We start from the raw sequence: 112,571 nt of genomic DNA, 5'->3' as shown, positions 1-112,571 counted from the left end.
GAACCGACACCTGTTCCGCCAGCTCAATCAACCGGCGTTCTGCCCGGCGGGCCAGCGTGCGGGCAAAATGCAGGCGGCTGCCCGCTTCGCTATTCCCCGGCAGGATAAAACCCTGTGCTGGCGGTAAGGCTGACATGCAGCGATCTACCGCCTGTTCCAACTGATGGATATGATCGGCGGTGATGGTTTTGCGATCGCTCGCTGTCGCGGTGTCGCCTTCACTTGCCAGTTCGGCGCTGAAATAGAACAGTTGGTGCTGCACCGCTGCGATCAGTTGCCGGTTCTCATCATTCTGAACCGCCTGAGCACAAAGGCTGAGGGCGGCGTTCAGCTCATCCAGGGTGCCGTAGGTTTCCACCCGTGGGTGGCTCTTTTTCACCCGTTGGCCGGTAAACAGCGCGGTGGTGCCTTTATCGCCGGTTTTGGTGTAAATGCTCATCAATAGCCTCTTTCCTCACCCACTCCCAAAGGGAGAGGGGATTGTTCGTGCCACAAATTGACGTGTGTGTCTGACCGCAGCGCCGTACTGCTCTCTCACCCTGCGGGAGAGGAGGGCGCAGGCGCCTAATAAATGCTCACGCTATCGACGATGGCGACAACCGCCAGATCGATGGCGTCGTTGGGTTCGGCAAACACCCGCCGGGCACTGGAGCCGCCAGAAAGCAGCACCAGCTCACCCTCACCGGCACCGACGGAGTCCACCGCAACTTCATCAGGCTTATCGCTGGCTGGGGGCAATGACCCGTCGCCGGTAACGCGCCGCACCAGCAGCAGTTTTCTGCCGATCAGCGTCGGTGATTTCTGCGTTGACACCACGGAACCTACTACTCTGGCTAGCTGCATGATCTACTCCTGCCTTAACAGTTGAATATGGCGTGGTGCTAAACAATCCCGTGCCAGCGGCGTCATCAGCGTTTCGCGGCCAATAAGCAACCAGCAGGGATCGAGCGTGGCGACATCGCGATAGCTCAACAGCTTGCTGGCACTCAATCTGACTGGGTGCCCAAGATGATCGCTGAGGCTCAGTGGTAGCATCGGTAACCCGTGGCGCGGCAAGGCAGCCAGCAATTGCTGATGCAGGCTGATATGCACCCGCAGTCCCCATGACCAGGCCTGATGGAGCGTGCAAACCGCCGGTTCGCTGTTATCGCCGTCGGCCAGCCGTTGCATAAAGCCCAGATCCGGTAATTGCAGATGCAAAGTGGCGTGGCGCAGGAATACCACCGGCTCAATGCCTTGGCGCAACTGCTGTAAACGCAGGGAATAAACCCGTTGCTCACGCTCTGCCAGCCGGGTGATAACCAGGCTGACCAGCCGTTCGACCTGCTCTGCCGCCACAGTCATAAGCGGGTTACCAAGGTGGCGAAGGCGTGGGGATCGTCGGCACCGGCAGCATTGGCCTCGTCGGTGTCGATATGCATCTCCAGGCGCATTTGCGCAGAAACGCGAATGGCCACGTCGTCAAATACCAGCCTGCGGCCACCGCCCTGAATGGCGACCTGGACTTGCTCACCGTGCCGTACCCGGTAAATCAGCGCGTCCAGCGGCGACATATGGATATGGCGCTGGGCAACAATCACGCCGCTGGCCAGCGCCAATTCTGCAAATGGGCTCACCAGGCGGATCCCCGGCGTGCCGTCCAGTTCGCCAGACATGCGCAGCGGAGCGGCAATGCCCAGCGTGCGTGCATCGCTACGGGAAATCTCCACCTGGCTACGCCGCCGCAGCGGCCCGAGGATGCGCACATGCTCCAAACGGCCTTTCGGCCCGACCAGCGTGACGGTCTGGTCGGCGGCATATTGGCCCGGTTGCTGCAGCGCTTTTTCTCAACCAGCGGCTGCTGCGGGAACAATTGCTGATAATCCTGCTGCGAAAGATGCAGATGTCGATTGGAAACGCCAAGCGGGATCGGACGAAGGCGCATTTCGTCGAGGATCTTGCTGACAACGGGTTCCAACAACGCTTTTTCCATCAGGCTTTACCTCCTTTGGCGCTGTGCAGGCAGCGCTCCCTTGGTTCCCCTTTATGGCGCGGGCAGTGGGGATCCTGGCAAAGATTGCAGCTTGCCCGCGTCAGCGTGAATACCGGCGTTTCCGTCTGGATCAGTTCCGAGGCCGTGAGGGGGGCGGCGACGCTTCCAGGGTGACGGCGGGCTGTGGCGGTGAAGCCGGGGGCAATGGCGAATGCCAATGTGCCATCAAACCTTCCGCCGGGCGGGCCAGCGTCGCCTGGGCAACCAGGCCGTTGCGTTGCTCGGCAAAGGCCGCTCCGGTCGCAATAGCGGCCTGCACCGAAGCGACATCCCCGGTAAGGCGGATCAGCATCCAGCCGGAACCGTTGGTTTTCTCCATTCCGACCAGCGTCACGGATGCGGCTTTCGCCATGGCATCTGCCGCTCCAATCGCCAGCGCCAAACCGCTGACTTCGAGTAATCCCAGTGACGTTTTCACGCTGTGCTCCTGTTGTGACCTTTAGGCCGAGGTCGGCAAAATGGCTTCCACATCGCTGTGTGGGCGCGGGATCACATGGCAAGACTTCACTTCACCTACAGCGCTGGCCGCCGCTGAACCTGCATCTACCGCCGCCTTGACCGCACCGACATCCCCGCGAACCATTACGGTGACCAGGCCAGAGCCAATTTTTTCGTAACCGACCAGCTGTACGTTGGCCGATTTCACCATGGCATCGGCAGCTTCAATGGCCGCGACCAAACCCTTGGTTTCAACTAACCCTAATGCGTTATTCATTTGTTTCTCTCCTATGGGTACATGCGGCTATCAGGCCGGGATATTGATGATTTAAAGGGCAACCCTTTTACCAACCGAGCGGCGTTGTTGCCCAGTTGCCGCCAGCATTCGTCCTCTTGTGGCCCGGCCAGCCGAAACAGCGGCTGAGGCGCAGGCAAATTACGGTAATGCACGACCATTTCATTGGCGGTACAGGCCAGCCCGACCAGCAGCAGAGACTGGGCGGCGGTCTGCCAGGCACGCTGCACAATTTCGCCACTCGCTTCGTGCTGCCAGTGCCACGGGATCCCTTCTTCTTCGATACCGAGCAGCACCTGCTGCCAAGCTTGCTCGGTGGCCCCGTCGGCGGCGCTGATCAGAATGGCAGGAGCATCGTTAGCGGTGATCATCTTTGCACCTCACGTTGGTAGGAGAGGATCAGCCCGGTGGCCACGGCGTTACGTGGCCCTTCACAGGCGCGGATATTGCCGCGCCCGGCGACCAGCTTGTAATGAGCAAGGGCATCGGTAACCAACTGCGGCACTTCGAAATCCAGCGAGGAGCCTCCCACCAGCACCACAAAGGGAATGTCGCGGATATTGCCGGTGGGGCTGACCTGGCGCAGCGCACGCAGCGCATTGGTCACAAACACCCGCTGTTTGGCGGAGCGGCGGATATTGCGCACTTTTTCCAGTGAGAATTCGCCGGGCAGCGGCACCAGGCTGTCCGGTTTGACCACCACCAGGCGAGCAAACACTTCTGGCGATAACGGCTGAGGGAAAAACTGCACGCTGCCATCCTCATGGCGCAGATGGAACAGGCTCTCCACCTTGGCCAGGGGATACTTCTTGATGTCTTCCGCCAGATAGCGATCTTCCAACCCCAGTTCCGAAGCGATAATCATCGTCACCATATCCCCAGCACCGGCAAGATGGGTGGCGATAATCTCCCCTTTGGCATTGATGATGGAGGCATCCGTAGAACCGGCACCCAGATCGAGAATGGCCAACGGAGCACGGGTGCCAGGTGTGGTCATGGCGCCCAGAATAGCGGCTTCGGCTTCGGCACCGCCAACCTGCACGTCAATATGCAGCGTTTGTTCAATCTCGCTGGCGATACGTGCCATCTGTAGCCGATCGGATTTCACCATCGAGGCAATGCCGACCGCCTGCTCCAGTGAAAACTCCCCGGCCAGCCCGCCGGTGACGTTGACCGGCACCGAGGTGTCTACTGCCAACAGATCCTGAATAAAGATTTCCCTGGTGGGCTTGTTAGTCAGTTCTGCCATGGTCTGGCGCACATGCTCCAGCATGCCGCCAATATTGGAGCCCGCTTCGCCGGTGACGTTGTCCATCCGGCGGCAGGTATTTACCGCGTTCATGATGGCTTCGCTGCCCGAAGCGACATCCACCCGCAGCGTTCGGCCATCGGCGAACAGTTCCAGATGGCCTGCCGGGATGGAACGCGCTTTAACATCCCCCTCCGGCGTTTTGACGACCACCGCCGAACGGGTACCGATCAATGCACGGGCTACCGGCACAATGTTTTTGGTTTCTTCGGCACTCAGGGAGAACACGGTGGCGATGCCATACGGGTTGGACAGGGTTTCGATCACCTTGCCCGGCATGGCGACCTCTACCGCAGCCAACATGCCCATCGGGATACGATCGATATGCAGCACTTCATCAACGATAGGCAGCGGATGTGCCAGGCGGTTGCTTACCAGCACCCCATCATCACGCTGCATAATCACGGCGGTGATGCGGTAACCGGCACCGTTGACGGCATTGACCACCGAAGCCACATCGGCAAAGTCCACCGTTTTTGGCACCACCAGAATGTAAGGCTGGGACGGATCGCGCGTGACCAGTTCGGCAATACCAATGGTGATCCCCACACCCAGGCCCAACCCACCGGGAGTTTTCGGGTTATGGCCGATCATGGTGGATTCGGTGATGATGGTTTCGGTGATGGTTTCCATCGCCACATCACCGATTACCGGCGTGGCTTCATTGATGCGGATCAGGCTGATATCGGCAAGGGAGATACCCGCTTTGGCGACCAGCATATCCAGCGCCTGGCGGATCCCAAACATATTGCGTTGCGTGCCTTTGATGCCGGTGGTTTCAGTCAGGGTGCTGGTGACAAACTCCAGTTGCCCCCCGGCCTCACAGCGCGCCAACGCAACCTCTGTTGACGAGTTACCGATATCCACGCCTGCTATGTAACGCATGTCCTTATCCCTCACCGTAACCCAGCCCCTCACCCTGACTTTCTGCCAAGAGAGAGGGGCGGCTTGTGTATCTACAGCTTCCCCCAAAGGAAAGGGGGAACGGTTTGTGCTACAGGTTGATGCCGTATCGACGTCCTCCTCCCGGAGGAAAGGAACAGTTAATCGTCACCTTTGAGTTTCTTGCGCTGCACATACAACGTGGCGGCTTCGCGGATAAATGCTGCGCAGATCCTGGCGTGGTAGCTTTGCTCCAGATCGTCGGCGATGGCATTCAATTCCTCCCGGCTGGAACGGAAAGGGCGCAGCGCGTTGTAGATATCCAGCACCTTGTCGTCGGGAACGGCGGTGAGCTCTGCGGCCCGCTCAAAGTTCATCGCCAGACGATCGCGCCCCGCATCACGAGCGATATCGGCCTGAATACGCAGAATTTCCGGCGTAATACGCAGGTCTTGCGGCGTGACGCTGCCGTTAAGCACGTTGGCCAGCGTCAGGTCGTCCAGCGTTTTGTTGGTGGATGTTTTCACCCATTCCGGGTGTTTGTTGGCCAGCGGATAGTCGGACACTTTGGCTTTGCTGCCGCTGCCTGCTGGTGGCGTAGGGGTTGCTGCAGTCTGCCCTTGCAAGCTGTTCATCTTGCTCAGGACATCGCGCACCATAGATTCAATAGCTTCGGAATTCATTGTGTTTTCCTTTGTTAAAGCTGTACCCGGAGTTCCTGAGGCTGCTTGCCGATCACCACATATTTGGTTTCTTTAATATGCAAGATTGCAGATTTGGCCTGATATTTCGGGCGGGCCATCTGATCGTTCAGCGTTGGCACCGGTTGCGGTGACTCACGTTTGGCATAGCGGGCGGCGTTTTTGCCGATCATCCGGTAGGTTTCCAACGTCAGTAGCGGTGCCTGCGGGAACAGCTCCAGATTGGACAGCGGCGGCAAACCTTGCTGATGGATCACCGTGGTGCCTTTCGACTGGATGCCGATAGAAATGCCGGAGCCGCTGAGGCGGTTGCCTTCCACCGCCACGAAAGCGACGTCGGAAGATTTAAAGCAGCGGATCACCCGGGCTTTGACGCCTTCCTCTTCGATACCGGCAATCAGCTCACGCAGAATGCTTTTGTGCGGCAGGCCAACGATGTTGACGGTCTGCGACAGGCCAAACGCCGGGCCGACGGCGATGATCACTTCATCCTGGCTGTTGCCCGGCTTGGCTTCACCCACTTCGGTCAGGAAGTTGCCCGCAGGGCTGGCCGCGGTGGCTGCTGGAACAGCAGGTGCGGCATCCTGTTTGAAAGAGACCACTTGTTGTTCTGTCTGCATTTCCTGCAGTACGCCTTCAATGATCTGGCGCAGTAGTTTTTCGTTAATATCCACCATGACGTGAACCCCTTAGTCGATCCCGTTAGGATCAAGTGCATTAGGAATGTTTTTGATCTCTTCCCAGCGTGCGCCCTGCAGCCGGTAACCGGTGGCCGGACCGGCATAGTCGTTGAGGTCATTGACCGCCGAGCGCACCTGGTTGTTGCCCACGATGATTGCGGATGTGTGCAGGTAGTCTCCGGCAATCTTGGCTTTCTGGATGTTGAGCATGTCTTGCGCCACATCGTCAAAGCCGCCCTGGGCCAGCGCCTTGATCACTTCCAGGCCGGTACGGTTTTTGCTGATCACTTCCTGGGCAAACTTGATGTCCTCGACGATGTTGCGTTCCGGCATGTCTTTCGAACCGTGGGCGTAGGTAGCGGCGGTGACTTCTTCATCGGTGATCGGCGGTAGCCCCATACCGGCAAATACGGCTTGCAGCGCACGGGCCGCTTTGTTGCGGATGGCCACCACGTCTTCTTCACGTACCGGGCGCAGGCCGCCATCCACCTTCAGATCGCGTTGCAGCACGTTGTAATCATCAAAGTCTTCCGCATCTTCGTTGGAACCTGCGAACATATTGTCGTAGTTCGGTACGGCTGAATAACCCGATGAAATAAAGTCGGTGCCTGGCAGGAACTGCATCAGCAGGCGGGCGGTACGGCGCATATCCGAATGGGTAAAGGTCTGGTCATTACTGGAAGCACATTCCAGATCCAGCGCGGAACAGATCAGGTTTTCTGCCAGAATGGCCCGGATGCCAGAGGGCACGGCGGAAGGGACGCCAACACAGCTGACCGAACCGTTTTGCAGACCCTGGACGCCAGCGGCTTTGGTGATGTATATGCAGCGGGCTTCCAGATAGAGCATGGATTTGCCTTCCGCATAGCCCATCTGCACTTCCGAGCCGGAGCCGGAGGTAAAGCGCATTTTCAGCCCGCGTGAGGCATAGGACGACGCCAGGAATCCTTTCGACCAAGGGGTATCGTCGCCGTCGGTAAATACCGGTTCAGTACCGTAGACCGAGATGGTTTCCGCGTAGCAGGTGTGGCCCAGCATGCCGAGTTTGAGCTCGGTGGCTTCTTCCAGTGAGCATTGCGTCAGCACGCCAGGGCGGCCAATTTGTGAACCCACCAGCAGGGCGATGGCGTTGAAGGGCGCATAACGCGCAACGGCGACGGTGGTTTCCTGCTCATCGAAACCACGGAAGGCTCCTTCGGCGGCATCGGCGGCGATCTGTACCGGGTTGTCTTTCACGTTGGTGACGTGTGCCTGCTGGGATGGCGTACGGCGTGCGCGCATCTTCTGCATCGACATCATCATTTCCACCACGTTCATATGCGATACCACTTCGACGATTTTCGCCGGGGTCATGGCAGTGGTCATTGGCACAATCGTGGCGCGTGACACGTTAGGATCGCACAGCATATTTGCCAGTTTTACCGAATCCATCGCCATGACTTCTTCTGCGCGTGCCAGATTGATACCGTAACGGGCGATGAAGTGATCGATCAGGTCAAATTCGCTTTGCGGTTTACCGTCCAGTTCGGTCACGCTGCCGCCGACGATTTTGATCGACGGCTTGGGATCGTTGGGGCTTTCCATGGCAATAAAGCCTTCTTCGATCCACTCTTTGACAAAGCCGTCCTGGTTGACCGGGCGTTTTGCCAATGCTTCAAATCTTTTCGATTTCATGAAACAGCCTCACTTGGCATCAAATGTAAGAAGGGCGGTCGTTTTTCGGCTCAGAACCCAGCGTAGCCAGAACGGTTTTGCCAATCTCACGGGCCGAGATCACCGCCTGGCGTACCGCGCCGGAATCGCCAGAGATCACCAGAATGACTTCGTTGCTGTAGCTGGTGCCCTGTGCCGGTGAGCTGTAGGCCACCACGTCGACGTTGGCGGATTTCACCGCCGTATCGGCCATCAGCACCCCGACGGCAGCCGGAGCCCCGACGATCACCCCGCAGGAGCGCCCCACAGGCGCACCAAAGGCTTTTTCCAGCGCGTAGCTGGCGCGGGCGGTATATTGCAGTTCGATATGGCCTGCCTCATTGGCATAAACATCGCCGAAGGTGCGATCCAGCTCTTTCAACGCCACTTCAACCGCACGTTTCACATCGGAAACATCGTTGCCGCCGAACACGATCAGCGAACCGTGGCCAGCCCCCTTTGGTATCGCGGGGTAATTCGATGCAGACTACTTCGGTGTTGGTGGCCTTTACCGCTTCATCCGCCGCCATGATGTGTGGGCCCGCGCCGGTGCGGGCACCGAGGATGCCAATAGAGCGATAGCTTTTTTCCAGCTTCATGGCGCTCAACAGGGCGCTGTCCACGTTGGCGATAACCAGGCCCACCGTGTCGCCGATGGCGGTCCCGACGAATTCCGTTAAACTGCAGTGCTTTTCTGCCATAACCGTATCTCGTGTTGTGTTGGTAAGGGGGAAGAGGCCGGGGCGTGCTCGCTGACTTTCGCTATCACCTGGGCCATGATTTTGTCGACCAGGTCATTGCTGCTCATTGGCTATTTCCTTTCGGCAGGAATTTCTCCACGTCGGTATGCGGGCGCGGGATAACGTGCGTGGCTTTCACTTCACCAACCTTGGCGGCGGCGGCTGCACCGGCGTCGGTGGCGGCTTTCACCGCACCAACGTCGCCACGGACAATCACGGTAATCAGGCCGGAACCGATTTTTTCGTAGCCCACCAACATGACGTTGGCAGACTTCACCATGGTGTCGGCGGCTTCAATGGCGGCGGTTAACCCTTTGGTTTCCACCATTCCTAATGCTTCTTGTTGCATAAACACCTCGTCTTGGAAGTTGTCAGGACTGTGATGCAGCGAATATACAAACAAGCAACGAAAAAGAATGGCTGAATTAAATTTTTTGCGGAGAATGGTTGGTTTTTTTATAATAAAATTCGGCGTAAAAATTTCGCATCCAACTGTTTTTATTGGTTATTATTTATTAGTGTTATTAACAAAAATTGGCTTTTCAATTTTATTCTGGGCGGCTTTATTTTATTGGTTGGCGCTGTGGCGGGTAAAACTGAGAGGTGGATTGCAATAACGAAAGAAGTCTATAGCAATAAAATGTTATTTATACTTGAAGTTATTTTCGCCTATTATCCTGAGACGTAATGGTTTTTCTATTTATCGATAGCAATAATCTGTTATTGGTCGTCCATTTTTTATCCGGCCAGCAAACTATTGCAACAACACTTTCCTTTTCCCGCTCTTTATAGTGCCAGCAGTATTGCCATTGCCCGCAAGCCAGCCAGGTGCAGGCAGCTTATCCAACCAAGCAGGGGAAGGTTATGAATGATTCATTGAAAGCGCAATGTATTGCCGAGTTTCTTGGCACCGGGCTATTTATCTTTTTCGGGGCCGGGTGCCTGTGCGCGGTGAAGCTGGCCGGAGCCAGCTTTGGTTTATGGGAAATCTGCATTGTCTGGGGGCTGGGGATTTCACTGGCGGTCTATCTCACCGCCGGTATCTCCGGTGGCCATCTGAACCCGGCAATCACCATCGCTCTGTGGCTGTTCGCCTGTTTCCCGCGTAACAAGGTGCTGGGCTACTGTGTGTCGCAGATAGCCGGGGCCTTTTGCGGTGCGGCGCTGGCTTATCTGCTTTACCAGAATCTGTTTATAGACGTTGAAACGGCGAAGAACCTGGTGCGCGGTAGCGCAGAGAGCCTGCAGTTGGCCAGTATTTTCACGACTTATCCTGCCAGCGCCATCAGCGTATTGCAGGCTGGCATGGTGGAGCTGGTGATCACCGCTATTTTAATGTGCCTGGTGATGGCGCTGACCGATGATGGCAACGGCGTACCGCGCGGGCCGCTGGCGCCGCTGCTGATAGGCCTTTTGGTGGCGGTTATCGGTGCTTCCATGGGACCGCTGACCGGCTTTGCCATGAACCCGGCGCGTGACTTCGGGCCAAGATTATTTGCCTTTTTTGCCGGGTGGGGCAAGGTGGCGATGACTGGCGGGCGGGATATTCCGTATTTCATCGTGCCCATCGTGGCGCCTATTATCGGCGCTTGCGTGGGGGCGGCAGGTTATCGCTATTTAATTGGTAAGAATTTGCCTTGTAATGCCTGCCAGCTAGAAGAAGAAAAAATTTAAGTTTTTTCCTCCTCACCCGATTCAGCAGAGTGAGGAGGATTTTTGTGATCTGTTTTGATTATCAGATTAAAACTGATACCAGGTTTATTTTTTGTCTGATAGGCTTGATTATTGCTTTTTAATATGATTAGCCGATCTTATCGTTTAAGTTTTGTCTTAAAGGATAGCCTATCGTAATAAATAAGAATTTACTCAGGGGGAGTTATCATGATTTCTGCCAGTTCACTCAACTCAGAACTCATAAATAAAATCGCCCAAGACTTTGCGCAGGCTACAGGATTGGCCGTTGTGGTTGTGAACATTCACGGTGAGGAAATCTCCGGGATGTTTAATTTCACTTCATTTTGCCAGATGATGCGCCAGGATCCGGTCAATCACCTGCGCTGTCGTATGAGCGATCGCTGCGGGGGCTGGAGGCGTCAAAATCCGATGAACCCTGCATCTACCGTTGCCACGCGGGCTTGACGGATTTCTCTATCCCGCTGGTGATCGCCGGCCATCTGGTGGGGTTTGTATTGTGCGGGCAGGTCAGGTTGCAGCAGGAAGTGGGGCTGATCGACATTCTTAGCGTCGATGACTGCTGGCAGAAAGATCCGGCACTGGTGGATGAATTCCATAACGTCCAGGTGATGGAGTATTCACGCGTGATTGCCTCGGCGGATCTGCTGAAGCTGATAGTAGAGAACTGCCTGAAAAAACACCTGAATTTTGTGGTGATCAAAGATAATAATGAGGCTAAAGAGCAGGCTAAAGCCCGCCAGCCCAATCCCCATGAAGCGAAAATGAAAAAGGCGCTTCGCTATATTGAGGCGCATTTGTCAGAGGAGCTGCGTCTTGAGGACGTGGCCGCCAAGGTTTATCTCAGCCCGTATTATTTCAGCAAGTTGTTTAAGAAATATCAGGGGGTGGGTTTTAACGTCTGGGTGAATCAGCAGCGTATGGCCAATGCCAAGGAAATGTTACAGCACAGTGACTGGAGTATTGCCAGTATTGCAAAAAACCTCGGTTTTTCGCAGACCAGTTATTTCTGTAAAGTGTTTCGCCAAACTTATAATGTGACTCCCCAGGTATTCCGTTCGTTGGCCGTTGAACAACGTAATATGGAGTAATCAGCGTGTTTTTTAAACGCGAAAGCGTAGCAATAATTTGTTATCTGTTAAATTTTAAAATGAGCACTCAGCCCAGGCTACAACGGTAGGGATCATTTTCAGACAGCAATTTATTGCTATTCCAGACAATATTTTTTTGTGCAGAAAAACAAACTTGGCCTTTTTTTATCAATCAAGCGGCGTATATTAATTTTATTAAAACGATGTCTGCATGACGTAATGATATGGAAATGTTAATCAAGTGATAAATTAAATATATCCGTGAGCTTGCCGGTTATGGCCGGAAAAATTACGGATACGCTAACTGGATAACTCACAGTCTGAGTAATCAACTGTGATTGGGAAGGGGTGTGTACCCTCGTATTTCACGTTGCAGCCAGTGCAGGTAACAGCGCTGTAGCTTGAAAGACGACGGGTAAAAATCCCCCGCAGCCCCCGCTGCTGTGATGCTGACAATTCCACTGTGACCACTGATCGCAAGATTGGGAAGGAGGTGGATGAGGATGACGCTAAGCCAGAAGACCTGCCAGTTGGTAACACATTCAACTCCTTCGGTGGGAAGCGGGTTGTCATGGGATACGTGCAGCCATTGCGCTGCGGGCGCGTATTCTTTTGACGCCAGGATCCCGACCGAGAGGCCGGGATTTTTTATGCAGCTAACGGGTAAAAAGGCTTTTGTTATCGCGGGGACCGGCAGCGGCTGTGGCAAGACCACGCTGACGCTGGGCCTGTTGCGAGCGTTGCAACAGCGCGGTCTGCGCGTTCAACCGTTCAAGGTCGGCCCCGACTATCTGGACACCGGTTGGCACAGCGCTGTATCCGGCGTGGCCTCGCGCAATCTGGACGCGTTTATGCTGCCCATCCCGACGCTCAACGGCCTGTATAACCAACATATGCGCCACGCCGATATTGCGGTGATTGAAGGCGTGATGGGGTTGTATGACGGCTATGGCATCGACCCGGACTATTGCAGCAGCGCCGCGATGGCCAAACAGCTCGGTTGCCCGGTGATCCTGCTGGTTGACGGCAAAGCGGTATCCACTTCTGTCGCGGCTACCGTGCTCGGTTTCTGTCAGTTTGATCCGGCGTTGAAACTGGCTGGGGTCATCGTTAACCGGGTTAACTCAGACTCGCATTACCAGCTTATCCGCCAGGCGATAGAACGCTATTGCGGGGTGCCGGTGCTGGGGCGGCTGCCAATGCTGGAGGCGGTGGCTTTGCCTTCCCGCCATCTGGGTCTGATCCCGGCTCAGGAATGCTTGGGCGATGAGCAGCGCTGGCAACGGCTGGCGCAGGGGGTTGAGGAATTTATCGATCTCGATCGGCTGCTGGCCTTAAGCCATTGCGCCTCTCAGCCCGTGGGGGAACCCCGGTGCTGCCCGATCCGGCGTTGACGCAGGGGCTGACCTTGGCGTTGGCCGAAGATGAAGCTTTCAATTTCTACTACCCGGATAACCTCGATCTGCTTGAACAGGCGGGGGTGCGTATCCAACGTTTTAGCCCGCTGCACGACAGCCGGTTACCGGATTGCCAGATGGTCTATCTCGGTGGCGGCTACCCCGAAGTGCATGCCGCCAGGCTGGCAGCCAATGTGCAGATGCATGCTGCGTTACAACATGCCCATCAACAGCAAACGCCAATCTATGCCGAATGCGCTGGCCTGATGTACCTCGGCGAGGGGTTGACCGATGGTTCAGGTGAGCGCTACGCAATGAGCGGCATCCTGCCCGGCGAGAGCCATATGGGGGAGCGCCTGACCCGCTTCGGCTATTGCCAGTGGCAAGCCTGCACTGACACTTTGCTGGCGGCACAGGGCGAAACGTTGCGGGGCCATGAGTTTCATTACTCCGATTTCACCACTGCATTAACGCCAGCCTTTGACTGTGCCAAATGGCGCGACGGCGTAGCCGTTCAACGTTGGCGCGGCGGCTATCAGCGTGGCCATACCCAGGCCAGTTATCTGCACGTTCACTTTGCCCAACGTCCAGGCATGTTGGATCGCTGGTTAAGAGCCGCCAGGAGTGTGCTATGACGCTGTTGGCCTGGTTTGTGGCCTTTCTGCTCGACAGCCTGCTGGGCGATCCGCCGCATTGGCCGCACCCGGTGCGTTGGATAGGCAACCTGATTAACGCCCTGCAGCGTCTTATCCGCCGGGTATGCCAGAGCGAGCGCGCGCTGAAAATTGGCGGTGGGGTGTTATGGCTGGGGGTGGTGGGGGCGACTTACCTGGTCAGTTGGGGATTTCTATGGCTGATGGGCAGCATCCATCCGTGGCTGGGCTGGCTGGCTGAGGTGTGGCTGATTTACACCTTGCTTGCCGGGCGTTGCCTGGAACAGGCGGCAATGGCGGTTCACCATGCGTTGCAATATGAGGGGCTGGAAGAGAGCCGCCGTCAACTTTCGTGGATTGTCGGGCGCGATACTTCGCAATTGGAAGCGCCACAAATTACCCGTGCGGTGGTGGAGACAGTGGCAGAAAACACCGTGGATGGGGTGATTGCACCGCTGTTCTTCCTGCTATTGGGCGGCGCACCGTTGGCGATGGCCTATAAAGCGGTCAATACCCTCGATTCCATGGTGGGCTACAAAACGCCGAAATATCGGGCCATTGGCTATGTTTCGGCGCGTATGGATGACTTTGCCAACGGGTTACCGGCCCGGCTCAGTTGGCTGCTGCTCAGCGGTGCGGCTTGGTTGATCGGATTGGATTATCGCCAGGCACTGAGGATTGGCTGGCGTGATCGTTATCAGCATACCAGCCCCAACTGCGCCTGGCCGGAAGCCACGGTAGCCGGGGCGCTGGGGGTGCAGCTTGGCGGGGCCAACAGCTACTTCGGCCAACGAGTCGAAAAACCCTGGATTGGTGAGCGGCAGCGGGAGATCGCTCTGGCGGATATCCCCCGTAGCGCTCATCTGATGATGATGGCCTCGCTGTTGGCGCTGTTGCTGTTTGCATTGCTGCGCCTGCTATGGGTAGGCGCTTGAGAGGGAAGCATATGGATTACATCAGACAGCCACAACGTATCGAACAGCAAAGCTTTGAGATTATCGGCGAGATCATCGCTCGGCAGCGGCCAGAATATCGCTTTGCCAACCGTTGGCAGGAAGCGGTGATTAAACGGGTGATCCACACTACCGCCGATTTCGACTGGCTGGATATTCTCTGGTTTTCCCCTGAGGTGATGGGGGCCCTGACCGAGGGATTGCGCCGGGGTTGCACGCTGTATACCGATACCACCATGGCGCTTTCGGGTATCAACAAAACCTTTCTGCAGCAGATGGGCTGCGAATGCCGCTGTTATATCAGCGACCCACGGGTGGTTGCCACGGCAAACGCACAGGGCATCACCCGCTCGATGGCGGCGGTGGATATCGCATTGGCAGAAAGCGGCGAGCAACTGTTTGTCTTTGGCAATGCCCCCACCGCGCTGTTCCGGTTGTTGGAACGGCAAGCTGAACCCGTCGCGGTGATCGGTGTGCCGGTGGGTTTCGTCGGTGCCGCAGAGTCAAAGGAGGCGCTAAAGAACAGCCAACTACCTGGCATTGTGGCCAACGGGCGCAAGGGCGGCAGCAACGTGGCTGCCGCTATCGTCAATGCCACCTTATATCAGATGCGGGAGGAGGGATGAGCCAGGCGATACGGCGGGACAGCGTTTGGCATCGTGGCAAGCGCTACCGCAAAGGTTACACCACCGGCTCATGTGCGACGGCGGCGGCCAAGGTGGCGGCCTTGATGGTGCTGCGCCAGCAGGTGATCAACCAGGTTTCAATCGTCACCCCCTCCGGCGTGACGCTCAACCTGAGCGTTGAACAGCCATTAATTGCCGGGCAGCAGGCGACGGCGGCCATCCGTAAGGACGGCGGCGACGATGTGGATGCCACCCACGGCATGCTGATTTTTGCCCGCGTCACCTTGGAAGAGAGCCATCAGCAGATCCTGTTACGGGGTGGCGAAGGGGTTGGCACCATTACTCGCCAAGGCATTGGCCTGGCGGTGGGCAGTGCGGCCATCAACCGCACGCCTCGCCAGACCATCGAGGCCGCCGTGCGGGAAGTGATCGGCCCGTTACGTGGCGCCGTGGTAGAGATTTTTGCCCCGGAAGGCGTTGAGCGGGCGCGTAAAACCTACAACGGCCGGTTAGGGATCGTCGGCGGTATTTCGATTATCGGCACCACCGGCATTGTCACCCCGATGTCGGAGGAGAGTTGGAAACGCTCGCTGGCGCTGGAACTGGAGATGAAACGGGCGGCGGGACAAGACCAGGTGATCCTGGTGCCGGGCAACCACGGTGAACGCTTTGTACGGGAACAGCTCGGCCTGGAAGGGCAACAGGTGGTGACCATGAGCAATTTTGTCGGTTACATGTTGCAGGAAACCGTGCGGTTGGGGTTCCGCCAGGTGTTGCTGGTCGGGCATCCTGGCAAGTTGATCAAGGTGGCGGCGGGTATTTTCCACACTCACAGCCATATTGCCGATGGGCGGATGGAAACCCTGATTGCCCATCTGGCGCTGATGGGAGCACCCCAGGCGCTGTTAATACAGGTTGAGCAATGTGATACCACGGAAGCAGCGATGGAGCTGATCGATGAGCAGGGCTGGCAGGAGGTCTATCCGCGTATCGCCCAGCGTATTTGCCAGCGGGTGCAGGAAATGTGGCGCTTCAGCGCTGCCGCTCCGGGCTGCGATGCCATCTTGTTCTCCTTTGACCAGCAGATCCTCGGCAGCAACCGACCGTTGCATGAAATCCTGGAGGCGATGCGATGATCACCGTTGTGGGCGTCGGGCCCGGCGATGCCCAGTACCTGACCTGTGAAGCGCAAGTGGCCATTGCGGCTGCCGATTTGCTGGTGGGGAGCGCCCGCCATATCGCCACCTTTGCCTGTCCGCAACACAAAACGCATTTATTGGATGCCGATCTGGCTGGGTTGCTGGCCTGGCTACGTCGCCGTCTGGATAAACATCACATTGTGGTGCTGGCCTCTGGCGATCCGTTGCTGTACGGCATTGGCAAATGGCTGGCAGTGCATTTTGCGCCGCAAGAACTGCGCATTATCCCCGGTATCAGCGCCATTCAATATCTGTGCGCGCAAATCGCCCTGGATATGAACGATATCTATCTCACCAGCAGCCATGGCCGCACGCCTGATTTTGACTGGCTGCTGCAACACGACAAGGTGGCGATGGTGACCGATGCCATCACCGGGCCGTGGGCTATCGCGCAGGCCATTATGCAGCGCGGCCTGCGGCGTAATCTGATTATCGGTGAAAACCTCTCGTTGCCCACGGAGCGGATCCACCGCCTGCAACCGGCGGCGGTAGCGCAGCGTTACGACATCAATGCAGTGGTGATCCTCAATGAAAGATAACGTTTTTTTACGTGGGCAGAAGGTGCCTATGACCAAAGAGCCGGTGCGGTTGCTGGCGCTGGAGCGGCTGGAGTTGGCCAGTGCGGAGCATTTGATTGATATCGGTGCCGGTACTGGCAGCGTGGCTCTGGAGGCGGCAATGCGTTATCCCGCGTTGCAGGTGACTGCGATCGAACGTAACCCGGCGGCGTTGTCCCTGATTGGCGAAAACCGCCTGCGGCTGGGTTGCGAAAACGTGACGGTGATCGCCGGGACCGCTCCTCTGGCGTTGGCGCTGAAGGCCGACGCCATCTTTATCGGTGGCAGCGGGGGCCAACTGGCGGCGCTGATCGACTGGGCTTTGGAACGGCTCCATCCCGGTGGCCGCCTGGTTTTGACGTTTATTCTGCTCAACAACTTCAGTGAGGCGCTGGCCTGCCTGCAAACGCGTGCTGTGGCGGCGATGACTTGCGAACAGCTGCAATTTTCCACCCTGACAACATTAGGCAGCGGCCACTATTTCAAACCTAACAACCCCACCTATCTTATCTCTTGTTACAAGGAGGGAAGCGATGTCTGAGCACTCAGCCCGTTGGGATACACAAAAAGTCTGGTTCGTTGGCGCGGGGCCGGGGGATCGTGAGTTGATCACACTGAAAGGTTACCGGCTGTTGCAGCAGGCGCAGGTGGTGATCTATGCCGGTTCCCTGATTAATACCGAACTGCTGGATTACTGCCCACCGCAGGCGGCGCTTCACGACAGCGCGGGCCTGACACTGGCGCAGATTATTACGCTGATGGTGGAGGGAGTGCGTGCGGGTAAGCTGGTGGTTCGTCTGCAAACCGGCGATCTCTCGCTGTATGGCTCGATCCGTGAACAGGGTGAAGTGCTGGCGGAGCATGGGATTGGCTTTGTCTCAGTGCCTGGCGTGAGCGCTTTCCTTGGCGCCGCGGCCCAACTGGGGGTGGAGTATACCGTGCCCGAAGTGGCGCAAAGTCTGATCATTACCCGTATCGAAGGGCGCACGCCAATGCCGCCTCTGGAACAGTTGGCGGCTTTTGCTGCCCATCAGACCTCAATGGCCATCTTCCTTTCCGTGCAGGACATGGCGCGGGTGGTCGAGCAATTGACCCACGGCGGCTACCCGCCGCATACGCCGGTAGCGGTGGTGTATAAAGCCACCTGGAAAGAGAGTCAGACGGTGCGCGGTACGCTGGCAGATATTGCGCAACAGGTACGCGAGGCTGGCATTAATAAAACCGCGCTGATCCTGGTGGGGGCCTTTCTGGGGGACGAATATCACTATTCAAAACTCTACGATGCGGGGTTCAGCCATGAATATCGTCAGGCCTGAATCCATCGCGCTGTTTTGTCTGACCCCCGGCGGCGTGCGCTTGGCGCAGCGCTTGCAGGCGCACTTGCCCCTCAGTTGTTTTACCAGCGAAAAACTGCTGGCGCCGGGTTTCCAGCCGTTTAATGGCAGCTTTGGCCAGTCGCTGCGTGAGGCGTTCAAAAACTATTCGGCGTTGGTGGTGGTAGGCGCAACAGGGTTGACGGTGCGGGTGATCGCCCCGTTGCTTGAGGACAAGCTTACCGACCCGGCGATCGTGGTGATCGACGAGCGTGGGCAACATGTGATCAGCCTGCTGTCCGGCCATGTAGGCGGCGCCAATGCCCTGACGCTGTTTCTGGCCGGGTTATTGGGGGCCGATCCGGTGATCACCACCGCCACCGATGTTAATCAGATGGCGGCTCTGGATACCTTGGCGACCCAACTGGATGCCGAGATGCAGGATTTCCGCCATGCGGTTAAAACCGTTAATCAGCAACTGGTCAGCGGCGGGAAAGTGGGGTTGTGGTGGGATGAACCTTTACGTGCAGAGCAGGCGGGTTGTGACACTCGTGGGTTTGTGCCGGTTGAGGATCTGCAGGATTTACCGCCGCTGGATGCGCTGGTCTGCGTGAGCCTGCGCGATAGCCTGCCGGCACTGCCGTTACCAGTTTATAAGCTGGTCCCCCGGCGAGTGGTGGTGGGAATAGGCTGCCGCCGGGCAACCTCGCTGAAAATCCTGATCGACCTGCTTGAGCAACAGTTGGCGGACAACCATTTTGATCCGATGGCGCTGCGGGCTATCGGCAGCGTCACCCTCAAGAAAGACGAACCGGCCTTGCAGCAGTTGGCACGCTGCTGGCGGGTTCCGTTCGAACTGTTCAGCAGCCATGAACTGCGCTGCCATGAACAACGCTTCCCTGCATCTGAATTTGTTCGCGCCACGGTTGGCGTTGGCAGCGTTTCACAGCCGGTGGCCTGGCTGATGAGTGAGGGAAAACTGGTTGGCGACACCCTGCGTGAGCAAGGGGTCACCATGACTTTGGGAGTGTCACATTTATGCTAAGCGTTATCGGCATTGGGCCGGGCAGTGAAACCATGATGACGCAGGACGCCATCGAGGCGATCCGCGAGGCGGAGATTATCGTCGGGTACAAAACCTATACCCACTTGGTGAAAGCCCTGACCGGCGATAAGCAGGTCATCAAGACCGGGATGTGCAAAGAGATTGAACGCTGCCAGGTGGCGATCGATCTGGCCCTGGCTGGCCACAAGGTAGCGCTGATCAGCAGCGGTGATGCCGGGATCTACGGTATGGCCGGGCTGGTGCTGGAACTGGTTGGCCAGCAGCAGTTGGCACTGGAAGTGAAACTGGTGGCGGGGATCACCGCCAGTATCGCCGCCGCCTCATTGCTGGGCGCTCCTTTGATGCATGATTTTTGCCATATCAGCCTGAGCGACCTGCTTACCCCGTGGCCCGTGATTGAAAAGCGGATTATTGCCGCTGCGCAAGCCGACTTTGTGATCTGTTTTTACAACCCGCGCAGCCGTGGCCGGGAGGGGCACCTGGCCCGGGCCTTCGAGTTGATGCAGCCGTACAAATCACCTGAGACACCGGTTGGCGTAGTGAAAGCGGCGGGGCGCAAAAAACAGGAGAAATGGCTGACAACCCTGGGCGAGATGGATTTCACCCCGGTTGATATGACCAGCCTGGTGATCGTCGGCAATCAGACCACCTATTGCCGTGACGGGCTGATGATCACTCCACGAGGTTATCAGTTGTGATCCAGGTCTTCGGCGGGACCAGCGATGCCCGGCTGATTTGCCAGCTTCTGGATCGCGCGGGTGAGCATTACCGCCTGTCGGTGGCCAGCGAGGCGGGGCGGCAGCTAGCGGGCAGCATTCAGGGCGAGGTGATCGTTGGGCGAATGGACAGTGAAGAGATAGCCGATTACCTACAGCAAAACAATATCCGCTGGGTGATCGATGCCTCCCATCCTTATGCCACTGCGTTGAGCGAAAACGTGATTGCCGCCTGTTGTGGCCAAGGCGTGTGGCTGACCCGTTATCAGCGCCCGAGCGAGATTGGCAGATTATCTCATCCGCAGTTGCACAAGGTTAACAGCGTGGAAGAAGCCTGCGGCCTGGCTCAACGTCTGGGGCAGCGGGTGCTGTTGACCACTGGCAGCAAGCAGTTGGCGGAATATCGGCGTGGCTTGCCGGGCAAAACGCTGCTGGTGCGGGTTCTGCCGACGGCGGAGGTGCTGGCGCAATGCGAAGCGCTGGGGTTGGGGGTCGATAACATCATTGCTCTGCGTGGCCCCTTCAGTGCGTCGTTTAATCGTGCGCTGTATGAGTATTGCCAGCCTGATGTGGTTATCACCAAAGAGTCTGGCAGCGAGGGGGCTATCTGCAAAAAGTGGAACCCAGCCTGGCATTGAATATTCCCTGCATCGTGGTGTGCCGCCCAGCGCCTTTAGCGGCAGCGGGTTGGGATGAGCAGATAAGCTCAATCGACGCCTTCGCCCAGCGGTTGTCCCTGGAGCAGAAAATAAGGAAAACAAGATGAAAAAAGCGCTATTGGTGATCAGTTTCGGCACCAGTTATGAAAGTACCCGGCGAAAGAACATTGAAGCCTGCGAGCAGCAACTGGCGGCTTGCTGGGGCGATCGTGAGCCATTCCGGGCCTTCACTTCTGAAATGATAATCCGCAAGTTACGCCAGCGGGATGGCTTGCAGGTAGACAATCCGCAACAGGCGCTGCAGCGTCTGGCCGAGGCCGGTTATGAGGACGTTGCTATTCAGTCGCTGCATATTATCAACGGTGACGAATATGAAAAAATAGCTAACGAGGTTCGCGCCTGCCGCCATCGTTTTAAGCGATTGGTGTTGGGTAAACCCCTGCTCAGCAGCTATGACGACTATCAACAATTGCTGGCGGCGCTTCAGATGCAAATGCCGCCGCTGGAGGCCAATGAGCGCGTGGTGTTTATGGGCCATGGGGCCAGCCATCACTCCTTTTCTGCCTATGCCTGCCTGGATCATGTGATGGCAGCGCAGAACTTCCCGGCTCTGGTCGGTGCGGTTGAAAGTTACCCGGAAGTGGACGGGCTGATCAGCCGTTTGCAACGCCAGCAGATCAGCAAGGTTCACCTGATGCCGCTGATGCTGGTCGCAGGCGATCATGCCGTCAACGACATGGCCTCAAGCGAACCGGACTCCTGGTGTTCACAGATAGCGGCGGCGGGCATCGAGACCCAATGCTGGCTGCAAGGGCTGGGCGAGAATCCGCTGATCCGCCAGATGTTTGTCGAACATCTGGATACGGCGCTACGCCAGAGCGAGCAGGAGGCAGCCTGATGAGCGGAAAACTATATGCGCTGGGCGTTGGCCCTGGGGCCAGCGATCTGATCACCGTGCGTGCCGCCCGGTTGTTAGGAAAGCTGGATGTGCTGTATGCCCCGGCAGGGCGTAAAGGTGGCGACAGCCTGGCGCTGTCGATCGTCAGGGAGTATTTGTTGCCCCACACCGAGATCCGCACCTGCCATTTCCCCATGAGCGCGGATGATGGCGAGAAACAGGCGGTTTGGGAGCGGATTGCCCGGCAGCTTCAGGACGAGGTTGCGCAGGGGAAACAGGTGGGATTTATCACCCTGGGTGACGCCATGTTATTCAGCACCTGGGTGTTTTTGTTGGCGCGCCTTGGCCGCCCCGATTGGTTGGAGATCGTCCCCGGCGTGACCTCTTTTGCTGCCATTGCTGCCCGTGCGGTGGTGCCATTGGCCATGGAACAACAGTCTCTGGCGGTGATGTCCTGCACCGCGCCTGAAGCGCAACTGGAGCAGGCGCTGCTCACCCACGACTGTGTGGTGCTGATGAAAGTCTATGGCCGGTTGGCGCAGGTTCAATCATTGCTGGCCCGCCTGAATCTGTTTAACCACGCGGTGCTGATGGCAGAGGCTTCATTGGCCGGCGAGCAGTGTTGGCGGCGGTTGGAGCAACTCCCAGCCGATCATCCCTTGCCGTATTTCTCAACCATTCTGGTGAATAAGAGTTGGCTCTCGGAGGCGTAATTGATGGAAACACAAACCAGGAAACTATCGTTGCTGGGGCTGGGCTTCGCGTTACTGATGATGCTGATGCCCCAGGAGGCTTTCGCCATGCACATTATGGAAGGCTTTCTGCCGCCGTTATGGGCTATGGCCTGGTGGATATTGTTTTTACCCTGCCTGTATGTCGGGTTGCGGCGGTTAAGGCAGATCGTCAGTGATGATAGCAACCAGAAGGTGTTATTGGCGCTGTGCGCGGCGTTTATCTTTGTGCTCTCGGCGTTGAAAATCCCGTCGGTCACCGGCAGTTGTTCGCACCCGACCGGTGTGGGGTTGGCGGTGATCCTGTTTGGCCCTGGTGTGGTGGCGGTGTTGGGGGCGATCGTGCTGTTGTTCCAGGCGCTGCTGCTGGCGCATGGTGGCTTAACCACGCTAGGAGCCAATGCGATGTCGATGGCGGTGATTGGGCCGCTAATCGGTTATCTGGTGTGGCAACTGGCCGGTAAATCGGGCGTGCGGCGGGATGTGGCGGTGTTCCTGTGTGCGGCGATTGCCGATCTGGCCACCTATTTTGTCACCTCGATACAGCTAGGCATGGCTTTCCCTGATCCGCAGTTTGGCATTATCGGTTCTAGCGTGAAGTTTATGGGGGTGTTCTGCCTGACGCAGATCCCGATCGCCATCGCTGAAGGGTTGCTTACCGTGATGATCTACGACCAGTTAACCAAACGCCGGCTGATCCCGGCAGCGGGGCAATAAGATGAAAAAGACGTTGATTCTACTGGCGATGGTGATCGCCTTGGTCATCCTGCCGTTCTTTATTGACCACGGTGGCGAGTATGGCGGATCCGATGGGGAAGCCGAAGCGCTGATCCAGCAGACGGCGCCAGATTACCAGCCTTGGTTCTCGCCCTTGTATGAACCTGCCAGCGGTGAAATTGAAAGCCTGCTGTTTACCCTGCAAGGGTCGTTGGGGACGGCGGTGATTTTTTATATTCTGGGTTATTACCGGGGCCAGCGCCGTGAGCATGCTGGGGATTGATCAACTCAGCGAACGCAGTCGTTGGCGGCAACGGGATCCGATGGCCAAACTGCTGCTCTATGGCCTGTTTTTACTGCTGGCCATGGTTTTGCCGCCGCGTTATCAGGCGTTGTTATTGCTTATTATTGCCGTGCTGACCTGTTACCTGCTGCGCATTGGCCCACTGCGTTATTTACGCTGGTTGGCGATCCCGCTGTCATTTCTGTTGCTTGGCGTGCTGACCATAATGGTTTCGCTGGCCCGCCAGCCCGATAGCCTGTGGTGGGGCGTGCAACTGGGGAACTGGTGGTTTGGCATCGATAAACTGGGTTTGGCTACCGCCAATCAGACACTGTGGCGCAGCCTGGCAGCCCTGGCGGCCACCTTCTGGTTTATGCTGAACACGCCTTTTTTGCAGATGATACAGCTGTTGAAGCGCTGCCACGCGCCTCGCCTGTTAACCGAACAGATCCTGCTGACCTGGCGCTTTATCTTTATTTTTGTCGAAGAGGCGGCGGCGATTCACCGTGCTCAGTCTCTGCGTTTTGGCTATGTTTCGCTGGGCACAAGCTATCGTTCGATGGCGATGCTGGTGAGCATGCTGTTTACCCGGGTGATGATCCGCTATCAGCAGATGATTATTGCGCTGGATATCAAACTCTATCAGGGGGATTTTCACCTGTGAGGTCAGGCTGGCAATGCTAACTACCCGACAACTGCACTTTAGCTATCAGGACGAGCCGGTATTACAGGATTTAACGCTGGATTTTGGCCGCCACGCGGTCACGGGGCTGGTGGGGGCGAACGGTTGCGGTAAATCGACGCTGTTTATGAATCTGACAGGTATACTGCGTCCGCAACGGGGGGCGGTGTTATGGCAAGGGGAGCCCCTGGGTTATGACAAGCGCAGCCTGCGGGCATTGCGCCAACGGGTGGCAACTGTTTTCCAGGACCCGGAGCAGCAGATATTTTATACCGATATTGACAGCGATATTGCCTTCAGCCTGCATAATCTTGGCATGGATAAGCCGTTGATTGCCCAACGGGTCGACCGGGCGTTGCAACTGGTGGATGCGCAGGGCTTTCGCCATAAACCGGTGCAGCATTTAAGCCACGGGCAGAAAAAACGTGTGGCCATTGCCGGTGCCCTGGTGATGGAGGCGGAGTATCTGCTGCTGGATGAACCCACCGCCGGGCTGGACCCGGCTGGCCGGCAACAGATGATCGCCATTATTGAGCGCATCGTTGCCGAGGGGAAACGGGTGATTATTTCCAGCCACGATATTGATTTGATTTATCAGATTTGTGACTACCTGTACGTCCTTTCTGATGGGCGATTGATTAGCTCCGGGGAAACCGCTCAGGTATTTATGCAACAAGCACTATTGGCAACTGCCGGGTTGGTGCAACCCTGGCTGGTGAAAATGCACAGTGAGCTGGGGTTGCCGCTGTGCAAAACGGAAGAACAACTGTTTATGCTGTGGCGCCAGCGTGGCGTGGAGAAAATGTGATGAAGCGATGTGTCATGGTGCAGGGAACGGCATCCGATGTAGGGAAAAGCGTTTTGGTGGCAGGCCTGTGCCGGGTTTTTGCGCAGGATGGTTACCGTTGCGCGCCGTTTAAATCACAGAATATGGCGCTCAATTCCGGCATTACCGCCCGTGGCGAAGAGATGGGGCGGGCGCAGATTTTTCAGGCCGAGGCGGCAGGCATTGAGCCTGACGTGCGGATGAACCCGGTGCTGCTGAAACCCACCAGCGATCGCCAGGCGCAGGTGGTGCTGATGGGCAAAGTCGCCTGCAATATGGACGCGGTAACCTATCACCAATACAAACCCCAACTGCAGCAACAAATCAGCGAGGTTTACCACAGCCTGGCCAGCGAATATGACGTTATGGTGCTGGAAGGGGCAGGCAGCCCGGCGGAGATCAACCTGCGCGATCGGGATATCGTCAATATGGGCATGGCGGCCATTGCCGGTGCGCCGGTGTTACTGGTGGCGGATATCGATCGTGGCGGGGTATTTGCCGCCATTTACGGTACGCTGGCCTTGCTGCAACCCGAGGAAAAGGCGCGGGTGAAAGGGGTGATCATCAACAAATTTCGCGGTGACATCAGCCTGCTTCAGTCTGGGTTGGAGCAAATCGAAGCCTTGACCGGGGTGCCGGTGCTGGGGGTAGTGCCTTGGTTGAATATCGATCTGGAGGATGAAGACGGTGTGGCACTGCAAAATGGCAAATACGGCCCGGCGGCGGGGCGCCACGCGCTGGATATTGCGGTGATACAACTGCCGCATATCGCCAACTTTACTGATTTTAATGCGTTGGCGGCTCAACGGGACGTGGGGTTGCGCTACGTGTCACACCCGGCGGCACTGGCCGGGGCCGATCTGGTTATTCTGCCGGGTAGCAAAAATACGCTCGGGGATTTGCAATGGCTGCAGCAAAGCGGATTGGCGGAGGCGTTGCAGGCACAGCATCAGGCCGGGGTGCCGATTGTCGGGATCTGCGGCGGTTATCAAATGTTGGGTAACCATATTGTTGATGGCGTGGAATCCGGTATGGAGCAGATGGCTGGCCTGGGGTTGCTGGATGTGGAAACCCAGTTTGCGCAGCAAAAAATCACTACACAGGTGGCGGCTATCAGCCAGCCGGTTTTACCCGGATTATTGAGCAACTGTGCCGAACATTCCCTCGCTGGCTATGAAATTCATATGGGCACCACCCGGCTTGGCCACGAAGCGCAGCCTTTTGCCCGTATCGCGCTGCGAAATGGCGAGCCGGATAGCACTTTTGATGGTGCGGTGAACCGTGCCGGTAACGTGCTGGGCAGTTATATCCACGGCTTGTTTGACAGTGGCCCATTCTGCCGCGCATTGCTCAATGAGTTACGTTTGCGCAAAGGGTTGGCAATTTATGAGGGCCCGGTGCTGGACTATGGCGAGCATAAGCAGCGGCAGTTTGATATTCTGGCCGACACCCTGAGAGAACATATTGATATGGAACGACTTTACCGCATCATCAGTGAGCACCATGAGGAGACCGCCAGTTGATCCTGATCACCGGAGGGGCGCGCAGTGGCAAGAGTGGGTTGGCGGAACGCCTGGCGGCAGGTGTCAGTGACCAGGTGTTATATATCGCCACCTCGGTGGTGACCGATGATGAGATGGCCGGGCGGGTCAAACGTCATCGGCAGGCGCGGCCTGCACATTGGCGCACCTGGGAAGGGAGCCAGCATCTTGGCCGTGTGATTGACCAGCAGGTGACTGTGGGAGACGCGGTTATTCTGGAATGTATCACCACCTGGATCGCCAATCTGATGTTCGATCATACCGGCGAAACTCCGATGGATAAAATCGATTTTGACGAGGTAGAAACCCTGATCCAGCAGCAAACCACTGAACTGCTGGCAGCCTGCGCTCGCAGCCCGGCGGTGGTTTATCTGGTAACCAATGAGCTGGGGATGGGTATTGTGCCGGAAAACCGGCTGGCACGGCATTTCCGTGATATTGCCGGGCGGGTTAATCAACGCCTGGCCGCCGCCGCCGAATCGGTGTTTTTGGTCGTTTCTGGCATTGAGGTAAAAATTAAATGAGCCTGCGCCTGTTTTTGGCCACCTTGCAGTTTATGACTCGTATCCCGGTTCCCGCGCGTTGGACGCAGGGGCTGGCGATGGATCATTACGAACGCGGTATCGTCGGCTTTCCCCTTATCGGCCTGATCGTTGGCGCCATTGGCGGCCTGGTTTTTACCCTGCTAGCCCCCTGGTGCGGATTACCGTTGGCGGCATTGGGTTATGTGCTGGCTTTGGCGCTCGTGACCGGCGCTTTTCATCTTGACGGCCTGGCAGACACCTGTGATGGCGTGTTCTCTGCCCGCAGCCGCGAGAAGATGCTGGAGATTATGCGCGACAGCCGCCTTGGCACCAATGGCGGGTTGGCGCTGGTGTTTATCGTGTTGGCTAAAGTGTTGATTGTCAGTGAGTTGGCGCTGCGTGGTTTACCGATGCTGGCTACGTTGACGGCGGCAGGGATTACCAGCCGGGCAGTGTTGGCGCTGCTGATGTATCGCCAGCGCTATGCCCGTGAAGGCAGTGGGTTGGGGAATATTTATATTGGCAAAATCAGCGGTACGCAAATGCTGATCACGCTGGCTGGCGGCGCGATCTTGGTCGCTGTGCTCGGGCAGGGCAAAGCCCTGTTCGCGCTGGGGTGTACCGTGATTGTTGTTCTGTTGCTGCGAACTTACCTGAACCGTCGCCTGGGTGGGCAAACCGGTGACACCTTGGGGGCGGCTGTGGAAGTGGCTGAACTGATGTTTTTAATCGCGCTGCTGTGAGTGATATTGATGCGTATATTTCTGGTACGACACGGGCAAACGGCGGCCAATCAGCAGGGGGTTTTCTGCGGTAGCACCGATTTGCCGTTGACCGAGCAGGGGGTTATTCAAGCGCAGCAGGTAGCGCAATGGCTGGCCGAAGTGCCTTTTACTCAGGCTACCAGCAGCGAGCTACTGCGTGCCCGGCATAGTGCGGAAATTGTGCTTGGGCAACGGGCGTTAAGGATCCACAGCGAGGCCGGTTTCAATGAAATGGACTTTGGTGATTGGGAAATGTGCCATCACCGGGATCTGCAACAGCAAGGTAGCGATGCCTGGGCTGCCTGGGTCACGGATTGGCAGAATGCCTGCCCGGCGGCGGGCGAGTCATTTCCACTATTTTCTCAGCGCATTGGCCGCATGGTGCAGCAGCTTCTCACGGATACTGCTGGTGGTGATCGTCTGCTGGTCGCGCATCAGGGTAGCCTGAGCCTTTTACTGGCCGGAGTCTTGGCGATGCCTGCGGCAGGGATGTGGCATTTCCATTTTGAACAGGGAGCCTACAGCGTGCTGGATATCAATGAAGGCTTTGCCGTACTAAAAGTATTTAACAGCCGGGCTCTTTGGCAGCCCGCAACAAGAGAATAAACCCATGCAAACACTGTCATCGTTAACCGACATGATCGCCCCTTTGGATACGGCAGCCCAACAGCAGGCGACAGCCAGAATCAATGGGTTGCTCAAGCCACCGGGCAGCCTTGGTCGCCTTGAGCAACTGGCGACCCAACTGGCCGGTATGCGGGGCTTCCAGGGGATGGTTGCAGCGCGTAAGCAAATTATCGTTATGGCTGCTGATCACGGCGTTTATGACGAAGGGGTGGCCGTTTCCCCGCGTGAAGTCACCGTGATCCAGGCGTTGAATATGGTGAAAGGGACTACCGGTGTTTGCGTATTGGCGGCCAATGCCGGGGCCGAGGTTAAGGTGGTGGATGTCGGTATCGACAGTGAGCCATTACCTGGCCTGATAAATCTGAAAGTCGGGCGGGGCAGCGGCAATATTGCCCGTGAAGCGGCAATGTCACGCCAACAGGCTGAGGCTTTGCTGTTGGCCTGTGCTCAATTGGCGCTTGAGCAGGCATCGCTTGGCGTGAAGCTGTTCGGGGTAGGTGAACTGGGGATGGCAAACACCACGCCAGCGGCGGCGTTGGTCAGCGTATTCACCGGCAGCGATCCGCAGGAGGTGGTGGGTATTGGTGCCAACTTCCCGAGCGAGCGACTGCATCACAAGGTAGACGTCGTGCGCCGAGCTATCGCGGTTAACCAGCCAGATGCCGATGATGCCTTGGGCGTGCTGGCCAAATTGGGGGGCTATGACCTGGTGGGTATGACCGGCGTGATGCTGGGGGCGGCGGCGGCCGGGTTGCCGGTCGTTCTCGACGGTTTCCTCTCCTACGCGTCAGCGCTGGCGGCTTGCGGTATTGCGCCACAAGTTCGTGACTACTTGCTGCCATCGCATTTTTCTGCCGAGAAAGGCGCGGCTATTGCCCTCAACCATCTGCAACTGGCGCCTTATCTGCATCTGGATATGCGCTTAGGTGAGGGGAGTGGTGCAGCCATCGCCATGCATATCGTGGATGCCGCCTGTGCGATGTATAACGAAATGGGGTTGTTGGCCGACAGTAATATCAACATTCCCGGGAGTAATACTCTGTAGTTATTAGCACGGCAAACCGCTCTGCCGAGCGGTTTGCCCAAAGCCTGACGACTCTGTGGTTTGCAAACTGGCGCAACGCCTCAACGCCAGTTTTCCCCCATAAATCACGCCTGCCGCCAGTCATGAGTGGATGGTGATCGTACTTTGCCCCTGTCACCAAAGCGGGATAATTGCTTTATAATTAACATCTCGACAGCACTAATCCGCGCTGCTCCTCGCTTCAAGTGGTTCCGCTGGGGTAATATGGTGTTCTGATTGACCGAGTAGCCATGCAACAGGCGAGAAAGTTAATGATGGCACAATGAAAACGCTTAAACCACGCCGCCCTCATGGGCGATGGATCTACTACATCCTACATGAAGATATTCTGTGGCCATGCCCTGTGAAATGGGAGTGGGAGAGCAGTTTCGGGGCTTGGTTGCCCTTTTACTACTCGCCCACGCTGGAGTTCGTTGCGGGCGATCCTGCCAAGGCAGTTAAAGTAACCAAACCTCTTGTAACCCACTCGCCGTCAAAACGTCTGTCATTCGCTTAAGCAGCCAGGCTGCTGTTGCCTTTAGCTTCAATGTCTCCGACCCCGTAATGCCTGGCGCTCAGTTGAGCAGATCGCTGACCGTTCGGCGCACATAGTGAGTCATCTGCGCTAAATCGTCGGGTGCTACCGGCCCGCCGCCAGCACGGATAACCTGCTGTTCAATCTGGGCGATTTCCTGCTCAACCTTGTTGGCGATTTGCACCTTCACGATTTTGTCTACCGACGACAGCAAAACCTTCAAAACCACTTTCAGCGCAATATTTTCGCAGAATGAATCGTAGTAATGCGCTGTCGATGGTTCCAACACCGGTTGTGGTGTGCGTGGGGCCATAGCCTTAAAACTGTCTACATTTTCTATAATAAGATCCATGTCTCTTATTAGTTCATCAAAATCTTTAGACACTGACCTATTCCCTTCGCAATACGCAAAAATAGAACGCCTGACGTTGGTTGCAGACAGGCTGAACTCATCTTGAGTCAACCGCGACATTCAGGATGTGCGGCATTTTAACCTTGCTGCGGTTCCGCAAACAAGATGGGGCTGATTGATGGTTAGCCGCTGATTATAACTCGTAATAATGGTTGCTTGATTTTTAACCGCCGTCGCTTGCGAAGAAAGGGACTTAAGACTTAACCTCAAGCCAGGTTGAGAAACTGATAACCCCTTTCCAGTGTTCAAGATGGGATCAATGCTCCAATCCTATCTGTAAATTATAAAGTGATCGTGACTATAGCTAAAGGTTAAGTCATAGTTGGCAGCCTGAGCAATTGGAAGTTATTGCTGATTTATAAGGAAAATACGAAAGGAACATTCGATGAAACCTGAGGGAATCAGTGAAAAATACTCACGTAAGGTAGGTCGACATCTATCGCTGGGGGGATTACGCTGTTTTGAGGCTGCGGCCCACAAAGAAAGTTTTACCCTGGCAGCAATAAGCCTGAGCCTGACTCATGGTGCGGTCAGCCGTGCCGTGCGTGCGTTAGAAGATGAATTAGGGGTAGCGTTGTTTGAACGCCGTCATCGGCGTGTTTTTCTGACCGATGCAGGGCGTAAATTGTACCAGGCCGCACAGCAGGCTTTTGGCATACTTGAGCAGACCGCCCAAGAGTTGTACCAACAGGCGCAGGAGGCCCCAATCGTGCTTTCTTGTGAACCTACTTTATTAATGCGCTGGTTGATCCCGCGGTTGCCGGTTTTCCAGCAGGCATTACCGGGTATTAATTTGCAACTGGTGGCGGGGGCGGGCCATTCGCGTTCCGCGATGGAATTACGGTGGCCATACGCCGCAATGATGTTGACTGGGGCAGCAATATGCATATTGCTCCACTTTTCACCGAAAAAATTGGTCCGGTCTGTAAGCCTGAGATGATCGATCAGTTTATGAAGAGTGACGGAACAACCACCAGAATACGGGACGATGCAATGTTATTGCACACTGCCACTCGCCCGCATGTCTGGCGTAAATGGGCAGAATCGCAAGGGATTTCGCTGGTGGGGCAACCGCAACAGCATTTTGACCACTTCTATTTCAGCCTGCAAGCGGCGGTAGCCGGTGTGGGGATCGCCATTGGCCCCTGGCAGCATGTGCGCGATGATATCGCTGCCGGTTTGCTGGCTGCTCCATTCGGCTTTGAGCAGGACGGCAGCGGGTATTGCCTGCTGACGCAACATAAAGTGGTTGCTGGCAGCCAACTGGATAGGGTGATTTCCTGGCTGCAGGCGAATGCGGAAGTTTAAACTTTCGCCCCGTTGCCAATGGCATAAGGCCGGCGTTAATGTTAAGGAATTCTGCGACGGCAACCCGGCTTTCAGATGAAAATACCTACTTGTCAGGTGAGCTGAGTAAGTAACGGAGGAAATATGGAAGTCTATCGTGGCATCAAACGAGTAATACTTTCCGACGGTGCGATCAAACATGTGGTCGTGGAAGACAGCCTGGGTAATGAGCGCATTGTGGCTGCCAGAGATTACATTTCGCAAGGGATACAGCCAGCGTTGGAAACGCTACCGGAAGCCCCCGCGCAAGAAGATTAACAGGGTTGGCTTTGCGGATAAAAAAGCCTAGCCGTTGCCTGGCGCGATTGGTGCCGGTTTATCGCTGTTAAAAAAGTCTGTTTCGCCAGACACCGCTTGGGGGCCTTCTGCTTGATTGATTGCGTCAAGCTCCCGGCGATCACCTAAAGAATTCTGTGCCTCTCGCAGGCGTCAGGCAATCAATTATTTGCACTTAGTCAGAAGGGCAAGTCAGTGCCAACGAGCAATAAATCCACTATTCCTACCTGGTTTGTGAAGATCAAACCGCAGGAAGCCGTTTTGGTACTTATCACCATGCTTTGGGGCGGAACCTTTTTGGCGGTGCACCAGGCCATGCTGGTCAGTGGGCCGTTCTTTTTTGTCGGGCTGCGTTTTGCGACGGCAACGCTGGCTCTGGTGCTGTTTTCCTGGCGTTCACTGCCGGGTATCACCTGGTATGAAATAAAAGCCGGGGTGTTTATCGGCACTTCCATCATGCTGGGTTATGGCCTGCAAACCATGGGGCTGCAAACCATTACCAGCAGCCAGTCAGCATTTATAACGGCTATGTATGTGCCAATTGTTCCGTTGCTGCAGTGGCTGGTGCTTGGCCGCATGCCAGGGATCATGTCCTGGATTGGGATATTATTGGCCTTTATTGGGCTGATACTGTTGGCCGGGCCTAACAGTGCCAGTATGGCGTTCAGCGGTGGTGAGTTTCTCACTTTGATCAGTGCGCTGGCTATTGCTGTGGAAGTGATCCTGATAGGGGCCTTTGCTGGCAAGGTTAATGTACGGCGGGTGACTATCGTCCAGCTGGCTACGGCGTCGTTGTTATCTTTCCTGATGATGGCGCCAACCGGTGAGTCTGTTCCCGCCTTTTCCAGCTACCTGCTTTACAGTGCCTTAGGGCTGGGGATCGCCAGCGCGTTGATTCAACTGACCATGAATTGGGCGCAGCGCAGTGTCTCGCCTACCAGAGCAACCGTTATTTATGCCGGGGAACCGGTATGGGCGGGCATTGTTGGGCGTATTGCCGGTGAACGTTTACCGGCAATAGCATTGGTTGGCGCTGCGTTGATTGTACTTGGTGTGATTGTCAGTGAGTTGCGTATCCGCCGCAGGGCAAAACCGCAGGTAGCATCAGAGTAGGAGAGAGAAACAACGCCGCATAAGCCTACGGCGTTGCCAAAATGGTTAAGCTAGCTTTTTGCGGCGTACAAACTGATAACCGATCCCCAGAATGATAAACCACAGCGGTGTTACCACTAGCGCCTGGCGGGTATCGTCACGCAGGGACAGTAACACCAGCACGAATACGAAGAACGCCATGCATACCCAGCACATCAGTTTACCGGCAGGCATTTTGTAGATCGATTTCTGATGCAGTGCCGGGCGCTGCTTGCGGTAGACCAGATAGGAACACAGGATGATGGTCCAGACGAACATAAACAGAATGGCCGACACGGTGGTAACCAGCGTGAAAACGGTCATAACGTTCGGGATCAGGTAGATAAGCACTACGCCGCCCAGCAGGCAGATGCAGGAGAAGGTCAGGCCGTTCGCCGGTACTGCGCGTTTGGAAAGATTGGCGAAAGATTTAGGTGCGTCACCTTCCTGAGCAAGCCCAAACAGCATGCGACTGGTAGAGAAAACCCCGCTGTTGGCGGAAGAAGCCGCGGAGGTCAGCACGACGAAGTTGATCACGCTGGCGGCGGCAGGCAGGCCGATTAACACGAACAGTTCAACGAACGGGCTTTTATCAGCAACCACGGAACTCCATGGCGTCACGGACATGATCACGATCAGCGCAAACACATAAAACATGATGATGCGAATCGGGATTGAGTTGATAGCGCGTGGTAACACTTTCTCTGGATCTTTGGTTTCTGCGGCGGTGGTCCCGACCAACTCGATCCCTACAAAGGCGAAGACCGCAATCTGGAAACCGGCAAAGAACCCGCTGATACCTTTCGGGAACATGCCGCCGTCATTCCAGAGATGGGAGAAAGAGGCTACGCTTCCGGTTGGCGATTCGAAGTGCATCGCGATCATTACCAGCCCGGCAATGATCAACGCGATGATGGCGACAATCTTGATCATTGCGAACCAGAATTCCATCTCGCCAAACATTTTCACCGTTGCCAGATTCAGGCTGAGCAATAGCAGAACGCAAAGCAAAGAGGCAATCCACTGCGACAGGTCGGGGAACCAGAACTGCGCATAAGCGGTGATGGCGACCACGTCGGCAATGCCCGTGACCACCCAGCAGAACCAGTATGTCCAACCGGTAAAGAAACCTGCCCAGGGGCCGAGCAGATCGGCGGCAAAGTCGCTGAAGGATTTGTATTGCAGATTAGAGAGCAACAGTTCGCCCATCGCGCGCATAACAAAGAACAGCATGAAGCCGATAATCATGTATACGAAGATGATAGAAGGCCCGGCCAGGCTTATGGTCTTTCCGGAACCCATAAACAAACCTGTACCAATGGCGCCACCGATGGCAATTAGTTGAATATGCCGGTTTGTAAGGTTTCGCCTTAGATGATCTTCGGAATCAGAGGGGGCTTCCGCTGCTATTTTAGAATGATCTACCATCTGATATTGTCCTGTATTTACCTGTCATGAGTGAGTTAACGAGCTCTGAAGTGGCTCTTTCTTATGTTCATCCGGCGATCCCGGCTTTAGTAAGGTAACGTAATACCGCCACCTTAGCGCAACATTTTTACAACATTTAAAGGTGGGATAAAAGCCGATTATTCTTTACTCAGGGGAGGCGAATCGGACATCTGGAGAGCGAAAGATTACTCTTTGCAGCGATAAATTAACAGGCCTGACAGCTCTTATCTTATTGATTAAACAGGATGTTGTAAAATTCGCATGAGAAAAACTAATGACTGGAGTCGATTCAAGTCATCACTTCAACGGCAGTACAGAACAAGGCGTGAGGTGCAGGGGAGCAATTGAGTTTCAATCAGTTTATGGCCCCAACTGGCGCGCCCTGGCGCACGATTGGCTGTTGTTCAGCTCGGATTTCTTCGGTTTTGAGGCTTCAGTCACAAAAGTAAAAATCATTGGTTCAGTGAAGGTTGCCGATATGTTGTCGCAGACCTAGGGGAAGCCTTAGGATCACAAAAGCAGGATAAATTGATTCTCGCACCCGCTTGCCAGCGGTAAGCTAAGATCATCACGGTATACCCGTCGTCTTTCAAGCTGCTGGTCACAAGCCGCCGCTTGAAATCCATAGGGTAAAAACAGAGAAGGGATTGAAAATGTACAAGACCATTTTAGTACCGGTAGATATCGCAGAAGACGTATTAACTGAACATGCGCTTAAACATGTCGAGTACCTGGCGAAAATGTCCGGGGCCAAGGTGCATTTCTTCCACGCTTTGCCAGATGCCTCGGCATTTGTCACCGCTTATTCTTTTGGTATCAAAGAATTTGAAAACCAGGCCGAGGTGAAAGCGATTGAAGGCCTGAAGAAAATTATGGCGGAGATCGATCTGCCGCTGGAACGTTTGTCTTACACGATCAGCTTCGGTTCTCCTCGTGATGAAGTATTGCAGCTGGCAGAAGAGATTGAAGCCGATCTGATAGTGATTGGTTCCCGCCGCCCCAGCGTGAAAACCTACCTTCTCGGTTCGAACGCTGCCGCCATTGTTCGCCATGCCAAAATGTCGGTAATGGTGATCAGGTAAACCTGAAAGACAGGCCCGCCATGCGCTTTGCGGGCCTAATGGTTGCTGATCCAAAATGATGGGTACCCCAGTTGATAAACGCTTTGATAACGTTGGGCTTGTGCTTGCTGGTTTTGCCATTGTTGTTATGGCTGATTGGCAGGGCATTGGCAAAAGCCAAATACAAGAAACCGCCAAAAGATTTACGCCGCCCAAGAACAGGCATGCCAAACGGCGATGATGAATAGCTTGGTGACTTTACCTCGGATAATTCCAATATAATGCAGGTCAATCAATAAATTCACACCCTAATTATTTTATAATGCAATTATATTAATTGCATTAATACAGAATGCAATTATTTAAAAAGGTTATTTGCTACGACGCCAAGCGCGGGAAGCCTAGAGACCGAATAGCAGGCAGAAGGCCTGCAGCTTGGGTGTGCAGGGCTAAGCTACCCGTCAGATTAGCCCAGTGTTTCGGCAAGATATTTATAATGCTTGGATGATAATAATGGTGGTAATAAAAATCTCACATTATATTTAATGTTGAAATAAGACTACTCCTATTGCCATTCATGATAATAATATTATCGACGCTAATGATTTGTTGATATCCTGAATTGGTAATACGAAAATTATCGTAGAGTAACTATCCCAAATGACTCTGATGGTTTCACTTTGTTAATGTCATAATGGCGTAGGCTTGGGCAAATAAAGGTTTTTGCTTATCTTTTCTACTATTTATGCTTTTCGTCGGGGTTCCAGCGACAACGGACAATCAGTAACCAGGTCCCAGAATCAGGTAGGGGTACTCCCAGAGGGTTGATCACTATCCCACTATATTTTATTTTAACTCATTCTATTACATATGAAATTTATGTGAGAGGCAGAGCGGGAGAGTAGAGCAGAGTCGATCAGGCCCGCATAAAGGCAGCCTGATAACCTACAGATTATTGGCGGTAGGCGTGCTTGATCTGCTGGATGCTGTTTTTGAAGATTTCGGCCTGAGCCGGGTCATCAATCTGTGCTGCGAAGCGCTCCAGGTTGATAATCACCTTACCGGCATCCGCTTGGCCAATCGCCTTGAGGATCAGTGTCAACGTGGCTTTTAGGCAGGCGACTTCGGTTGCCAGGGCTTCCGGGGATGCAGATGTAGTAAAGTCAATATTGCTCATTTTATCTCCTGATTTTAATGCATGAGCCTGAGGCTAAATGCAGTTTGATGCACATTTACCGGTTTCCGATTCACTATGGCAAGCCGCAGTGCATTGCTGTGGGCGCGGACTATAGCATAGCATGAGTGACTCCCCTGGATGAAAGCGCCGTTTTATTGCATTTTCACATGTTGATAAGCGGCTAATCTATTGATTTTCATTGGGCTAACTTACGCTGATACTCATTTGGAGTTAGTATTTACTTCTACCTTTCTCAACGCCGTAAGGTTATAAGTACTAATGGTTTATTGTGGCTGAATGAATAAATATCTGGGTTGCAACTGGCTGGGAGCAGTTAGCTATTATAATTGAGAATGCTTCCTTCTTGAGGCCTGCATCGGAGGGGTATTCTGAATAAGGGTTTTGCAGCAGAGGTTTCTGCGTGTTTAAAAATGACCTTGAATTGTTATTTTTTTGTAATTCATATGCTTATGGCTGATAGTTGTGACTAACTTTATTTAGTGCATATTGCGATAACTTACACTAATTTTACCGCCAAAAGAGATAAAATGGCGTATCATAGTAAGAATTGTTTCAGATGCACCTAATTGGCGTGAGGGATTTTTATCCGAAATTCAGCTGGATTAATCACGCCATAGTAGACTAGGGGCTCGAAAAATTGGGCTTGTTTCGCAGAGTAAACCATGAGTAAGTATTAATCTGTATTCATTCTTTGCTGAAAACCAAGTAATATCTGTTTAGATGACAGAGGCTGATTGATTGCGTTACTCCCTTATTTTGGAGAATTTTCCTTGATTAGCGTTCTTCTTGTTGATGACCACGAACTGGTGCGCGCAGGGATACGACGCATTCTTGAAGATATCAAAGGCATAAAAGTTGTTGGTGAAGCACAATGCGGCGAAGATGCTGTCAAATGGTGCCGCAGCAACTCCGCTGATATCGTTTTAATGGATATGAATATGCCGGGCATTGGGGGGCTGGAAGCTACCCGCAAAATTGTTCGTTATGCGCCCGATATCAAGGTCATCATGTTGACCATTCATACTGAGAATCCGTTACCTGCAAAGGTGATGCAGGCTGGTGCTGCTGGTTATCTGAGCAAAGGGGCCGCGCCACAGGAAGTGGTTAACGCTATCCGTTCGGTACATGCTGGCCAGCGTTATATCGCCTCCGATATTGCGCAGCAAATGGCATTAAGCCAGTTGGAACCCCAGGCAGAAAATCCGTTCAGCACATTATCTGAGCGCGAACTGCAGATTATGTTGATGATCACCAAAGGGAAAAAAGTGAATGAGATCTCAGAGCAACTAAATCTCAGCCCTAAAACGGTGAACAGTTATCGTTACCGCATGTTCAGTAAGCTGAATATTAGCGGGGATGTTGAGTTGACGCATTTGGCGATAAGACATGGATTGTTCAATGCGGAGACGTTGTTAAGCAGTGATTGACCGTTTCGATGCTCAGGCATTTCTTAAAACTGTAACCAGTCAACCCGGTGTCTATCGGATGTATGACCTGACTGGCACGGTGATCTATGTCGGTAAAGCCAAGGACCTGAAAAAACGTCTCACGAGTTATTTCCGTACTCAGGTTAACAGTCGCAAAACAGAGAATCTAGTCAAAAATATTGCGCAAATTGACGTTACTGTTACGCATACGGAAACCGAAGCGCTTTTGCTGGAACATAATTATATTAAATTATACCAGCCGCGATACAATGTTCTCCTTCGTGATGATAAATCTTATCCACTGATATTTCTTAGTGCCGATACTCATCCCCGGTTGTCAGTGCACCGTGGTGCTAAACATGCCAAAGGCGAATACTTTGGCCCGTTCCCCAATTCTTATGCGGTTCGTGAAACGCTGGCGCTTTTGCAAAAGCTGTTTCCTATTCGCCAATGCGAAAACAGCGTTTACCGTAACCGTTCCCGCCCTTGTTTGCAGTTTCAGATCGGCCGCTGTTTGGGGCCGTGTGTAGCCGGGTTGGTTAGCGAAGAAGAATATAGGCAGCAGGTCGATTATGTGCGCCTGTTCTTGTCTGGCAAGGATCAGCAGGTTTTACATCAGTTGATAGAACGCATGGAGAACGCCAGTAAGCAGCTCAATTTTGAAGAGGCGGCACGCATTCGTGATCAGATCCAGGCGGTGCGCCGAGTCACTGAAAAACAGTTTGTTTCAGGTAACAGTGACGATCTGGATGTTATTGGTGTAGCTTTTGATGCGGGTATGGCCTGCGTACACGTTCTGTTTATTCGCCAGGGTAAAGTGCTCGGTAGTCGTAGCTATTTCCCTAAAGTGCCGGGTGGTACTGAGCTTAGTGAGGTTGTGCAAACCTTTGTCGGGCAATTTTATCTGCAAGGAAGCCAGGCGCGAACTTTACCGGCCGAGATTTTGCTGGACTTTACCTTACCTGAAAAAGATCTGCTGGCGGAATCGTTAAGTGAATTGGCGGGCCGCAAGATCCAGATCCAGAGCAAACCGCGAGGCGACCGCGCACGTTATCTGAAATTGGCACGCACCAATGCCACGACGGCTTTAGTCACCAAGCTTTCTCAGCAATCCACGATCCATCAGCGGTTGGCGGAATTGGCGAAAACGTTGAACCTTGCCGAAATTAACCGTATGGAATGTTTCGACATCAGCCATACCATGGGGGAACAAACCGTAGCCTCCTGTGTGGTATTTGATAACAATGGCCCGCTGCGTTCAGAATATCGGCGCTACAATATTACAGGTATAACGCCCGGTGATGATTATGCCGCGATGGCACAAGTACTGAAACGCCGCTATGGTAAAGCATTAGAAGAGAAAAAATCCCTGACGTGATCTTTATCGATGGGGGCAAGGGGCAACTGGGAATGGCGATCGAAGTGTTCAATTCGCTGAATGTGACCTGGGATAAACATAAGCCATTGCTGATAGGTATTGCCAAAGGCAGCGATCGTAAAGCAGGGCTGGAGACGTTGTTCTTTGTGCCGGAAGGCGAGGGGATTTCATTGCCACCAGATTCACCGGCCCTGCATGTTATCCAGCATATTCGTGACGATTCACACAATCATGCGATCACCGGCCATCGCCAGAAGCGGGCAAAAGTAAAAAATACCAGCGCCCTGGAACTGATAGAAGGTATAGGACCAAAAAGGCGTCAGGTGCTGTTGAAGTTTATGGGTGGACTTCAACCATTATTGAATGCCACCGTTGAGGAAATTGCAAAAGTGCCGGGTATTTCACAAGCATTGGCAGAAAAGATCTACAATGCATTGAAACACTGAGGCCAATGTAGCAACATACTCTTAATTTCCACTCCAGCCAGATAGTTACATAGCATTATGCAATTGAATATACCGACGTGGCTTACCCTGTTTCGTGTAGTTCTGATCCCATTCTTCGTGCTGGCGTTTTATCTGCCATTCGTTTGGGCTCCGATGCTGTGCGCTGTCATTTTTGTGTTTGCTGCTGTAACCGATTGGTTCGACGGCTTTTTAGCCCGTCGCTGGAAGCAGACAACCCGTTTTGGCGCTTTCCTTGACCCTGTCGCTGACAAAGTTATGGTAGCGGTGGCGCTGGTACTGGTAGCAGAACATTATCACACTTGGTGGATCACCTTGCCTGCGGCTACCATGATTGCCCGTGAGATTATTATCTCCTCATTGCGTGAGTGGATGGCAGAGATAGGCAAACGCAGCAGCGTGGCGGTTTCGTGGATTGGTAAAGTGAAGACGACGGCACAGATGATGTCCCTGGTTGGCCTGTTATGGCGGCCGGAGCGCACTGTTGAATACGCGGCATTCGTGCTGTTGTACATTGCCGCAGTGCTGACTTTCTGGTCGATGTTCCAATATTTGAACGCCGCTCGCAGAGATTTGCTGGAACCTTGATCGAAGCGATGCAAAAATCGGCAAACGAGCGTGATGAGCCAACAATTTTATTGACTCATCACGCCAGGTAAGTAGAATGCATCGCATCAGACGGCAGCGGTGAATTGCCGAAAGGTTGAAAAAATCAGTAAGTTCTGATTAATGCGGGAATAGCTCAGTTGGTAGAGCACGACCTTGCCAAGGTCGGGGTCGCGAGTTCGAGTCTCGTTTCCCGCTCCAAATTTAGTAAAGCTGGTTGATTACCAGCTTTAGCCTGTAAAGGCAAACAGAATTAAGGCGCGTTAACAAAGCGGTTATGTAGCGGATTGCAAATCCGTCTAGTCCGGTTCGACTCCGGAACGCGCCTCCAACTTTCCCGAGCCCGGGTGGTGAAATCGGTAGACACAAGGGATTTAAAATCCCTCGGCTTATGGCTGTGCGGGTTCAAGTCCCGCCCCGGGTACCACATTGATTTATAAAGATTTTCAGACCGCCTTAACGGCGGTTTTTTTGTGTCCTAAATCACCTTTCGACATATTTTCGCCATATCATTTCGCCATATTCTGGCCATCGACAACTGGCACAACTGCAATTTTCCGATCATACCTCGCCGTTTGCGTCACGTTCTTGTGTCCTGATATTGCTTGTTTGTCGTACAAGTTTCCGTCCAGGTCAGAAATACCTTTTGCTTTCAGATCATGGAACGTGAAATTAAAACTCAGGTCAGGGTGTTTCTCTGATGCTGCCTTTTTCGCCTTCATCCAATGAGCGTTAAAACTGTCCCGGGTATACTTGGATCGAAGAAGGTCCATCGGTATTGGGGGCTGCGTTCCGCCAATACAATCTCATGTCAGGACTGCTTAACCCAGCGCCGGATTTCGAAGAACAGGAAGGATATAATCCATTCACCGACCCAGACGAGATCCGCGGGTATGAACCTTGGGCTACCGCCTTCTCTGATTCTCGTTCTCCACAACAGACTGCATCGATAAGGCAACGAATTGATGATGAAAATCAGGATAGGCAATTCCTTGCGGAGTCCGGTGCGTCCGGTGTTCTGGCCAGCATTGCCGCTGGAGTTGTGGATCCGGTTACTATTGCCAGCTTGTTCGTACCTGGTGACCAGGGTGGCTTTGTTGCTCGCGTTGTTTCAAATGCTGCCATTGCAGCCGGTGGCACAGCGATAAGTGAGCTGGCTCTGCATCAACAGCAATACACCCGAACAGCGGAGGAAAGCCTGTTTCACACGGCAGCCGGCGCGGTATTGGGCGGCATGCTTGGTGCTGGTTCTCACCTGCTCAGCCCTGAGGTTCGAAACGCTGCGCAAACAGAGATTGCCGATTCGCTCAGGAACATTAACACCGGCGGTAGTGTGGGGGCGATGAACGTTCCGGCCACAACGCTTGCCCAAGAAACCATGCGGGGGCCAAAAGTCGTCAACAAGGTAATGAACATGACGCCGCTTGGCCGCACAATGGAGTCCCCCTCTGTAACCGTGCGTCGGACTGTCCAGCAACTGGCAGAGAACAACCTCACGACAGCCAAGAACCTCGAAGGGATCGCCACGCGATCCGCCGCAGAAACACAGGTTCGCATGTGGGCGCGGGAAGAGGCCGCATCTGCTATAACGGCCAATGATGGGTTTGCTAAATTCAGGGCACAAGGTGGTACGGGTAGTAAGCTTGATTTCGCCGAGGAGGTTGGCCGAGCCATGCGGCGAAATGATACCAGTCCGAATGCTGCCGTGCAGGAAACGGCAAAGGCGTTACGGCCAATCCTCGATAACATCCGCAACGAAATGCAGTCTCTTGGCATGCTGGCTGATGATCTTCAAGTAATCGGGGCGCAAAGTTACTTCCCTCGCATGTATCGACAGGGTGAAATTCTAGCCAGACGCGACGAGTTCAGGAAAATATTAACTGACTGGTGGTCGCGTGGCGGCAATCAGGTTCCTATTGAAGATCTTGAAATAGCAGCCGATGAGGTGATCAACAAAATCACCGGCGCAATGCGGCCGCAGGATTACGCCAACGCCTTCTCAGTAAAACTACCAGGGGCAACAAAGTCCCGATCGCTTAATGTGCCTGACGATCTGCTGGAGCCATTCCTGGAATCGGATGTGTGCTTTGTGATGCAACGGCACATTCGTGATGCTGCGCCAAATATCGAATTAACGCGAAAATTTGGTGATTCATCCATGGAGCGAGTGCTTAAGGATATTCGTGACGAGTACACTGATATGATACGCGCCAACCCGGCAGATCAGGCGATGCTGCACAAGCGAATGAAACGCGATGAGGCGGATATTTTGGCAATGCGTGACCGCCTGCTTGGCACTTACAAAATGCCTGACGATCCGTCTGGGACATTTGTGCGGGCTGGTAACGTACTCAGGAATATGAACTACCTGGCAAAGCTCAGCGGCATGACCGTTTCTGCCGTACCTGACCTGGCCCGCGCCGTGATGGTAAACGGCTTCAGCAAAACTTTTAGAGCCTACGGCAAATGGCTATCAGGTTCTCCTGCATGGAAAGCCAGTAGGGAAGAAATGCAGAAGATGGGCACAGCGCTTGATATTGTGCTTTCTGATCGTAGTCGGGCGATTGCCGACATAGCGAATGACTTTTCGCAACGCTCAATGTTGGAATCCGGGCTTGACTACGCCACTGGAAAGTTTGGGAACCTTACGCTGATGAACCAGTGGAACTCCTTCCACAAGGCATTGAATGGGATGAATACGGCAGATATCATTCTGGGATCCACTAAAACCAGTCCGCGCCTGGCGAAGCTCGGGATCGATGACAATATGGTAGCGCGCATCCAGCAGCAGTTTAACAAGCATGGTAAGACTGAAGACGGCCTGCGCATAGGCAACAGCAGCGCCTGGGATGATCCCGCAGTACGTGCTGCATTTGAGTCTGCTGTGGTGAAGGATGTGAACAACACGATAGTAACGCCGGGCATTGGTGATACGCCGTTGTGGGCTAGTTCTCAGATGGGAAAATTGGTTTTTCAATTTAAGAGCTTCATTTTCGGGTCATACAATCGTGCCACCGTTGGCGGGATCCAGGCAGGGGAGGCTCAATTTTATTACGGACTGGGGCTTCAGCTTATGTTGGGGGCCATGACATATGCGTTCAAGAACACACTTGCAGGTCGAGAAGTTGATTACGCTCCGGAGAAATTAGTGCTTGAAGGTATCGATCGCTCTGGAGTCGTAGGGCCGCTAATGGAGTTTAATAACACCCTGGAAAAAGTTAGCGCCGGAACCCTTGGCCTTGGCCCTGCACTCGGCACGGGAACCCAGTCGCGCTACGCCAGTCGCAATGCACTCGGCTCGGTTCTCGGCCCGTCATTTGACTCAATGGGGAAACTGTCAGATATTGCTACAGGGATACTTAGCGGTGACTTTGACGATACAGCGGTACGATCTACTCGTCAGTTGATTCCAGGGCAAAATCTGCCTTGGATAGCGCCGATATTAAATAAGGTTGAGGAAAGCATCAAGTAATAAGGGGGATATGTGAGCACTGATCAATTACTTGATCTAGAGCGAGAGCATGATAACGCGCAGACCAATTCAAGGATTGGGATGGGTATAGCTGGCGCAGGAATATTACTTTTTCTTGCAAAGGTCATATGGGGTACAGATATTAGCAGCACCATGGCAGGAATCATTGTTGGTGGAGGGGTTGTCTTCTGGGCGATGTGCCATGATAAAGCCACAAAGACCATGCGAAGAATGGACGAAGTTTGTTACTTAAAATATGGGAAGTCGCACGAACAATCCTACACGGATATCCGAGAGGATAGATACAACAAAAATATAAATGATGGTGAGATGAAGTAATGAGAAATGCAATTATATATGCAGCAATAGTTTCATCATGTTTTTTTATGCCGACATATTCTAAGGCTGCGGTATTTGGTGGCTCAAATCTTGGGTTCTCTGGGTATCCTGAATTTTCTGAATATCCCCCGTCGCCGCCATTCGGTGATGACAAATTTGCATGGGAAAGCTATAAGCGTGAGGTTGAGGATTATGTCAACAAAGCAAAACAGTACGTTGATGATGCTAATTCGGATATCGAAAGGGTGAATGAAGCAAAGGCCGAAGCTATACGCAAGGCTAATGAAGCTGTGGAGGAATACAACAGAAAGGCAAGAGGTTACTAACCTACCCAGATAAACCCCAAGCCCCGCAAGGGGCTTCTCACAGCAAGGAGGTGATCACCATGGCAAAGAAACAGTACGGCATTATGCCGCCATTCCCCAGGCTGGTTGCCATGATGCGCAGTTCTGACAATCGGCACTTTGTCTACGGGATAGACTGGCTGACTAAGGCGATCACCATTTATCGCAACGGTACTTACGAAATAGTGCCAATTGAAAGGGTGAGATTTGTAGAGCCAACAGAAGAAGAGATGGAACTGTTGAACAGATCGTGACGCGCATTGCTGCACCAGTAGTTTAGAAAAGCAGATGAGAAAGCGATAAAAAACCCCGCCTTGATGGCGGGATTCTGCTTAGGCTTCAATCAAACGCTTGAACAACAACTGCTGAATGTCCTGCCGTTGTGACAAAATAACATGTGCAGTTACCGTGTCGATGGAAACCGAGTAGATCACACGATATCCATTGCTGGTGTTACACTCACGATAACGGTTCACACCGATTTTGACCAGTTCTGGCGATACCGGACAGCCTAAAGGGAACACGGTAACCTTCCCTTCAAACTCGTTGAGCAATTCGTTAATGACCGGCGTCGGTTCCTGCTGACGCCATTTGAGGTTATTAACAATCTCCTGCAAACTAAATTTTGCAGTCTCAGTATACTCAACTTTTATTTTCGTCATTTAGCGCTTCTCCGTGATATGGCGTTATAGATTTATACCGCCCAATAGTTCATCACGCGAAAGCACATTAGCAGTCTCTTTGTCTTTTTCAGAAATAGTGAGAAGTTTAAGCAGTGCAATAGCATTATCACGCTGTTGCTTCTCTTCAAAAGATTCAATGACATAAGCTGGTGTGCCGTTTTGCGTAACAACTATGGGCTCTGATAAATCCAGAGCCGCCGCATGTTTTTTAATGAATGATATAGTTTCGACTCTCATAGCTAACTCCTCTTTCGCGGCCATCCGGCATTAAAAACTCCTTAAGGTTAAGTAACGGTCTAATGATGGACTAAATTTAGACTGATTGCAATAGTCAGGAAACCGACCACACACTCGCAGCACCATAGCCTCATGTTAACCATGGGGCTTATTTATGCACAACGATTACAGAACTCGCCTTACCGTACTGAGCGACAAGTTAACCGATGTCGTTCTTGATGAGGCCGATCCGGATAACTGGCCAGGCGCAGGCAAGGAACCCACAAAGCACACCAAGCAGGAACGCGGTGATCGATACTGGTACAAAAAATGCGGCCGCATCACTTACGCTATTGGTGAAGGTACATTCTCTTATCGGCATACATACGCGCGGCGGGGTACCGAAAGGCGGTGGCGATCCGGACGATGAAGCGTTCAAGTTAGGCCAGCAGGTAGCAAGCGCTGAAAAAGCCGCAATGGCTGTATTGGAGCGTCTACAGAATAAGAATAAATGATCTCGTTCGTAGCGTTCTTCATCATGTGGGCCGAGCGGATGAAGTGGGATGTGCCGGACTGCCACTATCGCGCCTGTCACTGGTTGGAGCATCGCGGTGCTTCGGTGTTTCCGTGGGTTTGGTAAATCCACCATTCTGGCCGTGTATAACGCATGGCGGTATTACCGGGATCGACAGTACCGTATTCTGCACCAATCAGAGGCAGACGGCACAGCGTACAAGACCAGCCGCGACACACAGAACGTTCTCCGAAATCACCCCTTAACGCGTGGCATGCTGCCTGATGGTCAGGGAACCGTAGAACAGTGGTGGGTAAACGGCGCACTCGATATGCGTAACGGCAGCATGTATGCCAAGGGCATTTTATCGAACGTCACCTCGGCCCGCGCCGACGAATGCCAAAACGATGATGTGGAAGTACCGCGCAACATCCAAACCCCTGAGGCCCGCGAAAAACTCCGGTACCGCCTGGGGGAGCAAGCGCACATCCTGGTACTTGGTGGCCGTAAACTCTACATCGGTACCCCGCACACGCACGACAGCCTATACGACGAAGTGTATGGCGGCGGCATTTTCAAGTGGTCTACAGATACAACGACAATAGATGATGGGGGTTCATTTTTCCGTACTGGTACAACTGGTGGTTGGCGTCGGTTTGGGAAAACAGATTTAAGTATTTTCGACTTTGGTGGCGTAAAAGATGGTGATTCGACTACGGCGATCCAGAACTATATTAACTGGTCTGTCGCTCAAAAAGGTTCACAAAACATCGGCAACAAGCATGCACGCTTAGTGTCTGGGGTTGTCGTTGATTTAAGTGGCAGTTGGGGGATAACACGTAAAATATCAGTCCCGGCATGTAACCGCATTCGCTTTAGCAATGGCATTATTTTCGCAATGCCTACTTTCAATGTTGCTACAAAGAGCATGTTTTCATTTGCCGAACAAAATGATTTTCTCTCATATGAGGGGATTGTATGGGATGGCGCCCATCTTTCAGCAAATCATTATGCTCCGGTGTGTCTAGAGGTTAATAAATATAATCGGTTTACTATAACAGGAGGAGCATTATTCACTGGCTTTTCTGTAAGTGGTCTGGTTCTCGGTGATGCTCAAAATGGAATGTTGCATGAGGAGCATGAATGCATCACTGAATCTATGTTTTTTGCTGAGTATGATTACGATGATACACGACGAGGCAGTGAAACAGGGATAGCAATTGAAGTTTATACTAATGACAATCAACTTGGTGTTTTTACTGTTTCATCTGCAAAACAGGCCATTCTATGTCCTGTGCCAGGTAATGTTTTCCATAATTTCCATGTGTGGGGTGTGACAGATAAAGATTGGGCTTTAGAAATTGTGGGCGGATCTACTACTGGAACGAAGTTAACAAACTTTAAATTGGGTGCATCAAGGATAGTTATTTTATCCCCGGCGGGAATAAATATTAGTGATTGGAATGGGGGAGCATGTAACTACTGATTTCACTAACCGCTTTGAATATATATGGCTAAAGCCAGGGGCAACTAACCAAAATATCCGCGCTGTAAGTGTAGTCAACGGTAAAGTACAGGTTGCGCAACCGTCAGGCGGTGCGGTGGCAACATATGAAGCATGGACAGTAACTGCTAAGTCCGTTTCTGCTGGAGGATTTGAACGCGTTAAAACAATCAATTGCGGCAGCGGGTACACAACAGCTTCTGTTGTAGTCAATGATCCTGTCGGTCTTGGTACTGGTGCTGTTTTTGAAGTGAGGATAATTAACGGATTTATTTCCCGTGTTCGTGTCATTGAGGGTGGTTCTGGCTACAGCTCATCTGCGACGTTAACAATCGCCGGGGATGGCGTAGGGGCAACATTAGCATGTACAGTTACACAAATAACAAAATCATTTGGTGACACAATTGATAATGTATACGTTGCAGGGAATGGGATAGTTGGTGGAGGCGTTGAAACACTTAATATATCACCCGCAACGCAAAAAGGGTTCTCTTCTGGATTTTTAAGCTCCGTAAGCAATTTCCCTATTAGCTTTGATAAAAAGATGCTGATACCAAACCGGGCGCGCGTTATGTCATCACAATTCCTTGCGGACTCGGCAGCAAGTACGAAGTCTCCCTACATCACACCTGTAATAGATTTTACGAATAAGGTTGTAAATGTCGGCACATATACAAACCAGAGTAATACAACAGCATCAACAACATCGGGTGTAATGATTGTCACGTTAGATTGTTCATCATCATTAACAGGTTAATAACCCGCTGGGGGTGGGTATGAAAATGGAAAAGCTTACAACAGGTATATCTTATGGTGCCTCGGGTGGCACTGCAGCGTTCTGGTTAGCCCTTGCTCAATTCCTTGATAAATTTTCGCCAGAGCAATGGGCGGCAATTGGTGTTATTGGCGGTTTATTCTTTGCATTTCTCACCTGGCTAATGAACTTATATTTCAAGGTACGCGAAGATCGGAGAAAAGAAAGGGAATGGAAGGAGGGTATCAGTGAGCAAACTGAGTAAGGCAGTAATGGCGCTGGTGATATCCGGTGCCAGTGCGGCGGTTATCTTACCCCAGTTCCTCAATGAGAAAGAGGGCAACCCGACGACAGCTTATAAAGACGCTGGAGGTATCTGGACGATTTGCCGTGGCTTAACGAGCATAGACGGGAAGTCAGTGCGCCCAGGGATGCAGCTGTCAGAGTCGCAGTGCGAATCCCTGAATAAACGAGAAGAAACCAAGGCGTTGAACTGGGTACAGCAAAACGTAGTAGTGCCGCTTAGTGAGCCGCAGAAAGTAGCTGTAGCGTCATTCTGCTATTGGAATATTGGCCCTGGTAAGTGCCAGGCGTCAACGTTCTGGCGCAAGCTGAATGGCGGTGATCGTAAGGGGGCGTGTGCTGAGTTTAATCGTTGGGTTTTCGATGGCGGCAAAGATTGCCGACAGACGAAAGGGCATGCTAATGGTTGCTATGGACAGGTCGAGCGCAGGGCGCAGGAGGAAGAATTATGCCTGTTAAACTGACACCGACGGCCATTGTTGGCGCCGTGGTGGTGATCCTGCTGGCGCTGGCGTCCATGGTTGGCGCCGGCGCATGGCTGGCCGGTCGTCACTATCAGCCCACGATCGATAACCTCAACCGGGATTTGACAGCCTGCCAGGGCAGTAACCGACAGCAGGCCGCATCTATCGCAAGCCAGAACGCCGGGATCACTGCGTTGCAAACACTGGATGCATTACGCAAGGCAATGGCAGCGGAAGCACAACAAAAAGCGCAGGTATCCGCCCAAGCCGATTACGGTAAAGCTAATGACGTGCTGGCAGAGCGCAGCGACGGTGATGCATGTTTCGCAGCCTCATCTGCTTTCGATGATGAGTTACGCAAGGAGCGCACTAAATGAAAAAGCTGATCGTGATTGCTGCTTTGGCCATAGCCGGTTGCGGTAATGTCCCGGTACCTCCGCCCGCGTATGTTGAAGTTAAAGTGCCAGTGCCGGTGCCATGTAAAACCGCTGATGTTGCCGTGCCTGCGTTCGCTGTTGATAGGCTGAAAATTGGTGCCTCTATCGATGTTCAAATGCGTGCTCTACGTGCGGAACGTCATCAGCGGATCGGGTATGAGCGGGAACTGTTAGCGGCAAAGAATGCGTGTGATTAATGCAGGAAAGGTTTCGGAAGATGGGCTGTTTCGGCATGGTAACTCAATGATTTATCAGTGTACGTTTAATAGTCCATGTTCTGAAATTTTCTATAACTCATTGTTTTAAAGTATGTTAACCATGAATTTAAAATCCCTCGGCTTATGGCTGTGCGGGTTCAAGTCCCGCCCCGGGTACCACATTGATTTATAAAGATTTTCAGACCGCCTTAACGGCGGTTTTTTTGTGTCTGAAATGTGGTAAGTAACACCACGGGAATTGGGAAGAAGCCGGTAAACCATCAATCCGTGCTGCAATAAGAATTTTCACTCCTACCTCTGGGTGCAAGAGCAAGCCTGGAGATATTCAGCGCTGAAATCAGGGCAGCATCAACCTGCGGCCCTTTTAAAATCAACCACTTTATTGCTATGAGATTCTTGGCCGCCAGTCTGGACCAAGCAATGATGGCAATTCCTGCAGCAGCAGTTTGACCCTCTCTTTGCTGGCTTGAGGCAAGGCCAGAACCTCTTGTTTAGCCGCCTGATGGGATATCAGCCCTAATGGGGCGGCCACGAACATCCAGTTAGCCACATGGAAGATCCCGCCCCAGCCGTTGATGGCATAGTTTTCGATATCCAGCATGCGCGGAGTTCGTTCCTGCCAGCAGGCTTTAATGTTGCGATAGTCATCCGGCATCACCGAAGCGGCAACATCGCACCAGAATGGGTTATCACGACGCGGGCAGTCGTAGTGCATACGCAGAAAATCGCGGATCCCTTCCCAGGCGCGTAGATTGGCCTGATTAAACTCTTTGATACTTTTTTCAGATACGATGCCTTGGCCCGCTCTGAGCACACGTTCAAAGTTACGCAACTGTTCCAACATTTGGCCAATGGACGTTGCTTCCAATGGTTCAACAAAACCGGAGGAAAGCCCTAATGCCATGATGTTTCCATGCCACACTTTACTGAAGCAGCCGGGGTCAAATTTCAACGTTTTATGTGGCTCAATCTTATAGCCTAATTTTCGTTCGATCTCCGCCAGCGCTTGTTCATCACTGATGTGTTTACTGCTGTAGACATAGCCCGCGCCAACGCGGTTTACCAGCGGTATTTGCCACATCCAGCCAGCATCCATCGCCAGTGCCCGTGTAACCAGAACCGGGTTTTTAAAAGGATGAGGCATATAGAAGGGGATTGCGCGATCCATCAACAGGGAGTCTTTGAACGAAACCCACTCGGCATTGAGCGTATTACCAACAATCTTGCGGGCAAAACCACTGGCATCGATTACGAAATCAACGGCCAGGCTGTCTTCCCCCATAATCAATGCCGTGGCATTCCCCGTCTCATCGAGTTCCACCCGGTCGACAATCGCGTCTTGATGCACAACCCCTCGTTCAAGAGCAATGCTCTTCAGGAAGTTGGCGGTCTTGTAACTGTCGAAATGGTAGGAAGTTTGAATATCCGTACATCCTTCAGCCAACATTTGTTTGGCATCCTGCTGGGGCAGATTAAGGGCTACGGATTTAAAACCACGAATATAGGAAGGCAGTGGTAACTGCTGGCCGATTAAGGCAGAAAAACCGGGGAGGAAACCATATTCGGCCCATTCGGCCTTGCCGCCACCGGCAAACAGATGGAAGTAACGGTCGTCATCCTGGCCTGTTCGCCAACCTTCATAGCTAAAACCCCATTTATAAGTCGCATCGGTTTCTGCCATAAAGCGTTCGACAGGAATTTGGTATCGCTCGAAGGCATGAGCCAGATTCAGCAATCCCCCTTCGCCAACACCGACGATGCCGATCTGTGAGGATTCTATTACCCGTACTTCTATATTGGGGCTGAATAGTCGACGCATGGCGATAGCGGCGAACCATCCGGCAGTTCCGCCCCCCAAAACGACAAATCTTTTTGCATTCCTGAAATTTAGCATGGGACTCCTGTCAGTAACTCAATAATCAATCGGAAAAATTGCTTAATTAGATGTCGCCGGGAGCAGAGGAGTACACCTGATTTTTTCCTATTAAGTTAAGGTAATCTCTCAGAGTGGGTTCAGTAACGTTATAACTGACGCCCTTTCGCTGAATGGGAGGAGCCGAAGAGGTGAGATTGGATTAAGCGAGACATTTGCCAGGTTGCAGATTATCCGGGGGATGGACGGTTTTCACGTTATTTAAGGCGGATGATGTTGTTAGGTGATGTGCGGTATCGGGCCAAGCATATTTAACGCTATGCAGTTGGAGTTTCTGATGAAAAATCCACCGTTTTCCGCCGCGATACGCCGCTGTCATCGCCAGTGCTTTCTCGTTGTGCTTGGCATTTTTAATAATTGAATGGATTCAGCCCAATTTCGTTTCCTGTTGCAGATGATATGCTGCAGATCCCGGCTATTCAATTAGGAGACGACAATGACGATGGAATTTGAAATTGAGATTATTAATCCGGCAAAATTTCCTGAGCTTGCGGCCCAGCAGATTGTTATTGAGCTGATTCGGGCTGGTAAGATTGATAACTCTTTTAATGGGATTAAGGCGTTAAACACCTATCAAAATTTAGTGGAGAAATATAAAGAACTGGTTGCAGAGCCTGGCGCGGTTCAAGCCAAGGGTAAATCCACCGATCCTTCTCCCTCACCTTTGCAGGTTGCCGCAACACCGAATAAGCCAGAGGTACCAGAAAACATAGGTTCCACCAAGCCCACGGCAGCGGCAAAGACCAAAGTAAAAGCATCGGCGTCTGCGCCTGTGGCTAAAGATAAAGTTGTTACCGCAGAGGTGGTTGCCAAGCCGAAGAAGGCCAAACCGAACCCTGCGGTACCTAAGAAGAAGTAATTCTGAGATGTGCGGAACATTCTGGTTTCCGCGCTGCTTTTCGATTGGCCCATAAATATTCTGTGGGCCAATTTTTATTCTGCAGGTTAACTTTTGGTCATGATCTCGTTGGTGATCACATCGATATACTCCCCCAACTCTTGGTTATTACAGCCATATAAATCAAAGATAGGGTAAGCAGGTCTGGTTAGCGCAGCCATCCAACTTTATGGTTGGCAACCGCAGCTGTTGGCCTGTGTTATCCAGAGTTAAGGTATGGGGTAAAGTATCGCTGGGTTTCAGGCTATGTTTAAGTACAAAGCGATTAGGTTAGCTGAGCAGAGGGAAAGTTTTTCCAGCCATTGGAAGTCGAATCGCCATAGGTCAAATAACCATTACCACGGGTAAACTCGCCAAGGTTACTTCCCGCCGGATTATAGCTATCCATGGCGATGCCAACTGCGGGTAAGTAGGTCTTCATGGCATGGCCATTATTGTCATATAGGAATATCAAGAATCCTCGCCCGGTACGCCCACCCCAGTGAGAGATTGGAGGGTTTTCTGGCATCTTAAGCCAGCTAAGTGAAAACGTACTTTTCCAGGTATTACTACTGGCTTTTGTCATGGTGCAGTTACTGATGCCACAAACCACCTTACTGTCAAAAATACCGATTTTAAAGGTAGAATTAGCGCTAATAGGCAGTAACATAAAGAAAATCAGAAGGTACCTCATGATGATCCCTCACAATGTCAGTCGTCTAGAAATTCAGTTTGTTGAGTAGCTGATAAAGCTCCAGGCGATTACGTAACCCCATTTTTTTCATTGCATTGCAACGCATCATGCTGATGGCTTTAGGGTTTAGCTGATAATTAGCCGCTATCCGATGGTCCTTCCAACCAAGCTTTATCAGCTTCAGTAGCCGGATCTCAGCCGCTGTTAATGAGCGGATAAATGTTGGTGGGGAAATCTGTTTCTCGGAGCCACCATTCAAATGCCGTTCAAGCGTATCCAGAGTGATATTCAGCGGATCGCAGCGATACAAAGCGTTGCCACGGCGTCGCAGAACTTCGGATGTGGGGCGCTGATAGATGTACAGCGTATTGGGGTTATTAAAAGCGCTTTGCCATTCTTCACGGCTGGAAAAGGCCGGCGTGCGGATCACCAGATGTGCTTTTCCGAGTAAACCGCCATCGTTGATCGCGACCCTACCTCCAGGAGAGAGGTACTGGTTTATAAGATGTTTTAATCCATTCGCATAAAAATGGTTTTGATCGAAAATAACAATATCCATAGCTATTCTTCCTTGCGTTGACCCGCACTGCAACCGCCAAAAGCGGGCAGCATGATTTGTCTTCCATAAAGATGCTGCGGTGGCCCCGGGTAGACGTTAATGTCCTCGGGTGAGCTGCCGTCGGCCTGTGTTGATTGGAGGGCTACGTGAATATTTCCGCTTGCAGTAAGGCGCATCGATGCATTCCGGCGAAATGTCGATTGCCGCCTCAATAAGACCGACTGGCAGAAAGATACAGATAAGAGAACCAGGCATGATTATCGAAGGCCGTTTCATTGCTTTGCCTTTGCAACAGGTTTGAAAGTAAGCTTTGGTTCCTCCTGATAAATACCAGTCATGGTCCTGTATTCCCCTTCAGGCGGCAGTGCACGGATATTTGGGTTGTAATCCCCAACGGTATCCTGTGATGGCTGCGCTACCGGCATGTTCTGGCATTTTACTTGTAGGCTCACCGACAGTGGGCAGGTCGCTACTCCTGCATTAGCCATCCCAACCAGAGCAGTAGTCTGGAAATGCAGTGTGGGCATTTGCGCATGGCGCAGAATCAGGGGGCATCCAGACTAACCTGGAATAGAACCCAATGGTTTGACCTCTTTTACGTCATACCAACTTGCACCATCAGGTTTGGAGACAAACAATGCGTGATTAATTTTAGCTGTAAGGTGAGTCGTTTTTGGTACCTGATTGCTTGGCCCTGCGTTAACCACTCCGGTAAGCATTAATAGACCTGCCCCTAAAAGCAGGGCACATGGATTAAGTTGCATAATATTTTCTCCGTTTAATAGGCGATTCATTAATAAAAAGAAAACTGGGTTATATTTTCAATCACGCAATGATGTATCGGAGATACAGATGGGTGATGGTTATTCTTCGTAAGTTAGTTATATGTTTATTTGTATATAATTGGCTAATACACAACCGGCTGTTTATTACCTGGTTGGTCAGCTAATTTCAGGCTTCCGCCAGATGCTGAGTATTTTAAACATAAATTGATCTTTATTGGTTAATTCAATGTGTTAATGCAAAAATTACAGGATATAGTCCTGTTGCTGGTTTTTTTGCAGATTAAACAAGTCGGAATGCAAAATACTGCAAATTAAAGATTTATCAACAGAGGCTATCTAAATTAAATTGCAAAAATAACCACTCATACTATGTTGTTAACGGTGGTTGGCTGATAGGCGGTTAGCGATTGCAAGCTGATAAAAATTATGTAATAAGAATTATGAGGACTTACCGGTAGTGATTCTCTCGGAGGTAAATAGACAGAATAAGTGATATTTTATCTGCGTTGTAGATTGGTAAAGCGACAAAGTCTACGGTGAAAAATTATGGAATATATTTTCAATGATTGCGTGATCTTTAAGGATAATGAGGGGTTGCGTTTTAAACAGCACGTTCAGGTTGCTGCCCCAATGTCTGTATTACAGGCAGGAATATTAGTCGAACTTATTAAGGTACAGGGTAAACCCGTACATCGAGATGATCTGCTAGAAAGCGTCTGGGAAAAAAATGGTTATCCTGCTTCCAATAATAGTCTGAATCATAACATTGGGTACTTACGTAAGGCTTTGAAACAATGTGGAATTAACGAGGCAATAATTACCGTTCATCGGGTAGGCTTTAAATTAAGCAAGGCAGTTGATGTTCAGGTTTTTTTCCGGAATTCGTATTACTTCACCAAAGTGACGATACTTGTAATAACACTGCTGAGCACTTTCCCTCCACCGTAAGTCTCAGGAGTTCCACGCCAGTGCAATCCCTGGGTAAACAATGGGTAAGTTTGTGCAACATGATGAAAAAAGAAATTCACCTTCTTGTTCTGTGCGTTGATGCCAACTGCTGTGATCCTGATAGTGACAGTTTTTTACGTCCTCAGACCTGCGGCGGAAGCTCAACACTATGTGGTGATGGAGGATAACTGTCAAACCCGCTCGGTTAACCACTTTGGCGATGAGCAGTAAAGATAAGCATCGGGTTAAAGCTGGTGACTTCTGCAGGAGTTTACCTCTCTGGTGGTTCTTCGGCCTCCGGTGCTTGAAACCAGGTTGTATTCGGTGAAAGCGTCATTTAGGTATTGATAATAAACCGAACCTGCTTTGTTGGCGGAGTATATCTATTCGGGGATGGCGGGGGATTGGTTAAAAATGAGGCCAGAGCTGGCTCTGGCCTTTCAGACGGTTAATCCAGTTTTGGGTGCTGGTCGATCAAAGTCTGTTTTTTCTTTTCTAACTCAGCGATTTGTTCGTTGATATCTTCAACTTTCTGTTCGATGTTATCGTAAGTTTCCTGCAATAATTCTTTGGCTTCTGAACGGTCTGAAGCGGCAGGGGTTGCACCGCGCAGGGGTTTATTGGCCGTTTCTTTCATGTACAAACCGGTGAACAGGCCAATCACTGCTACTACCATCAGATAGTAGGCAGGCATGTAAAGATTACCGGTGATTTCAACCAACCAAGCGGTCAGAGTTGGCGTTGCGCCAGCAACCAGCACGGAGATATTAAACGCAATGGCTAACGCGCTGTAACGAATATGCGTTGGGAACATGGCTGGCAGTGTCGAGGCCATCACCCCGATAAAAGCATTGAGCAGGACTGCCAATACCAGCAGGCCAACAAAGATCAGGCCAATAATGTTGCTGTTAATCAGCGCAAAGCTTGGGATGGCTAAAATCAGCAGGCCGATACTGCCACCAATGATGAAAGGTTTACGGCCAATGCGATCGCTGGTCAAGCCCACCAACGGTTGCACAAACAGCATACCGATCATGATAGCGATGATAATCAATACGCCGTGATCTTCGGAATAATGCAGATTATGTGACAGGTAGCTTGGCATGTAAGTCAGCAGCATATAATAGGTCACGTTGGTGGAGATAACGATGCCAACGCAAACCAGCAGGCTTCTCCAGTGCTTGGCGGCTATCTCTCTGAACGAAGTTTTTGGGGGATTCTCGATAGAAGCGCGATCGTCCTTTTCCATTTTATCCATATGCTGTTGGAACGCAGGGGTCTCTTCCAGCGCATGGCGCAGATACAGACCGATAACGCCCAGCGGGGCCGCCAGGAAGAACGGAATACGCCAGCCCCAGTCGAGGAAGTCGCTTTCGCCTACAATGCTTGAGATCAACACCACAACGCCCGCACCCAGGACAAACCCGGCGATAGAACCGAAATCAAGCCAACTGCCCATAAAACCGCGTTTACGATCTGGGGAGTATTCTGCTACGAAGATCGCAGCGCCAGAGTATTCCCCACCAACAGAGAAGCCCTGTGCCAGCTTGGCCAGCAACAGCAAGATGGGGGCCCAGATGCCGATGGAAGCATAAGAAGGGATCAGGCCGATACAGAAGGTGCTGATGGCCATAATGATGATGGTGACGGACAACACTTTCTGGCGCCCGAATTTATCTCCCATAGCACCAAAGAATACGCCACCCAGGGGGCGCACCAGGAAAGGAACCGAGAAAGTTGCCAGAGCGGCAATCATCTGCACGCCGGGAGAAGCGCCAGGGAAGAACACTTGGCCAAGTGCGTAGGCGACGAAGCCATAAACACCGAAATCAAACCATTCCATTGCGTTACCCAATGCGGCAGCAGTAATGGCCTTCTTCAGCTTGCTGTCATCAATGATAGTGATGTCGTTAATGTGTAGTGGTTTATGTTTTTTCTTTCTTAACTTCATAGAGTTATCCCGTGCAAATTGATCGTAGGTGGGTTTGTCATCCACTCTCAGTTTATAGTCGTTCAGATATCAGTAAGGCTAATGTCAGCCTATTTTGACCCGTCCTCCGCATACTGTTTATTGTGATTACTGTCACAATAAATAGGGGGTTTGACAAAAAAATATCATCAAAACGATTAGTTTTTCTTGTTACATAGCTTAGCGTTATCTGCCGTCTGGATCAAATTAGGTAGTAAATCTTATGAATTTATGGGGTTTTGGTGGCGACATGAGCTGAGAATAAGAACTATTCCAGAGCTTTGTGAAGAAAAATTTCGGCGGTAGGATTCAGTATTTTGAAAGGTGAAGGGATCGAGTCACCTGTTCATTTATAGAGCGGATCTATTGCGTACGTTATATCTATAAATACCCTCTCTATTCAGTAAAAAAGCCGCTTGTTCAGGGTTTACCTTCATAGCCATCCCAATAGGTGGCTACCGCATTTTCTAGCAGGATTTCGCGCTGTTTCTTTTGTGAATCAGCAGTGTATGCCCGATCAAACATAATGTATTTTTGCTCTGACTCCGGTAAAAAATCAGGATTGTGGAATTCCGCCACTCTTTGTTGTGCCTGTTCGCGAGTCAGGCCATCAATGCGATCTTTTTACCCGCCTGATAGAACTGCTCAAAGAAAGGAAGCGCGTTTTTAACCGATCGTGAAATATCGGTCTTGGTATTCGGATCGAAGTGTGCGTTTGCAAGTTGATAGGTTGCATGGCGAGCATGTTTTTCAACACTACTTTGTGATGAAGTGCAGGCGCTAAGCAAGAGTACGGCTAACAGAGGGAGGATGCGGTAACTTTCCATGACCTGTCTTTTCCTTTTTGTAGGTTATTTCATTCTCCAGAGGATGCTCCGTTATTCTATCATGTTGACAGAAGGGGAAAAGTGCTGTCACCCGAATTATCATTTTGCCTGTGTTGGTGCTGTCTGTTGTCAGCTATTGGCAACTGATTTGCATGGCAAGATCCTTTGCTAAACTAATAACAGGCAGAGAGGCTGCCGGGCAACAGGAGGTGGATATGTCGGATCCCGAACTGCTTCAGACGTTGTTGCAGCGTATTGCGGTGTTAGAGGCGAGAGAGCAATCCCTGACTGCCGCCTCAAATGCATACCAGGCGATTATTACCACCATTCTGGGGAATCTGGATAAGTCGATGCGCGATAATGTGATTTCAATGCTCGATCAGGCTCATGAGATTGCCTATGCCCGCGCAGCGCATCGTGGTAACGAAGTACAAAAAAACCAAATCAAGCAGGCGGATGATATTGCTCAAAGAATGTTTATGGTGGCGAAAGGCAAGGCCGTACAGCCTCGTTGAGCAACCTTTTCTCATCGTCTTACCCGTTATGGCGTTGTTATCTGTGCTTGAACAACTTTATTAAGTCAGGGGCTGAACGAGTTTACCGCTTAGCGGTGCTTTAAAGACATGGGGTATAACAGTTGGCGGTGAATAATGCAGGAATTGATCTACCTCAATAAATTGTACTTGTGGTAGTTTGAACTGAGATTACTGATAGTAGTGATGTACTCATGCATAAGGTTGTCGCAATGGATACGATTAAGAACATCTTGGTAAAAGAAATAGAGCAGATCAACCGGCAGGAGGGGCGTGATGGTAAGCCGCGGTTCAACAGTGAGTTTGCGCGTACGCATCGTTGGCTCTGCTTTGCCATGTTCGCTGGCTATTTCGCCGTGATTGCCGTGATGTATCCGGTCCCGTATATGGGGTTGTACTCATTCCTCGGTTTTACCGCTTTTGTGCTATTTATGTTCGCCATGCTGCTGATTGAGATTAAACCTGTCTATCGCTTTGAGGACATAGGCGTGTTGGATCTGCGGGTTTGCTACTACGGAGAGTGGTATTTTACCCGCGCGTTGTCGCCACAATCGGTGCAGGCATTGCTCAATGACTCGACTATCAGCGCGACATTTAAAAACCGAATGCAGGAAATCATCGCTAACAAGGGTGAGATTGATTTCTATGATGTTTATGACCTGGCTTATTCAAAAAAGCTGTATAGCGCTCAGGCACCCGTAGCGGTGCTGAACTGAAAGAGTTGCACCCGGACAAATGTTGATTATAATCCTCCGTCGATATAAGAATGTTCTGAGGTAATGGCAATGAGTGATGATATTTTCGATTTTGATATTGATGCTGAATTAGCGAAAGCGGAGCAAAATGCGGCATTGAAAGCCAAGGAAGTTGCTGAAATCATTGAAGACGAAGAAGATTGCGAAGGCTGTAAAATCTGATCGTTCATCCCAAAAAAACCGCTACTGCGGTTTTTTTGTGCTCTTGGGTCAAGCGTTGGCCATTTATCCCCCCGTACCGAGCTAATCGAGCACAAAACCCCATATCAATAACCCCGTCACGGTGACGAGGCAGAGCGCTGAAACGGTGAGCAGGATCTTCCCCAGTAAGTCTTTCTCTTGTTGCTGTTGTGTCACGTTTCATCACCCAATCAGTATTTTATGAATCAAGTCAGCGATCCCCAGATCAAGCATTGCCACGCTTAGAGTTATCATCGTCAAAATTGAAAAGAACTTCGCTTTGCTGTTCACGGGGATATCCAGTGGCTGATGTTCTGAAGGCGTACCCACCACTAAAGTTGTGGTGGGAAATGGCCAAAAATTGATAATTAATATCATTAAGAGTTTTCCTCGCCGGATAAGTTCCCGCGAAGAGGGAGGATTAGTACCAATGTTGAGGGTTAGTCAGTGACGATTTTTACACCGATCTTGCTGATTTGATTAGCCTCCATTTCTGCAATGGTCCAGGTTAACCCGTCCCATTCTATCTGATCGCCTACCACGGCTTCACCACCAATCAACGTGGTCACAAACTGGCCTAACGTTTGCTGATCGTCTACGCCTTCCTGAAGGTTAAGACCATAAACCTGTGAGATATCGCTCAGACGGGCATCGGATTGCAGAATGAAGTCACCAAAGAAACGTTCATCCAGAGTAACTGCAGGAGCTTGGCTAAACAGTTTGCCCAGCGCAGGCAAGTTGTGCTCGTGGCCGATGACACAAAGGATATCGCCTTCCAGCAAGCGGGTACTGCCGCTTGGGTGTAATAATTCATTGCCACGGAACAACGCTGCAATGTGTGTTCCTTTGGGCATTTTAAGCTCTCGCAGCGCTGCGCCTACACACCAGTTTTCTGCGGTCAGTTGGTAGACAAACTGTTCCCATTGGTTTTCCTGATTAATATCCAGCCCCACGCGCGATATCGGGGTCAATGCAGGAGGAACCACAACTTTCGCTTTTCTTGCAGCGAAAGAGAGTGTCGTACCTTGCAGCAGTAGCGAGACTAACACCACAAAGAAGGCAACGTTAAAGAAAAGATGGGCATTGGGTAGCCCGGCCATCATAGGGAAAACAGCCAGGATCACCGGCACGGCGCCACGTAAGCCGACCCAGGAGATAAACACCCGTTCACGCAGACTGAAATTACGGAAGGGCAGTAAACCGGCAAATACCGAGATCGGGCGGGCAAACAGGATCATCCACAGAGAAAGCAGCAGGGCAGGGATGGCAATTGGCAACAGGTCGTGAGGGTTAAGCAAGAGCCCTAATACCAGGAACATGCCGATCTGGCTGAGCCAGGCGAGGCCGTCAAAGGTTTGCACAATGCCGTGGTAGTTGCGAATAGGGCGGTTGCCCAGCAGTAAGCCACAAAGATAAACTGCCAAAATACCGCTGCCATCCAGTGCGGTGGTCAACGCGAAGATCAGGATACCCCCGCTTACGGCCAGTAGCGGATACAATCCTTCTGCCAGTTTGATGTGATTGATTAACATCAGCAGCAACCAACCGCCACCTAAACCCAACATAATCCCTATGCCGAATTGTTGCAGCAGATGGATCAGGAACATCCAGCTTACAGAGGTTTCCCCGGCGGAAATCATGGCAATCAGCGTGATGGTTAAAAACACCGCCATGGGGTCGTTACTGCCGGATTCAATTTCCAGCGTGGCGCTGACACGTTCGTTTAGCCCTTTGCCACCCAGCAGTGAGAATACGGCTGCCGCATCGGTCGAACCAATGATGGCGCCAATCAATAACCCTTGGATCAGATCAAGGTTAAACAACCAGGCGGCGGCCAAGCCGGTCAACCCGGCGGTGATCAGCACGCCAAGGGTCGCCAAAGAGAGGGCGGGCCAAAGTGCAACACGAAACGAACTGGCGCGTGTGCGCATTCCGCCATCGAGCAGGATCACGGCCAGTGCCAGGTTGCTTACCAGGTAGGCCACAGGATAGTTGTCAAAAGCGATACCGCCTGGGCCATCGACACCCGCCAGCATGCCTATCGCCAGAAAAATCACCAGAATGGGAATACCTAAACGCGAAGAGAAAGAACTGAGGAGAATGCTCGCCCCCACCAACACGGCACCGATGATGAACAAGCTGTTGATCGTGCTGGCATCCAAAATAACGTTCTCCTGCGAAGTGAACCAAAAGGCGGGGTGTCGGGCTTATGATAGCCTGTTTTTCCTGTAAAACGCCAAGATTGATTGCCAAAAGAATGCAGCTATTTTGCCTCTTGACGGGAGTTTTACACAAAATGAGGGAAACTGGAGGATTTCCTGATTTTTTGTCTATTTATCAGGCTATTGATATTTTAGTAAGACAATAACCACCTAATATGTAGTGAAAAACCATTAAGCCTCAGCGGAGACTTAATGGTTTGCCGGCGGGGATTAATGATCGAGCGACTGCAGGGCGCGCCTGATTAACTCGGCAGACAGTTTCCTTTCTGCTTCTGAGATCCCGTCGAGATTCAGATTGGAAAGCTCGGTCACCAAAATGCTGCGATCTTTACCACTGATTGAGGTATCCAATGCAGACAACAGCCTGCTCAGGATTTTCAGTAGCGTGGCGTTTTCCGCTACGGCTTCGGTTGCCGGGGTGGCTTTATCAGTCATTAAAAATCCTCTCTGTCGTGACGGAAGGGAACTGTTGCTGGTAGATCGCGACGCTCCCTTAGGGTTCATGAGCCCAATCGCTACCGTAAGGCAGGATGTGGATTTTCTCTTATGCACAGCAGTTATAACAACGCATTGCATTATGCACCAGCACCAATTTGCATCAACTCGCCAGAGTGAGCAGTGCAATGCGTGCGTTTGCCACCGAACTGATAAATTATATGCCTTCTGTGCCGGAATGAAGGCGTCATTGTGTTTTACCAGAGAACAGGAAACGTAACAGTGGGATACGCTTGTGCAGTTCATACAGCAGGAAAGCGCAAGTGCAGACAAACAGCAGGCCAACCACAAAGCCCAGCAGGTTGTTGTCGATCAGTGGGGTGACGAATGCGCCGTATACCAGCGTTAACGGGTGATGTACCAGATAGATAAACAGCGATGCATTGACCAGATAGGTAATGCGCGGTGAATGGTAGTTGAGCAGCCTATAGCCTAACGAAAACACCACGTTGGTCATCAGGATGCCGAGCAGGGTTTTGATCAGCACTTCCAGCTCAAACATATAGCTGCTATGTGCCATAAGTTTCTGGTTCAGCATATAGGCGATTAACAATAGCAGCGAACCGATCACCGCAGGCCAGGATGGCTTAAGGAAAATCTCTTTCAACCACACATACTTAAAGGCATAGGCACCAAGAATGAAGAATGGCAGATAGAACAGGGTTTCCATTACCACGAAATTAAATAGGCCATTGGAGAGTAACGGGGGGCGAAGATTAAAATAATACGGTGAACAAGGCTGTAGATAAACGCATAAAATAAAAATAACAATGAGATGTTACCTAAACTTGTCATTTTATTTATTGGGCTGGGTGCCATCGGTTTTTTTCTTGCCTTGATTTTTCTGAAAAAATAAAAACAGGCGCAGGTCAACAGAGATAATGTTAATAAAAACCACAAATGGGAGACTAACTCCCAGACGGCAATATTCATTTTTTGATAAAGGCTAAAATTTTGCCAACCGTTTAATTTATTGGTGAAGTTTTTCAATAAAAAGAACTGCGGCAGGGTGATCAGCGCCAAGGAGCTAAGCAAGGGAATAGCAACCCTTTCCAGGCGCACCTTCAGCCAGCGGTGACGTTCATAACGCGCGTATAGCATGTAAGAAAAGTAGCCGGAAATGAGGAAGAATACCTGCATGCGGAAGGCATGAATAAAGTCGTTCAGTACCGTCAGTGAAAATGAAGGCGTAGGGCTGTTAACCGCCCAGGAGTGGCTTGAGTAAATCAGAGAAAGATGAAAAGGAATACCGAGCAACATCAAATAGGCTCGGATCGAATCAAGGAAAAACTCGCGCTGATGAGTACCGTTAGTCATAGTTTACCGCTGGTCGTTGTATCGGGGGCATATACCGTTGTCTTTCAAGCCGCCGCGTGGTTACCTGTACTTGCCACCCCTTAAGTCTTTGCCAGGGAATGAACAGGTTGATTGCCTGGCTGTAACTTGAAATTCACTGGGTATAGATAACCCGCTTAATAAGTCGGCAATGAAAAAATTGCAATTGGAAACCCTACTATAGCGCTATACATTTTTCCATAGCGTCTTGTGGTGCTGCTTGCTACGCTGATGTTTAACAACTGCTTAAACTCTGTGCCATAAACATGAACCATTGATTTATCATGTTGTCGGAAAGCTGAGGAATCCATTAATATGGATTTTGAATAATTGAGCTCTCGAATAGGGGGGATGTGTTAGTTAATATATTATCCAAAACACCACGCGCCATGAGCGTTCGTTGGTTAAGTGCTACCGTTTTGTTCACGTTGTTTACTTCGCAGGCATGGGCCTTTTCCATTGACGATGTGGCCAAGCAGGCACAAGATCTGGCGGGAAAAAGTTTTACAGCCCCGAAAAGCAACCTTCCTTCTCAGTTGCGCGAAATGAAGTTCGCCGACTATCAGCAGATTCAGTTCAATCACGATAAAGCCATTTGGAACAAGCTGAAAACCCCTTTCAAGCTGGAGTTTTATCATCAAGGGATGTACTTCGACACGCCGGTCACGATCAACGAAGTGAGGGCTACCAGTGTCAAAGAAATCAAATATAGCCCAGACTTCTTTAACTTTGGCTCCGTCAAACACGATCCGGATTCGGTAAAGAACCTTGGTTTTGCCGGCTTCAAAGTGCTTTATCCGGTAAACAGTGCGGATAAGAACGACGAAATTATGAGCATGCTGGGCGCAAGCTATTTCCGTGTGGTAGGCAAAGGGCAGGTTTACGGGCTTTCCGCTCGGGGGCTGGCTATCGATACCGCATTACCGTCCGGTGAAGAATTCCCGCGCTTTCGCGAATTCTGGATCGAACGCCCCAAGCAGGGTGACAAACATGTAGTCATTTATGCGTTGCTGGACTCACCGCGTGCCACGGGTGCCTATCGCTTTGTGGTTTACCCTGGCCGCGATACCACCGTAGATGTGGAATCAAAAGTGTTCCTGCGCGATAAAGTCGGCAAGCTGGGTATGGCACCGTTGACCAGCATGTTCCTGTTTGGTCCGAGCCAGCCTTCCCCTACGCTGAACTACCGCCCGGCGCTGCACGATTCCAACGGCCTGTCGATTCATGCCGGTAACGGCGAATGGATCTGGCGCCCACTGAACAATCCGAAGCACCTTTCTGTCAGCACTTACACCATCGAAAATCCGAAAGGTTTTGGCCTATTGCAGCGTGGTCGTGATTTCCGCGATTACCAGGATCTGGACGACCGTTATGATCTGCGCCCAAGCGCCTGGGTGGAACCTCGTGGCGATTGGGGCAAAGGCAAGGTGGAGTTGGTGGAGATCCCGACCGCGGATGAAACCAACGATAACATCGTGGCGTTCTGGACGCCGGATGTGCTGCCAGATGCAAAAACGCCATTGGCACTGAATTACCGCCTGCACTTTACCCGCGACGAAGACAAACTGTATGCGGCAGATGTTGCCTACGTCGGTAAGACCATGCGTTCCACTGGTGATGTCAAGCAATCAAACCTGATCCGCGAACCGGACGGCAGCGTGGCATTCCTGGTTGATTTCGTCGGCCCGGTACTGAAAGCGCTAGACGGCAAAACACCGGTTGCTGCGCAGATCAGCGTAGGTGATAACGGTGAAATGGTGGAAAACAGTGTTCGCTATAACCCGGTGACCAAAGGCTGGCGTTTGACAGTACGTTTAAAAGTGAAAGACGAGAAACAACCGGTAGAAATGCGCGCAGCGCTGGTCAATGGTGACAAGACCCTGTCAGAAACCTGGAGCTATCAGCTACCTGCCAATGAATAAGCCTACTCAAACTGCCCAGGATTATCTTGCGGCAATGCCCCTGAGCGATGAGCGGTCAGGGGTGCTCAACCAGCAATTGACCGCGGGTGAACCCCCGGCACTGGCGGTTTTACATCGTCAGATGGGGGCCTCTGATGCCAATGTGGCAACGTTGTCTGATGATGATGTGGCGCTGGCCTCGGTCAAGGCCCGTATTTCCCAAGCCTGGCCGGAAGCCGTCAGCGAAGAACATTTTGACTGCGATCCCGAAGGGCGCACCATTCTTAAGGCCACGCCGCCGGTAAAACGTACCACGATGTTCCCTGAAGCGTGGCGCACCAACCCGGTAGGGCGTTTTTGGGATTCCCTGCTAGGGCGCAAGGCGCATAATCGCCACGCCAGCAAAGAAGAAGCCGAAGCGGAAAATCGCTGGCGCCTGGTGGGTTCAATGCGTCGTTATGTGCTGTTGGTGTTGATGCTGGTACAAACCGGTATTGCCACCTGGTACATGAAAACCATTCTGCCTTACCAGGGCTGGGCGCTGATCGATCCTATCGCCATGTGGGATCAGGATCTGATGCAGTCGGTAATGCAAATATTGCCTTATCTGTTGCAGACCGGGATCTTGATCCTGTTCGCCATTCTGTTCTGCTGGGTCTCCGCCGGGTTCTGGACGGCGCTGATGGGATTCTTGCAGTTGCTGATTGGTAAAGACAAATACAGCATCTCTTCGACCATCAAGGGCGATGAACCGATCAACCCGGCACATCGCACCGCGTTGATCATGCCAATCTGTAACGAAGACGTTGAGCGAGTGTTTGCTGGTCTTCGGGCCACTTATGAATCGGTTGCAGCCACCGGCCAGCTTGAGCATTTCGATATTTATGTGCTGAGTGACAGTTACGATCCGGATATCTGCGTCGCCGAGCAGAAAGCCTGGCTGGAGTTATGCCGCGATGTCGATGGCCACGGGCGTATTTTCTATCGCCGCCGCCGTCGCCGCGTAAAACGCAAGAGCGGCAACATCGACGATTTCTGCCGTCGCTGGGGCGGCGAGTACAGCTACATGGTTATTCTGGATGCGGACAGCGTAATGAGCGGTGAGTGCCTTACCGGCCTGGTGCGCCTGATGGAGGCCAATCCCAACGCCGGTATCATCCAGTCTGCGCCAAAGGCCTCTGGCATGGATACGCTATATGCCCGCGTGCAGCAGTTTGCCACGCGAGTTTATGGCCCGCTGTTTACCGCCGGTCTGCATTTCTGGCAGTTGGGTGAATCCCACTACTGGGGCCATAACGCCATTATCCGGGTGAAACCTTTTATTGAGCACTGTGCGTTGGCACCGTTGCCAGGTGAAGGCTCTTTTGCGGGGTCCATTCTCTCTCATGATTTCGTGGAAGCCGCGCTGATGCGCCGTGCGGGTTGGGGCGTGTGGATTGCCTACGATCTGCCGGGCAGTTATGAGGAGTTACCACCGAACCTGTTGGACGAGTTGAAGCGTGACCGCCGCTGGTGTCATGGCAACCTGATGAATTTCCGGTTGTTCCTGGTAAAAGGTATGCACCCGGTACACCGGGCGGTATTCCTTACCGGCGTAATGTCTTATCTGTCTGCACCGCTGTGGTTTATGTTCCTGGCGTTATCCACCGCGTTACAGGTGGTTCATACGCTGATGGAACCACAGTACTTCCTGCAGCCGCGCCAATTGTTCCCGGTCTGGCCACAGTGGCGGCCTGAACTGGCCATTGCGCTGTTCTCCACTACATTGGTGCTGTTGTTCCTGCCAAAATTGCTGAGCATCGTGCTGATTTGGGCCAAAGGGGCGAAGCAGTACGGCGGGGCATTGCGGCTGTTGATCTCCATGCTGATGGAAGTGCTGTTCTCGGTGCTGTTGGCTCCGGTACGCATGCTGTTCCATACCGTGTTTGTGGTCAGTGCTTTCCTCGGCTGGGAAGTGGTGTGGAATTCACCGCAGCGCGATGATGATGACACCCCCTGGGGCGAAGCGTTCAAACGCCATGGCTCACAAATGCTGTTGGGGCTGGTCTGGGCAGGCGGTGTGGCATGGTTGGATCTTCGTTTCCTGTGGTGGCTTTCACCGATTGTGTTCTCGCTGATCCTGTCGCCGTTTGTCTCAGTGCTGTCGAGCCGTGCAACGCTGGGCATGAAGAGCAAACGTGCCAAATTGTTCCTGATCCCAGAAGAGTATCAACCACCTCGTGAGTTGGTTGCTACGCAGACCTATCTGCAGCTTAACCGTCAACGTGCGTTGAGCAACGGCTTTATGCACGCCGTGGTAAACCCTTCTTACAATGCTCTGGCGGCAGCGCTGGCAACGGCACGCCACCATCTGCGCCCCCTTATCGAGCGGGCGCGTGAAGAGCGGGTAAACGAGGCGCTGGAGGTAGGGCCAGGGAAGTTAACCAAGGCTAAACGCCTTGAACTGCTGAGCGACCCGGTAGCGCTGTCGAGATTGCATCATCGTATTTGGCTGTTACCGCAGGGCGAAGCCTGGCGCGAAGATTACCGGCGACTGCCGCATAATGCGCAGGCTCACCCCACCGGTCAACGCTAACTGGCTTATACAGGGGGATGCGCATTGCGTGTTCCCCCTTATTTGAGCGAATGTTCAGCGTTCGCTGGTGGCGAATACAATCAGTTGATAGCTCTCATCGTGGCAGCGGAAACGGGTCAGTGCAGTCATCCCCAGACCGTTAACATGAGCAGCCAACGAGTGCGGGTTATCTTCATTCACAAACAGCGCGCCAACGTCAAAATCATTCCGGGTTCGCTCCTTCACAGCATCAAACAACTGCCGTAAAACGCCTTTGCCTCGCCATTCGGCGCTCAGACACACTGGGCCATAAAGAAAAAGCCGTTGCTGGCTTAATGGTTGACCATCAAAGCTTTGGGTCGACAGCGCGTGCAGCATGGCATCGACTACCGATGGGCGTGGTTGAGCATCCGCAGGCATCAAGCAGACAAATCCTGCCAACTGTTCGTCTTCAACAGCGATCAGGATCCCCAGGCCGTTATTGATACTGCTCAGTTGTTTTTCATTCATCTGAGAGACGATAAAGCCCTGTTGCCTCTGCTCAACAGTGAGCTGCTCCGGGGTGTTTTGCGCCTGTAAGGTCAGGATTGCGGGATAATCACTGGGAATAGCCTGCCTGATAAGCATGGGGCCTGCCTGTTTAAAAGAGTGCGAGTGCCGCCAGCATGCAACGCACGGTTATAGACGTCAAGGCAGTGGGCGGGATGATTGCCCGCCCACGGTGGCTCAACGTTCATCCCATTCGTCGGCGGCGGCCTGGCCTTCTTCGGTATCTAAAGGTGGATCAAGCTGGAAATCACCTTCTTCCCACTCATGCAGCGTATTTTCATCCAGCCACTCCGCACGGATCTCTATTTCATCGTAATCACCGTCGAAAATTGCCTGTGCAGCGGCACCACTGCGAAACGTCATGCATTCGACCGATTCGCCATCCTCTTCGAAAAACTCCGCCTGCCACATGGTTTCACCATCCAGCATGATGTACTTTTGCAGGTTGAACTGTTGTGGCACAGGGGGTTCATCATCATTACCGCCTTCGGCGGATTCTATAAATTCCTCGCGAGCGGCTTCGATCGCATCTTCCAGAGTTGCATACAGGCTCATGGTTATCTCCTTACACAAAATCATCTTGGGAAATCCGCAGGTGGTGTGGAACACCAGAATTAATTGTTGTCGCACTGCGGCAGGATGCAAATATTTTCTTATTCGACAGAGATGGGGACAATTTGAAAGCGCAGTAAAAGGCACTTCCTGCATGCCGCATAGCCCATAAACGGCATCGGCTGCCGGTTTTATTACCGGGAGGAAGCAGGGAGGTTGCCCATTTGGTATTACGAATAGCCCGGCCCACCGATCATTTAGCAGAAATCACCAGGATGGACGGTTTGGGATTAGCGTTGGGACAGCCCGGCGCATTTGATGGCCTCATAGCTATTTACCCATCACCGCGATGTGTTGGCTGGGCGTGCGCCTACGCAGGAAATTTGCGGGTATTGTGCTGAATGCTGGCTGGCGATATGCAGTCACCTGCTCGTGCAATCCTAAAACCCTTATTGGAAGGTTAATAGGCAGACGTTCGAGGATTTGCGTAGTGTTGCAGTGACAGGCCTGGAGGGGATAAAAAAGCCAGCGCTAAGCGCTGGCTCAAGGCAGAAACTTGAATGGCTATCAGGCATGCGTTACCGGTTTATCGTCGCTTTTACCCTGGGTGTTTTCCAGCATGCGGCGAATGGGAACGATCAGCAGGATCAGGATGGCGGCACAGATCACCAGCGCAATCGAGCAGCGGGCAAACAGAGTTGGCAGCATGTCCAACTGATCTGCTTTAACATGGCCGCCGATCAGGCCTGCCGCCAGGTTACCCAGCGCACTGGCACAGAACCACAGGCCCATCATCTGACCGCGCATTCTTTCTGGTGCCAGCAAGGTCATGGTCGCCAGACCAATCGGGCTCAGGCACAGTTCACCCAGCGTCAGCATCAGGATGCTGCCCACCAGCCACATTGGCGACACGCCAGCGCCACCATTGCTCAGCACCTGTTGTGCTGCCAGCATCATCAGCCCAAAGCCCGCAGCGGCAAACAGAATACCGATGACGAATTTGGTGATACTGCTCAGGCGGATTTTATTACGTGCCAAGGCCGGCCATGCCCAACTGAAGACCGGAGCCAGCAGAATAATAAACAGGGCATTGATCGACTGGAACCAGACGGCCGGGATTTCGAAATTACCGAAAGTACGGTTAGTGTAATCGTTGGCGAACAGGTTGAACGAGGTCGGTTTCTGCTCAAAAGCAGACCAGAAGAAGGCGGCCGAAATCAGCAAGATAAAACAGACCAGCAGGCGTGCACGTTCTTTACGGTTCATGTTCGCGAAGAAGAACAGATAGATAAAGTACAGCGTAACCGAAGCGGCAATGACATAGACCAGCATGCTAGCTACGGCGACTGGGTTAATCACAATGATCCCTTGGGCAATCAAGGTCACGATCGCCGCAACCCCGACAGCCAGCGCAACCAGCCAGGCACCCACGCCGTTTTTCTTGGCTACCGGGCTGTTCCAGGTTGAATCCAGACCGACTTCGCTGTCATAGCGCTTCATGGCAGGCACGGCAAACACGCGGAAGATGACCAGCGCGACCAGCATCCCGATCCCCCCGATGCCAAAACCCCAGTGCCAGCCGTGTGAGCGGATCAGCCAACCGGAAATCAGCGGGGCAATAAAAGAGCCAATATTGATGCCCATGTAGAACAGTGAGAAACCACCGTCACGACGTGCGTCGCCTTTCTTGTATAAGGTACCGACCATGACCGAAATACAGGTTTTGAACAAACCGGAACCGAGCACGATAAACATCAGGCCGATAAAGAACAGGTTATTCCCCATAAAGGCCGAAAGGGCGATAGACAGGTGGCCCAGGGCAATCAGAATTGAACCATACCAAACGGCCTTTTGTTGACCCAGCCAGTTATCGGCCAGCCAACCCCCAGGTAACGCAGCCAGATACATACTACCGGCAAAAATACCGACGATCGCGGAGGCATTCTCACGCGCCAGGCCCATACCGCCGTCATACACCGTGGCGGCCATAAACAAGATCAATAAGGGGCGAATGCCATAAAACGAGAAGCGCTCCCACATCTCGGTGAAAAACAGTGAACCCAGCGGATATGGATGGCCGAAGAACGTCCGGCTTTCGTTATGATTAATAGAGGATTGCATAAAATCTTCCCAATATAATGTGCTGCGCCAGGGCAGTTGATACTGTGGTATGTATGTGTATGTAATGAAGGTAGTCCATTTATGAAGGATTACCCGACAAAACCTTAGCCGCAGCGCCTGTAAAACGTGAAAAGCGTGCCGGCCATTTTTTCACTTGGCCAGATATTTACATCTGGCGTGATATTATTTAACCATTTGATAACTGGACGATGGTTTTGTCTAGTACCTGTATCCCATTTTTTAGACGAAAAGTCGACAAACATCTACTTTCTTGGTTTTTATGTTGGGAAGTCTATGATTTGCATTGACAGGTGGTTTATTGCTCTGTTTTTTCATTAAATTAATTAAAAACAATAGGTTGATTGTCTTAGGTTTATCTGCAGAACCCGGAGAGGCCAGCGAAAGGTAACATTGGAAAAAATAGGGGAAACAGCGGTTAGGCAACACTTGCTGACAAAAACGGTGATAAATAACGCTATTGTTCTTCCTGCAAGGTATCTTCCCGCATTCTGGCTGGGCGCCGTTGCAGACACCACCAAGAGTAAATGGCATTGAACAGGACAACCAGCGCGGTCATGCAGAATACTGCCCGGAATCCATAGCTGGCAGAGACCGCAGCGCCCAGCAGCGGGCCGCTGACATTGCCAATATCGCGAAAAGACTGGTTATAGCTGAATATTCGCCCGGCAATCTGATTGGTGCAGTTATAAATCAATAATGTCTGCACGGCAGGTAACAGCGCGCCATCGGCAGCCCCCAGCAGGAAGCGTAACACGCCAAGCTGCCATGGCGTTTGGACAAATGCCATCGGGATCAGCAATAACACCGAGACTATCAGCATAAACACCAGAATGCGTTCCGGGCCAATCTTATCGCCCAGTTTGCCCAGCCGGGGCGCACTCATCAGTGCCGCTACGCCGGGTACCGAGGCGATCATGCCGCTGATAAACGCCAGATTATGCGTATTACCCGCCAGTTCTCGAACGTAAAGCGTCAGGATCGGCGCTATGGAGCCGGTAGCAATCTGGATGATCATCGTGGTGACAAACAGGCTGAGGATCAGCCTGGGGCTTTTAAGCGAGGCGAATACCTGGCGTGCGTGCAGCATATCTTTCTTCGGTACTGGCGTGAATTGTTCTTTTACGCAAAACAGCGTCAACAGAAAGCAGATAAACAGTACGGCGGCGGTGATGAAAAATACGGGGCGCAAGCCGTATTGGTCGGCAAGAAAACCACCGATCAATGGCCCGATCAAAGCTCCGCTGACGCCGCCGGTAGACAAGGTGCCCAGCGCCCAGCCACTGCGTTGGCGAGGTACCTGAGTGGCAATCAGCGCATTGGCATTGGGAATAAAACCCCCGAGCAATCCCAGCAACGCGCGCAGCGCCAGGAACTGCCAGATACTCTGTGCCAACCCCATCAGCACCATAACAATGGCCATTCCCAATGCCGAGCGCAGCAGCATCAATTTACGCCCACGACGGTCTGCCAGGCTCCCCCAGAACGGCGAGGCTATCGCCGAAAACAGGAATGTAATACTGAAAACCAGTCCAGACCACATATTCAGGGATTGATGGCCGGTGACGCCAAGAGCTTCAACATACAGTGGCAGGAATGGCATAACCAGACTGAAGGCGGCACCGGTTAAAAAGCATCCCAGCCAGGCGATGAAAAGGTTGCGTTGCCAGTTGATAGGTTCTGATGCCGGGGCCATAGGTTTCCGTGCGGGGAAAAACGCGTTGCGTTACTCAAGGAAATAACGCAAAGCAAAAAAGTTAGCAGGGTAAGTATGCGCTTAATAACGGTGGTTATCAAATAACCAACCCGGTATTTTTCAGAGAAATGAAATAAAGTTTTAAAAGCGGTAAGCAAGTTTGATACCCGCGTAGTGCTACGCGGGAAATGGCTTACTCAGGCTCCTGCCAAGGCTTCAAAGCCGGCGGATGTGGTGGTAAGGGCCACGTTGATGACTGCGTAATGAGCCACGGCATTAAACGGATCCTGCGCAAGTATCGCGTCCAACGCCGTTCGTGGCATGTCTTTAACCAGGATGACGCCCCCGGTACGGGGATCCTTGCGGCCAGAGGCAATGAAAGCCCCTTCCTGGAAATGGTGCTTTAGCCAGGTGATATGCCCGTCAAGATGACTGTCAACTTCTTCGAGCGGGCGGTGGTAAGTCAGGTTGACGATATACATGGTGGTTCTCCTGTGCGGTAAAAACCCTACCATCACACTGTTTCGAGTGCCGCTCAAGATGATAGCGATAAAAAACGGCCATCAATAAAGAGAAGGCTCCCCTTCAGGGCGAGTCTTAAAGCGGCGGTGCAGCCACATATATTGGTCTGGGGCCATCAGAATCTCTTTTTCTACCACTTTATTCATAAAGGCCGCAGCTTCAAATTCGTTATCCAATGGGAAGTTCTCCACCGCAGGCTGCATGATCAGTTCATATCCTTTACCTTCTGGCAGGCGGCGGGGCGTAAAGGGGATAATCGCCGGTTTGCCCATCCGCACCAGCATATAACTGCCTGTGGTGGTTGCCGCTTTTTCTACCGCAAACAATGGAGCAAACACACTGCTGCGCGGGCCATAGTCATGATCTGGGGCGTACCAGATGATTTCCCCATGTTTCAAGGCGCGGATCATCCCTCTGATGTCTTTGCGGTCCAGCATGGATTTGTTGGAGCGCATGCGGCCTTTGGTCTGCAACCAGTCCATCAGCTTATTGTCATGTGGGCGGTAGACCCCTATCCCTGGATTGTGGATACCGAAGATCCGCGCACCTAATTCCAGCGTCAGGAAATGCAGGCCAATCAACAGCACCCCCTGATGGTTATCCCGCGCCTTTTGAATATGTTCCAGCCCGCTGACGGTGAACCAGCGTTCAATGCGCCACTTCGGCCAGAACCAGGCCATACCGGTTTCAAACAGGCCCATTCCTACCGATTCAAAATTCTTTATCACCAACGCATCGCGCTCCGCCCGTGGCATCTGCGGGAAACATAGCTCAAGGTTACGCTGTGTTATGGCCAGGCGGCGTTTGAGGAAACGCATGGAGAAACGGCCTAACCCGGTTCCTAGACGATAAATAATCGGATAGGGCAGCAGAACCAGCAGGTAGAGTAAACCAATGCCAAACCAGGTGAACCAGTAGCGTGGATGCAGTAAAGATCGATTAAAAGAGGGAACGTGCGTCATGGGTTCTCAGCTTAGAAGCAGTCATTTATCAGTAATAACAGAGAAATTGCATATACCTTTTACCTTTCTGGCGGCAACCCAGGAACAATTCAAGTTAAAGCGCCCGGTTTATGCGATAGTTTTTCTGCCGTTTATAGTAGAGTATTGTGACATTTTTAGTGTGTAACAGGAAAACAGACAGCATTAAAAAACCATTTTTTGCTTATAATAGGCCTGGAATGAGGTTTTTTTCGGCTATTTTTTGTTGCTGAGCTATCGGATGCTGAATTATCAATCAGGCAGCATCTTTTGGGATTACTGATTCAGGGGGTAACTATGTTGGCTTCATGGCTCAGTGCCGGGTTGCTGGTGGTGGGGGCTTTATTGGGTTGCCTTGGCGCTTATATGCAATATAACCCTTTGATTGCTGTGGCAGGAGCGGGGTTGCTGCTGGGTGTGATCACTTCAGGTTTTACTGAGCTGCAAAGAGAACGCTAAGCACCAAAAATGCACATGGTTTGTATGGGAATTAGGGTTGTAGGGTTAATGCTGTGTTACGGGGTGTTTTCGGGTATCATGTGCGCCGCGCGCGGGCTGGTGGCCTGGGCGCGTTCAATCAGTCACCTCCCGAAAGACAGGAAAAGTACACCATGCCAGTGTTACATAACCGAATTTCTAATGAGGAACTGAAGGCGCGTATGCTGGCCGAAACCGAGCCACGCACCACAGTTTCCTTTTATAAATATTTCACCATTGACGATCCCAAGGCGTTTCGTGACAGCCTGTATCTTCTGTTCGATAAGTTGAAGGTCTTTGGCCGTATCTATGTCGCCAAAGAGGGCATCAATGCGCAAATCAGCGTCCCGCAGAATAATTTTGACGCATTCAAAGCCGCATTATTTTCCTCACATCCTGCGTTAGAGCAGGTTCGTTTGAATATCGCGCTCGAAGACGACGGGAAATCCTTCTGGGTGCTGCGCCTTAAAGTGCGTGAGCGCATTGTGGCCGACGGGATTGACGATGAAACTTTCAATCCAGCCAACGTGGGCGAATACCTGCAGGCTGACCGCGTCAACCAGATGATTGACGATCCGCAAACCGTTTTTGTTGATATGCGCAATCATTACGAGTATGAAGTCGGCCATTTTGAGAATGCGATAGAAGTGCCTTCAGACACTTTCCGCGATCAGCTACCGATGGCGGTGGAAATGCTACAGGGGCAGAAAGACAAGAACATTGTCATGTATTGCACCGGTGGCATCCGTTGCGAAAAGGCTAGCGCCTATATGCTGCATAACGGCTTTAAAAACGTGTATCACGTTGAAGGCGGCATTATCGAGTATGCCCGCAAGGCCAAAGCGCAGGGGCTGCCGCTGAAGTTTATCGGCAAGAATTTTGTGTTTGACGAACGTATGGGCGAGCGCATTTCAGAAGATGTGATAGCTCACTGCCACCAGTGTGGGGCCCCTTGTGATACCCATACCAACTGCCTGAACGACGGCTGTCACCTGTTGTTTATCCAGTGCCCAAGCTGTGCCGCAAAGTTTGAAGGCTGTTGCAGCGAAAGCTGCCGCGAAGAGCTGAAATTGCCGCGTAAAGAGCAGAGAGCGCGCCGAGCGGGTCGTGAAAATGGGGTGAAAATCTTCAATAAGTCGAAAGGGCTGTTGCAGACGACGATGTTCATCCCCGATCCGAAAGAATAGGGGCCAGTGGACTAACGCTTATTGGGGCGCTGAAATCAGCGCCCCTGCTTATTACTTCTCGCGCACACCTTCAACCGAGATAATCAGCTCAACTTCCTGCGAAGCCGGGCCGAGATCGGTGGTGATGGCAAAGTCTTTCAGCTTGATTTTACCGTTGGCCTCGAAGCCTGCGCGGTAGCCGCCCCATGGGTCATTACCTTGGCCAACCAACTTGGCATCCAGGGTGACAGGCTTGGTTACGCCATTTAGCGTCAGGTTACCCACAATGGCAAAACCCTCGCCGTCTTTTTTCACTTCGGTAGATTCAAACGTTGCCTGTTGGTGTTTTTCAACGTTCAGGAATTCAGCGCTGCGCAGGTGTTTATCACGTTCCGCGTGGTTAGTGTCCACACTGGCGGTGTTGATAGTGACGTTGACCTTATCTTTAGACGGATCTTTCTCATCGAAGGTGAAACCACCGTCAAAATCTTTGAAAGTGCCGTACAGCCAGCTGTAACCCAGGTGTTGAATGCGGAATTCAACAAATGCGTGCTGGCCCTGTTTGTCAATTTTGTAATTGGCGGCCAGTGCGGAGCCTGCGCTCAACAGCAGAGCCCCAGCGGCCAGGCCTGATACGGTCTTCTTCAACAACATAGCAATCTCCATAAATCCAAGAGGTTAATCGGCGCTGCGACCCAGCATCCGTTTCAAAGTAACATCACCATCAATAAAGTGATGTTTAAGCGCAGCCAGGGCGTGCAGTACCGAAAGCACGACAACGGCCCAAGCCAGGTAAAGATGGATCATACCGGCGGTATCGGCCTGTTGTGGCAGACCGGTTACGGTGGCAGGAACGTCAAACCAGCCAAATACGCTAATCGCCTGGCCATCGGCGGTTGAAATCAGATAGCCGCTGATCAAAATAGCGAACAGCACGGTATAAAGCGCGATATGGGCAAGAACGGCACTGATATGCGTGAAGCGGCTATAACTGGCCAACGGTTTGGGCGGCGGCGAAACAAACCGCCATATCACCCGTACCAACATGACGATAAATAGCAGGGTGCCGATACTTTTGTGGATTTCTGGAGCCTGGTGGTACCAGACGTCGTAATATCCCAGCGTTACCATCCATAGACCGAGAGCAAACATGCCGTATACCGTCAGCGCCACCAGCCAGTGGATCAGAACAGAAACGTGACCAAAACGGTCGGCGGTATTTTTCCAGAGCATCAGGTTTCCTTACATTACTCATTTTCTGGCTGCAATAATTAATTTTAAAAAACATAAAATCAATAATAAATTTATCTATGTTACATCTTTATAATATTAATCAGAGAATTTGTGCGAGTTTACGGAGACTTGGTCAAATGAATCGTTGAAGATGTTATTTTTCAACGCTGAAGAGAAATTCTTTACGTATTGAAAATTATCCATTTTGCTTTTAATTGTCAGGTTTTGTCATTTTGCGTAAATCTTAAATCAACCCCTGGAAATTAAGTGCTTTTGGACTACGCCTATTATTTGCGCTGGTTGGTTAAAATATGATTATTTATCTTCATCAGTAGGTTGGGGGAAATTATCTGCGCCTGGGGATAAGAATTTGCTACCATAGTAGCTATCAGCGGCTCGTTCGGGCCTGTTCACGCAAGGAAATCTCATGGGCAGTTTTGAACTCAATGACCGTAAGCTTCGTTTGATTATGATGTTGGCGATGCTGGTAGTGATCCTCGCGGGCATTAAAGCTGCTGCTGATATCGTCGTTCCCTTTCTGCTGGCGGTGTTCCTGGCCATAGTTTTAAACCCATTGGTCGTGCTGCTGGAGCGCTGCAGGGTTCCCAGGGGGTGGGCGTTATGCTGCTGGTGATCGTCGTGGTTGTGCTGCTACTGATGTTTATCGGCATGCTTGGCTCCTCATTGAATGAGTTTGCCCGCTCTTTACCGCAGTATCGAGGCATGATGCTGGAGAAACTGCGCGCACTACAGTATTACGCTGATCGCTTTAATATCGATATTACGCTCTCTGCAGATGCAGTGGTCAAATATGTCGATCCAGGGGCCACCATGAATCTGGTCACTCGCCTGTTAAGTTATCTTTCGGGGGCCATGACCAGTATTTTCCTGTTATTAATGACGGTAGTCTTTATGCTGTTTGAGGCAAAGGTCTTACCGTTCAAACTGCGGCAGGCGCTGGATAAACCCACTGAGGGCATGGCTGTTATCCAGAAAGCCCTGAAAGGGGTCACGCATTATCTGGTGATCAAGACGGCGATCAGCCTGGCTACCGGGCTGATCGTTTGGGGCTTCCTGACCTGGGTCGGGGTCCGTTTCGCTTTTATCTGGGGCATGATGGCCTTTCTGTTCAACTATATTCCTAATATTGGTTCAGTCATTGCCGCCATTCCTCCGCTGATCCAGGCATTGCTGTTTAACAGCTTTGCCGATGCTGTGGTGGTGGCGGGTGGGTATATCCTGATTAACCTTATTATCGGCAACATGCTTGAACCACGCATTATGGGGCGTGGGTTAGGGCTTTCTACGCTGGTGGTTTTTCTATCCTTGATATTCTGGGGGTGGCTGATGGGGCCTGTAGGGATGCTACTCTCGGTACCGCTTACCATTATTGCCCGCATCACGTTAGAAACAATGGATGGAGGGCATAAAGTGGCCGTGATCCTGGGGGATGGGCGACCGATGAAAACAACGGCACCCAAGTAGGCTGCAACGGCGCAGTATTACCCCACCAGCAGGTTTGATGAGGTGTTGGCCGTCATGGCTTGCGGTGGGTAAAAATAGCGCAATACGTTATACAGCGAGTAAAACTCCAACCGGTTACGCACATTGATTTTTTCGGTGATATGGCGCTTATGTACATACACCGTGTGGGAGCTGATCTGCAGCTTTTTGGCAATGCGGTAATTGGGCATTTCGGACATCCAATATTTCATCACCGTCAATTCCTGCGGGCTGAAGAGTGAATGCTCATCGCGGGTATTCATTATCATGACCGGGCTTTCTCGCAAGACCTTCAATGCTTCTGGTAACGCCGCCTTGTTAAACAGGAAGGCGTTATTGGCAATACGCATGGGGCTTTTGCAATAGGGATACGGAGCATCCAGGTAGATATGCAGCATCGAGGTGCGCGTTGCCGCAATAAATGACTGCAATTGCGAATTGTCTTCACTGTAGCGGCAATATTTGGTCAGGTTTATCAGGATATGGTTAGGTTTTAAACTGGCGAGCAGGGGAAGGGCTGCTTCGATATTCTGGCAGCAAGTCACGGAGGCAAAAACGTTGTCAGTAAAATGATCGGCGATGCCTAAACGAGTGAAACTGCATTCGTCCACAATGAGTAGTTTCATGGTGACGTCCTTGTTAATGATCCAAAACTGGATGAGGCACAATTGTGTAACATAGGCCTTACCCTGCAGTGGGATCAATTCGGAAATCCAGATAGTATTGGCGAATATTCTTGCGAATTTATTTTTTTGTTTTTTATCAGTTGGTTGGAGTAGTTTTTTATTCCCCTGGCTGTCAGGCGGCATGGTTTTTCCAGGGGAATCGAGATCAAAAGCGCTGTAGATTAAACGGCGAGATGTCTAAAGGTGAAGTTTTGTCCTGCGCAAACAAGGCGGCAATCTCACCCAGGACGCTGGCAAATTTAAAACCATGGCCGCTCAGACCGGTGATCACCATCAGTTGCGGGCATTCTGGCAAGGTATCGATGATGAAATCCTCATCGGGGCTCATATCATAACTGCAGGCCTCGCCGCGCAGGCAGACGCCAACACCTGGCAGAAACTGGCGTAGAAAGCCGAAAACTTCAGTACCATCGCTGGCGATAGTGCCAAAAGGCCTGCGCTGTTCTGGTGTATCGATCGGTTGTCCGCCGTCATGTTTCCCCACTTTCAACCCATCGTTATCCGCCGGAAAACCGTAGTAGTGGCATCCATCCAGAGCCTCAGCGGTAAAAGCCGGGAAACGGTTGTTTTCGCTGTAACGGCCATCTGCCTGATGCCAGGAGAAGACCTTACGAAGCGGGGATACAGGTAACTGTGGTAATAGTTTCTTCACCCAGGTGCCAACGGTGACAACGGCTCTACGCCCTTGGAAGCATCCTTCAGCAGTCACAACCTCAATGCCTCCCGCTACGGGGTTTACCGCCGTTACCGGGCAATTAAACAGTTGAGCGCAACCGGCCTCTCTGGCTAATCGGACATAGCTGGTTATGGCCAATTCTGGACGTAACATACCGGCATCCGGTTCGAAAACGGCAACATAACCTTCGGGTGCGGTGAACTCATCCCAGCGTTGTTTGATCTGTTCAGCGTTTAAATACTGTGTGTTGAGGTTAAAGTTTTTCGCGCTGTGCAGGGCATTGCTGATAAATTTGGAATTCTGTGGGCCTAGAGTGAGTACGCCACAGGGATGAAACAACTTCTCCCCGCTTTTTTGCTCCAACCCATTCCATAATGCCTGAGCACGTAGCAGCAAAGGCACATATTTTTCTCCTTCGCCGTAGGCATGCCGCATGATGCGGGTGTCACCGTGATGGCTGCCGTGACGATGTGGAGGCATCGCGCTATCAATCATGAGCACTTTCAGGCCTGCGGCCGTTGCGTAATAACCTGCTGCAGCCCCAACGGAGCCGCTACCGACGATGATCAAGTCATATTCCACGCGCCTTGTCCTCTCTAAAAATTCGTTAATCGCGCTATGATAAAAGTTTGGCTGCGGTAATGCACTTGTTGTGCAGCCCAGTACCAAAAGAAAAGGCGCCAGGTAATTGCTGGCGCCTTAGTCGGAGGTATTGGATAGGTTAATGTTTTCTTCGGTCAAGATTCTGGTATTCCGTTGATTCTATTTTGGCGATGCCAGCCTCTAGAATATTGATCAATTGGCGGGCAACATCGGTGGTTAACCAAAGAGTCCGATCAACTTTTGCTTCTTCGGCTGTTTGGTCTAGTGAAGACAGGTAATGAAGGCGAATCATCATGGCATTATAAACATCGACGGTGCTGATATCCCAGCCAACTAGCGGATGTGTTTGTATTACTTCATCATTTCTGTCCATAAAGACCCCTTATCAAGTAGTGACTAGCATGAGTTACTTACGAGGATCAATGCGTCTTATCGTCATGACGAGCAATTACAGTATACGCATCCATAATCTAAAGTGGGGGTATTTAAAGCGGTTTTGAAAAATAAATATTTTCTGCACATTTAGTAGGCTATTTTCGCCAACAGCACTGCATCAATGCGCAAATATTATTCTTCTGCGATGGGAGGAGACTGGATGTGGGAGTGACTTTCCAGTTCGGCAGCCAGATGAGCGAAATGTTTTTGTGTTTCAGGATCACGATTTTGATTTTGTGCTTCCAGTTTCAGGCTATGGATAAGCAATTGATTGGCTTTGGCATCCAGACCAAAGGCCAAATAAGAAAAAGCGACCTCGACGACATTCAGACGCCGTTTTTGATCGGCAATCAGAGCCAATAGCTCGCCAAAGGTCATTGCTTCTTCATGCTTTTCTTTATCCGGAACCATCTATTACACCTCAAAATTTACACAATAAGCTCTCTAAGCATTACAGACCAGAAGTGAAAAAGCCAATCGGGTAGAAACAAAAAAGCCGGAGAGCGACCCCCGGCAACAACAACATTGCAGAATTATTCTGCACTGAACCAATCGTCGGCACTTTCCCAGGTTTCCTGGAGTATTTCCTCGATCAGGTCTTTATCCGTTTTCGCCCCGCCCAGAACAGAGAGCCCGTTAGCGCCAGCGTAACGGATTTGCACGCTGGTATCAGGAAACTGGCGGTTAACCCGTTTACTGAATTCGCCAGTCAGGGCTTCTATTGCCCCCGGCGGCAGTGGTTTGGTTTTATCTATAGTGACTTCAACACGCATAATTGCCCCCGGAACCATTTCACTGTTTATTTATACAGTTAACTATTCTCGGAGGCAAGAGGCGAGATGAAAAAAACTAGCAGTCGGCTACCGACCAGTGAATGCTCTCCCCAGAAAGGAAGGGCACCACGGCCTCGCTGCCCAGAGCAATTTCTTCTGGTTGCGTAACCGGTGTGCGTTGCAGCGTGATGAAGTCTTCGTTAAGTGGCAAGCCGTAAAAGCGTGGACCGTTGAGGGAACTGAAGGCTTCCAGATGTTCCAATGCCCCCAATTGCTCAAATACGGTGGCATAGGCAGGCATGGCATTAGGTGCATTAAATACCCCGGCACAACCGCAGCTCGACTCTTTGCGGTGCTTGGCGTGGGGGCGGAGTCTGTCCCCAGGAAAAACCGGTCAGAACCACTGGCGGCGGCTTTGCGCAGGGCATCCTGGTGAATGTTGCGCTTGAGGATTGGCAGACAGAACAGATGTGGCCGGATCCCGCCCACCAACATATGGTTGCGGTTGAACATCAGATGCTGTGGCGTGATAGTCGCCCCAAGGAAACGGTTGCCTTCCTGCACGTACTGAGCCGCTTCTTTGGTGGTGATATGCTCGAACACGATTTTTAATTCAGGAAACTGGTGGCGGATCGGCTCCATCACTTGCTCGATAAAGCGAGCTTCGCGATCAAAAATATCCACTGCGGTATCGGTTACTTCGCCATGGATTAGCAGTGGCATACCGATTTTTTGCATTTGTTCGAATAACGGGTAAATGCCGTTAACATTGCTGACGCCGTGGCTCGAGTTGGTGGTCGCATTAGCGGGATACAGCTTGGCAGCGGTAAATACCCCTTGCGAGAAACCATCAACCAACTCTGTCGCTGCCAGCGAATCCGTCAGATAGCAGGTCATCAGCGGTGTGAAATCATGTTCCGCCGGGGTAGCGGCGAGAATACGATCCTGATAGCTGCGTGCAGCCGCAACTGTAGTGATCGGCGTGGACAGATTCGGCATCACAATCGCCCGGCCAAATACCTGACTGGTATAGGGCAGAACCGTTTTCAGCATGTCGTCGTCACGCAGATGGATGTGCCAGTCGTCAGGGCGGCGGATTTTTATGGCTTGGGGGTGTGCGGTCATGTTGCAAAGCTCCGGCGGTCAAAAAATCTTAATGAAAGCGAATAATTGTGGGTTATTCACGCCGGGGTGTAAGCATAAGCGCAAAGCGCTCAGGATGCATCTGTTTGTTACCGGCAAGTTGAAATCAGTTGGCTAACGGGGGCATAGTAATCAGGATTTCATTGGTTCCTCTGAGAATGGGGAAATGGTTGCCTTAAAATGGGAGAGAAAAATGGAAGTACGTGTAGTTGCTACTTTACAGGCCAAACCTGAATGCGTAGACGCAGTTAACGATGCGGTACACCAAATCATTGAGGCAAGCCGTCTTGAGGTGGGGAATTTACAATATGACTTGCATCGGGATATGGATAAGCCGGGCAGTTTTGTGTTCTTCGAACGCTGGGCCAGTAATGAAGCGCTGGAAAAACATAATGCTACCGAACACTTCAAGCTTTTTGTCAGCCAGGTGGATGGCAAACTGGACTTGTTGGAGATTAAAAAGCTGAAACAGATTGCCTAACCCGAACGATAATAAAAAACCCGCCAAAAGGCGGGTTTTTTGTCGCTGCCGAGAACTTATTCGTTAACTGGCTGCGGTTTTGTCGCTGGTGCAGTCGCTTGATTTGCTGCTGCATGGCCACCGGCAGAACCTTTACCTTCAAAGTTGAAGGAAGGGCGCTGCCAGTCAGTGACTGCTGGTGCCTGCGGCTCATAAGCTGGAGCAGGCGCCTTGGTCATTGGCGCGGAGGCAATGTGCTTGTATAGCACCGGCTGTGCGCTTTGAACAGGTGCTGCCTGTGGCTGTTCAACAACCGCAACGGGGGCAACCTCTTTCGCCGCCGCAACAGTTTCAGTTTCCACCGTGGCTTCCACTTCTGGCTCTACAGCAGCAACGTCTTCGGCCTGGACCGCAGGTTGTGCGACAACTTCAGCAGGTGCCTCAGACGGCGTTTCTGCTACAGGTGCTTCTGCCAACGGGGACTCATCAGCAATTTCTTCAACCCTTGCCGGGATAATGATAGCCGGTTCCGCAGGCGTTTCTTCAACCGCTACCTGCTCGGTTGCTGCTGGGGATGCTGCTTCTTCAACCGCGGGTTGAGGTTCGCTGGCTTCCACTACCGGTTGCGGCGCAGGAGCCATTTCAGCCATCACTGGAGCAGCGATGTGGGTAGTGACTTCCGCGGCCACATTTGCCACGTTTTCTGTGGAAGCCGCAGGTGCCATTTCTGCTTCAGTTGCAGCCTGTTCAGCCATTTGCGCAGTCTGTGTGACAGGGTAACTTACCCAAACCTTGCCTGAAGCCATTTCTGGTGATGCAAAAGCACCGCTCAGTGGCATTGGTGACTGGTTCGGGTAACGCTCGTCACGATAACGGCGGCGGCGCTGGCCACTGACGCGTAGATGACGAGGAGAACGGCGGGAGCGACGTGGCATGCCGTTTTCGCCATTATTACGGTTGTCGGCCTGTGCTTCTTCTTCTGGCTGTACTGCAATAGTCTGCGGCAACAGTTTAACGCTTTCATCCACGGCGGCAGGGTAAGTAATTTCTTCTTCAGTCACCAGATGTGTCTTCGGTGCCAATAACTCCTCTGCGGCGCGATGCAGTTCTTCATCCGCTGACAACACGCGAACTTTTTGCGTTAATGGACGGCGTTGACGACGTTGCGCTGGCTGTTGATGACGATCTTCCTGATCTTCTTCGTTAACAGCAACGACGGCATCCAGGGTTTCTGGTACTTTGGCTTCCTGCACAGCCGCTTGGCGTTTGTCATCCTGGCGACGACGCGGACGGTCAGCACGTTGCTCGCGGCGTTGCTGCTGATCTTCACGTTGTACAATTGCCGTTTCTTCAGACTGAACTTCAGTGTTGGCAGCAACCGGCGCATTCTGTTGAGAGTTACGGCGGTTGTTACGACGCTGTTCGTCACGGTTTTCACGCGGCTCACGGTTTTCGCGTGGCTCGCGGTTATCACGCCCTTCGCCACGGTCTTTACGATCGTTGCGGTCGCCACGTTCACCTTTATTACGGTTATTCCCCTGGCGGCGTTGCCCACGACGATCCTGGCGGCGGTTGTCACTTTCTTCCGCTTTTACCGTTTCGACCGGTTTGGCTTCAACTTTGGGGGCTTCTTCACCAGCGAAGATCGCTTTCAGGCCACCAAACAGGCGGCTTAAAAGGCCTGGTTTAGCTTCTGCAGCGGCGGCTGCAACCGGTTTGGCTACTGCAGCCGGTTTGCTGGCAACCGATTCTTCAGCCGGCGGTGGGGCATCAGAAGCCATTGAGAAGGAGGCCAGTGCTGGTTGCTCTGGGCGCTTGCGCTCCACAGGGGCATCTTCCTGCGGTTGGGCCATCTCTTCTTCATGCAGCTTCGGTAACAGATAGCTTAGGGTTGGGGTTTCTTCACCCTTACGCACACGCAGTACCGAGTAATGTGGTGTCTGCATCTGATCGTTTGGCACGATAATCGCTTTCACGCCACCTTGGCGTTTTTCAATTGCACTGACAGAGTCACGCTTTTCGTTCAGCAGGTAAGAAGCAACCTGAACTGGCACGATGGCATGCACTTCTTTGGTGTTCTCTTTCAGTGCTTCTTCTTCGATCAGGCGCAAAATAGACAATGCCAGCGATTCGTTATCACGAATGGTGCCGGTGCCGCTACAGCGTGGGCAAACGTGATGGCTGGATTCACCCAGTGACGGGCTGAGACGCTGGCGGGACATTTCCAGCAGGCCGAAGCGAGAGATACGGCCAATCTGGATACGAGCACGATCCTGGCGCACCGCGTCACGCAGGCGGTTTTCCACTTCGCGCTGATGGCGAACCGGAGTCATGTCAATAAAGTCGATAACGATCAAACCACCCAGGTCACGCAGGCGTAATTGGCGCGCAATTTCATCTGCGGCTTCCAGGTTGGTATTGAAGGCGGTTTCTTCGATATCGCCACCGCGAGTTGCACGCGCGGAGTTGATGTCGATTGCGGTCAGCGCTTCGGTGGTATCAATAACGATTGAGCCACCGGAAGGCAGACGCACTTCACGTTGGAACGCCGACTCGATTTGTGATTCGATCTGGTAATGACTGAACAGCGGGATTTCGCCGCTATACAGTTTGATTTTGCTGCTGAAATCCGGGCGGCCCAGCGCAGCGATATGCTCTTTGGCCAGATCGAGAACTTTCGGGTTGTCGATCAGGATTTCGCCGATGTCCGGGCGCAGGTAATCGCGGAACGCGCGTACAATAACGTTACTTTCCTGATGGATCAGGAACGGTGCGGCGCGGCCTTCAGCGGCTTTCTTGATGGCTTCCCAGTGCTTGAGACGGAAAGACAAATCCCATTGCAGTGCATCGGCGGACTTGCCTACACCCGCAGTGCGGACAATCAGGCCCATGCCATCCGGCAATTGCAGGGAAGAAAGGGCTTCTTTCAGTTCGGTACGATCGTCACCTTCAATGCGGCGGGAAATGCCCCCGGCACGAGGATTGTTCGGCATCAGTACCAAATAGCTGCCTGCCAGGCTGATGAAAGTGGTCAAGGCGGCGCCTTTATTACCACGTTCTTCTTTATCAACCTGAACGATAACTTCTTGGCCTTCGCGCAATACATCTTTGATGTTTGGGCGACCGTGGGAAGAGTAATTGCTTGGGAAGTATTCGCGAGCGATTTCTTTCAGGGGAGGAAACCATGTCGTTCTGCGCCGTAATCAACAAACGCTGCTTCAAGACTTGGTTCAATACGAGTGATTTTACCCTTGTAAATATTCGCTTTTTTCTGCTCATGGCCAGGGCTTTCAATATCCAGATCGTACAGCCGCTGTCCATCTACAAGGGCAACACGCAACTCTTCCTGCTGAGTTGCGTTAATCAACATTCTTTTCATCTTGACTTACTCATTATTTTTACATTATCGACAAAGCTGCGGACAAAATAACCTCATGGCCGGGTTAAAACCGAAAACCCCGTGTCTTCTCGCAAAGCCGTCAACCTCACGGTTGTCGCCTGCATAGGGGCGCATTATCTCGGTAAGCCTGTATTTCTTTGTGAAAACAGCGCTTTTTGACTCAGGGAATAGCCTCTGGTTAACGTCGACAGATCTGATTCCATTTACCGGCCAAGCTGCAACCCGCAGCCCGCTAATTGTTTGATTTCACATTACGTCTTACGCCATTGCTGCGTTTTTGTGCAACCAGACAAACTGTATAATTCCGTAATAACCCCTGTTTTAACAAGTTCAGCACGGAAAGTGATTTCATTATTCCATTGCTGACACTGTTATAGCAAGGTGACTTTTCCTTAACTGTCGAAGAAATCGCAAACGTTCAAACCGGCTTGCTGCCTTATTGTTCGCCGTGATTTCTTAAACAGCCAGAGAGACAGTTAAGCACATAAAAAGAGGTGGCGCTATTTACTCGCTCTATTTAGAATCCCGCACCATGAAAACGAACAATCCTGCAGTACAATTAATCACGATTTCTGATGATGAAGCCGGTCAGAGAATCGACAATTTCCTGCTTGCCCGCCTGAAGGGCGTGCCGAAAAGCATGATTTACCGCATCGTGCGTAAGGGCGAGGTGCGGGTAAATAAAGGCCGCATCAAGGCAGAATATAAACTGGCGGCAGGTGATGTGGTGCGTATCCCCCCAGTGCGAGTGGCTGAACGTGAGGACGCGCCGGTTTCCGCCAAACTGGACAAAGTGGCCGCGTTGGCCGATTGCATCCTTTATGAGGACGATCATTTACTGTTGTTGAATAAACCTTCTGGCACGGCTGTCCATGGTGGCAGCGGTCTGAGCTTTGGTGTAATCGAAGGGCTGAGGGCTTTACGCCCTGAAGCGCGGTTCCTGGAATTGGTCCATCGTCTGGATCGTGATACTTCCGGCATACTGATGGTGGCAAAGAAGCGTTCAGCGCTGCGTTCACTTCACGAACAACTGCGCCTTAAAGGAATGCAGAAGGATTATCTGGCGCTGGTGCGTGGCCAGTGGCAATCGCACTGCAAGGCGGTGCAGGCTCCTTTATTAAAGAACATTTTGCAGAGCGGTGAGCGTATTGTCCGTGTCAACAGTGAAGGTAAGCCTTCGGAAACCCGTTTCAAGGTGGAAGAGCGCTTTGAGCATGCCACGTTGGTGAAGGCCAGCCCGATTACCGGGCGTACTCACCAGATCCGCGTGCATACCTTGCATGCCGGGCATCCTATCGCGTTTGACGACCGTTATGGCGATCGGGAATTCGATCGTCAATTGGCAGGCACTGGGTTGAAACGCCTATTCCTGCATGCTGCGGCGTTACGCTTTGAACATCCGGCCACCGGTGAAACGATGCGTATCGAAGCGCCGATGGACGCAGAATTGCGCCATTGCCTGCAAGTATTGCGCAAGCAAGCGGGGAAATAGCGTCCCGCCGTCTTTCAAGCCGCAGCGTTGTTACCTGCCCTCAATGACCCGGTCCATCCCTGGACCGGGTCCTGTAAAGACCGCGGCAAGCAGCGTTCAAATCTGTTAGCAATCACCGTGTTAAATTTATAGGGCATATTCCAGCGGGTTGATCCCCTCTGCCCGTAACATTTCCAATAGTGCAATCAACGGCAACCCAATCAATGTATTCGGGTCACGCCCCTCCAGCTTATCAAACAGTGCAATTCCCAATCCTTCACTCATAAAACTGCCAGCACAGTTGAGAGGCTGCTCCAGGCGAACGTAAGTGGCGATTTCGCTATCACTCAGTGCCCGGAAATGGACATGAAAAGGTTCGCATAGCGCTTGCAGATGCTTGGTATGGCTGTTGTAGAGCGCCAGCCCGGTATAGAAGGTGACCTTTTGACCGCTGGCGTTGCGTAACTGCCTGCGGGCGTGCTCTTCAGTGTGGGGCTTGCCGGTAATCTCATCATTGATTACGCAAACCTGATCGGAACCGATAATCAGATGATTGGGGTAGGCCATTGCCAAGGCCTGGGCTTTGGCCGCAGCAAGGCGGAGCACCAAAGCTTGCGCGCTTTCATTGGGCAGGGGAGTTTCATCAGTCTGCGGAGCTGCACAAATAAAAGGCAAACGCAGCTTTTCCAAAAGCTGGCGGCGGTAGGCCGATGTTGAGGCGAGTAATATTCTTTGCATAATTTTTTCCACAAACCGTAGCGTAAATATGTCGCTCATCTTAAACTGTCGGCCGCTCTGGAAGCGAATATTGGTGAAAGGTGCCGTTTAAAGGCCTTTTTCTTTGACTCTAAGACGTTACAAAGTTAATATGCGCGCCCTATGCAAAAGGTAAAATTACCCTTGACCATTGATGCGGTACGAACCGCTCAGAAGCGCCTGGATTATGCAGGTGTCTATGAATCTGAGCAGGTTACACGCGTTGCTGAATCTGTGGTCAGTGTGGATAGTGATGTTGAGGTTGAGTTGTCGTTTGATATTGACAACCAACGCCTCGCGGTAATAACAGGGCATGCGGACGTCGCGGTAACGCTGATGTGCCAACGCTGTGGTGTTCCGTTCCCGCATCAGGTCCACACAACATATTGTTTTAGCCCGGTCGTCAATGATGAGCAGGCTGAGGCATTACCGGAAGCGTACGAACCGATCGAAGTTGACGATTTTGGCGAAGTCGATCTGTTGGCAATGATTGAAGATGAAATCATTCTTTCACTGCCTGTCGTTCCGGTACATGAATCTGAACACTGTGAAGTGTCCGAAGCGGACATGGTATTTGGCAAACTGCCTGCAGAGGCGGAGAAACCTAATCCATTTGCCGTATTAGCCAGTTTAAAGCGTAAGTAATCGAGGAGTAAGGTCCATGGCCGTACAACAAAATAAACCAACCCGTTCCAAACGTGGCATGCGTCGTTCACACGATGCTCTGACCACCACCACCTTGTCTGTAGATGCGACTTCCGGTGAAACTCATCGTCGTCACCACATCACTGCCGACGGTTTCTACCGCGGTCGCAAGGTTATCGGCTAAGTTAGCGATACTTTGACTCGTCTAACCCTAGCGTTAGATGCTATGGGCGGGGATTTCGGTCCCTGCGTCACAGTGCCTGCTTCATTGCAGGCACTGGCCTCTAATTTAAATCTTCATCTTCTATTAGTCGGCGATCCCGACATCATCTCCCCTTTACTTGCCAAAGCCGATCCGCGATTGCTGGAGCGCTTGCAAGTTGTGCCCGCTGAATCGGTAGTTGCTAATGATGCCAAGCCGTCACAAGCGATCCGGGCCAGCCGTGGCACCTCCATGCGAATTGCGCTGGAGCTGATTAAAAACGGTGATGCGCAGGCCTGTGTCAGTGCCGGAAATACCGGGGCACTGATGGGGCTGGCCAAAATGTTGATCAAGCCGCTTGACGGTATTGAGCGCCCGGCGCTGATGACGGTGTTGCCGAACCAGCGGCGTGGTAAAACCGTGGTGCTCGATCTGGGTGCCAACGTGGAGTGTGACAGCACAATGCTGGTGCAATTTGCGGTGATGGGGGCGGTGATGGCAGAAGAGGTATTGGGTGTGGCGCAGCCACGTGTCGCGTTACTCAATATCGGCGAAGAAGAGACCAAAGGCCTGGATAATATCCGTGAAGCGGCAGTCGTGCTAAGAAATACTCCGGCAATCAACTATATTGGTTATCTGGAAGGAAACGATCTGCTAACCGGTAAAACCGACGTCATGGTCTGCGACGGCTTTGTGGGTAACGTCACCCTGAAAACCATGGAAGGTGTGGTAAGACTGTTCTTGTCACTGCTAAAGTCATCCTCCGAAGGGGGAAGCAGGCATGGTGGCTAAAATTGTTGGGCCGATGGTTACAAAAAAGGCTGGCAAAGCGTTTCGGTCATCTGAACCCCGACCAGTATAATGGTGCATGTCTGTTAGGATTGCGGGGCACCGTAATCAAGAGCCACGGCGCGGCGAACCAAAGCGCGTTCGCGGTCGCAATCGAACAGGCTGTGCAGGCGGTGCAGCGGCAAGTTCCGAACAGGATTGCTGCGCGCCTTGAAGCTGTATTACCCAAGAGTGACTGATCGTTCATGTATACAAAGATTCTCGGTACGGGGAGTTATCTGCCCGTACAAGTGCGCACCAACGCTGACTTAGAAAAAATGGTGGATACCTCTGACGAGTGGATTGTCACCCGCACAGGTATTCGTGAGCGTCGTATTGCTGCCGCTGATGAAACTGTGGCAACCATGAGCTTCCAGGCTGCGTCTAACGCGCTGGAAATGTCAGGTGTGGCTAAAGAAGATATCGGCTTGATCGTAGTGGCAACCACCACCTCAAGCCACGCGTTCCCAAGTTCCGCCTGCCAGGTTCAGCAGATGCTGGGGATCCAGGATTGTGCGGCTTTCGATATTGCTGCCGCCTGTGCCGGGTTTACCTATGCCCTGAGCGTGGCCGATCAATACGTGAAAAACGGCGCAGTGAAACATGCGTTGGTGATAGGTTCGGACGTGCTGTCACGGACTCTTGATCCAGAAGATCGCGGTACCCTGATCCTGTTTGGCGACGGTGCCGGTGCCGTTGTGCTGGGCGCCTCTGAGGAACCCGGTATTATTTCTACCCATCTGCATGCGGATGGTCGCTACGGCAACCTGTTGGCATTACCGAACAAAGATCGTCAGGATCCGGAGCAACCTGCCTATGTCACCATGGCGGGTAATGAAGTCTTTAAAGTGGCAGTGACCGAACTGGCACATATTGTTGATGAAACCTTGGCGGCCAATGACTTTGACCGCAGTGAACTGGATTGGCTGGTTCCGCACCAGGCCAACCTGCGTATCATCAGCGCAACAGCCAAAAAGCTGGGTATGGGGATGGAAAAAGTTGTTGTGACGCTCGATCGTCACGGTAACACGTCTGCTGCCTCAGTGCCTGCGGCGCTTGATGAAGCCGTTCGCGACGGGCGCATCCAACGGGGTCAGTTGGTGTTGCTGGAAGCATTTGGCGGTGGCTTTACCTGGGGCTCGGCGCTGGTTCGCTTTTGATTTAACAGGAAGATAAAAATGACGCAATTTGCTTTTGTTTTTCCGGGCCAGGGTTCACAAACCGTTGGCATGCTGGCCGATTTGGCCACACAGTTTCCGATTGTGGAACAAACTTTCAGCGAAGCCTCAGCGGCCTTGGGTTACGATCTTTGGCAACTGGTTCAACAAGGCCCGGTGGAAGAACTGAACAAAACCTGGCAGACGCAGCCAGCGCTACTGGCAGCTTCGGTAGCTATTTTCCGCGTCTGGCGGCAGCAGGGTGGTAAAATGCCGGCTATGATGGCAGGCCACAGCCTGGGCGAATATTCTGCGCTGGTTTGTGCTGGCGTGCTGGAGTTTGCTGCGGCAATTCGTCTGGTCGAGCTGCGTGGCAAACTGATGCAGGAAGCGGTGCCGGAAGGTACTGGGGCCATGTATGCGATTATTGGCCTGGATAATGAATCCATTGCCAAAGCCTGTGAGGCGTCAGCTCAGGGCCAGGTCGTTTCACCGGTGAACTTCAACTCGCCAGGGCAAGTGGTTATCGCGGGCAATAAAGAAGCGGTCGAGCGTGCTGGTGCTGCCTGTAAAGCAGCCGGTGCCAAACGTGCGCTGCCCTTGCCGGTGAGCGTACCTTCGCATTGTGCGCTGATGAAACCTGCTGCTGAAAAGTTGGCGTTAGCGCTCGAGGACGTGGCTTTCAGTGCGCCACAAGTGGCAGTGATCAATAACGTTGATGTGCGTGCAGAAACCGCACCTGAGGCCATCCGTAGCGCGTTGGTTCGCCAGTTATACAGCCCGGTACGCTGGACTGAAAGCGTTGAATTCATGGCAGCAGAGGGCATTTCTCTGCTGTTGGAGGCTGGCCCAGGGAAAGTTCTGACTGGCCTCACCAAACGTATTGTCGCCACTCTGACAGCGGCTGCGGTAAATGATACCGCCAGCCTGGCTGCGGCGCTTGAACAATAAAAGAGGAAAACGATGAGCTTCGAAGGAAAAATTGTTCTGGTCACCGGCGCAAGCCGCGGTATTGGCCGGGCTATTGCAGAGTTATTTGTTGAGCGTGGCGCTAAAGTTATGGGTACCGCTACCAGTGAGAGCGGTGCTGAGGCCATCAGTAACTATCTCGGTGAGAACGGCAAAGGGTACATGCTGAACGTGGTGGATGCGCAATCTATCGACAACGTTTTGGCTTCGATTCGTGAGGAATTTGGCGAAATCGACATTTTAGTGAATAATGCCGGTATTACGCGTGATAACCTGCTGATGCGAATGAAGGATGATGAGTGGCAGGATATCCTGGACACCAATCTGACTTCCGTATTCCGCCTGTCAAAAGCGGTAATGCGAGCTATGATGAAAAAGCGGTTTGGCCGTATCATCTCCATCGGTTCTGTTGTCGGTACCATGGGGAATGCAGGGCAAGCGAATTACGCGGCGGCTAAAGCCGGTCTGATTGGCTTTAGTAAGTCTTTGGCACGTGAGATTGCTTCGCGTGGCATTACGGTCAACGTCGTGGCTCCTGGCTTTATTGAGACGGATATGACACGGGCGTTGACAGAAGATCAACGCGCAGGCATTTTGACCCAGGTTCCGGCTAGCCGGCTTGGGGATGCAAAAGAAATCGCCAGCGCTGTTGCATTTTTAGCCTCTGATGAGGCTGGCTATATCACCGGTGAAACGTTACATGTCAATGGCGGCATGTATATGATTTAAAAAATGCGAAAACTATTTGCGTTATTTGAGGTAAAAACCGCAAAATAGCGTAAAATCGTGGTTTGACCAGCCGGGATTTAGTTGCATCTTTTTCAACATTTTATACACTACGAAAACCATCGCGAAAGCGAGTTTTGATAGGAAATTTAAGAGTATGAGCACTATCGAAGAACGCGTTAAGAAAATCATTGTTGAGCAACTGGGTGTTAAGCCGGAAGAAGTTTTAAATAACGCTTCTTTCGTTGAAGACTTGGGCGCTGATTCTCTTGACACCGTTGAACTGGTAATGGCACTGGAAGAAGAATTCGATACTGAGATTCCAGACGAAGAAGCTGAGAAAATCACTACTGTTCAGGCAGCTATTGATTTTATCAACGCTAGCCAGCAGTAAGCGAACATATCTAGGCGGTCATTCGACCGCCTAAGTTTTTTCTATCCCTAGTATCATATTTTCCCTCCTTGGAGGACAAACGTGTCTAAGCGTCGAGTAGTTGTGACCGGACTGGGCATGTTGTCTCCTGTCGGCAATACTGTAGAGTCCACATGGAACGCTCTTCTTGCCGGTCAGAGTGGCATCAGCCTGATCGACCATTTCGATACTACTGCCTATGCAACGCGTTTTGCTGGCTTGGTAAAGAATTTTAATTCTGAAGATTTCATTTCGCGCAAAGATGCGCGCAAGATGGATGCCTTCATTCAATACGGTATCGCCGCTGGCATGCAAGCCATGCAGGATGCCGGGTTGGATATTAACGAATCTAACGCCAACCGTATTGGTGCCGCAATCGGCTCCGGTATTGGTGGCCTGGGTTTGATCGAAGAAAACCACAGCTCACTGGTTAATGGCGGCCCAAGAAAAATCAGCCCGTTTTTTGTGCCTTCAACCATCGTAAACATGATTGCTGGCCATCTGACCATTATGTTCGGCATGCGTGGTCCCAGCATTTCTATCGCTACTGCCTGCACGTCAGGTGTGCATAACATTGGCCATGCTGCACGTATCATTGCTTACAATGATGCTGACGTAATGCTGGCCGGTGGCGCAGAGAAAGCCAGCACTCCTTTGGGTGTCGGCGGTTTTGGCGCAGCGCGTGCGCTCTCAACACGCAACGAAAATCCGCAGGCTGCAAGCCGCCCTTGGGACAGAGACCGCGACGGTTTTGTGCTGGGTGATGGCGCAGGGATGATGGTGCTGGAAGAGTACGAACACGCGAAAAAACGCGGCGCAAAAATTTATGCAGAAGTTGTCGGTTTTGGCATGAGCAGCGATGCTTACCATATGACATCACCGCCAGAAAATGGCGCTGGTGCCGCTCTGGCAATGGAAAACGCGCTATCGGATGCAGGCGTGACGGCGTCACAAATCGGTTATATCAACGCGCATGGCACCTCGACGCCTGCGGGTGATAAAGCCGAGACCCAAGCTGTAAAATCCGTGTTTGGCAGCGATGCAAAGTGTGTGATGGTAAGCTCCACCAAATCGATGACCGGCCACCTGTTGGGTGCCGCAGGCGCGATTGAGTCGATCTTTACCGTCTTGGCACTGCGCGATCAGGCTGTTCCGCCAACCATCAACCTGGATAATCCAGATGAAGGTTGCGATCTGGACTTCGTGCCACATGAAGCGCGCCAGACGAAAGACATGGAGTTCACGCTGTGCAACTCCTTCGGCTTTGGTGGCACCAACGGGTCGCTGATTTTCCGTCGAGTCTAGTTTGGTCTATCTGTAGCTGATAAAAGCCCGGTTCATTTGTGACCGGGTTTTTTTATCCTGTCAGGCAGCGGTTATCGTTTTTGCGCCTGTTATGCTGTAGTGAAACCTATTGTGAGGGGATTCCCATGTACTGGATCAATGGACAACAGCACGATGCTCTGGCATCCAGCGATCGCGGTTTGCAGTTTGGCGATGGTTGTTTCACCACGGCCAGGGTAGAGGAAGGGCAAATCAACCTTCTGCCCTGGCATCTTGAGCGGATGCAGCAGGCGGCGCAGCGTTTGCTGTTGCCCAGGGTGAATTGGCTGTCATTAGAACTGGAGATGCGGCATGCTGCAGAATCTATCCAACTTGGCGTGGTCAAAGCGATAGTGACGCGCGGCAGCGGGGGCGCGGGTACAGCCCTAACGGATGTGGGAACCCGACGCGCATCGTTTCACGCAGTACTTACCCAACGCATTATCTGTCATGGCGTGAGGAGGGGATTAATCTGGTGCTAAGCCCGGTTCAACTGGCTCGTAACCCTCTGCTGGCCGGGTTGAAACATCTTAACCGTCTCGAGCAGGTGTTGATCCGCGCGCATCTTGACCGGACTGATGCTCATGAGGCTCTGGTGCTTGACACTAACGGCATGCTGGTGGAATGCTGTGCGGCTAATTTGTTCTGGCGTAAGGGAAAACGGGTCTTTACCCCCAACCTGGATCAGGCCGGTGTGGCGGGGTTGATGCGCCGCAGGGTGATCGAAGTGCTGGCAGGCAGCGAATACTCGCTACACCAGGTCAGTGAACCTTTGGAGACGCTGGCCGATGCCGATGAAGTATTGGTATGCAATGCATTGATGCCGTTGCTGCCGGTAAACGCAGCAGAAACATGGCGTTATCGCTCGCGTCAGCTGTATGATTTTTTGCGACCACAATGTTGATGATGACTGATTAATGAAGAGAAAAAAGCTAAAGATTGTTTTGTTGGTAGTTTTTCTGGCGTTGGCTTCGCTGTTTTGGGGCTACCAGAAGGTTGAACGTTTTGCTAATCAGCCGCTGGCGATCCAGCAGGAAACCATTTTCAAACTGCCAGCGGGAACGGGCCGTGTGGCATTGGAAGGGTTGTTGGTGCGCGATAAGCTCATCCATAATGGCCGTTGGTTCCCGTGGCTATTGCGGCTGGAGCCGGAGTTAGCTGAGTTCAAGGCTGGCACCTATCGCTTTACACCGGGTATGACCGTACGCCAGATGCTTACACTGTTGGCCAGCGGCAAAGAAGCCCAGCTCAGCGCGCGCTTTATTGAGGGTTCGCGCCTGCGTGACTGGTTACAGGTGTTGCAGGAGTCCAAATACATTAAGCATACGCTGGCGGGTAAAAGCGAGGCGGAACTGGCCAAAGCGCTGGGCCTGCCGGAAGGGGACACCCTTGAAGGTCACCTGTATCCGGATACCTATCTCTACACGGCAGGGACTACCGACCTTGCCTTGATAAAACGAGCGCAGTTGCGGATGAACAAAACATTGCAAGACGTCTGGCAGGCTCGCGATACCAGCCTGCCTTATAAAAGCCCGGAACAGCTACTGGCTATGGCGTCAATTATTGAGAAAGAGACGGCAGTGGAAGAAGAGCGGACCAAGGTTGCTTCGGTATTTATCAACCGTCTGCGTTTAGGGATGCGTTTGCAGACCGATCCGACGGTGATTTACGGTATGGGAGACAGTTATACCGGCAACATCAGCCGTAAAGATCTGGAAACGCCCACGGCCTATAACACTTATGTGATCTCTGGCCTGCCACCCACGCCGATTGCCATGCCAGGCCTGGCTTCGCTGGAGGCAGCAGCCCATCCGGCAAAGACTGATTACCTGTACTTTGTCGCAGACGGCAAGGGTGGACATACGTTCACTACCAATCTCAACAGCCATAATGCGGCGGTGCGCGCCTATCGCCAGGTGCAAAAGGAAAAGAATGAAAAGTAAATTCGTGGTGATTGAAGGGCTGGAAGGTGCCGGTAAAACTACCGCGCGTAATACTATCGTCAGCGTGTTAAACCAGCATGGCATCAACGATATCGTGTTTACCCGTGAGCCTGGTGGTACGCCGTTAGCGGAGAAGCTGCGCGATCTGTTCAAGCGTGGTACGGAGGGTGAGTTACCAACAATCAAGGCAGAAGTGCTAATGCTCTATGCCGCGCGCGTGCAGTTGGTGGAAACGGTGATCAAACCGGCGTTGGCTCGTGGCGCCTGGGTCGTTGGCGATCGTCACGACCTCTCCTCGCAGGCCTACCAGGGCGGTGGCAGGGGCGTTGACCCACAATTGATGACTTCCCTGCGCGATATCGTACTGGGGGATTTCCGCCCTGACCTGACCCTTTATCTCGATTTGCCGCCGTTGGTTGGCCTGCATAGAGCCCGCGCGCGCGGCGAGTTGGACCGTATCGAGCAAGAGGCATTGCCATTTTTTGAGCGTACCCGCACCCGCTATCTTGAGCTGGCGGCACAGGACAATAGCATTGTCACGGTTGACGCAGAACAATCGCTGGAGCAGGTCACTGCCGATATCCGGCAAGTTGTTGCGCACTGGCTGCAACAGCAGGAAGGGGCGTAATGAACTGGTATCCGTGGCTTAACACTGCATATCGCCATTTGGTAGGGCAATATACTGCTGGCCGCGGTCACCATGCCTTGCTGTTACATGCAGCCCCAGGCAACGGTGATGCAGCCTTGCTTTACGCATTAAGCCGTTGGTTGATCTGCCAGCAACGCAACGGAGAAAAGAGCTGTGGCGAATGCCATAGCTGCCGGCTAATGTTGGCGGGTAATCATCCTGATTATCATGTGCTGGCACCGGAAAAAGGTAAAAGCAGTCTGGGCATCGAACCTATTCGCCAACTGATTGAGACTTTAAACTCCCATGCTCATCAGGGCGGCGCGAAAGTAGTGTGGCTGTCCCAGGCTGAATTGCTGACCGAAGCGGCCGCTAATGCTCTGCTGAAGACGTTGGAGGAACCTCCGGCCAATACCTACTTTCTGTTGGGCTGCCGTGAAACCTCAAGCTTGCTGGCAACCCTGCGCAGCCGCTGTTTCTACTGGCATCTTGCCAGCCCGGACGAACAGCTTGGCCTGCAGTGGCTGAGCCGGCAGGGTGTGGGTAATCCCAACGATCGCCTCACCGCGCTGCGTCTTCATGACGGAGCACCGATTGCTGCCGAGCAGTTGCTGCAGCCAGAGCATTGGCAAAAGCGCCTGGCGTTGTGCAATGCACTGAGCACCGCCTTACCGCAGTGCGATATGCTGCTATTATTGCCGGTTCTCAATCATGATGATGTGGCAGACAGGCTACATTGGCTATGCGCATTGCTGCTGGATGCGATGAAATGCCAACAGGGCGCTGCGAGTTATATATTAAACCAGGATCAACTGGCGCTGGTGCAACAGATGGCCAGCCGGTTAAGCAGTGCCTCGCTCCAGCAGATAACGCAGCAGTGGCTAAACTGCCGCCATCAATTACTCAGCATCGTTGGCGTTAACCGCGAACTGTTGCTGACAGAACAGTTACTAAGCTGGGAGCAGATGCTTGGCTCTACCGGTTTTACACCTCATCATCCGTTGTAAAAGAGTTATATATTATGTTGTTAGTAGATTCTCATTGCCATCTTGATAGCCTGGATTTTACCGCGTTGCATCAGAACGTTGATGATGCCCTGGTCAAAGCCAAAGCGCAGGATGTGGGCTTTGTTCTGGCCGTAGCCACCACCTTGCCGGGCTATCAGGCCATGACGCAATTGATTGGCCAGCGTAACGACGTGGCCTTCTCTTGTGGCGTTCATCCGCTGAACCTGGAGGATGGATACGATTACGCCGAACTGCGTCGTTTGGCGGCGGCAGAGCAGGTGGTTGCTTTGGGTGAGACCGGGTTGGATTATTTCTATCAAAAAGACAATATCCCGTTACAACAGGCATCGTTTCGCGAGCATATCCGTATTGGCCGTGATCTAAACAAACCGGTGATTGTACATACGCGAGATGCGCGCGAAGACACCTTAGCCATCCTGCGGGAAGAGAACGCGCAAGATTGTGGCGGTGTGTTGCATTGCTTCACCGAGGATTTGCCCACGGCGCAAGCCTTGTTGGATCTGGGCTTTTATATTTCGTTTTCCGGTATTGTGACGTTCCGTAACGCCGAGCAGTTACGTGAGGTGGCACGCTATGTGCCGATGGATAGAATGCTGGTGGAAACCGACTCCCCTTATCTGGCCCCGGTACCTCATCGTGGTAAAGAAAACCAACCTGCCTATGTGCGCGATGTGGCTGAATACCTTGCCGTATTGAAAGGCGTCAGCCTGGAAGAGTTGGCTGGGGCCACTACCGCCAACTTTTCACGCTTATTTCACGTCGAACTATAATCCTTCACTTGGATTTGGCTAATGTTCCAGAGTGATGGAATTCTTTTTAAGCTCGTAATTAATCGGCGAAAGGCGTAATGTTCTCATCCGTTTTACGGCGATGGGCGGGCTTTTTTCATTGTTTTTTACAAAAAATAGACAATTTTTGCCAAGCTGACGCCCTTATTCATTGAAACGTGACTGCCATCAAACATTGCTCAGGGTATTTATTTTACTCTGCGTAAAAATTAAAGGGGTGCTCAGACACCCTGAAATGCAGAGGTTTTTTCTCCCCTCTGCAACGCGAAGATTCGCGAAGAAGTAGCAAAGTACTATTACTCAGGAGCTCACTCAACTATGTTCAAGAACGCATTTGCAAACCTGCAAAAAGTAGGTAAGTCGCTGATGCTGCCGGTTTCCGTATTGCCTATCGCAGGTATCCTGCTGGGCGTCGGTTCCGCCAACTTTAGCTGGCTACCGATGGTAGTCTCCCATGTGATGGCCGAAGCGGGCGGATCTGTATTCGCCAATATGCCGTTAATCTTCGCCATCGGTGTTGCGCTGGGCTTCACTAACAACGACGGGGTTTCCGCGTTGGCTGCCGTTGTGGCTTACGGCATCATGGTCAAAACCATGGCCGTGGTTGCGCCGTTGGTTCTGCATCTGCCAGCCGAAGAGATTGCAGCCAAACACCTGGCGGATACCGGTGTGCTCGGGGGGATTATCTCTGGTGCCATTGCTGCTTACATGTTCAACCGCTTCTTCCGCATTCAATTGCCGGAATATCTGGGCTTCTTTGCCGGTAAGCGCTTTGTGCCGATCATCTCTGGTCTGGCGGCCATCATTCTGGGCGTGATCCTGTCCTTCATCTGGCCTCCAATCGGTACGGCTATCCAGACCTTCTCACAATGGGCTGCTTATCAGAACCCGGTGGTCGCTTTTGGTATCTATGGCGTCGTTGAGCGTGCTCTGGTGCCGTTTGGTCTGCACCATATCTGGAACGTTCCTTTCCAGATGCAAATTGGTGAATTCACCAACGCGGCAGGTCAGGTATTCCACGGCGACATTCCTCGCTACATGGCGGGTGACCCTACCGCCGGTATGCTGTCTGGTGGCTTCCTGTTTAAAATGTACGGCTTGCCAGCTGCGGCGATTGCCATCTGGCATTCAGCCAAGCCGGAAAACCGCGCTAAAGTCGGCGGTATCATGATTTCCGCTGCGTTGACCTCGTTCCTGACCGGTATCACCGAGCCAATCGAGTTCTCCTTTATGTTCGTTGCGCCGATCCTGTACGTGATCCATGCGATTCTGGCCGGTCTGGCGTTCCCAATCTGTATTCTGTTGGGCATGCGTGACGGTACCAGCTTCTCACACGGTCTGATCGACTTTATCGTACTGAGTGGCAACAGCAGCCGCATCTGGCTGTTCCCTATCGTTGGTATCATCTACGGTCTGGTGTACTACACCATCTTCCGTGTGCTGATCGCCAAGCTGGACCTGAAAACTCCTGGCCGTGAAGATAACGCGACCGATCAGGTTACTCAGGGGGTTCTGAAATGTCGGCCGCTTTGGTCCAGGCATTCGGCGGTAAAGAAAACATCACTAACCTGGATGCCTGTATCACCCGTCTGCGCGTCAGCGTGGCCGATGTATCCAAGGTTGATCAGGCGGGTCTGAAGAAACTGGGGGCTGCAGGCGTAGTTGTCGCAGGCTCTGGAGTTCAGGCTATCTTTGGTACCAAATCTGATAACCTGAAAACTGATATGGATGAGTACATCCGTAACAACTGATTCAGGCAGGGGAGTTGACAAGGGGAGGCGAAAGCCTCCCTTTTTTGTTGGTTTTTCGCCAGCCCTTTGCGATGCTGATGCCTGCCAAGCGAATGATCGTCAAGAGGGACAAAATGACTGACCCGATAACGTTCGAACCCCCATCATTAATCGGTAGCCAGATCGAATTACTGCCATTACAGACAACACACCGCGAAGCGTTGGTCAACGCCGCTGCGGACGGTGAACTGTGGAACCTGAAGGTCACGGTAGTGCCTGATACCGGCACCATCGATAAATATATAGAAACTGCGTTGGCTGGCCGCAATGCCGGCTCGATGCTGCCGTTTGTGATTGTCCAACGGGCAACCGGGCGCGTTATTGGCAGCACCCGTTTCTGGAAGATTGACCGAGCTAATCGAAAAATGGAAATCGGCCACACCTGGCTGAGCCAGTCGATGCAGCGTTCGGGCGTCAATACGCAAGCCAAATACCTGCTGCTGGGTTATGCCTTCGAAATATTCCAGGCGGTACGCGTTCAGTTTACTACCGACGAACTGAACGAGAAATCGCGGGCGGCGATCTTGCGCATTGGCGCGAAACAGGAAGGTATCGTGCGCCATGAACGTATCATGCCGGATGGGCGCAAGCGTAATTCGGTCAGATTCAGCATTATTGATGATGAATGGCCGCAGATTAAAGCCAGGCTTGAAACCTTGCAGAACCATAATACTGATTAATTCCCTCAGCGGTATCGGTGTGATTGAGTGATTCTGCATCACTCAACGCGGAAAGTGCGCAATCGGGTTGAAAGCAGTAGAATTTGTCACTCATACTGCGTAAATCTTTTTTACGCTGAACAAGGAGTTCCAGATGGCCGAAGAAACTATTTTCAGTAAAATCATTCGCCGTGAAATCCCTGCAGATGTGGTTTACCAGGATGAGCTGGTCACCGCATTCCGTGATATTTCCCCACAGGCACCGACGCATATCCTGATCATTCCGAACGTTCTGATCCCTACGGTGAACGACGTCACCGTAGAACATGAGGCCGCATTGGGCCGTATGATCACCGTGGCGGCTAAAATTGCCGAGCAGGAAGGAATAGCCGAAGACGGTTACCGCCTGATTATCAATTGCAACCGTCACGCTGGCCAGGAGGTCTATCATATTCATATGCATTTAGTCGGTGGGCGCATATTGGGCCCGTTATTGCCACGTTAACGGAGGATGACCATGCGCTATAACTACAGAATGCGTTACTTGATGGCGCTGGTGCTTCCCACAGTGATCCTGATGGGCTGTAGCAGCCCGCAAGAGATCGCGGTCAATGAACGGCAAACGGTAGTCATGGACTCCTCGGTACTGACGGCGGGTATTCTGGCGGACAACCCGTCCATTACCGACGCGTCTGGCCGTTTGAAGGCGACCTCGTTGCTCAGCAACACCCAGGAGACCCCGGTAACCCTACACTACCGTTTTTATTGGTATAACAAACAGGGGCTGGATATTCTGCCTTTTGAAGAGCCGAGGACGGTTACCGTTGGCGCGAATTCAGACGCAGAGATTTATTCACTGAATGGCAATCTTGATGCTAAACGAGTGCGTCTGTATCTATTTTTGTAACTTGGGTTCCGTTGGAGAAGGGTAATGAAAAAGTATCTATTTGTGGCGCTTGCCGCGTTGGTGTTAACCGGTTGTCCGTCACGCCCACCAGAACCACAGCAACCGCCAGTGATTATTGAACCGGTGCCGCAACCGGAACCAGAGCCGGTACCGCCACCAAGCGAGCCTGTGCCACAGCCACCGAAGATCCAGCAGCTTGATTGGCTGGGTAGCGTACAACCTCTGGTCGGCCAGATGTTGAAGGCAGACGGTGTCACCCCTGGTAGCGTGTTACTGCTAGACAGCGTAAAGAACAATACCAATGGCTCACTGCAAATCGGCAAGGCCACCTCGGCGCTACATCAGGCCCTGGCCTCGAACCAGACCTTCACCATTGTGCCGGAAGCGCAACTCTCAAGCGCCAAACAGACGCTTGGCCTGTCAGCAGAAGATAGCCTTGGCTCACGCAGCAAAGCTATTGGCCTGGCGAGAATAGTCAGTGCTCAGTATGTGCTGTATAGCGACGTCAGCGGTGATGTAAAATCACCGACCATGGAGATGCAACTGATGCTGGTGCAAACCGGTGAGATTGTCTGGTCAGGTAATGGCGACGTCAAACACTGAAAGCCAGCTTCGGCGACTCCTCAATAACAGGCTGCCGGCGGTAAATACCGCCGGTTGTCATTTCAGCCAGGTGCAAGGGTTGACCGGCGAAAGCTGGCGTATTGAAGGCCATAATCTGCAATTACTGGCGCGCCAGCAGACAGCAGAAAAGCGTGCTTTGGGTGTCAGCCGCAGGCGTGAGGGCCGTGTGTTAAGCCGCAGTGGCCAAGGGGTTGGCCCTCGGGTGGTGTTGCAACATCCCGACTGGCTGATTGTCGAATGGCTGGCAGGCGAAATGGTCGACGAGACGGCCTTTGCGGCGTTAAATGCCAGTGGCGCGTTAGCGGCTTTTATCGCCAGGCTGCATAAGCAAAAGTGCAGTGGTTACCCACTCAACCTGCAGCAGCAGTTTGCCGGTTATTGGCAGCAGATAGACAGCCAGCGCGTTACGCCTGCCTGGCTAGGTTGGCAGCAATATTTTATGCAATCCAAGATGCCAAGCCCGCTGATGCTGGCGCCGCTGCACATGGACATTCACGCGGGTAATCTGTTGGCACAGGGCGACCGGTTAAGATTGATCGATTGGGAATATGCCGCCGATGGTGATATTGCCCTGGAGCTTGCCGCGCTGTTTCGCTTTAACTCATTCTCTACCACCGATCAACAACGCTTTTTAAAGGGCTACACCGGGCTTGGCTATCAGGATTTACCCCGTTTGATGGTGCAGGTGCAGCGTTGGGTACTCTGGGTCGATTATCTGATGCTGATGTGGTTTGAAGTGCGCTGGCAGCAGAGTCGGGATCCGGCATTTTTGCGCTGGGGCGCAGCTTTGTACCGGCGTTTTTGTTTATCATCCCCCAATTCTCTATGAATACCGAAGCGAGGTGGCCGTGGGCCCAGTAATGCTAGATGTCGTCGGCTATGAGCTGGACGCAGAAGAACGCGAAATTTTAAAACACCCGCTGGTAGGCGGATTGATTTTGTTCACCCGTAATTTCCATGATGCGCAGCAGCTCAGCGAGCTGGTGCGTCAGATCCGAGCCGCTTCACACGATCGGCTGGTGGTCGCTGTGGATCAGGAAGGCGGCCGCGTACAGCGTTTCCGCGAAGGTTTTACCCGCTTGCCTGCCGCCCAGTCGTTCGCCGCGCTTAATGATGCGCAGGAAGGAGGGCGTTTGGCCCAGGAGGCCGGCTGGCTGATGGCCTCAGAAATGATCGCCCAGGATATCGACATCAGCTTTGCGCCGGTGCTGGATATTGGCCATGTCAGTGCGGCAATTGGTGAACGCGCCTTCCACAGTGACCCACAGCAGGCGTTGGCGATGGCCGAGCGCTTTATTCAGGGGATGCACAGTGCGGGCATGAAAACCACGGGCAAGCATTTTCCCGGGCATGGCGCGGTCAGTGCAGATTCTCATAAGGAAACGCCACGCGACCCACGGCCATTGGCACAAATTCGCGATGTTGATATGTCTATTTTCCGCGAGCTTATCCAACGCGGCTTGCTCGATGCCGTCATGCCAGCCCATGTCATCTATACTGAAGCAGATCCGCGCCCGGCCAGTGGCTCTCCTTATTGGCTGAGAGACATCCTGCGGCAAGAATTGGGGTTTGACGGCATAATTTTCTCTGATGATCTGTCGATGGAAGGCGCGGCGATCATGGGCAGTTATGCCGAACGCGGTCAGGCTGCGCTGGACGCGGGCTGCGATATGATCCTGGTTTGTAATAATCGGGCAGGGGCCGTCAGCGTGCTGGATAACCTGTCCCCGGTCAAAGTAGAAAAATTGCGGCGGTTATATCATCGCGGTCAGTTTACCCGTCAGGAACTGCGAGATTCCGACCGCTGGCAACAGGCGCACAAGGCGCTGAGTATGCTGAGCGAACGCTGGGAAGAGCACAAGCAACGCTCAGTGGGGTGAATGGTCAGGGCGCCGTCAGGCGGCGTTAACGATGGGGGTTGCGGCATGGCCCCCAGTTTGTTGCGAGGATCCAGATGATTATTTATTTACATGGCTTTGATTCCACCAGTCCCGGCAATCATGAAAAGATTTTGCAGTTGCAGTTCATCGATCCGGACGTGCGTTTTATCAGTTACAGCACTTTGCATCCGCGCCATGATATGCAGCATTTATTGAAAGAGGTGGACAAGGCTGTCCAGCAGGAAGGAGACGCTAGCCCCTTGATCTGTGGTGTGGGGCTGGGGGGCTTTTGGGCCGAGCGCATCGGCTTTTTGTGCGGGATCCGCCAGGTGATGTTCAACCCGAATCTCTACCCGGAAGAGCATATGCATGGCAAGATCGATCGGCCAGAAGAGTATCGCGACATCGCCACCAAGTGTGTGGAGGATTTCCGCGAGAAAAACCGCGATCGTTGTCTGGTGGTGCTTTCTCGCCATGATGAAGTGTTGGACAACCAACGCAGCGCTGAAATGCTGCACAAGTATTATGAAATTGTCTGGGACGAACAGCAGACACACAAATTTAAAAACATTTCGCCGCACCTGCAACGTATCAAGGCTTTCAAGACGCTGGCGTAACAGTTTTATAACGCGTGACATAGCCGCGAGGGCTGCTGATAAAGGCAACTATCGCGGCTTTTTCATTTTTATCGTGCCGGATTTGTCTGATTATCGGCAAAATCCGCCAGTGTGATCCAGCGCTAACTATTTGAATCTCAATCCCCAAAAAAGCCCTTCGTCCAGCCTTTAACCGATAAACTTTGATGTACATCAATTTTGGTATTACCAAATAACCTCTCGTGTTATTCTGACCCCAGATAGCAGGTTTAACTTAAGTGAACCCTATGTATTCTAAGGATATTATTTATTTACCCTTGGGCAACAATTGGTTCACATTCAGGGGGTCATTTTGACAACGCCAAAGAAGAAAATAGTCATTGTAGGTGGTGGGGCTGGTGGTCTGGAGCTGGCAACCAGCTTGGGTCATAAGTTCGGCCGCAAAAGCCAGGTTGAAGTTACGCTGGTGGATCGTAACCACAGTCACCTGTGGAAACCGCTGTTGCATGAAGTGGCAACCGGCTCCCTGGATGATGGTGTGGACGCGTTAAGCTATCTGGCGCATGCGCGTAACCATCACTTCAACTTCCAGCTTGGCTCATTGGTTAACATCGATCGTGAGAAGAAAACGCTGCAGCTCACACAGATTTGCGATGAGCATGGCACCGAACTGGTCCCCGAGCGCGATCTGAGTTACGACATTCTGGTGATGGCGCTGGGCAGTACATCGAATGATTTCGGCACGCCAGGGGTAAGAGACAACTGTATCTTCCTGGATAACCCGCATCAGGCGCACCGTTTCCATAACGAAATGTTAAACCTGTTCCTTAAGTTCTCTGCCAAGCCAGGGGATAAAGAAAGCGTTAATATCGCCATCGTCGGCGGCGGCGCTACCGGCGTAGAGCTTTCTGCAGAGCTGCACAATGCGGTTAAACAACTGCACAGCTACGGCTTTGAAGGGTTGGATAACAGCGCGTTGAAAGTGACGCTGGTTGAGGCTGGTGAGCGTATTCTGCCTGCGTTGCCACCGCGCATCTCTGCTGCGGCGCATCAGGAATTGAACAAGTTGGGCGTGCGTGTACTGACCAACACCATGGTGACCAGCGCCGATGAGCATGGCCTGAATACCAAGGGTGGGGAGTTTATCAACGCCGATCTGATGGTTTGGGCTGCGGGTATCAAGGCTCCGGACTTTATGAAAGACATTGCTGGGCTGGAAACTAACCGCATCAACCAGTTGGTGGTAGAGCCCACGTTGCAGACCACCCGTGATCCAAATATCTTTGCGATTGGTGACTGTGCTTCTTGCCCGCGTGAAGGCGGTGGTTTTGTTCCTCCGCGTGCGCAGTCTGCACATCAGATGGCCTCCCGTTGCTATAGCAATATTCTGGCACAAATCAATAATCAACCGATGAAGCCCTATGTTTACAAAGATCACGGTTCGCTGGTGTCACTGTCCCGTTTCAGTACCGTGGGAAGCCTGATGGGCAACCTGATGCGTGGTTCGATGATGGTTGAAGGGCGCATTGCGCGCGTGGTGTATATTTCGCTGTACCGTATGCACCAGGTGGCGTTACACGGTTACACCAAAACCGGTCTCATGATGTTGGTGGGGGGATTAACCGGGTGATCCGTCCACGCCTGAAAATGCACTGATATCGCCTTGACCGCTTAACTGCGATCAACTGATACAAAACCCACGCGGGTTCGCTGCGTGGGTTTTTTTATTTTTGGGCCCGGTAGAATGAGCGAGCAGACAACCGCAGATGAGCGATTATTCTGATAAGACTTCTCCTAAAGAATAAGCTTTGCAGGCTTTCAGAACGCTTTGCTCACTTAGTCTTATTGCGAGGTGGAAGGTCATTGTGCAGACTTTAGGGTGTTTACAGACGGCGCAGCGCGCACGCCGTAAACCGGGTACTGCATGCCACCAATGAGCAAAATTTCCCGGTGCAAAATGCGTGGTAACACATTCTGGAGGATTTCCTGTGAACAAATCAATGTTAGCCGGTGTTGGGATTGGTATCGCAGCCGCTCTGGGGATTGCTGCCGTTGCCAGTCTGGACGTCTTCACTCCCGGCCCACAATATGCGCAGGTTCTCACCGCCACACCGATCAAAGAAACTGTCAAAACCCCTCGTCAGGAATGCCGCAACGTCACGGTTACCCACCGTGCTCCCGTGCAGGATGAAAACCGCATTGCCGGTTCCGTACTGGGTGCCGTCGCCGGTGGCGTGATTGGTCATCAGTTTGGCGGCGGCCGTGGCCGTGATGTAGCGACCGTCGTCGGTGCGCTGGGTGGGGGATATGCAGGCAACCAGGTTCAGGGGAGTTTGCAGAACAACGATACGACCACCAGCACCCAGCAACGTTGTAAAACGGTGTATGACAAGTCGCAGAAAACGCTGGGTTATGACGTGACCTACAAAATCGGCAATCAGCAAGGCAAGATCCGCATGGATCACGATCCAGGCACTCAGATCCCGCTGGATAACAATGGCCAGTTGGTGCTGAATAAAGCCTGATTGGCATAGTGAAAAGTGAGTATCGAATCAGTTCTTTCTCCATTGGGAAGAACGAACTGATTCGATGTTGTGATCACCGACCGAAGTGACGTTGTGGCGCATTTACTCCCCTCTTCTTCGGGAAGAGGGTTAGGGGAGGAAACTTAGGGCTATCAAGCCGCGAGGGTATGTTCCCTGAAGGCCGTCAATAATTCCTCGATAAACTTCAGCCGCGCCGGGCGGTCGGTGAGGTCCAGCATAAATTTCAGCTTGGTTGGCCCATCCAGGCGATAAACCTGCGGTTTGCTTTGCAGCAAGCCAATCAGATACCCGGGATCGACCCGGTTTTTCTCGCCGAATTCGATAAAACCTCCGCGTTCATTGCCTTCAATACGTTTGATGCCCAGCTTCTGCGCCAACTGACGCATTGCGGCGCTTTGCAGCAGGTTACGCGCCGCATCTGGCAACAGGCCGAAGCGATCGATCAGTTCGACTTTCAACTCTTCCAGTTCCCCTTCGTTTTTAGCGCTGGCAATGCGCTTGTAGAAGGACAAACGGGTGTTCACATCGGGGATAAAGTCATCAGGCAGCAGCGCTGGCATGCGCAGTTCCACTTCCGTTTGATTGCTGGTTAGATCTTCCAGCGAAGGTTCGCGCCCGTTCTTCAAGGCTTCGACGGCGCTTTCCAGCAGTTCCATATACAAAGAGAAACCCACGGTGGTCATCTGGCCGCTCTGGTCTTCACCCAGCAGTTCGCCAGCACCACGGATCTCCAGATCGTGCGTTGCCAGTGCGAACCCGGCCCCCAGATCCTCCAGCGCGGCAATTGCCTCCAGCCGCTTGTGTGCGTCGGTGCTCATGGTTTTCGGATTCGGCGTTAGCAGATAAGCATAGGCCTGATGGTGAGAGCGCCCGACGCGGCCGCGCAACTGATGCAACTGTGCCAGCCCGAAACGATCAGCACGTTCGATGATAATGGTGTTGGCGCTTGGGATGTCGATACCGGTTTCGATAATGGTGGTACAGACCAGTACGTTGAAACGCTGATGATGGAAATCGTTCATTACCCGTTCCAGATCGCGTTCCCGCATCTGGCCATGACCGATGGCAATCCGCGCTTCGGGTACCAGCTCCGCCAACCGTTGTGCCGCTTTATCGATGTTCTCTACGTCGTTGTACAGGTAATACACCTGGCCGCCGCGCAGCACCTCACGCAAGATCGCCTCACGCACCACCAGGCTGTCGAATTCACGCACAAAGGTTTTCACCGCCAGGCGGCAGGCTGGCGGGGTGGCAATGATCGACAGATCGCGCATGCCACTCATCGCCATATTCAGGGTTCGCGGGATCGGTGTGGCAGTCAGCGTCAGGATATCCACATCGGCGCGCATTGCTTTGATACGCTCTTTGTGACGAACACCAAAGCGGTGCTCTTCATCGACAATCAGCAACCCCAGATCTTTCCAGCGCAGATCGCTCTGCAGCAGCTTGTGGGTGCCGATAATAATATCCACTTTACCCTCTGCCGCCGCCTCCAGAACCTGCTGTTGCTCTTTGGCACTGCGGAAACGAGACATCATCTCAATGCGGATTGGCCAGGTGGCAAAGCGATCGCGGAAGTTATCGAAGTGCTGCTGTGCCAGCAGGGTTGTCGGCACCAATACCGCCACCTGCTTGCCGTTTTCCACCGCCAGAAAGGCGGCGCGCATCGCGACTTCGGTTTTGCCAAAGCCCACATCGCCACAGACCAGGCGGTCCATCGCCAACGGCTGGCACATATCGCTCAGCACGGCGTTGATAGCCTGCTCTTGATCCGGGGTGGTCTCAAACGGGAAGCTCTGGCAGAACAGCTGATACTGTTCGCGATTATGTTTGAAGGCAAAACCGGATTTCGCGGCACGCTGGGCGTATATATCCAGGAGTTCGGCGGCGACGTCACGCACCCGCTCGGCGGCTTTTTGACGTGCACGCGACCAGGCATCGCCGCCCAGTTTGTGCAGCGGGGCATTATCATCGGCCCCACCGGCGTAGCGGCTGATCAGATGCAGAGAGGAAACCGGCACGTACAGCTTGTCTTCACCGGCGTAAGACAGGATCAGATATTCCGCCTTGATACCACCGGCCTCCAGCGTCGTCAGACCGACATAGCGCCCAACGCCGTGCTCCAGATGAACCACCGGTTGCCCAGGGTGCAGCTCCGCCAGGTTACGGATCAGGGTATCGGTATTGATGGTGCGGCGGTTATCCTGCCGACGGCGGCTGACCCGCTCACCAAGCAGATCGCTTTCGCAAATCAGCGCCCGGTCACGTAGCGTATCCAGAAAGCCGCGTTCTGAAGCCCCGACCATCATATAACGGCCTGGCGCTTCAACCTCGTCAAGGCGCTGGATCAGGCTGGTGCCGAGCTTGATGCGGCCAAGCAGATCCTGCAAGGTTTCACGGCGGCCTTCGCTTTCTACCGAGAAAATCACGCTGCCGGTAAAGCTTTCTATAAAGCGGCGCAGATTATCCAATGGCGCTTTCTGTTGAGCCTGGACCGCCAGTTCGGGCAGGGTTTGATAGCCCAGATTGGTGTTACCTGCCTTGGCAGGCAGCTCTTCGGTTTTCAACGCCACGCGTGGCCAGGCCTTGAGTTCACCAAACAGGGCATCAACCCGTAACCATAAGGTATCTGGAGCCACCAGCGGGCGCATCGGATCGATACGTCGGCTTTTATAGCGCTGATTCACATCCAGCCAGAAACGCTCGGCGGCGCTTTCCAGATTGCCAGTGTTGACGATAAGCGTATTGGCTGGCAGATAGCTGAATAACGAAGGCAGCGGCTGGCTGAAGAACAGCGGTTGCCAGTATTCGATCCCGGCAGGCCAGGTGCCTTTACTCACCTGCTGGTAAATATGTTCGGCGTCACGGCGCACTTCAAACTGTTCGCGCCATTGGCTGCGGAACAGCTCGATAGCATTTTTATCGGTTGGGAATTCGTGTGCTGGCAGCAGGTTGATGGCATCCACTTCGTTCAGCGTACGTTGATTGTCCACGTCGAAGGTGCGCAAGCTGTCGATTTCGTCATCGAAAAAGTCTATACGATAAGGCTCTTCACTGCCCATCGGGTATAAATCCAGCAGGGCCCCACGCGTGGCAAATTCGCCGTGCTCCATGACCTGATCGACGCTGCGGTAACCCGCCTGTTCCAACTGGGCGCGCAAAAGGTCCCTTGACAGCCGCTGCCCCTTTTTCATTACCAGAGCATGCCCATGCAGGAATTCATGAGGGCAGACGCGCTGCATCAGCGTGTTCAC

At 52.3% G+C, this 112,571-nt stretch carries 108 protein-coding genes, 3 tRNA genes, 19 pseudogenes and 1 riboswitch (2 of these 131 only partly in view); of the genes and pseudogenes, 84 read left to right on the top strand and 46 right to left on the bottom strand.

What is annotated here, in order from left to right:
• The 13 genes and pseudogenes from ACQ86O_RS21475 to pduA all read right to left on the bottom strand — a co-directional run.
• Positions 1-439: the 5' end (the start) of a cob(I)yrinic acid a,c-diamide adenosyltransferase gene (locus ACQ86O_RS21475; protein WP_431222777.1), read on the bottom strand. The gene continues 581 nt to the left of window position 1, outside the view; the window shows 439 of its 1,020 coding nt (coding positions 1-439); it begins with the start codon at positions 437-439; its stop codon lies beyond the left edge, outside the window.
• Positions 440-564: 125 nt separating this feature from the next.
• Positions 565-843, bottom strand: coding sequence for a EutN/CcmL family microcompartment protein (locus tag ACQ86O_RS21470; RefSeq protein ID WP_431222776.1), 279 nt, complete (start codon positions 841-843; stop codon positions 565-567).
• A 3-nt stretch (positions 844-846) separates the two neighbouring features.
• On the bottom strand, positions 847-1,344 hold the full coding sequence (gene pduM, locus ACQ86O_RS21465) for a microcompartment protein PduM (protein WP_431222775.1): 498 nt from the start codon (positions 1,342-1,344) through the stop codon (positions 847-849).
• Positions 1,341-1,972 (bottom strand): annotated as a pseudogene (locus ACQ86O_RS21460) (phosphate propanoyltransferase). The gene pduM and the pseudogene ACQ86O_RS21460 overlap by 4 nt, the downstream one beginning before the upstream one ends.
• Positions 1,972-2,450 (bottom strand): annotated as a pseudogene (locus tag ACQ86O_RS21455) (BMC domain-containing protein). Before ACQ86O_RS21455 ends, ACQ86O_RS21460 begins: the two co-directional pseudogenes overlap by 1 nt.
• A gap of 21 nt (positions 2,451-2,471) precedes the next feature.
• Entirely contained in the window at positions 2,472-2,747 is a 276-nt protein-coding gene (gene pduJ / locus ACQ86O_RS21450; RefSeq protein WP_004090424.1) for a propanediol utilization microcompartment protein PduJ, read from the bottom strand.
• A gap of 11 nt (positions 2,748-2,758) precedes the next feature.
• A complete protein-coding gene (locus tag ACQ86O_RS21445) occupies positions 2,759-3,136 on the bottom strand; it encodes a glycerol dehydratase reactivase beta/small subunit family protein (protein WP_431222774.1) in 378 nt (125 codons plus the stop codon).
• The gene (locus ACQ86O_RS21440; protein WP_431222773.1) at positions 3,133-4,959 is read right to left on the bottom strand and encodes a diol dehydratase reactivase subunit alpha; all 1,827 of its coding nucleotides are present in this window, start codon (positions 4,957-4,959) and stop codon (positions 3,133-3,135) included. The genes ACQ86O_RS21445 and ACQ86O_RS21440 overlap by 4 nt, the downstream gene beginning before the upstream one ends.
• 158 nt (positions 4,960-5,117) lie before the next feature.
• Positions 5,118-5,639 carry a propanediol dehydratase small subunit PduE gene (gene pduE / locus ACQ86O_RS21435; RefSeq protein WP_431222772.1) on the bottom strand — a complete coding sequence of 174 codons (522 nt, stop codon included), beginning with the start codon at positions 5,637-5,639 and terminating at the stop codon, positions 5,118-5,120.
• A gap of 14 nt (positions 5,640-5,653) precedes the next feature.
• Complete coding sequence (locus tag ACQ86O_RS21430; protein WP_431225795.1) at positions 5,654-6,331, bottom strand: propanediol/glycerol family dehydratase medium subunit; 678 nt, start codon at positions 6,329-6,331, stop codon at positions 5,654-5,656.
• A gap of 15 nt (positions 6,332-6,346) precedes the next feature.
• The gene (pduC, locus tag ACQ86O_RS21425) at positions 6,347-8,011 is read right to left on the bottom strand and encodes a propanediol dehydratase large subunit PduC (protein WP_431222771.1); all 1,665 of its coding nucleotides are present in this window, start codon (positions 8,009-8,011) and stop codon (positions 6,347-6,349) included.
• A 19-nt stretch (positions 8,012-8,030) separates the two neighbouring features.
• A pseudogene (gene pduB / locus ACQ86O_RS21420) lies at positions 8,031-8,837 on the bottom strand (propanediol utilization microcompartment protein PduB).
• Positions 8,834-9,118: a propanediol utilization microcompartment protein PduA gene (gene pduA, locus ACQ86O_RS21415; RefSeq protein WP_431222770.1), complete on the bottom strand. Its 285-nt coding sequence runs from the start codon at positions 9,116-9,118 to the stop codon at positions 8,834-8,836. Before pduA ends, pduB begins: the two are co-directional and overlap by 4 nt.
• Positions 9,119-9,185: 67 nt before the next feature.
• Here pduA and ACQ86O_RS21410 point away from each other — a divergent pair, with 67 nt between their 5' ends.
• The 26 genes and pseudogenes from ACQ86O_RS21410 (at position 9,186) to ACQ86O_RS21285 (ending at position 29,864) form a co-directional block, all read left to right on the top strand.
• The gene (locus ACQ86O_RS21410) at positions 9,186-9,386 is read left to right on the top strand and encodes a hypothetical protein (RefSeq protein WP_431222769.1); all 201 of its coding nucleotides are present in this window, start codon (positions 9,186-9,188) and stop codon (positions 9,384-9,386) included.
• Between the two features lie 247 nt (positions 9,387-9,633).
• Positions 9,634-10,443, top strand: coding sequence for an MIP/aquaporin family protein (locus ACQ86O_RS21405; protein WP_431222768.1), 810 nt, complete (start codon positions 9,634-9,636; stop codon positions 10,441-10,443).
• Positions 10,444-10,650: 207 nt separating this feature from the next.
• Positions 10,651-11,081, top strand: a pseudogene (locus ACQ86O_RS21400) (PocR ligand-binding domain-containing protein); the annotation flags it as partial.
• Positions 11,073-11,552, top strand: a complete 480-nt coding sequence (locus ACQ86O_RS21395) for a helix-turn-helix transcriptional regulator (RefSeq protein ID WP_431225794.1) — start codon at positions 11,073-11,075, stop codon at positions 11,550-11,552. The pseudogene ACQ86O_RS21400 and the gene ACQ86O_RS21395, both read left to right, overlap by 9 nt.
• Positions 11,553-11,851: 299 nt before the next feature.
• A riboswitch (cobalamin riboswitch) is annotated at positions 11,852-12,097 on the top strand.
• 105 nt (positions 12,098-12,202) lie between these two features.
• A pseudogene (locus tag ACQ86O_RS21390) lies at positions 12,203-13,584 on the top strand (cobyrinate a,c-diamide synthase).
• Positions 13,581-14,537 carry an adenosylcobinamide-phosphate synthase CbiB gene (gene cbiB, locus ACQ86O_RS21385; RefSeq protein WP_431222767.1) on the top strand — a complete coding sequence of 319 codons (957 nt, stop codon included), beginning with the start codon at positions 13,581-13,583 and terminating at the stop codon, positions 14,535-14,537. The pseudogene ACQ86O_RS21390 and the gene cbiB overlap by 4 nt, the downstream one beginning before the upstream one ends.
• Before the next feature lie 11 nt (positions 14,538-14,548).
• Positions 14,549-15,181 carry a cobalt-precorrin-8 methylmutase gene (locus ACQ86O_RS21380; RefSeq protein WP_431222766.1) on the top strand — a complete coding sequence of 211 codons (633 nt, stop codon included), beginning with the start codon at positions 14,549-14,551 and terminating at the stop codon, positions 15,179-15,181.
• Complete coding sequence (gene cbiD, locus ACQ86O_RS21375) at positions 15,178-16,317, top strand: cobalt-precorrin-5B (C(1))-methyltransferase CbiD (RefSeq protein WP_431222765.1); 1,140 nt, start codon at positions 15,178-15,180, stop codon at positions 16,315-16,317. The genes ACQ86O_RS21380 and cbiD overlap by 4 nt, the downstream gene beginning before the upstream one ends.
• The gene (locus ACQ86O_RS21370; RefSeq protein ID WP_431222764.1) at positions 16,314-16,919 is read left to right on the top strand and encodes a cobalt-precorrin-7 (C(5))-methyltransferase; all 606 of its coding nucleotides are present in this window, start codon (positions 16,314-16,316) and stop codon (positions 16,917-16,919) included. Before cbiD ends, ACQ86O_RS21370 begins: the two co-directional genes overlap by 4 nt.
• The gene (locus tag ACQ86O_RS21365) at positions 16,909-17,478 is read left to right on the top strand and encodes a decarboxylating cobalt-precorrin-6B (C(15))-methyltransferase (protein WP_431222763.1); all 570 of its coding nucleotides are present in this window, start codon (positions 16,909-16,911) and stop codon (positions 17,476-17,478) included. The genes ACQ86O_RS21370 and ACQ86O_RS21365 overlap by 11 nt, the downstream gene beginning before the upstream one ends.
• Complete coding sequence (locus tag ACQ86O_RS21360; RefSeq protein ID WP_431222762.1) at positions 17,471-18,253, top strand: cobalt-precorrin-4 methyltransferase; 783 nt, start codon at positions 17,471-17,473, stop codon at positions 18,251-18,253. Before ACQ86O_RS21365 ends, ACQ86O_RS21360 begins: the two co-directional genes overlap by 8 nt.
• Positions 18,234-19,295, top strand: a complete 1,062-nt coding sequence (gene cbiG / locus ACQ86O_RS21355; protein WP_431222761.1) for a cobalt-precorrin 5A hydrolase — start codon at positions 18,234-18,236, stop codon at positions 19,293-19,295. Before ACQ86O_RS21360 ends, cbiG begins: the two co-directional genes overlap by 20 nt.
• Complete coding sequence (locus ACQ86O_RS21350; RefSeq protein WP_431222760.1) at positions 19,289-20,014, top strand: precorrin-3B C(17)-methyltransferase; 726 nt, start codon at positions 19,289-19,291, stop codon at positions 20,012-20,014. The genes cbiG and ACQ86O_RS21350 overlap by 7 nt, the downstream gene beginning before the upstream one ends.
• Positions 20,014-20,798: pseudogene (locus ACQ86O_RS21345) on the top strand (cobalt-precorrin-6A reductase). Before ACQ86O_RS21350 ends, ACQ86O_RS21345 begins: the two are co-directional and overlap by 1 nt.
• A complete protein-coding gene (gene cbiK / locus ACQ86O_RS21340; protein ID WP_431222759.1) occupies positions 20,795-21,589 on the top strand; it encodes a sirohydrochlorin cobaltochelatase in 795 nt (264 codons plus the stop codon). The pseudogene ACQ86O_RS21345 and the gene cbiK overlap by 4 nt, the downstream one beginning before the upstream one ends.
• Positions 21,589-22,302: a cobalt-factor II C(20)-methyltransferase gene (locus ACQ86O_RS21335; protein ID WP_431222758.1), complete on the top strand. Its 714-nt coding sequence runs from the start codon at positions 21,589-21,591 to the stop codon at positions 22,300-22,302. The genes cbiK and ACQ86O_RS21335 overlap by 1 nt, the downstream gene beginning before the upstream one ends.
• A 3-nt stretch (positions 22,303-22,305) precedes the next feature.
• Complete coding sequence (locus ACQ86O_RS21330) at positions 22,306-23,037, top strand: energy-coupling factor ABC transporter permease (RefSeq protein WP_431222757.1); 732 nt, start codon at positions 22,306-22,308, stop codon at positions 23,035-23,037.
• 1 nt (position 23,038) lies between these two features.
• Entirely contained in the window at positions 23,039-23,320 is a 282-nt protein-coding gene (locus ACQ86O_RS21325; RefSeq protein WP_431222756.1) for an energy-coupling factor ABC transporter substrate-binding protein, read from the top strand.
• Entirely contained in the window at positions 23,307-23,984 is a 678-nt protein-coding gene (locus ACQ86O_RS21320; RefSeq protein ID WP_431225793.1) for an energy-coupling factor ABC transporter transmembrane protein, read from the top strand. The genes ACQ86O_RS21325 and ACQ86O_RS21320 overlap by 14 nt, the downstream gene beginning before the upstream one ends.
• Positions 23,985-23,997: 13 nt before the next feature.
• Positions 23,998-24,810 carry an ATP-binding cassette domain-containing protein gene (locus tag ACQ86O_RS21315; RefSeq protein ID WP_431222755.1) on the top strand — a complete coding sequence of 271 codons (813 nt, stop codon included), beginning with the start codon at positions 23,998-24,000 and terminating at the stop codon, positions 24,808-24,810.
• The gene (locus tag ACQ86O_RS21310; RefSeq protein ID WP_431222754.1) at positions 24,810-26,351 is read left to right on the top strand and encodes a cobyric acid synthase; all 1,542 of its coding nucleotides are present in this window, start codon (positions 24,810-24,812) and stop codon (positions 26,349-26,351) included. Before ACQ86O_RS21315 ends, ACQ86O_RS21310 begins: the two co-directional genes overlap by 1 nt.
• Positions 26,348-26,893 carry a bifunctional adenosylcobinamide kinase/adenosylcobinamide-phosphate guanylyltransferase gene (cobU, locus tag ACQ86O_RS21305; RefSeq protein WP_431222753.1) on the top strand — a complete coding sequence of 182 codons (546 nt, stop codon included), beginning with the start codon at positions 26,348-26,350 and terminating at the stop codon, positions 26,891-26,893. The genes ACQ86O_RS21310 and cobU overlap by 4 nt, the downstream gene beginning before the upstream one ends.
• The gene (cobS, locus tag ACQ86O_RS21300) at positions 26,890-27,636 is read left to right on the top strand and encodes an adenosylcobinamide-GDP ribazoletransferase (RefSeq protein WP_431222752.1); all 747 of its coding nucleotides are present in this window, start codon (positions 26,890-26,892) and stop codon (positions 27,634-27,636) included. The genes cobU and cobS overlap by 4 nt, the downstream gene beginning before the upstream one ends.
• Positions 27,637-27,645: 9 nt before the next feature.
• The gene (locus ACQ86O_RS21295; protein WP_431222751.1) at positions 27,646-28,263 is read left to right on the top strand and encodes an adenosylcobalamin/alpha-ribazole phosphatase; all 618 of its coding nucleotides are present in this window, start codon (positions 27,646-27,648) and stop codon (positions 28,261-28,263) included.
• Positions 28,264-28,267: 4 nt separating this feature from the next.
• Positions 28,268-29,329, top strand: a complete 1,062-nt coding sequence (gene cobT / locus ACQ86O_RS21290) for a nicotinate-nucleotide--dimethylbenzimidazole phosphoribosyltransferase (RefSeq protein ID WP_431222750.1) — start codon at positions 28,268-28,270, stop codon at positions 29,327-29,329.
• A 301-nt stretch (positions 29,330-29,630) separates the two neighbouring features.
• Positions 29,631-29,864 (top strand): hypothetical protein, encoded by a 234-nt coding sequence (locus ACQ86O_RS21285; RefSeq protein WP_431222749.1) that lies wholly within the window; start codon positions 29,631-29,633, stop codon positions 29,862-29,864.
• Positions 29,865-29,922: 58 nt separating this feature from the next.
• On the opposite strand, the gene ACQ86O_RS21280 is transcribed toward ACQ86O_RS21285, so the two are convergent.
• The gene (locus ACQ86O_RS21280) at positions 29,923-30,234 is read right to left on the bottom strand and encodes a hypothetical protein (protein ID WP_431222748.1); all 312 of its coding nucleotides are present in this window, start codon (positions 30,232-30,234) and stop codon (positions 29,923-29,925) included.
• A gap of 445 nt (positions 30,235-30,679) precedes the next feature.
• Here ACQ86O_RS21280 and ACQ86O_RS21275 point away from each other — a divergent pair.
• From ACQ86O_RS21275 to ACQ86O_RS21265, 3 genes and pseudogenes are all read left to right on the top strand, one after another.
• Positions 30,680-31,602, top strand: a pseudogene (locus tag ACQ86O_RS21275) (LysR family transcriptional regulator).
• A gap of 123 nt (positions 31,603-31,725) precedes the next feature.
• Positions 31,726-31,899: a hypothetical protein gene (locus ACQ86O_RS21270; RefSeq protein WP_431222747.1), complete on the top strand. Its 174-nt coding sequence runs from the start codon at positions 31,726-31,728 to the stop codon at positions 31,897-31,899.
• 213 nt (positions 31,900-32,112) lie between these two features.
• On the top strand, positions 32,113-33,030 hold the full coding sequence (locus ACQ86O_RS21265) for a DMT family transporter (protein ID WP_431222746.1): 918 nt from the start codon (positions 32,113-32,115) through the stop codon (positions 33,028-33,030).
• 45 nt (positions 33,031-33,075) lie between these two features.
• On the opposite strand, the gene cycA is transcribed toward ACQ86O_RS21265, so the two are convergent.
• Entirely contained in the window at positions 33,076-34,476 is a 1,401-nt protein-coding gene (cycA, locus tag ACQ86O_RS21260; RefSeq protein WP_431222745.1) for a D-serine/D-alanine/glycine transporter, read from the bottom strand.
• A gap of 295 nt (positions 34,477-34,771) precedes the next feature.
• Between cycA and ACQ86O_RS21255 the strand changes: the two genes are divergently transcribed.
• The 3 genes from ACQ86O_RS21255 (at position 34,772) to ACQ86O_RS21245 (ending at position 35,799) form a co-directional block, all read left to right on the top strand.
• Entirely contained in the window at positions 34,772-34,993 is a 222-nt protein-coding gene (locus ACQ86O_RS21255) for a hypothetical protein (RefSeq protein WP_431222744.1), read from the top strand.
• Positions 34,994-35,150: 157 nt separating this feature from the next.
• A complete protein-coding gene (locus ACQ86O_RS21250) occupies positions 35,151-35,579 on the top strand; it encodes a universal stress protein (RefSeq protein WP_431222743.1) in 429 nt (142 codons plus the stop codon).
• A 55-nt stretch (positions 35,580-35,634) separates the two neighbouring features.
• Entirely contained in the window at positions 35,635-35,799 is a 165-nt protein-coding gene (locus ACQ86O_RS21245; protein WP_431222742.1) for a hypothetical protein, read from the top strand.
• Positions 35,800-36,510: 711 nt separating this feature from the next.
• On the opposite strand, the gene ACQ86O_RS21240 is transcribed toward ACQ86O_RS21245, so the two are convergent.
• Positions 36,511-36,735, bottom strand: coding sequence for a DUF2594 family protein (locus tag ACQ86O_RS21240; protein WP_431222741.1), 225 nt, complete (start codon positions 36,733-36,735; stop codon positions 36,511-36,513).
• A gap of 791 nt (positions 36,736-37,526) precedes the next feature.
• Here ACQ86O_RS21240 and uvrY point away from each other — a divergent pair.
• The 6 genes and pseudogenes from uvrY (at position 37,527) to ACQ86O_RS21210 (ending at position 41,058) form a co-directional block, all read left to right on the top strand.
• Positions 37,527-38,183: a UvrY/SirA/GacA family response regulator transcription factor gene (uvrY, locus tag ACQ86O_RS21235; protein ID WP_337263816.1), complete on the top strand. Its 657-nt coding sequence runs from the start codon at positions 37,527-37,529 to the stop codon at positions 38,181-38,183.
• A pseudogene (gene uvrC / locus ACQ86O_RS21230) lies at positions 38,176-40,007 on the top strand (excinuclease ABC subunit UvrC). Before uvrY ends, uvrC begins: the two are co-directional and overlap by 8 nt.
• 57 nt (positions 40,008-40,064) lie before the next feature.
• Positions 40,065-40,613: a CDP-diacylglycerol--glycerol-3-phosphate 3-phosphatidyltransferase gene (gene pgsA, locus ACQ86O_RS21225; RefSeq protein WP_431222740.1), complete on the top strand. Its 549-nt coding sequence runs from the start codon at positions 40,065-40,067 to the stop codon at positions 40,611-40,613.
• Positions 40,614-40,756: 143 nt separating this feature from the next.
• Positions 40,757-40,832 (top strand) — tRNA-Gly (locus ACQ86O_RS21220).
• Positions 40,833-40,888: 56 nt separating this feature from the next.
• Positions 40,889-40,962, top strand: a tRNA-Cys gene (locus ACQ86O_RS21215).
• A 10-nt stretch (positions 40,963-40,972) separates the two neighbouring features.
• Positions 40,973-41,058 (top strand) — tRNA-Leu (locus tag ACQ86O_RS21210).
• An 82-nt stretch (positions 41,059-41,140) separates the two neighbouring features.
• Here the strand turns inward: ACQ86O_RS21210 and ACQ86O_RS21205 are convergent.
• A pseudogene (locus ACQ86O_RS21205) lies at positions 41,141-41,386 on the bottom strand (integrase); the annotation flags it as partial.
• Positions 41,387-41,409: 23 nt separating this feature from the next.
• Between ACQ86O_RS21205 and ACQ86O_RS21200 the strand changes: the two are divergent.
• The 4 genes from ACQ86O_RS21200 to ACQ86O_RS21185 are packed head-to-tail and all read left to right on the top strand — an operon-like array spanning position 41,410 to position 45,040.
• Complete coding sequence (locus ACQ86O_RS21200) at positions 41,410-44,103, top strand: hypothetical protein (RefSeq protein ID WP_431222739.1); 2,694 nt, start codon at positions 41,410-41,412, stop codon at positions 44,101-44,103.
• Between the two features lie 12 nt (positions 44,104-44,115).
• Positions 44,116-44,442: a hypothetical protein gene (locus ACQ86O_RS21195; RefSeq protein ID WP_431222738.1), complete on the top strand. Its 327-nt coding sequence runs from the start codon at positions 44,116-44,118 to the stop codon at positions 44,440-44,442.
• Complete coding sequence (locus ACQ86O_RS21190; protein WP_431222737.1) at positions 44,442-44,768, top strand: hypothetical protein; 327 nt, start codon at positions 44,442-44,444, stop codon at positions 44,766-44,768. The genes ACQ86O_RS21195 and ACQ86O_RS21190 overlap by 1 nt, the downstream gene beginning before the upstream one ends.
• Positions 44,769-44,827: 59 nt before the next feature.
• Positions 44,828-45,040 (top strand): hypothetical protein, encoded by a 213-nt coding sequence (locus ACQ86O_RS21185; RefSeq protein ID WP_431222736.1) that lies wholly within the window; start codon positions 44,828-44,830, stop codon positions 45,038-45,040.
• 78 nt (positions 45,041-45,118) lie between these two features.
• Here the strand turns inward: ACQ86O_RS21185 and ACQ86O_RS21180 are convergent, their stop codons facing one another.
• Both ACQ86O_RS21180 and ACQ86O_RS21175 read right to left on the bottom strand, forming a co-directional pair.
• Positions 45,119-45,448, bottom strand: coding sequence for a type II toxin-antitoxin system RelE/ParE family toxin (locus ACQ86O_RS21180; protein WP_431222735.1), 330 nt, complete (start codon positions 45,446-45,448; stop codon positions 45,119-45,121).
• Between the two features lie 24 nt (positions 45,449-45,472).
• Positions 45,473-45,706, bottom strand: a complete 234-nt coding sequence (locus ACQ86O_RS21175) for a type II toxin-antitoxin system Phd/YefM family antitoxin (protein ID WP_431222734.1) — start codon at positions 45,704-45,706, stop codon at positions 45,473-45,475.
• Positions 45,707-45,993: 287 nt separating this feature from the next.
• On the opposite strand from ACQ86O_RS21175, the gene ACQ86O_RS21170 reads away from it, so the two are divergent.
• From ACQ86O_RS21170 to ACQ86O_RS21140, 7 genes and pseudogenes are all read left to right on the top strand, one after another.
• Complete coding sequence (locus tag ACQ86O_RS21170; protein ID WP_431222733.1) at positions 45,994-46,200, top strand: hypothetical protein; 207 nt, start codon at positions 45,994-45,996, stop codon at positions 46,198-46,200.
• Positions 46,197-46,758 (top strand): annotated as a pseudogene (gene terL, locus ACQ86O_RS21165) (phage terminase large subunit); the annotation flags it as partial. The gene ACQ86O_RS21170 and the pseudogene terL, both read left to right, overlap by 4 nt.
• Positions 46,759-47,662: 904 nt before the next feature.
• The gene (locus ACQ86O_RS21160; protein WP_431222732.1) at positions 47,663-48,460 is read left to right on the top strand and encodes a hypothetical protein; all 798 of its coding nucleotides are present in this window, start codon (positions 47,663-47,665) and stop codon (positions 48,458-48,460) included.
• A gap of 19 nt (positions 48,461-48,479) precedes the next feature.
• Complete coding sequence (locus tag ACQ86O_RS21155) at positions 48,480-48,722, top strand: class II holin family protein (RefSeq protein WP_431222731.1); 243 nt, start codon at positions 48,480-48,482, stop codon at positions 48,720-48,722.
• A 7-nt stretch (positions 48,723-48,729) separates the two neighbouring features.
• Entirely contained in the window at positions 48,730-49,224 is a 495-nt protein-coding gene (locus tag ACQ86O_RS21150) for a lysozyme (protein ID WP_431225792.1), read from the top strand.
• Positions 49,209-49,601: a hypothetical protein gene (locus ACQ86O_RS21145; protein WP_431222730.1), complete on the top strand. Its 393-nt coding sequence runs from the start codon at positions 49,209-49,211 to the stop codon at positions 49,599-49,601. The genes ACQ86O_RS21150 and ACQ86O_RS21145 overlap by 16 nt, the downstream gene beginning before the upstream one ends.
• The gene (locus ACQ86O_RS21140) at positions 49,598-49,858 is read left to right on the top strand and encodes a hypothetical protein (protein ID WP_431222729.1); all 261 of its coding nucleotides are present in this window, start codon (positions 49,598-49,600) and stop codon (positions 49,856-49,858) included. The genes ACQ86O_RS21145 and ACQ86O_RS21140 overlap by 4 nt, the downstream gene beginning before the upstream one ends.
• A gap of 406 nt (positions 49,859-50,264) precedes the next feature.
• Here ACQ86O_RS21140 and ACQ86O_RS21135 read toward each other — a convergent pair whose 3' ends face one another.
• Positions 50,265-51,737, bottom strand: coding sequence for a tryptophan 7-halogenase (locus tag ACQ86O_RS21135; protein ID WP_431222728.1), 1,473 nt, complete (start codon positions 51,735-51,737; stop codon positions 50,265-50,267).
• A 511-nt stretch (positions 51,738-52,248) separates the two neighbouring features.
• Here ACQ86O_RS21135 and ACQ86O_RS21130 point away from each other — a divergent pair.
• Positions 52,249-52,671 carry a hypothetical protein gene (locus tag ACQ86O_RS21130; protein WP_431222727.1) on the top strand — a complete coding sequence of 141 codons (423 nt, stop codon included), beginning with the start codon at positions 52,249-52,251 and terminating at the stop codon, positions 52,669-52,671.
• 304 nt (positions 52,672-52,975) lie between these two features.
• On the opposite strand, the gene ACQ86O_RS21125 is transcribed toward ACQ86O_RS21130, so the two are convergent.
• The 3 genes from ACQ86O_RS21125 to ACQ86O_RS21115 form a co-directional block, all read right to left on the bottom strand.
• On the bottom strand, positions 52,976-53,383 hold the full coding sequence (locus ACQ86O_RS21125; RefSeq protein WP_431222726.1) for a hypothetical protein: 408 nt from the start codon (positions 53,381-53,383) through the stop codon (positions 52,976-52,978).
• 25 nt (positions 53,384-53,408) lie between these two features.
• Positions 53,409-53,942, bottom strand: a complete 534-nt coding sequence (locus ACQ86O_RS21120; protein WP_431222725.1) for a LuxR C-terminal-related transcriptional regulator — start codon at positions 53,940-53,942, stop codon at positions 53,409-53,411.
• Positions 53,943-54,502: 560 nt separating this feature from the next.
• Positions 54,503-54,706 carry a hypothetical protein gene (locus ACQ86O_RS21115; protein ID WP_431222724.1) on the bottom strand — a complete coding sequence of 68 codons (204 nt, stop codon included), beginning with the start codon at positions 54,704-54,706 and terminating at the stop codon, positions 54,503-54,505.
• 567 nt (positions 54,707-55,273) lie between these two features.
• Between ACQ86O_RS21115 and ACQ86O_RS21110 the strand changes: the two genes are divergently transcribed.
• The gene (locus tag ACQ86O_RS21110) at positions 55,274-55,675 is read left to right on the top strand and encodes a winged helix-turn-helix domain-containing protein (protein ID WP_431222723.1); all 402 of its coding nucleotides are present in this window, start codon (positions 55,274-55,276) and stop codon (positions 55,673-55,675) included.
• Between the two features lie 448 nt (positions 55,676-56,123).
• On the opposite strand, the gene proP is transcribed toward ACQ86O_RS21110, so the two are convergent.
• Together proP and ACQ86O_RS21100 are read right to left on the bottom strand one after the other, a co-directional pair.
• Complete coding sequence (gene proP, locus ACQ86O_RS21105; RefSeq protein WP_431222722.1) at positions 56,124-57,626, bottom strand: glycine betaine/L-proline transporter ProP; 1,503 nt, start codon at positions 57,624-57,626, stop codon at positions 56,124-56,126.
• A gap of 438 nt (positions 57,627-58,064) precedes the next feature.
• Positions 58,065-58,471, bottom strand: a pseudogene (locus ACQ86O_RS21100) (Exc2 family lipoprotein).
• A gap of 215 nt (positions 58,472-58,686) precedes the next feature.
• Between ACQ86O_RS21100 and ACQ86O_RS21095 the strand changes: the two are divergent.
• The 3 genes from ACQ86O_RS21095 to ACQ86O_RS21085 all read left to right on the top strand — a co-directional run bounded on the left by ACQ86O_RS21095 (position 58,687) and on the right by ACQ86O_RS21085 (position 59,921).
• Positions 58,687-58,986, top strand: coding sequence for a hypothetical protein (locus tag ACQ86O_RS21095; protein ID WP_431222721.1), 300 nt, complete (start codon positions 58,687-58,689; stop codon positions 58,984-58,986).
• 230 nt (positions 58,987-59,216) lie between these two features.
• A complete protein-coding gene (locus tag ACQ86O_RS21090; RefSeq protein WP_431222720.1) occupies positions 59,217-59,720 on the top strand; it encodes a YlaC family protein in 504 nt (167 codons plus the stop codon).
• Between the two features lie 69 nt (positions 59,721-59,789).
• The gene (locus ACQ86O_RS21085) at positions 59,790-59,921 is read left to right on the top strand and encodes a hypothetical protein (protein ID WP_431222719.1); all 132 of its coding nucleotides are present in this window, start codon (positions 59,790-59,792) and stop codon (positions 59,919-59,921) included.
• Between the two features lie 201 nt (positions 59,922-60,122).
• Here ACQ86O_RS21085 and ACQ86O_RS21080 read toward each other — a convergent pair whose 3' ends face one another.
• From ACQ86O_RS21080 to mdoC, 4 genes and pseudogenes are all read right to left on the bottom strand, one after another.
• Positions 60,123-60,317 (bottom strand): hypothetical protein, encoded by a 195-nt coding sequence (locus ACQ86O_RS21080; protein WP_431222718.1) that lies wholly within the window; start codon positions 60,315-60,317, stop codon positions 60,123-60,125.
• Between the two features lie 62 nt (positions 60,318-60,379).
• Complete coding sequence (locus ACQ86O_RS21075) at positions 60,380-62,101, bottom strand: potassium/proton antiporter (protein WP_431222717.1); 1,722 nt, start codon at positions 62,099-62,101, stop codon at positions 60,380-60,382.
• Positions 62,102-62,371: 270 nt separating this feature from the next.
• Positions 62,372-62,596, bottom strand: coding sequence for a hypothetical protein (locus ACQ86O_RS21070; RefSeq protein WP_431222716.1), 225 nt, complete (start codon positions 62,594-62,596; stop codon positions 62,372-62,374).
• A 247-nt stretch (positions 62,597-62,843) separates the two neighbouring features.
• A pseudogene (gene mdoC, locus ACQ86O_RS21065) lies at positions 62,844-63,973 on the bottom strand (glucans biosynthesis protein MdoC).
• Between the two features lie 407 nt (positions 63,974-64,380).
• On the opposite strand from mdoC, the gene ACQ86O_RS21060 reads away from it, so the two are divergent.
• Together ACQ86O_RS21060 and mdoH are read left to right on the top strand one after the other, a co-directional pair.
• Positions 64,381-65,913 carry a glucan biosynthesis protein G gene (locus ACQ86O_RS21060; RefSeq protein ID WP_431225791.1) on the top strand — a complete coding sequence of 511 codons (1,533 nt, stop codon included), beginning with the start codon at positions 64,381-64,383 and terminating at the stop codon, positions 65,911-65,913.
• The gene (gene mdoH / locus ACQ86O_RS21055) at positions 65,906-68,467 is read left to right on the top strand and encodes a glucans biosynthesis glucosyltransferase MdoH (protein ID WP_431222715.1); all 2,562 of its coding nucleotides are present in this window, start codon (positions 65,906-65,908) and stop codon (positions 68,465-68,467) included. The genes ACQ86O_RS21060 and mdoH overlap by 8 nt, the downstream gene beginning before the upstream one ends.
• Before the next feature lie 54 nt (positions 68,468-68,521).
• Here the strand turns inward: mdoH and ACQ86O_RS21050 are convergent, their stop codons facing one another.
• From ACQ86O_RS21050 to ACQ86O_RS21025, 6 genes are all read right to left on the bottom strand, one after another.
• Positions 68,522-69,073, bottom strand: a complete 552-nt coding sequence (locus ACQ86O_RS21050) for a GNAT family N-acetyltransferase (RefSeq protein WP_431222714.1) — start codon at positions 69,071-69,073, stop codon at positions 68,522-68,524.
• A gap of 99 nt (positions 69,074-69,172) precedes the next feature.
• Positions 69,173-69,550, bottom strand: coding sequence for a MysB family protein (locus ACQ86O_RS21045; RefSeq protein ID WP_431222713.1), 378 nt, complete (start codon positions 69,548-69,550; stop codon positions 69,173-69,175).
• Between the two features lie 564 nt (positions 69,551-70,114).
• Positions 70,115-71,668, bottom strand: a complete 1,554-nt coding sequence (locus tag ACQ86O_RS21040) for a peptide MFS transporter (protein ID WP_431222712.1) — start codon at positions 71,666-71,668, stop codon at positions 70,115-70,117.
• Between the two features lie 475 nt (positions 71,669-72,143).
• Entirely contained in the window at positions 72,144-73,382 is a 1,239-nt protein-coding gene (mdtG, locus tag ACQ86O_RS21035) for a multidrug efflux MFS transporter MdtG (protein WP_431222711.1), read from the bottom strand.
• A 197-nt stretch (positions 73,383-73,579) separates the two neighbouring features.
• Positions 73,580-73,864, bottom strand: coding sequence for a YciI family protein (locus ACQ86O_RS21030; RefSeq protein ID WP_431222710.1), 285 nt, complete (start codon positions 73,862-73,864; stop codon positions 73,580-73,582).
• Positions 73,865-73,945: 81 nt separating this feature from the next.
• Positions 73,946-74,866, bottom strand: coding sequence for a Kdo(2)-lipid IV(A) acyltransferase (locus ACQ86O_RS21025; RefSeq protein ID WP_431222709.1), 921 nt, complete (start codon positions 74,864-74,866; stop codon positions 73,946-73,948).
• A gap of 315 nt (positions 74,867-75,181) precedes the next feature.
• Here ACQ86O_RS21025 and ACQ86O_RS21020 point away from each other — a divergent pair, with 315 nt between their 5' ends.
• Positions 75,182-75,343, top strand: a complete 162-nt coding sequence (locus ACQ86O_RS21020; protein WP_431222708.1) for a histidine kinase — start codon at positions 75,182-75,184, stop codon at positions 75,341-75,343.
• Positions 75,344-75,495: 152 nt separating this feature from the next.
• Positions 75,496-76,548 (top strand): rhodanese-related sulfurtransferase, encoded by a 1,053-nt coding sequence (locus ACQ86O_RS21015; RefSeq protein ID WP_431222707.1) that lies wholly within the window; start codon positions 75,496-75,498, stop codon positions 76,546-76,548.
• A gap of 51 nt (positions 76,549-76,599) precedes the next feature.
• Here ACQ86O_RS21015 and ACQ86O_RS21010 read toward each other — a convergent pair whose 3' ends face one another.
• Together ACQ86O_RS21010 and ACQ86O_RS21005 are read right to left on the bottom strand one after the other, a co-directional pair.
• Positions 76,600-77,178, bottom strand: coding sequence for a YceI family protein (locus ACQ86O_RS21010; protein WP_431225790.1), 579 nt, complete (start codon positions 77,176-77,178; stop codon positions 76,600-76,602).
• Between the two features lie 27 nt (positions 77,179-77,205).
• Positions 77,206-77,760: a cytochrome b gene (locus ACQ86O_RS21005; RefSeq protein ID WP_431222706.1), complete on the bottom strand. Its 555-nt coding sequence runs from the start codon at positions 77,758-77,760 to the stop codon at positions 77,206-77,208.
• A gap of 427 nt (positions 77,761-78,187) precedes the next feature.
• On the opposite strand from ACQ86O_RS21005, the pseudogene ACQ86O_RS21000 reads away from it, so the two are divergent.
• Positions 78,188-79,245 (top strand): annotated as a pseudogene (locus tag ACQ86O_RS21000) (AI-2E family transporter).
• Between the two features lie 17 nt (positions 79,246-79,262).
• Here ACQ86O_RS21000 and ACQ86O_RS20995 read toward each other — a convergent pair.
• The 6 genes and pseudogenes from ACQ86O_RS20995 to pyrC form a co-directional block, all read right to left on the bottom strand.
• Positions 79,263-79,889 (bottom strand): response regulator transcription factor, encoded by a 627-nt coding sequence (locus tag ACQ86O_RS20995; protein ID WP_431222705.1) that lies wholly within the window; start codon positions 79,887-79,889, stop codon positions 79,263-79,265.
• Positions 79,890-80,094: 205 nt separating this feature from the next.
• Entirely contained in the window at positions 80,095-81,207 is a 1,113-nt protein-coding gene (solA, locus tag ACQ86O_RS20990; protein WP_431222704.1) for an N-methyl-L-tryptophan oxidase, read from the bottom strand.
• A 139-nt stretch (positions 81,208-81,346) separates the two neighbouring features.
• Complete coding sequence (bssS, locus tag ACQ86O_RS20985) at positions 81,347-81,601, bottom strand: biofilm formation regulator BssS (RefSeq protein WP_431222703.1); 255 nt, start codon at positions 81,599-81,601, stop codon at positions 81,347-81,349.
• 194 nt (positions 81,602-81,795) lie between these two features.
• Positions 81,796-82,074, bottom strand: a complete 279-nt coding sequence (locus ACQ86O_RS20980; RefSeq protein WP_431222702.1) for a hypothetical protein — start codon at positions 82,072-82,074, stop codon at positions 81,796-81,798.
• 122 nt (positions 82,075-82,196) lie between these two features.
• Positions 82,197-82,436 (bottom strand): DNA damage-inducible protein I, encoded by a 240-nt coding sequence (gene dinI / locus ACQ86O_RS20975; protein WP_431222701.1) that lies wholly within the window; start codon positions 82,434-82,436, stop codon positions 82,197-82,199.
• Between the two features lie 76 nt (positions 82,437-82,512).
• Positions 82,513-83,561, bottom strand: a pseudogene (pyrC, locus tag ACQ86O_RS20970) (dihydroorotase).
• A 211-nt stretch (positions 83,562-83,772) separates the two neighbouring features.
• Between pyrC and ACQ86O_RS20965 the strand changes: the two are divergent.
• Positions 83,773-84,060 (top strand): putative quinol monooxygenase, encoded by a 288-nt coding sequence (locus ACQ86O_RS20965; protein ID WP_431222700.1) that lies wholly within the window; start codon positions 83,773-83,775, stop codon positions 84,058-84,060.
• Positions 84,061-84,116: 56 nt separating this feature from the next.
• On the opposite strand, the pseudogene rne reads toward ACQ86O_RS20965, so the two are convergent.
• Positions 84,117-87,418 (bottom strand): annotated as a pseudogene (gene rne / locus ACQ86O_RS20960) (ribonuclease E).
• A gap of 553 nt (positions 87,419-87,971) precedes the next feature.
• Here rne and rluC point away from each other — a divergent pair.
• Positions 87,972-88,931, top strand: coding sequence for a 23S rRNA pseudouridine(955/2504/2580) synthase RluC (rluC, locus tag ACQ86O_RS20955; protein ID WP_431222699.1), 960 nt, complete (start codon positions 87,972-87,974; stop codon positions 88,929-88,931).
• Positions 88,932-89,057: 126 nt separating this feature from the next.
• On the opposite strand, the gene ACQ86O_RS20950 is transcribed toward rluC, so the two are convergent.
• Positions 89,058-89,648 (bottom strand): Maf family protein, encoded by a 591-nt coding sequence (locus tag ACQ86O_RS20950; RefSeq protein WP_431222698.1) that lies wholly within the window; start codon positions 89,646-89,648, stop codon positions 89,058-89,060.
• Between the two features lie 141 nt (positions 89,649-89,789).
• Here ACQ86O_RS20950 and yceD point away from each other — a divergent pair, with 141 nt between their 5' ends.
• From yceD to ACQ86O_RS20835, 23 genes and pseudogenes are all read left to right on the top strand, one after another.
• Positions 89,790-90,311 (top strand): 23S rRNA accumulation protein YceD, encoded by a 522-nt coding sequence (gene yceD, locus ACQ86O_RS20945; protein ID WP_431222697.1) that lies wholly within the window; start codon positions 89,790-89,792, stop codon positions 90,309-90,311.
• 16 nt (positions 90,312-90,327) lie between these two features.
• Positions 90,328-90,495: a 50S ribosomal protein L32 gene (gene rpmF / locus ACQ86O_RS20940; protein ID WP_004943042.1), complete on the top strand. Its 168-nt coding sequence runs from the start codon at positions 90,328-90,330 to the stop codon at positions 90,493-90,495.
• A 12-nt stretch (positions 90,496-90,507) separates the two neighbouring features.
• Positions 90,508-91,541 (top strand): annotated as a pseudogene (gene plsX, locus ACQ86O_RS20935) (phosphate acyltransferase PlsX).
• 6 nt (positions 91,542-91,547) lie between these two features.
• The gene (locus tag ACQ86O_RS20930) at positions 91,548-92,501 is read left to right on the top strand and encodes a beta-ketoacyl-ACP synthase III (RefSeq protein WP_431222696.1); all 954 of its coding nucleotides are present in this window, start codon (positions 91,548-91,550) and stop codon (positions 92,499-92,501) included.
• Between the two features lie 18 nt (positions 92,502-92,519).
• Positions 92,520-93,449 (top strand): ACP S-malonyltransferase, encoded by a 930-nt coding sequence (gene fabD / locus ACQ86O_RS20925; protein ID WP_431222695.1) that lies wholly within the window; start codon positions 92,520-92,522, stop codon positions 93,447-93,449.
• 12 nt (positions 93,450-93,461) lie between these two features.
• Complete coding sequence (gene fabG / locus ACQ86O_RS20920) at positions 93,462-94,196, top strand: 3-oxoacyl-ACP reductase FabG (RefSeq protein ID WP_431222694.1); 735 nt, start codon at positions 93,462-93,464, stop codon at positions 94,194-94,196.
• A gap of 154 nt (positions 94,197-94,350) precedes the next feature.
• Positions 94,351-94,587, top strand: a complete 237-nt coding sequence (gene acpP / locus ACQ86O_RS20915) for an acyl carrier protein (RefSeq protein ID WP_127956392.1) — start codon at positions 94,351-94,353, stop codon at positions 94,585-94,587.
• Between the two features lie 81 nt (positions 94,588-94,668).
• Positions 94,669-95,910 carry a beta-ketoacyl-ACP synthase II gene (gene fabF, locus ACQ86O_RS20910; protein WP_431222693.1) on the top strand — a complete coding sequence of 414 codons (1,242 nt, stop codon included), beginning with the start codon at positions 94,669-94,671 and terminating at the stop codon, positions 95,908-95,910.
• A gap of 125 nt (positions 95,911-96,035) precedes the next feature.
• Positions 96,036-96,832 (top strand): annotated as a pseudogene (gene pabC / locus ACQ86O_RS20905) (aminodeoxychorismate lyase).
• A gap of 13 nt (positions 96,833-96,845) precedes the next feature.
• A complete protein-coding gene (gene mltG, locus ACQ86O_RS20900; protein ID WP_431222692.1) occupies positions 96,846-97,871 on the top strand; it encodes an endolytic transglycosylase MltG in 1,026 nt (341 codons plus the stop codon).
• Positions 97,861-98,499, top strand: coding sequence for a dTMP kinase (gene tmk / locus ACQ86O_RS20895; protein ID WP_431222691.1), 639 nt, complete (start codon positions 97,861-97,863; stop codon positions 98,497-98,499). Before mltG ends, tmk begins: the two co-directional genes overlap by 11 nt.
• Complete coding sequence (gene holB, locus ACQ86O_RS20890) at positions 98,499-99,506, top strand: DNA polymerase III subunit delta' (protein ID WP_431222690.1); 1,008 nt, start codon at positions 98,499-98,501, stop codon at positions 99,504-99,506. Before tmk ends, holB begins: the two co-directional genes overlap by 1 nt.
• Positions 99,507-99,520: 14 nt before the next feature.
• Complete coding sequence (locus tag ACQ86O_RS20885) at positions 99,521-100,297, top strand: metal-dependent hydrolase (protein ID WP_431222689.1); 777 nt, start codon at positions 99,521-99,523, stop codon at positions 100,295-100,297.
• A gap of 336 nt (positions 100,298-100,633) precedes the next feature.
• Positions 100,634-102,066: pseudogene (ptsG, locus tag ACQ86O_RS20880) on the top strand (PTS glucose transporter subunit IIBC).
• Between the two features lie 113 nt (positions 102,067-102,179).
• Positions 102,180-102,785: a GNAT family N-acetyltransferase gene (locus tag ACQ86O_RS20875; protein ID WP_431222688.1), complete on the top strand. Its 606-nt coding sequence runs from the start codon at positions 102,180-102,182 to the stop codon at positions 102,783-102,785.
• A gap of 133 nt (positions 102,786-102,918) precedes the next feature.
• The gene (gene hinT, locus ACQ86O_RS20870; protein WP_431222687.1) at positions 102,919-103,269 is read left to right on the top strand and encodes a purine nucleoside phosphoramidase; all 351 of its coding nucleotides are present in this window, start codon (positions 102,919-102,921) and stop codon (positions 103,267-103,269) included.
• Positions 103,270-103,281: 12 nt separating this feature from the next.
• Entirely contained in the window at positions 103,282-103,671 is a 390-nt protein-coding gene (locus tag ACQ86O_RS20865; protein ID WP_431222686.1) for a YcfL family protein, read from the top strand.
• Between the two features lie 24 nt (positions 103,672-103,695).
• Entirely contained in the window at positions 103,696-104,274 is a 579-nt protein-coding gene (lpoB, locus tag ACQ86O_RS20860) for a penicillin-binding protein activator LpoB (protein WP_431222685.1), read from the top strand.
• Complete coding sequence (locus ACQ86O_RS20855) at positions 104,255-105,124, top strand: phosphotransferase (protein ID WP_431222684.1); 870 nt, start codon at positions 104,255-104,257, stop codon at positions 105,122-105,124. The genes lpoB and ACQ86O_RS20855 overlap by 20 nt, the downstream gene beginning before the upstream one ends.
• Positions 105,125-105,155: 31 nt before the next feature.
• Complete coding sequence (gene nagZ, locus ACQ86O_RS20850; protein WP_431222683.1) at positions 105,156-106,175, top strand: beta-N-acetylhexosaminidase; 1,020 nt, start codon at positions 105,156-105,158, stop codon at positions 106,173-106,175.
• A gap of 74 nt (positions 106,176-106,249) precedes the next feature.
• On the top strand, positions 106,250-106,792 hold the full coding sequence (gene ycfP / locus ACQ86O_RS20845; protein WP_431222682.1) for an alpha/beta hydrolase YcfP: 543 nt from the start codon (positions 106,250-106,252) through the stop codon (positions 106,790-106,792).
• Positions 106,793-107,123: 331 nt separating this feature from the next.
• A pseudogene (locus ACQ86O_RS20840) lies at positions 107,124-108,427 on the top strand (NAD(P)/FAD-dependent oxidoreductase).
• Positions 108,428-108,759: 332 nt separating this feature from the next.
• Complete coding sequence (locus ACQ86O_RS20835) at positions 108,760-109,296, top strand: glycine zipper 2TM domain-containing protein (protein ID WP_431222681.1); 537 nt, start codon at positions 108,760-108,762, stop codon at positions 109,294-109,296.
• Between the two features lie 152 nt (positions 109,297-109,448).
• Here the strand turns inward: ACQ86O_RS20835 and mfd are convergent, their stop codons facing one another.
• Positions 109,449-112,571, bottom strand: the 3' portion of a protein-coding gene (gene mfd / locus ACQ86O_RS20830; protein ID WP_431222680.1) for a transcription-repair coupling factor. Its footprint extends 357 nt past the window's final position; the window shows 3,123 of its 3,480 coding nt (coding positions 358-3,480); its start codon lies beyond the right edge, outside the window — the gene reads right to left on this strand; the stop codon is at positions 109,449-109,451.

The organism is Serratia sp. L9 (assembly GCF_050632285.1).
GTDB lineage: Bacteria > Pseudomonadota > Gammaproteobacteria > Enterobacterales > Enterobacteriaceae > Chania.
Note: the sequence above shows the minus strand (reverse complement) of the source record. Positions and strands in the feature narration are given on the sequence as shown.

What these genes read in the sequence shown, in the direction of transcription:
- ACQ86O_RS21470 (WP_431222776.1), bottom strand. Translation starts at nt 843, where the DNA reads ATGCAGCTAGCCAGAGTAGTAGGTTCCGTGGTGTCAACGCAGAAATCA.
- pduM (WP_431222775.1), bottom strand. Translation starts at nt 1,344, where the DNA reads ATGACTGTGGCGGCAGAGCAGGTCGAACGGCTGGTCAGCCTGGTTATC.
- pduJ (WP_004090424.1), bottom strand. Translation starts at nt 2,747, where the DNA reads ATGAATAACGCATTAGGGTTAGTTGAAACCAAGGGTTTGGTCGCGGCC.
- ACQ86O_RS21445 (WP_431222774.1), bottom strand. Translation starts at nt 3,136, where the DNA reads ATGATCACCGCTAACGATGCTCCTGCCATTCTGATCAGCGCCGCCGAC.
- ACQ86O_RS21440 (WP_431222773.1), bottom strand. Translation starts at nt 4,959, where the DNA reads ATGCGTTACATAGCAGGCGTGGATATCGGTAACTCGTCAACAGAGGTT.
- pduE (WP_431222772.1), bottom strand. Translation starts at nt 5,639, where the DNA reads ATGAATTCCGAAGCTATTGAATCTATGGTGCGCGATGTCCTGAGCAAG.
- pduC (WP_431222771.1), bottom strand. Translation starts at nt 8,011, where the DNA reads ATGAAATCGAAAAGATTTGAAGCATTGGCAAAACGCCCGGTCAACCAG.
- pduA (WP_431222770.1), bottom strand. Translation starts at nt 9,118, where the DNA reads ATGCAACAAGAAGCATTAGGAATGGTGGAAACCAAAGGGTTAACCGCC.
- ACQ86O_RS21410 (WP_431222769.1), top strand. Translation starts at nt 9,186, where the DNA reads ATGGCTGAATTAAATTTTTTGCGGAGAATGGTTGGTTTTTTTATAATA.
- ACQ86O_RS21405 (WP_431222768.1), top strand. Translation starts at nt 9,634, where the DNA reads ATGAATGATTCATTGAAAGCGCAATGTATTGCCGAGTTTCTTGGCACC.
- ACQ86O_RS21395 (WP_431225794.1), top strand. Translation starts at nt 11,073, where the DNA reads ATGGAGTATTCACGCGTGATTGCCTCGGCGGATCTGCTGAAGCTGATA.
- cbiB (WP_431222767.1), top strand. Translation starts at nt 13,581, where the DNA reads ATGACGCTGTTGGCCTGGTTTGTGGCCTTTCTGCTCGACAGCCTGCTG.
- ACQ86O_RS21380 (WP_431222766.1), top strand. Translation starts at nt 14,549, where the DNA reads ATGGATTACATCAGACAGCCACAACGTATCGAACAGCAAAGCTTTGAG.
- cbiD (WP_431222765.1), top strand. Translation starts at nt 15,178, where the DNA reads ATGAGCCAGGCGATACGGCGGGACAGCGTTTGGCATCGTGGCAAGCGC.
- ACQ86O_RS21370 (WP_431222764.1), top strand. Translation starts at nt 16,314, where the DNA reads ATGATCACCGTTGTGGGCGTCGGGCCCGGCGATGCCCAGTACCTGACC.
- ACQ86O_RS21365 (WP_431222763.1), top strand. Translation starts at nt 16,909, where the DNA reads ATGAAAGATAACGTTTTTTTACGTGGGCAGAAGGTGCCTATGACCAAA.
- ACQ86O_RS21360 (WP_431222762.1), top strand. Translation starts at nt 17,471, where the DNA reads ATGTCTGAGCACTCAGCCCGTTGGGATACACAAAAAGTCTGGTTCGTT.
- cbiG (WP_431222761.1), top strand. Translation starts at nt 18,234, where the DNA reads ATGAATATCGTCAGGCCTGAATCCATCGCGCTGTTTTGTCTGACCCCC.
- ACQ86O_RS21350 (WP_431222760.1), top strand. Translation starts at nt 19,289, where the DNA reads ATGCTAAGCGTTATCGGCATTGGGCCGGGCAGTGAAACCATGATGACG.
- cbiK (WP_431222759.1), top strand. Translation starts at nt 20,795, where the DNA reads ATGAAAAAAGCGCTATTGGTGATCAGTTTCGGCACCAGTTATGAAAGT.
- ACQ86O_RS21335 (WP_431222758.1), top strand. Translation starts at nt 21,589, where the DNA reads ATGAGCGGAAAACTATATGCGCTGGGCGTTGGCCCTGGGGCCAGCGAT.
- ACQ86O_RS21330 (WP_431222757.1), top strand. Translation starts at nt 22,306, where the DNA reads ATGGAAACACAAACCAGGAAACTATCGTTGCTGGGGCTGGGCTTCGCG.
- ACQ86O_RS21325 (WP_431222756.1), top strand. Translation starts at nt 23,039, where the DNA reads ATGAAAAAGACGTTGATTCTACTGGCGATGGTGATCGCCTTGGTCATC.
- ACQ86O_RS21320 (WP_431225793.1), top strand. Translation starts at nt 23,307, where the DNA reads ATGCTGGGGATTGATCAACTCAGCGAACGCAGTCGTTGGCGGCAACGG.
- ACQ86O_RS21315 (WP_431222755.1), top strand. Translation starts at nt 23,998, where the DNA reads ATGCTAACTACCCGACAACTGCACTTTAGCTATCAGGACGAGCCGGTA.
- ACQ86O_RS21310 (WP_431222754.1), top strand. Translation starts at nt 24,810, where the DNA reads ATGAAGCGATGTGTCATGGTGCAGGGAACGGCATCCGATGTAGGGAAA.
- cobS (WP_431222752.1), top strand. Translation starts at nt 26,890, where the DNA reads ATGAGCCTGCGCCTGTTTTTGGCCACCTTGCAGTTTATGACTCGTATC.
- ACQ86O_RS21295 (WP_431222751.1), top strand. Translation starts at nt 27,646, where the DNA reads ATGCGTATATTTCTGGTACGACACGGGCAAACGGCGGCCAATCAGCAG.
- cobT (WP_431222750.1), top strand. Translation starts at nt 28,268, where the DNA reads ATGCAAACACTGTCATCGTTAACCGACATGATCGCCCCTTTGGATACG.
- ACQ86O_RS21285 (WP_431222749.1), top strand. Translation starts at nt 29,631, where the DNA reads ATGAAAACGCTTAAACCACGCCGCCCTCATGGGCGATGGATCTACTAC.
- ACQ86O_RS21280 (WP_431222748.1), bottom strand. Translation starts at nt 30,234, where the DNA reads ATGGATCTTATTATAGAAAATGTAGACAGTTTTAAGGCTATGGCCCCA.
- ACQ86O_RS21270 (WP_431222747.1), top strand. Translation starts at nt 31,726, where the DNA reads ATGGAAGTCTATCGTGGCATCAAACGAGTAATACTTTCCGACGGTGCG.
- cycA (WP_431222745.1), bottom strand. Translation starts at nt 34,476, where the DNA reads ATGGTAGATCATTCTAAAATAGCAGCGGAAGCCCCCTCTGATTCCGAA.
- ACQ86O_RS21255 (WP_431222744.1), top strand. Translation starts at nt 34,772, where the DNA reads ATGACTGGAGTCGATTCAAGTCATCACTTCAACGGCAGTACAGAACAA.
- ACQ86O_RS21250 (WP_431222743.1), top strand. Translation starts at nt 35,151, where the DNA reads ATGTACAAGACCATTTTAGTACCGGTAGATATCGCAGAAGACGTATTA.
- ACQ86O_RS21245 (WP_431222742.1), top strand. Translation starts at nt 35,635, where the DNA reads ATGATGGGTACCCCAGTTGATAAACGCTTTGATAACGTTGGGCTTGTG.
- ACQ86O_RS21240 (WP_431222741.1), bottom strand. Translation starts at nt 36,735, where the DNA reads ATGAGCAATATTGACTTTACTACATCTGCATCCCCGGAAGCCCTGGCA.
- pgsA (WP_431222740.1), top strand. Translation starts at nt 40,065, where the DNA reads ATGCAATTGAATATACCGACGTGGCTTACCCTGTTTCGTGTAGTTCTG.
- ACQ86O_RS21190 (WP_431222737.1), top strand. Translation starts at nt 44,442, where the DNA reads ATGAGAAATGCAATTATATATGCAGCAATAGTTTCATCATGTTTTTTT.
- ACQ86O_RS21185 (WP_431222736.1), top strand. Translation starts at nt 44,828, where the DNA reads ATGGCAAAGAAACAGTACGGCATTATGCCGCCATTCCCCAGGCTGGTT.
- ACQ86O_RS21180 (WP_431222735.1), bottom strand. Translation starts at nt 45,448, where the DNA reads ATGACGAAAATAAAAGTTGAGTATACTGAGACTGCAAAATTTAGTTTG.
- ACQ86O_RS21175 (WP_431222734.1), bottom strand. Translation starts at nt 45,706, where the DNA reads ATGAGAGTCGAAACTATATCATTCATTAAAAAACATGCGGCGGCTCTG.
- ACQ86O_RS21160 (WP_431222732.1), top strand. Translation starts at nt 47,663, where the DNA reads ATGGGGGAGCATGTAACTACTGATTTCACTAACCGCTTTGAATATATA.
- ACQ86O_RS21155 (WP_431222731.1), top strand. Translation starts at nt 48,480, where the DNA reads ATGAAAATGGAAAAGCTTACAACAGGTATATCTTATGGTGCCTCGGGT.
- ACQ86O_RS21150 (WP_431225792.1), top strand. Translation starts at nt 48,730, where the DNA reads ATGGCGCTGGTGATATCCGGTGCCAGTGCGGCGGTTATCTTACCCCAG.
- ACQ86O_RS21145 (WP_431222730.1), top strand. Translation starts at nt 49,209, where the DNA reads ATGCCTGTTAAACTGACACCGACGGCCATTGTTGGCGCCGTGGTGGTG.
- ACQ86O_RS21140 (WP_431222729.1), top strand. Translation starts at nt 49,598, where the DNA reads ATGAAAAAGCTGATCGTGATTGCTGCTTTGGCCATAGCCGGTTGCGGT.
- ACQ86O_RS21130 (WP_431222727.1), top strand. Translation starts at nt 52,249, where the DNA reads ATGACGATGGAATTTGAAATTGAGATTATTAATCCGGCAAAATTTCCT.
- ACQ86O_RS21125 (WP_431222726.1), bottom strand. Translation starts at nt 53,383, where the DNA reads ATGAGGTACCTTCTGATTTTCTTTATGTTACTGCCTATTAGCGCTAAT.
- ACQ86O_RS21120 (WP_431222725.1), bottom strand. Translation starts at nt 53,942, where the DNA reads ATGGATATTGTTATTTTCGATCAAAACCATTTTTATGCGAATGGATTA.
- ACQ86O_RS21115 (WP_431222724.1), bottom strand. Translation starts at nt 54,706, where the DNA reads ATGCAACTTAATCCATGTGCCCTGCTTTTAGGGGCAGGTCTATTAATG.
- ACQ86O_RS21110 (WP_431222723.1), top strand. Translation starts at nt 55,274, where the DNA reads ATGGAATATATTTTCAATGATTGCGTGATCTTTAAGGATAATGAGGGG.
- proP (WP_431222722.1), bottom strand. Translation starts at nt 57,626, where the DNA reads ATGAAGTTAAGAAAGAAAAAACATAAACCACTACACATTAACGACATC.
- ACQ86O_RS21095 (WP_431222721.1), top strand. Translation starts at nt 58,687, where the DNA reads ATGTCGGATCCCGAACTGCTTCAGACGTTGTTGCAGCGTATTGCGGTG.
- ACQ86O_RS21090 (WP_431222720.1), top strand. Translation starts at nt 59,217, where the DNA reads ATGGATACGATTAAGAACATCTTGGTAAAAGAAATAGAGCAGATCAAC.
- ACQ86O_RS21085 (WP_431222719.1), top strand. Translation starts at nt 59,790, where the DNA reads ATGAGTGATGATATTTTCGATTTTGATATTGATGCTGAATTAGCGAAA.
- ACQ86O_RS21080 (WP_431222718.1), bottom strand. Translation starts at nt 60,317, where the DNA reads ATGATATTAATTATCAATTTTTGGCCATTTCCCACCACAACTTTAGTG.
- ACQ86O_RS21070 (WP_431222716.1), bottom strand. Translation starts at nt 62,596, where the DNA reads ATGACTGATAAAGCCACCCCGGCAACCGAAGCCGTAGCGGAAAACGCC.
- ACQ86O_RS21060 (WP_431225791.1), top strand. Translation starts at nt 64,381, where the DNA reads ATGAGCGTTCGTTGGTTAAGTGCTACCGTTTTGTTCACGTTGTTTACT.
- mdoH (WP_431222715.1), top strand. Translation starts at nt 65,906, where the DNA reads ATGAATAAGCCTACTCAAACTGCCCAGGATTATCTTGCGGCAATGCCC.
- ACQ86O_RS21050 (WP_431222714.1), bottom strand. Translation starts at nt 69,073, where the DNA reads ATGCTTATCAGGCAGGCTATTCCCAGTGATTATCCCGCAATCCTGACC.
- ACQ86O_RS21045 (WP_431222713.1), bottom strand. Translation starts at nt 69,550, where the DNA reads ATGAGCCTGTATGCAACTCTGGAAGATGCGATCGAAGCCGCTCGCGAG.
- ACQ86O_RS21040 (WP_431222712.1), bottom strand. Translation starts at nt 71,668, where the DNA reads ATGCAATCCTCTATTAATCATAACGAAAGCCGGACGTTCTTCGGCCAT.
- mdtG (WP_431222711.1), bottom strand. Translation starts at nt 73,382, where the DNA reads ATGGCCCCGGCATCAGAACCTATCAACTGGCAACGCAACCTTTTCATC.
- ACQ86O_RS21030 (WP_431222710.1), bottom strand. Translation starts at nt 73,864, where the DNA reads ATGTATATCGTCAACCTGACTTACCACCGCCCGCTCGAAGAAGTTGAC.
- ACQ86O_RS21025 (WP_431222709.1), bottom strand. Translation starts at nt 74,866, where the DNA reads ATGACGCACGTTCCCTCTTTTAATCGATCTTTACTGCATCCACGCTAC.
- ACQ86O_RS21020 (WP_431222708.1), top strand. Translation starts at nt 75,182, where the DNA reads ATGTTGGCTTCATGGCTCAGTGCCGGGTTGCTGGTGGTGGGGGCTTTA.
- ACQ86O_RS21015 (WP_431222707.1), top strand. Translation starts at nt 75,496, where the DNA reads ATGCCAGTGTTACATAACCGAATTTCTAATGAGGAACTGAAGGCGCGT.
- ACQ86O_RS21005 (WP_431222706.1), bottom strand. Translation starts at nt 77,760, where the DNA reads ATGCTCTGGAAAAATACCGCCGACCGTTTTGGTCACGTTTCTGTTCTG.
- ACQ86O_RS20995 (WP_431222705.1), bottom strand. Translation starts at nt 79,889, where the DNA reads ATGAAACTACTCATTGTGGACGAATGCAGTTTCACTCGTTTAGGCATC.
- bssS (WP_431222703.1), bottom strand. Translation starts at nt 81,601, where the DNA reads ATGGACAGAAATGATGAAGTAATACAAACACATCCGCTAGTTGGCTGG.
- ACQ86O_RS20980 (WP_431222702.1), bottom strand. Translation starts at nt 82,074, where the DNA reads ATGGTTCCGGATAAAGAAAAGCATGAAGAAGCAATGACCTTTGGCGAG.
- dinI (WP_431222701.1), bottom strand. Translation starts at nt 82,436, where the DNA reads ATGCGTGTTGAAGTCACTATAGATAAAACCAAACCACTGCCGCCGGGG.
- ACQ86O_RS20965 (WP_431222700.1), top strand. Translation starts at nt 83,773, where the DNA reads ATGGAAGTACGTGTAGTTGCTACTTTACAGGCCAAACCTGAATGCGTA.
- rluC (WP_431222699.1), top strand. Translation starts at nt 87,972, where the DNA reads ATGAAAACGAACAATCCTGCAGTACAATTAATCACGATTTCTGATGAT.
- ACQ86O_RS20950 (WP_431222698.1), bottom strand. Translation starts at nt 89,648, where the DNA reads ATGCAAAGAATATTACTCGCCTCAACATCGGCCTACCGCCGCCAGCTT.
- yceD (WP_431222697.1), top strand. Translation starts at nt 89,790, where the DNA reads ATGCAAAAGGTAAAATTACCCTTGACCATTGATGCGGTACGAACCGCT.
- rpmF (WP_004943042.1), top strand. Translation starts at nt 90,328, where the DNA reads ATGGCCGTACAACAAAATAAACCAACCCGTTCCAAACGTGGCATGCGT.
- ACQ86O_RS20930 (WP_431222696.1), top strand. Translation starts at nt 91,548, where the DNA reads ATGTATACAAAGATTCTCGGTACGGGGAGTTATCTGCCCGTACAAGTG.
- fabD (WP_431222695.1), top strand. Translation starts at nt 92,520, where the DNA reads ATGACGCAATTTGCTTTTGTTTTTCCGGGCCAGGGTTCACAAACCGTT.
- fabG (WP_431222694.1), top strand. Translation starts at nt 93,462, where the DNA reads ATGAGCTTCGAAGGAAAAATTGTTCTGGTCACCGGCGCAAGCCGCGGT.
- acpP (WP_127956392.1), top strand. Translation starts at nt 94,351, where the DNA reads ATGAGCACTATCGAAGAACGCGTTAAGAAAATCATTGTTGAGCAACTG.
- mltG (WP_431222692.1), top strand. Translation starts at nt 96,846, where the DNA reads ATGAAGAGAAAAAAGCTAAAGATTGTTTTGTTGGTAGTTTTTCTGGCG.
- tmk (WP_431222691.1), top strand. Translation starts at nt 97,861, where the DNA reads ATGAAAAGTAAATTCGTGGTGATTGAAGGGCTGGAAGGTGCCGGTAAA.
- holB (WP_431222690.1), top strand. Translation starts at nt 98,499, where the DNA reads ATGAACTGGTATCCGTGGCTTAACACTGCATATCGCCATTTGGTAGGG.
- ACQ86O_RS20885 (WP_431222689.1), top strand. Translation starts at nt 99,521, where the DNA reads ATGTTGTTAGTAGATTCTCATTGCCATCTTGATAGCCTGGATTTTACC.
- ACQ86O_RS20875 (WP_431222688.1), top strand. Translation starts at nt 102,180, where the DNA reads ATGACTGACCCGATAACGTTCGAACCCCCATCATTAATCGGTAGCCAG.
- hinT (WP_431222687.1), top strand. Translation starts at nt 102,919, where the DNA reads ATGGCCGAAGAAACTATTTTCAGTAAAATCATTCGCCGTGAAATCCCT.
- ACQ86O_RS20865 (WP_431222686.1), top strand. Translation starts at nt 103,282, where the DNA reads ATGCGCTATAACTACAGAATGCGTTACTTGATGGCGCTGGTGCTTCCC.
- lpoB (WP_431222685.1), top strand. Translation starts at nt 103,696, where the DNA reads ATGAAAAAGTATCTATTTGTGGCGCTTGCCGCGTTGGTGTTAACCGGT.
- ACQ86O_RS20855 (WP_431222684.1), top strand. Translation starts at nt 104,255, where the DNA reads ATGGCGACGTCAAACACTGAAAGCCAGCTTCGGCGACTCCTCAATAAC.
- nagZ (WP_431222683.1), top strand. Translation starts at nt 105,156, where the DNA reads ATGCTAGATGTCGTCGGCTATGAGCTGGACGCAGAAGAACGCGAAATT.
- ycfP (WP_431222682.1), top strand. Translation starts at nt 106,250, where the DNA reads ATGATTATTTATTTACATGGCTTTGATTCCACCAGTCCCGGCAATCAT.